Raw genomic sequence first — 115,343 nt, forward strand, 5'->3', positions numbered from 1 at the left:
TTACGTACTGATGGTTCGTCGCGCTTTTCGCCAGCAAAACGTTGGGGAACATTCTGGTCTGTGGGTGGATCTTGGAAGCTGAAACAGGAAGAATTTTTGAAGGATAACACAACGATTGATCAGCTGACGGTAAGAGCAAGTTATGGTGGACAAGGAAACGATAATTTAGGTACCTATTATGCTTATAAAGGACTTTATACCATTGCAAATAGTTTGGGTAAAGGCGGAACGTATACCGGTAGGTTGGCTACACCAGATCTAAAATGGGAGTCGAACCTCAATTTGAACGTAGGTGTCGATGTATCTGCATTTGAAAACCGGGTTTCATTGAGTGTGGAGTACTTTAACCGTCGGAGTAAGGATTTGCTGTTCACCATGCCGATGGCTTATTCAACAGGCTATACGGGCTATGATGCAAATATTGGAGCGCTGAAAAATACCGGTATCGACGTGGATATTCGTACTGTCCCGGTTCGAAATGAAAATTTTAAATGGAATTTAGACGTCAATCTTTCGCATTACAAAAACAAGATTACAGCTTTGCCAAAAGATAACAAACCGATCATTACGGGGAATAAGCTTTTGCGTGTAGGCGGAAGTATCTATGATTTTTATCTGCCGGAATGGGCTGGAGTAAATCCAGATAACGGTCTGCCTCAATGGTATACCGCTGATAAGGACGGTAATAAAACAGGTGAAAAAACTTCGGAATACAGTAAGGCCGGTAATTTTATTGCCGGGACTTCATTGCCAGATCTTGTCGGTGGGATTCAAAACAGTTTCACTTACAAAAATTTTGATTTGTCTGCTTTGTTGAGTTTTAGTTTGGGTGGACAGATATTAGATAACGATTATATTCAGCTTATGCATAGCGGTAATAATCCGGGACGTGCTTGGTCCAAGGAGATCCTCGAGCGCTGGACGCCTGAGCATACGCAGACCGATGTGCCTAAATTGACAACAGATAACTTGAATTGGACTTCTTCGTCCACACGTTTTCTTTACAGTGGCACTTATGCACGCCTTAAAAATGTGAGTTTGGGCTATAGATTACCTTCGGATTTATTGAAGCGGATAGGTGTAGAAAAACTTCGTGTCTTTGCAACTGCCGAAAATCTATTGACATTTTATGGTCATCAAGGAATGGATCCAGAACAGACGGTGAATGGGGCGACCTATTTTCGCTATCCGGCAATGCGAACAATCTCTGGTGGTATTCAGCTTGTTTTTTAATGCCTTATTGTTAATCTGAGAATTTAAATGAAAATCATGAAACTAAAAATTATATATATCATATTGGCGCTCTCTCTAGTGAATGCATCATGTAAGGATGCGCTTGAGTTGGATCCGACCACTTCTGTGCCGGAAGGTGAAGTGTTTAAAAATACCGACAATGTTGCTACGGTGATCAATGGTACCTGGAGGTATTTAAATGATACCTATTTTACTTATGCCAATCCAGGTTATACGGCGGTAATGCGTACAAGTGATGCAATGGGAAGTGATGTTGCGGTGACGACCAAATATGGTTATCGCGATGCGTATGCATTTACCGAATTAACAAACAATCGTTCTAATCGCGTTAATTCTTTTTGGATAATGCTGTATAAAGTGATCGATAATATGAATAATGTGATCGCGAAAGTGGATGGAGCTGAGGGATCTGTCGAAACCAAGAATGTATTGAAGGGAAGAGCGAAAGCATTGCGCGCGTTTTCTTATCTAAACCTGGCGACTTTTTACCAGTTCAGTTATCTGAAAGATAAAAATGCCAAGTCTGTTCCGATCTATACCGAACCCAGTACATTGTCGACTGAAGGAAAATCAAGGTCAACACAGGAAGAAGTGTATGAACTTATCTTGAAAGATCTCAAAGACAGTGAAAGCTTGTTGGCTTCTGCTAGTAGAGCGGATAAATACGAAATCAATGCGGATGTCGTGTATGGTCTGCTTGCGAGAACCTATTTGCAGGTAGGCGAATGGAAGCTAGCCGCTGAATATGCTGAAAAAGCAGCTCAGAAGTATAATTTAATGACTCCGTCAGATTATCAGGCAGGTTTTAATGATCTTGGAAATAGCGAGTGGATTTGGGGACATCAGCAGACTAACGAGCAAAATGTGGCAAGTTATACATTTCATTATTTGGATGTGTCGTCAGCTGGATCTTATTACTATAGTTTTATGGCCGATCCTTATTTTAAAGATTTATTCGATACCAGTGATGTGCGTTACGCTTTATTTGAATGGGATAATTTACCTGGTCGGGAAGGTTTCCTACGGTATAAGAAGTTTAAGTTTAAGTCCAATTTAATTGGAGATATTGTATACATGCGTGCTTCTGAAATGGTTTTGATTGCGGCTGAAGGTTATGCAAGAGCTGGTGAAAACGATAAAGCGGTAGCAGCGCTGAATAAATTACGGACGGCTAGAAACGCTAAGCTGTTTTCAGGAAATGATAATGGACAATTAATTGCTGCCATTCTTGTTGAAAGACGCAAGGAACTTTGGGGTGAAGGATTTGCTTTGTCGGATATTCTTCGGACTCAGGGAAAGGTTGTGCGTAAATCCTATCTTGATGCTGAGGGAAAACCTATTCAAGTAGAAATTGTGGGTGCAGACGGTAAGCCTAAGCTGGTTAATGGTCAAGGGCACCGGGTTATTAAATTTCCTGATGGTTCTAATTTTGTAGAAAACAGTCCTTATTATTTGTTTGCTATACCATACGAAGAGACGGTGCGAAATCCGAATCTTTAGTATGTTAGTTGTTGGTTTGTTATTGAAGAGATCCGGTGCACTTCTGTGTATCGGATTTTCTTTTTTTCTCACGCGACTTTCTTTTTTGGCTGTGTGCTTTGCTTCCTTTTGTTGAAGAATGCTTCCTTTTTTTAGTGTTGCCCTGTTTGCGCGGCTTAGCGTTGGGATCTTCTCGTTTTAAAGACTGTCGTCTTTTTGTCTTGTATGTTGTTTTTTCAGATGGTGTATCGCATTCCTATAAATTGCACAAGAGATGGTGTCGGTAAATAGGGTAAGGGTTAGTTTTCCACATTATGTTAATAACGCTGTTGAAAACCTGTTTAAAAGAAAAATGCAGTTATTAACAGTACTTATTAACATTATGTTGATAACCTTTCTTTTTCTTCTTTTTGCTTTTGTTCATCCAGATGATATATCCTGTGATGGGCAAGGAAGCACAAAAGAGACTAGCTAGGCAAGCGATAATTTTTGTTGTGAGTCCACCGATGCCACCGGTATGAATATCATAGTTAAGTGCACCGAGCTTATCCCCATACTGCAATTCGTTGCTGGATTTGACTGCCGTAAGACTGCTGTCTTCTTTATTATAATAAAGCCAATCAAATACACCGCTTCGTTTTTCATGATGTCTCACCTGTATATCCATTGCTGTTTCGGTTTCTTTTTTTAGTCGGATCGACATCATTTCAGCATCCGGATAATTTGTCAAGGCATACCGCAGCGCATTGTCCTGAAATTTCTTTTCCACAGCGGGCAAGGGTATAGGGGAGCTGCGTGTGGAAGAAGCTGTTGGCGACTGCAATAAATTGAATGTTGCGATATAGGTCTTTTTGAAATCCGGAAAAGCAAAAGCGAGCCCCGTAATGGCAAAAATCAATCCGATAAATAAACTGTAAAATCCGATGACATTGTGGAGGTCGTGGTTCAGTCGTTTCCATTTTACTTTGGTATCTAACCAAAAACTGCGCTTGAGATTCTTGCTCTTCCATTTTTTTGGCCACCAAAGAACGATGCCACTGAGTAAGATAAGGATAAAAATGGCCGTTGACCAGGCGACGATAGGATGGCCATATTGCTTGCCCAAGAGGAGGTTTAGGTGAAGCTGAAGCACCAGTTGAAAGAATTCTGTTTTTGAATTTTCTACTTGCTGTACTTGACCAGTATATGGATTGATGAAAACGCGTTTGTAATAGCGGTAATAATTCCAATGGCCAAATGCTTTTTCGTCCGTTTTTATGGCACGAAATACCCAGGTACGATTCTTCGAAGGATAGAGATCAACCCGCGTGATTTTTTGATTTTTTTCGAGGCTTTTCTGTGCGCTGTAAAGAAGTGTACTTAATGGTAGTGGAGTTTTGGAGTGGTTGGTTGTATCGGAGATAAAATATTTTTCAGGATAAGCCCAGAGCTTGAGCTCATCCTGAAAGGTGTATATGCTGCCCGTCAGGCTTAGGATGAATACCACAACTCCGGTGATGATTCCGAGCCATTTATGCAACCAAAGAATGACAGTTTTAAACATATTAGAATTTGTAGTTGATGTTAAATGAGGCCAGCATACCTTGTCCTTTGACGTATTCTTCATTTAAGGCACGATATTGACTGACAACAGGGTAATAGTTTTTATTGAATAAGTTCTCTACCCCCATGCCGATAGACCATTGTTTGTTTACTTGGTAATTTCCATTTAAGTTAAATAGATCAACAGTCTTAACGGGGCCTTCGCTGTTTTTGTATACGCCTTTATCGTTTGGAAGAAAGCGATCCCGGGATCCGGTATGCACCCAAAAAAGCTGAAAGGTTAAGGGTTTGATCGGAGTATAGTAGATATATCCCGTTGCTTTATCTGGCGAGATACGTGAGCCATTGAGGTAGGATTTTGATCCATCGTCTTTTTTTGACTTTCCTTCCACATAGGCATAGGTTCCACCGATGGTCAATTGAGGCGAAATATTAGCGCTCAATGCAATTTCGTACCCATACACATCTTCTGGAAGGCGTTGTGGCATCAGGTAACCACCAATGTCCACCAGTTCAACGCCCATTTTGGAAGTACTGTAGTAATAAGATGCTGATAGCTGGAAAATGCTGTAATTGCTTGAGAATCCGATTTCGTAATTATTAGTGATAATAGGGTCGGTTTTTAGGCTATCTAAATCATTATCTGTTGCACGACGTACAATACGGCCGAGTTCATTGATTGCGAAACCTTGTGAGAAACTTACGAAGGGATTAAAGATCGCGAATTTGTTGTAACGCAAACCTGCATTGAAGGTCGCACCTTTGTAGGGGATATTACCTCCTTTTACGGCAATACTTCCTTCGTTGTTGGGCCCTGTAGCAATGGTATTGAAATCCTTTATTTTGACTGTTGCATTTTCATAACGTACACCGCCTTTAAAGATTAAGTTTTCTAGGAAATCAATTTTTACTTGGGCGTATGGAGCAACGTTTAACATGTTCATATAGGGAATATAGACCCTGCCGTCGGTCAGATTTTGATCTGTTACATCATTTAGTAAATCTACACCATAGGTGATATCTGCATTTGAACCCAATACCTGAAAAGGTGTGTTTAAGTTAACGCGTAAGCCTTTTTTCTCCGAATTGATCTGAGTTTGTCCTGGACCATACCAGGCAGAAGCTTTCTCAACATAACGGTTCATGGATCGAAATGTATTGTAGTATGCAGAAGCAGTTAAAGATGTCGACGCGAATAGATTACTTTTAGTATAGGTCAACATGGCATTGTGGTTATATGGAGTTCCAGCAGGTTTACCTGGATCTTCGCCTTTCACGCCTATCGTTGGCGTTTGACCATATACACCTGTTTGGCTGATGTATCTATTGTGTTGGTTACTTCTGTAGAAGTTGTATACTGCCGTAATATTGGAACTGCTATCGATACGGTACCCTGCTTTTAGAAATGCATTGTATTGATAGGTGTTCGAAAGACCGTCTGTCTGACCAAGGGGAACCCCGTCGCCATCGCGTTGCAGGCCAACGTAATCGGCGGATCCACTGACGGTATAATTCCATCTGTTTTTTTGTCCGTATAAAGTTTGTCCTATGCGATAGCCCATGGTGCCGGCGCTATGAACTGGATTGAAAGTAGTTCTAACACTTGTGATCCCTTGTATCGGAGCAGCGTCTTTCGATGGATTGCGTGTAATGTAGTTGATAATACCACCTGCGGAGCCATTTCCATAGATGGATGTGGCACCTTTGATAACCTCAACTCGCTCAATGACACTCGGGTCAATGGTCCGAAGATCACGTTGTCCATTCATCAAAGGCGTTGATTGTGGAATACCGTCGATCAAAACAAGCACAGATCTCCCACGAAGTGTTTGTCCGGAGTTTGTCGCTTTATTGGTCGATGTTCCAAGACCGGGAACAGTATTCCCTAAAATTGTTGAAAGATTGGTGCTGATTTGGCTTTGAGCCTCAATTTCTTTTGTGGTTAAGATCGTTACTGAAGAAGGGACAGTGGAGATGCTTTCCGGCTTACGTCCCGCTGTTACGATAATCTCATCTAACACTTGGGTAGAATTAAGCTGAACTGACAATGGACGTTGAACGGTATCTAAATTGACCATTTTTTCAACCGTTGAAAAGCCTGTATATGATACCCGCAATTGAATCGGATTATTCAAAGGTCTTTTGGCAAAAATGAATTGTCCAAGTTGATTAGAATAGCCGACGCTTTTTCCGTCAACTTTGATATTCGCTTGGCTTAATGGTTTATTGTCTCTGTCTTTTACGATAAGGGATAATTCTTGTGCATGTAGCTGAGTACTTAAAAGCAAAAGAATTCCACTGCTGAACATCATATATCGTGTTCTGTTTTTCATGGTAATTTATTTAGATCAAATATAAATTAATGCGCAAATATAGTTTATTTTATAGTTGTGCCAACAGCTATATGATATTTTTTTTTAATTTTTAGAGATGGTATACCGTGATTTTCAGGAGGATTTGATATTGCAGTAAAAGTTTGATTCCTTAAGCTTATGTTTATACGTGGATTGGTGGTTGATATGGACTGGATGTTTTGTTAACGATTTATTGATCTTGGTTGATTAATTTAGGATGTTATTTTTTGTGGCTCAAGCTTATATATTTGAACGTAATTATAAATTAATGAGTAGAACATTTTTCGCTTTTTTTCTTTTTGTTTCGTCGTATTCAGTAGTCGTCGGACAAAAAATCCATTCACTTGAGTTTGCTTCTCCAAAGGCGATGCGTGATTATTTTACCTATGCTAAAGATAAAAAAATTGTAAGTGGTCATCGGGGAACGATGGAGGCTGGACTTCCTGAAAATTCGATTGCGGCATTTGAAGCCGTATTACGAAAAACACCGGCTATTTTTGAAATCGATCCGCGTTACACCAAGGATAGTGTTGCTATTTTGATGCACGATGCGACATTGGATAGAACCACAAATGGAAAAGGAAAAGTATCTGACTATACCTGGGATGAACTGCGTAAGCTGAAATTAAAGGATCAGGCTGGAAATATTACCCGGTATGGTATTAACACACTTGATGAAGTCATTCAATGGGCAAAAGGTAAAACCATTCTGAACTTAGATAAGAAAGACTTGCCATTGGCGGCCACAGCAGCAATACTAAAAAAATACAATGCCTACAGTTGGGTATGGGTTACGGTACATAATACTGAACAGGCAGCGTTTTATTTGGCGCAGAATCCAGAACAGTATATGTCCATGCATATTAAAGATCAGGCTGCATTGGAAAAATTTAAATCTTCTGGATTATCCTACGACCGTATGATTGTCTATATTGGGCCAGAACTAAAGGATTCCAATCAGGCGATGTACCAATTCTTCAACAACAAAGGTGTGATGTGCATGATTTCAGCGGCGTCTACCTACGATAAGTTGAAGACAAAGGCAGAACGCGCCGAAAAGTATAGGGCCATATTTGCGGAAGGAGCCTCCATTCTTGAGTCGGATCTCCCTATGGAAGTTGGTGAAGTAATCGATTCGTTTTAACGGATTATGATCAATCCAAATTGATATTGTCATCTAAAAATTTAAGATACTTAGGCGATTCATCTTCGAAAATGTCTCTTCCTTCCATCATATAGGCGCGGAGAAGATATTCCTGGGCAGACTCGCTATTGTTGTCTTCCAAATAGCACTGTCCTAAGCGTAGCATGATAAAAGGGTTTTCGTAGGCATTTTCGATAATGTTCTGTTTTGCCTTTTCAAAATGGGAAAGGGCATTGTCAAAATCGTCCAGTAAGAAAAAGGCATCTCCTATGGAAGCTTCGAGCCAAAGACTTTCCGCATGAACATGTTGTGGACTAGGGACTAGATCAAGTGCTTCGGTCCACACCCGGATCGCCGCCTGATAGTTGCCTTCATCACATTGGATGTTTCCTTCTTCGCTAAGTTGGTCTATTCTGTCTAATGTTTGATCGTCCATAACATTTTATTCTTTAGAGTGCTATACGAAGATAAGAAATATAATAATAAAAAACACCTGAAGCCTAAGCCTCAGGTGTGAGCTGATTGAAATACCTATGTTTATTTATTCCACCATAATTTGGTGCTTATCACATCATCTCCTTGCCGTGAAAGTGCACTTTGATAATTCGTCTTATTGGTACTTTGTTCTTTTAATGGATATACCAAACGGCTTGGGATTGTGTTGCCTACCTCAGGAGTGAACGTATATGTAACAGGTTTGCCTTCTACTGTTCCGGTCCATGTAATATCACCTTTCTTGATTAGGAATAACGGATACCCTGTTCTTCTGATTTCGGACCAAGATTCGATACTTTGGTTGAAAAGTGCTAGGTACTTTTGAGAAAGCACATTTTCCTTATTCGCAGCAGGAAGTTTACTCAGATAGGTTGCTGCCTCATCAGAAGGTACAGACCATTTTTCAAGAGATGCCCGAACCCCCTTTTCGTAATTAGATTGATCCCAGTTGTTGTTTTCAGCTAAAATGAAAGCAACTTCCGCATATTCTACAAGTACTTCCCCGTAATCTGCAGCATTGATAATGTCACTCGGTAGTGATATTTTGTCTACAGGAAATAGATTGCCCGCTGCTAGAGGGAGACCATAGGGTTGGCCGTAGTAAACATTTCCTGAGCTTGTCTGTTTAGCAAATTTTGACAGACGTGGATCTGCAATTTTAAAGGGGCCACGACTGCCCTGTAAAGTTTCAATAATCACATTAGAAATTGCAAAGTCTTTTCGATTGGCAGTTACCGTTGCTCTAAACAATGGTGCTTCATTTGGTGATGTTTTGGAGTATTTAAATACCGCATTATCATTGTTGGAGGTGAATACACCTTTTTTGATGGCATCGGCGATATGTGTCGTTGCCAAAGCTGCATCTTTGCCTTTTATCCGATTCGCAACACGTAGACGTAACGAATTGGCGAATTTTGCCCAGCTACTATTTGATCCTTTATAAATAATATCAGCTGTTCCGAAAGTCGTGGCTGTTGGATACTTTGCTAATGTATCAGCTGCCTGCTGTAATTCATTGAGAATGTCTTTGTAGATTTTCTCTTGACTTGCATATTTTGGCGTTAGGTTATCCGGATCCTGCTGTAGCGCTTCAAAATCTGCATCTTTATTGCCATAGGATTCATAGGGGATATCACCAAAAACATCTGTTAGCGATTGGAAAGCGTAGGCTTTAAGTATTCTTGCTATCGCAATCTGATTGGTATTTGTACCAGCTGTTCCCGCTGCGGCAATCGCTTTAGTGGTTTCATTGGTATTAAGCTTAATAATTTCATTTAAATTATTAAGCGATTTATAGGTCGCAGTCCAATAGTTGTCTGAATAGCTTGTTGGTATTTGATAACGAGATTGGTCCGTATAAATGTTCTGACTGAAATACTGTGCAAATAATTGAGCACCTCGTAGGCTTACTTCTTCACTTCGTAATGCATTGACTAGCTGTTTTTCGGCGGTCACTAGAATCGTTGGCGTTGTAACAGAAGCAGGTCGATTTGGGTCTGTATTGATATCGCTAAATGTGGATTTGGAGCACGAAGTAGCAATAAGCGACAGGCCGATGAATGAAGTATGTAGTATGTTTGATATTTTCATCTGTGTATATTTATTTAATAAGTGCTTGTTCTGATTATCGATGAATCTGTTGCACTTGGTGTATCTTTAAAAGCTGATGAACGATCAGATTTATCCGGTCTAACATTATGGAGTAAATCTTGATGAGTTTCATCTTCTAGAATTTAAGATTAACATTAAAACCATAAGTAACTGGAAGAGGTATATTTCCACCTTCAATACCCTGCACATTTCCACCACTGGATGTGAACTCTGGATCAATATACTTACTCTTGGTATAAATGTTCCAAAGATTACGTCCGTATACATTCACGCCAATGTTTTTGATAATTTTGGGATTAGTCAATTTGAAATTGTAACCCAGAGTAACTTCCCTTAATTTAACATATGTTGCATCGAAGATTGAAAATGTTGTTGGACCATTATATTCATTGCGCGCCCATTGTTGTGCAGTAATATTAGTGGTATTCTGTTGGATGTTACTCACATCGTACGAACCATCACTATGGAATGCAACATCTCCCTTAACTCCATCCAGGACGACACCCGTTTCACGAATATTATTTGCAGCTGTCTTATCCAAAATACCAGAATACATACCAACTTTATAGGTTTGTGAGAAGAATTTTCCACCCACTCGACCCGAGACTAAAAAGCCTAGACTAAAGGTTTTGTAACGGAAGGTATTTTGGATACCGAAGGTAAAATCGGGCAGTACTGACCCTAAAGGAACCAACTGTGATGTTTTCATGTAGGTGCCATCTGCCTGGACAACGCGTTGTCCGTCCGGAGCATAGACAAAGTCGTAACCCAAAAATTGGCCATAGGATTCTCCTTCACGCGCAACGAGCTCGACCAAGGAATTGCTTAAGCTCAAAGTGTTGACCTGATCATCCAATTTAATGACTTTGTTTTTATTCTTAGCCCAGTTGATTGTCGCATCCCAAGTGAAATTTTCGTGTTTGATAGGGGTACCATTTAAGACGACTTCAATTCCTTTGTTATTGATTTTTCCAGCATTGAATACTTTTCCGGCATACCCGAATGATGAAGAAACAGGGACTGGCAGGATTTGATTCCTCGAATTGTTGTTGTAATAGGTTATATCAAATCCTAGTCGATTTTTGAATAGTTGTAGATTTAGGCCTGTCTCCCAAGAGCTGGTAATTTCAGGTTTTAGATTAGCATTTGGTTTAGTGCTTGGAAGCCCATAGGACGCTTGTCCGTCAAAGGATTGCTCGGGTTCGTAGACTTTATACAATTGATAAGGATCTGTATCATTTCCGACTTGAGCCCATCCCAAGCGGATTTTACCAAAACTAAGCCAATCCAATTTTTTAAATGCTTCCAGTTGGCTAAAAACAAAACTACCTGTTAGGGACGGATATATAAATGAATTGTTGTTGGTCGGCAATGTAGATGACCAGTCATTACGTACCGTTCCATCTAAATACAGAAAATCGTTGTATCCCAAAGAGAAGCTACCATAGATTGATGCAATGCGTCTATGGTATCGGAAGTTGTCAATTTTAACTGCATTGGCATTTTTTAGATTGTAGTAATTAGGAATAATCAAACCGCCCTGTGTAATCGCATAGTCTTGCTTTCGCTGTTGGTCACGAAGATTGGCGCCTATGTTCCCGATAAGGGAGAATTTATCCCAGTTTTTCTTGGCGGTAGCCAAAAACTCGTAGTTGTATTCATTTAGTTTATTGTTGGCTTCCTCGTATTGAGAAGTGCTTCGTGAATAAACCGCAATTCGATCTTGGGACTGGAATGAATAAATATCTCCATGTACTTTAGCCCCTAAAGTTAGCCAATTGTTTAAGTCATATTGTAAACCGATATTACCGTAGAAACGATCTCTATTGTCCTCCATGTACGACTCATAGGCGGACCAATAGGGATTATCAATAAAACGGGTCGCCTCGGCGGCAGGCGTATTTTGCCATCCCGTTCGGTTCCAGGCTAACGGAGTTCCGTCTTCACGTTTGTAGTTTTCCAATATTTTGTAATCGACTTGTACAGCTCCCCATTGGAATGCTTCAAGGATAATATTTCTATTGGAAGCACCAGTCCATGGACGGCCTACTGATGCATTACGGATATAGTTAAAATTCGAATTAATCTTCAGTTTACCTAATTGTGTACCCCCAGAGAAGTTAAAGGTATTACGGCCCAAACTGGAGTTGGGTGTTGTTCCTGTTACATTTTTATTCGTGTAGGAAAAGCGATAATTTGTATTTCCGCTATTGCCAGCTATGGCAAAATTGTTGGTGTTGGATACACCTGTCCGAAAGAAATAACTAACATCATTTTTGGGATAAATCCACGGAGACGGATTTAAATAGTTGGCCTCATCTTCAGGGTTCAGATTATACCATTGAAGTACTGGCGTGCCGTCGAGTTTTGGTCCCCAGCTTTCATCTGCGGCATAATCGACTATTTTGTAGTCTGTTCCATTGATATTTTGGGTCTGGAAGCTTGTAGAATACCCTTGACCATAGAGATGTTGTCTTTTGGGTAATCGAACAATATTTTCAAAATCAACTCCGGTATTTAAGGAAATATCTACTTTTTCACCCTTTGATGCACGTTTGGTCGTAATCAGTATAACCCCATTGGCTGCCCTAGAACCATAAAGAGCAGCAGCAGATGGCCCTTTTAATACCGAAATGTTGTCAATATCATCGGGGTTGATATCTTGTATCATGTTACCAACATCTTTACCGGCACTTCCGTTGATAGTAGAAGAAGAGTTTAAATCGGTATTATCAATAGGCGTACCATCAATGACATATAGAGGTTGATTGTTTCCCGCGATTGAGTTAATACCTCTAAGCAAAACATGGGAAGATCCACCCATGTTTCCGCCTGAGGTCGTTACTTGAAGTCCTGCAACTTTTCCAGACAACGCACTGAGGGCATTGGTAGGCCGCGTTTGAAGTTCAACAGATTTGACCTCCTGTACGGCATAACCCAGTGATTTTTTCTCACGTGAAATACCTAAGGCCGTCACAACAACTTCGTCCAGTTGAGAAGTCGTTGGCAGAAGTTGAACCGTGGTGAAACCTGTAGTATTGGTTTGAACAGTCTTAGTTTCAAAGCCAATATATTGAATGCTGATGTTAAGTGAGCTTCCGGTCGAAGGGAACTCAAATAGTCCATTTACATCTGTTTGAACCTGTTTTTTACTGTTTGTTTCGGTAACTGTAGCTCCTTGAATAGGATTATTATTGTTGTCGACTACCTTTCCTTTTATAGTGGTTTGTGCGTATAGTGCGCTAGTACTAAGACAAAGCGCGGCCATTACGACAAAATTTATGTTGTTTTTTGCCATACTAATTATAATAGTGAGTTTATTGTTTGAGTTGGGTTATAGGAGATATTTGAAATTTACCTGTAAAAACATCCCCTTAGGACATTCGTTTTTTAAGGATATTATCTGTATGCTGTTTCATGTGTTAAAAAATGTTAATGCAAATATATAAAATCTACCTGATAACTATACTTTGTTTTTTTTGTTTTTTGTAATTTTTGAGTCAGAATGATAAGATACGGTCTTTATAGGTGAGGAGTAGCTGGGGCAGCAAGTTTTTTTTTCTTTTCGGAATACCTTCTTGTTTTCTTTGCAATATGTTGCCTGTCAGAATATTGATTGGTAGGTGCGAATCGTAAACGACAACGCACGGATTGTAAATCCTTGTATTTTCGAATAAGAAAGGGCAATGTTCTTGTGTTTCCATGATAGTGAATTAAAACGTTAACACGATGATTCTTGTTGGCACAAGAACAAAAGTTTTAGCTAATAAATCGCAATCGGCAATCGGCAACTGCGATTATTGTGGAACAGTTCAATCCCTTTTTGCCTACAGGCAAATTAAATATTTCCATGTTTTTTGGATACCCGTTTTTCTCTATAGTTCGGAGGTCATTACCATTTGTAATCATTGCAAAAAGTTGAGTTACCAACGTGAAATCAACCCACAAACACTTCAGGCCATATCTTCGGGAGCTATCCGTAAAACACCTTTTGGATATTTTGCGGGCTTAGTTCTGATTGGGCTTTTTGTATCTGCTATTGTTATAGCAGGAATTTACGGTGCAAAAAAGAAGGAGAAATACCTGAAAGATCCAAAGGTGGGTGATGTGTATGAGGTTTCCTATACAAAAGATGGAAAAACGATGCGTACGCTTTATCGTATCGCCAATTTAACGACCGACTCTGTTACCTTTGACCTAAACGATTATGAAGCAGATAGCCGAAAGGATCTACGCAAATTGCGGGAGCAACATGCAGATAGCTATTCTGAAAAGCAACGTTTATCGCGTGCTGAACTTGAAGAAATGAAAAGTAAGATATCGAATATTGAAAGATTGTAATGATCATTTTTATTGTTGTTATAAGCAAGGTTCAGCTTTTTACCAGATCTATTTCTTTGTTTTGATAATATTAAATTTATGGACATAGCCCAACATAAAATATTGTTTCAATGTAAGTGAATTCCTAAAATATGTTACGTTGCCTTGACTGCCCCAATAATTTTGGGTATTCTGATTCAATATATCAAAGCCGGTCAATTTTAGCTGTGAATTATTTTTAAAGGTATAATAGACAGACGCATTTAAGATATGGTAGTTTTTTCTGCCGCTCAATCCGCTAGCCCGGTTATCTAAGGAGTATGTTGATTCCAGCGAAAATCCGTGGATCGGATTAATATTCAATCCTGCACCAATTTTACGGATTGAAGAAGTTGATTCAATAAAGTCGGGGTTATCTTTTACCGAATTTATGTTCTTGTTCCAAGAATAGGTATACTGTGGTGATATCGTCACTAGGTTTTTCCACGTCGCGGAAAATTGTTGGCTGGCATTGATCCCTATATTGGTCCCTTTATTATCAACATCATTAATGGAACTATAATTTTCATAGGTATAGATACTGTTGTTTTGCGATAGATAGAATGACCAATTTTTACTGGCTTTTAGGTTGTATCTCAGGTAAGTATAGGCACTATAGTTATATTTTGAGCCAGCGAGAAACATCTGGGTGGTCATTTGTCCTGTATTGTTGTTTCGCCAGCTACGGGACCCGATGCTGTTATTGACATAATTGATATTTCCATTTACATTAAACTGTAACTTCGACGTATACTTATAGTATGATATACTGACATTCTGTTTTTCGATATTGTTGAATATAAAGGATGTCTTTCGTGTATATAATGGATTTAGATCCAAGACGAGCTGCTGAATTCCATAGAGCTCGGGAGACTCGAGATCTTTATACCAGCCGAGGTTTAGATCTTTATAACGTATATTAATATTGGGCAACCAGTAGCCTAAAGATGATTTCTCGGCAGAGTTGATTTTAAGTAAATCAAAATGATTTACCTTTACTTGATAGGCTGTTCCAAACTTTACGTTAAAATCTTTGGTGGGTCTCCAGTAAACTATAATACCGGTAATATAATCCTGGTATTTGTAACGATAGCTATTTTCATAAGGAGCTGCATGCATTTCTCCAGTGCTGTCGCGGTTGATATATACACTTTCCTGTGGCCCTTGGCGGTTAGTGACATAGGTAAAGTAGTAGTCAAAGTTTAGTTTTTTAATTATTTTATTATAATAGGCTGCACTGAAATATAGGTTGTTGGAATTATTTTGTGTTCGGTTTTTATACCATAAACTAGTTCGCGACTTAGCTGTGTCATATATATAGGTGTTTTGGAAGGACGTATCGGTCTTTTCATTTGTATTGATGGAAATCGTATTTCTAAAAGATACGATGTGGTTTTTATTGAGTTGTTTTTCGATATAGAATCCATGTGAATAATTCAGGGTATTTTCCTTATTTCCGCCCGTACCTGTTGCGTCATTTAGTTTTTTGAGATCCGTATAGGAGCGGTTCATTCCGAAGGTTGAATTGTTTTTTGAATTGATACCCAAATTCGGTGTAAATTCAAAATAGGCTGTTGTATCCATGCGATGTCGGAGGAGGGTTTTGAGATTATGCCCTACAGATTTCTCCTGTTGCTGGTAATCGGATGCTGAATATTGTTTTTCCTGATCGTATAAAGAGATTTGATTGCCGGTATTTTGATTTTCAGCTTTATTATATTTCAGCATGTACATGATGTTCAGCTTGGTCTTCTTTCCCCAGTCATTGTTGAGATTAAAGCCCAAGCCAATATCGTTGGCTTTACCCGAATAGTTCCTACCTCCAAAATTATCAAATCCATAGTTTTCGGCACGTCCAAGTCCAGCTTCTTGGTTCAATTCATTGTAATCAAAACTCTGGCGGTTAATGTTATTTCCAAAACCGAGGAAACTCAGCTGTAGTGTGTCCTTAAATGTATTGAATAAACCACCGGCCTCATACCTGCTCCTTGTACCTGCACTACCATAAAGTTTACCAAAACTGGCCTTGAGAAAATCTTTCTTAAATTTTAGGTTAATCGTAATCGGCAGTTTATCTTCGTCTTCGTTATCTTTTTTTGTTTCGCCCTTATCACGGTACACCTGTACTGTTTTGATAAGAGAAGCATCCAAATTTCGTGTGGCAATACGTACGTCACTCGAAAAGAAATCCTTGTCGTTTACTTTTACTTTTGAAACCTCTTTCCCTTGATAGTAAATAGAGCCATCCATATTAACCTGAAGACCAGGTAGTTCTTTGAGTAATTCCTCTACGTTGGCGTTTGGACGAGTTTTGAAGAAGTTGGTGTTATATTCTAACGTATCTTTATTCATCCGTACGGGGGGAACAATATTGATGACTACTTCATCGAGGCTTTTCGAGTCGAGCTTTAAGTGAGCGAAATCATAATTTTCTCCGTTAGGTATAGTAAATTCCTTACGAAAAGGATTTGCATTGACATGTGAAATAAAAAGCGTTAATGCGGTCCCTGTGGGAATTTTAACAAATTCAAATTTACCTTTTGTGTCAGTAAGGAGGTAGGAAACTACGGAAGAGTCTTTTGAATTGAGAATCGTTACAGTTGCTTTTTCTAATGGTTCCGCATTTTGAGAAAATACAGTCCCAAGAACTTTGCCCTTCGATTGACCTAGAACTATATTTGTGGTGAGTAATAAAATTAAAAATAAGTAAATTTTCATAAAGTTAAGTACGCATGTCTTGGCTATATTGGTGATTAAAATGATTTTATGTAAATCATTTTAATACTATATTAAAGAAATGAAAATTATACTATAAATGAAAATTTATTTATAAGACAATCGATTGCGGATTCTATTTATTGCAATTTTTTTAAGATTATGTGTCTGCAAAACAACCTATTTACAATGAGCTATTGGACTTAACTATATAGGCAGCATTTCAATAAACATTTCGAAGAAACGAATAGCAATAAAAAAAGGGTATCCAATAAATCGGATACCCTGATGGCATAATTAGTCGATGTTGATTTTGTAAATAGCTTCTGCTTCTTTGTCATCAAATTGGCGCATTTGTGTGATCAGTTTCTTTTTCATCAGTTTGACGACGCTTTGATAGGTAGGATCCTTGTAAACATTATGGAGTTCACTGGGATCCTTTTGAAGGTCAAAGAGTTCCCAATTTTCGATTCGTTTATAATAGCGGATCAATTTATAACGGTCATCACGAACACCAAAATGGGGGCTCACGGCATGTTCTCCATTTTCAAAATAATGATAGAACAGCTCTTTTCGATGTTCCTCTTTGTTATTTTTCAGGACATGTACAAAAGATTCACCTTGCATGTCTTTCGGTTTTTTGATAGCAGCTAACTCCAATAACGTGGGAGCGATATCAGCGTTGACAATTTTGGCGTTTATGGTCGATTTTGCGCGTAATAGGGCTGGGTACCGCATGACCATTGGGGTACGAAAAGATTCCTCATACATCCAACGTTTGTCGAACCAACCATGCTCACCCATATAAAAACCTTGGTCTGAAAGATAGATTACAATTGTATTTTCACTGAGTGATTTTTGATCCAGATAATCTAGTACTTTCCCTATATTGCGGTCCATAGATTGGGCAGTATTGAGATAATCAATCATATAACGTCTGAACTTCCATTCTGAAAGTTGCTTGCCCGTCAAATTACCTTGCTTTAGTTGTTCATAAATGGGCCGATAATAGGTGATATAGCTATCCTTTTGAGCTTGGTTCATCCGCTTGAAGTTACCGTCGGCCATCATGTCTTCCAACGAATTGAACATTTTGAGATCGTAGCCCATTTTCATGTCCTTGTCAATGGACATTTCCTGCAATGCGGCTGCAGGTCTACTTTGGTAATTGTCGTAGAAAGTAGTGGGTAAGGTGAAATTTACAGTATCGTAGCTGCCGAAGTCCTTTGGATCTGGCATCCAGGTACGGTGTGTGGCTTTATGACCGATGACTAGACAAAATGGCTTATCAGCGTCTACCGTATCGAGCCAATCAATAGCTTTTTCGGTTACGATATCGGATACATACCCTTCAGTGCGTTTGCGGCCCTCTTTGCTGATAAAATCTGGATTAAAATAAGTCCCCTGTCCAACAAGAATATCATAATAGTTGAAACCCTGCAGTTTGTCTCCTAAGTGAATTTTACCCACCCAAGCGGTATTGTAACCTACGTTTTGGAGCTGTTTCACAAAAAGATCCTGACTAAAGTCGAATTCAGAAGTTTCATTGTCTTTGAATCCATTTTTATGGCTGTATTTACCCGTTAATAATGTCGCTCGGGATGGTCCGCAGATCGAATTGTTGACGAAGGCATTTTTAAATAGGGCACCCTGAGCAGCGATGCGGTCTATCTGTGGTGTTTTCCCATATTTCGAACCATAGGCACCGATTGCTTGATAGGCATGATCATCGGAAATAATGATGATGATATTAGGCTTTTTTTGTGCAGAAGCATTTTTATAGAGAAGTGTTGCGATTACGGCAAATAAAAAGATGCTGAGTTTCATTGTGTTTTTTGGTTTAAATTGAATGTATCAAGCTTTTTTAAGCTATGCTATTTGAAAATAGTGTAAATTTCACGATGGTGATAACGCTGACTAAGATAAGGATTATTATGTATTACATAAAATAATTAAGTGATTGAATTTACTTTTTCATATCATTGTCTCTATGTATTTTTGATGCAGATTAAAATGAAAATAAAGGATAGATCAGATCTTTTTTATACTACAATTATGAGATTTAAGTTGTTATTTAAGGGTATACTTTTGGGGGCTTTAGTAGGCGCTTGGAGTCTAAAAGGGTTGTGTCAAGAGGCAAAACCACCAATAATGGGTTGGAGCAGCTGGAATAGCTTTCGGATCCATATTGATGAAAAGTTGATTCGGGAGCAGGCAGATGCCATGGTCGCGACTGGCTTGCACGATGCGGGATACAGTTATGTCAATGTGGATGACGGGTATTTCGGGGGGCGTGACCAAGCGGGAAAACTTTACGAAGACCGTTCAAAATTTCCTGGCGGAATGCGGGCCCTATCCGATTACATTCATTCCAAGGGATTAAAAGCGGGACTGTATTCGGAGGGAGGAAAAAATACCTGTGGTTCTATCTGGGACAAAGACCCAAAAGGCATCGGGGTAGGGATGTATGGACATGAAGACCAAGACGCGCAGTTATTTTTTAAAGAGTGGAATTTTGATTTCATCAAAGTGGATTGGTGTGGTGGATTGGAAATGAAGCTAGATGATCGCGAACAATATACAAAAATAATAACGGCAGTGAAGGCTGTTCGCCTAGATGTAGGCTTTAACCTTTGCCGCTGGCAATTCCCGGGTGACTGGGCCATTAAACAGGTCGATTCTTGGCGTATCTCGCAAGATATACAACCAAATTTTGCTTCAGTGTTGCATATTATTGATCTCAATCGTAATCTTTATCCCTATAGCTCTCCGGGGCATTATAATGATATGGATATGCTTCAAGTGGGTAATGGAATGACTCATGAAGAGGATAAAACGCATTTCTCGATGTGGTGTATGTTGAATTCACCTTTGATGGCTGGAAACGACCTTCGGAAAATCTCGAAACAGACACTTTCTATATTGACTAACAAAGAGCTCATAGCTCTGAATCAGGATAAGGCTTTTAAACAAGCACAAGTCGTTCATAAAGCGGGTGAGGTAGAAGTCTGGAAAAAAGATCTGGCAGATCCAAAGCATAAAGCATTTGCAATTCTTAATCGGTCGGACAAAGAAACGATGTTTAAACTGGATATTAAAGCGCTGAATTTGTCTCCAAAAAATCGCGTCAGAGATTTATGGCTTCATCGCGATGAAGGAAACCTTGGTCAGAATACAAAATTCATTCTTCCTCCGCATGGAATCATTGTACTGTTGCTGTCTGAATAACAAAGTGTCAAATTGTACGATAACCAAGTAAAAGGATTAAGTGGAGATGCTTTAAAGAAAAAGCCCAATCATATGATTGGGCTTTTTTATAGTGTTGTAAATCAATCATGTTAAACAGATTATCCAATAGATTTCTTATATAAAAAGAGTCGCTGATAATGATTGTCAAGATGTTTGCGCATGGCATTTCGAAAAACCTCGGCATTGCCGACCTTCAATATATCAACTAGGCCTCGGTGTGAAATAAAGCTTTTCGATGAACTGGGACTAGTCAGTAAGCCGCTGCTATGGACATATTGAAAAACAGGTAACAGCATGTTCTGGAAATCTTTGAGAATCGTATTTCCAGTGATTTCATAAAGCTTACCGTGAAAGGCTACTTCAGTTTCAATGTCGAAAATTGTATTATCTGCATTTATAGGTTCCTTGGCAACGATCGCTTCCAGCTCCTCAATGTCTTTTTCCTGTATATGTTCAAAAAGAATATCCGCCATACCCACCTCCAGCACCATGCGCATTTCAAAAAGATCCTGTAAGGTCTTGTTTTCCATAATGGTTGGGTAAAGTGATTTGCGTAGCGGTTTTATGAGATCTGGACTTGTTAGAACGGCCCCACGATGTTTTTTTGATTCGATCAATCCGACCATACGTAACCGCAACATAGCTTCGCGAACTACTGTACGACTTACACCAAGGGTTTCGGCCAATTCAATTTCCTTAGGTAAAGCATCTCCAACCTTTAAGCCTTGGTTGACAAAAAGATTGATGATTTCTTTTTCAGCACGGTCTACTAGTGAAGAGGTATCAATTGTATTAAGATGTTCTATCAGCGAAGAATTCGGTTCCATATATATTACATATCGCGCATTAGGCGCATTAAGACAAAGATAATTAATAAAAGTGATTAATATGTTATACATAATTTGATTTAAATTTGTTTTTTACATTTAGTAATTTATATATTTGTATATATGTAATACTTAATACAAACCAATATGTATTCAAACCTAAAATTACGAACCCTTCTCACGCTGTCTGTTTTGATGGGCAATTTGCTTTTAGCCCAGGCACAAGACCATGCGGTGCGGGGAAAAATTACCGATGCAAAGACAGGGGAGTTGCTCGGCAACGTGACTGTAAAAGTCAAAGGATCCAACCAATCTTTGCAGACAAATGCTGATGGGACTTTCTCAATCAGTACCAATCCCAATACTATTTTAGTCATCACGTCTACGGGGTATAGACCATATGAAGTAAAAGTTGGACAATTAAATCAATTGGATATCAAACTCGAGTCCAAGGTTGAGCAAATGGATGAAGTTGTGGTGGTTGGATATGGAACACAAAACAGGAGAAGTGTGACTGGTTCCATCGCTAAAGTGGATAAAACTGTTTTGCAAAATACGCCACGTTCTAATGTTGCTACAGCATTGCAGGGAACTGTACCTGGATTACAGGTGGTGAATAAATCGGGTACACCCGGGGCGGCGCCTATGTTAAAATTGCGCGGTGGAGCATCAATTAAAAGTTCTAGTCCCCCATTAGTGGTAATAGATGGCGTCATTCGTGAGATGAATGATGTGAGTTCGGATAATATTGAATCCATCGAACTTCTAAAAGATGCTTCTGCAACGGCAATATATGGAGCTCGCGCAAATAATGGCGTAGTTTTGATCACAACGAAAACCGGTAAATCGGGACAGTCAAATATATCTTATAAATTCACAGGAGGCTTTAACCAACGTCGTGAGGGGTATCGTTATATGAATGCTGGGGATTACATTTATTATACGCGCTTGGGTTATTTAAATGCCGGTAAAACGATTGAGACAGCTAATAGCTCCAGAGGACTGGGATTATTGACTGATAATGCAAATTTATCTTCCTTCGATATTCGTCGTTACACATCTGACTTGGATCCATTACTAGCTAAAGGGTGGCAACTTGTTGATGATCCGTATGGTGGTCAGATAATTTATAAAGATCATTCGGGTGAAGTGGAGGATATCTTATTTCGAAATACCTATACAAAGGATCATTATGTAAATGTATCGGGCGGTAACGATCGAGGAAAATATTTCGCTGCATTTGATGCATATGATGAGAATGGAATCATTGTGGGCTCCAACTATAAAAGATATACTGCAGATCTAAATGGTTCATATAAGCTGAAACCGAATCTGGAGGTGGCAACCTCGGTCAATTTGTCAACTGCTTCTCAATATGGCGTTGGCGGATCGGAAGTAAGTGCATTATATCGGAATTTGGCTATTTGGCCAACATTTAATCCTTGGGTTGATGAGGCGAAGACGAGACCCAATCCAGGCAACGGCATCAATGATGGGAATCCATTGTATTGGTTGAGCCGTATGGAGAGAAATAATGAAACGAATCGCATTGTCGTAAACGGTTCCCTAAAATGGGATATTATTCCTGGTCTATACCTCAAGGTCTCGGGAAATGCCTATATGAAAGAGTTATTGAATGAGTTCTTCCAAAAATCGACCCAGACCTATGCCAATGTGTTTTCTAACCCCGAAACAATAGGCAGTACTTCAAGAGATGCTTATCGCAATATAAATCGCGATTTCCAAACACAGTTCAACGGTATTTTAAATTATACCAAGACATTTGGTGAGAAGCATAATCTGAACGCTATGCTTGGTGCGGAATATTTTAATACAAAAACAGATTATATGCAGGTGTATGGGAAGAATGCGCCTACTGATGATATACCGACCGTCAATGCTTCGACTGTTTTTGTGGCTGGAAATAACACATCTTCGAAATCTGAATATAGAATTATTTCGTCCATGGGACGTTTGGCTTATGATTATGATGGGAAATATTTGTTGAATGCCGTATATCGTTTGGATGGTGTATCGAGTTTAGCAGATGGCCATCGTTGGGGCTTTTTCCCAGGTCTTTCTGCAGGCTGGAATGTTCATCAAGAAACATTTTTTAAGAATACCAAATTAGCGGAGTATATTTCAACTTTGAAGCCTAGACTGAGTTACGGAGAAAATGGAAATATAAACGGATTAGGCAGATATGAAGTCCAGGGAACCTATTCCTTGCAAACCAATTATAATGGAACCGCTGGATACCTCAATACACAGCCGGTAAATGGAAATCTGGTTTGGGAAACGAGTAAAACTACTGGTGTAGGCTTAGATTTAGGTTTATGGAAAGACCGCGTAACTTTACTATTCGATTATTACAATAGAAAAACTAAAAACCTTTTAACAGATCTGACTCTGCCTAGTTATATCGGCTTCTCGTCTATAAATACCAACTTAGGAACTTTACAAAATAAAGGCCTGGAGTTTGGGTTACAAGCTCGCGTGCTTAGAAATCCCGATGGTATTAATTTGAATATTGGCGCCAATGCCGCATTTGTTAAAAATAAAATACTGGAGCTGCCGAATAATGGAAACGAAAATAATCGTCAAGGTGGTCTACAGGTCTATGATCCAACATCGGGTCAAGTTAAATGGGTAGGTGGGTATCAGGAGGGGCAATCGCTGGGCGATATCTACGCATATAAACAAGTATCAATATTTAAAGATGATGCTGAGGTAAGTTCAGTTGCCGGAAACCGTACGGATAATATTGCAGGAATTACTGGGCCTAATCTCCCTGTTGGAAAAAATGGAAGAATTACTCCTGGAGATGTCAATTGGCTGGATGTCGATGGAAATGATATTATCGATTCACGTGATCAAGTGTATATCGGCAATATTAATCCAAAATGGACGGGCGGATTTACAACGAATTTAAGTTATAAGAATCTGAGCCTTTTTTCAAACTGGGAGTTTGCGCTGGGACATAAGATTTACAATGATCTTGTTGCAAGAACATTGGGTAATTATCAGGGCACATTCAATTATATTGAGCTGCAAAAACAAGCTTGGTCACCCACCAACACTATAACAGACATTCCAAAGGTTTATTTTGCGGATCAGGTTGGTGGTTCCAAACAGAATTATACACGTGGAAACAATGCCAATGCGGTATTGAATAGCAACAATTCGAGGTTTTATGAAAAAGGAGATTATCTGGCACTCCGTGAGTTGACTCTCTCGTACGACATGCCCAAATCATTGCTCGAAAAATCGCGGGTATTTTCGCATGCACGGATTTATTTTACCGGATCTAATCTTTTTTATATCACAAAATTCTCGGGTCCATCGCCTGAACCGCCAGTAGATGCGAACAATTTGGTTACAGGTATATATTTAGGCACTTATCCCACACCAAGATCTTATGTCTTAGGTGTTCAACTATCCTTTTAATCTTAAAAATTGAAAACGATGAAAATCAATATAAAAACCTTGAGCTTGGCAATGGTATTGGGACTAGGCCTCTTAAGTTCTTGCAATAAAAATCTAGAGTTAAATCCCGTGAGTACCATTAGTGATGGGAATTACTGGAAGACAGCCGATCAGTTTGATTCGTTTGTGAGTGGTCTACATGCAAGATTTCGGAACCATGAGCGCGCATTTGTACTTCTGGGTGAATACCAGGGGGAGGTCTTTGGCAATGATCCCGGAACGACATCGTCTTTTACAGGGGAAGCTCCGCAAGGGTTGGAAAGAATGTGGAATCATAATTTGGATCTCGATAATCCGGGGGTGAGCAATTTCGGGGCTTTTTACGAAAACATCAATCAGATAAATTTGTTGATCAGCAAACTTAATACGACTGATATTGTGACCGCTCAAAATAAAGGTTACTATTTAGGGATTGCTTATGGAATGCGTGCATTCTACTATTTTCAGCTGTATCGTTCCTGGGGAGATGTTGTCCTGCAAACAGAGCCTGTTGGAAATATTGATATCACCAACCTTGCTAAAGCCGCTTCTCCAGCTTCGGATGTTTTAGGGCTTGTAACTTCGGATTTAGAAAGCTCTCTGACTTCTTTTGGAACAGATTACTCCGTGAAGAATACAAAATCGTATTGGTCAAAATCAGCAACATTAATGCTTAAAGCAGAAGTGAATCTTTGGAATGCACATCGAGGCGGAGGTAAGGATGCTGCTTTAACAGCCAAAAATGCTTTATCGGAAATAAAATCAAATCTTACCTTGTCTCTGCAATCAGATTTTTCTGGTCTATTTTCTTCAACCAATCGCGGTAATAGTGAAATGATTTTTGTAGCGCGTCATCAATTAAATGAAGCGACTTTAGGTTTTATATCCGATTTTGTTCCACAATCTGGCCTTATCGCAAATTATTATGACTCACTTTCCAACAGAAAATTCACTGTAACTGCTGAAAATTATGGTGGAATATTACGTGCACCGACTCGTATCCGTTCGTATCGGGACTACAATGATTTGGATCAACGTAAAAACACATCTATTCAAGCGGCCTATTCAAAAGATGCGACAGGAAAGTTCAATATGGCCGGTTGTTTCCTGAAAAAATATCAAGGTGAACAAAATGCTGGATCTCGGGCATTTACGAATGATTTTCCAATCTATCGTTATGCGGATTTACTCTTGCTGTTAGCTGAAGCTAAAGTGCTACTGGGTGAAAGCCCCAAAGAGGAAATTAATTTGGTTCGAGCAAGAGCTTTTGGAAGTAATTACAACGAAGGTACTTTTGGTTTTCCAAATCAGAAGATAGACAGCGATCCGATGGAAGCAATTTTAAAAGAACGCAAATTAGAATTTATTGGCGAGGGGAAATATTGGTATGATTTGAGAAGAATGGGCGATAGCTTTGTTTATAAGTATACATCATTACCGGTAGCAGAATCATTTCGCCTTTTATGGCCAATAAATAGGGATGCGTTGACAAATAACCGGCTACTGGTTCAAACAAAAGGTTATACGTCGTTTTAGTTACATTTAAAAAAAAATAATATAATATTAAATACACAGATCATGCTAGACCAAAAAATCTCAGGATTAATTGCAGCGCCATTTACTCCTTTCGATGAAAACGGAGAATTGAATCTTGAGCTGATTCCGCAATACTATGCGATGTTAAAGCGCAATCGGGTAACGGGTGCCTTTATTTGTGGCTCTACCGGAGAAGGGGTGTCGTTGACTTTTGAGGAAAAAGTTGCGGTCATGACTGCTTGGGCCAGATTAACGAAAGAGGATAATGCATTTACACTCATGATGCTTCTTGGCGGAACGAATATCAAAGAATGCCAACAATTGGCTAGGCTGGCCGAGCAAGCAGGGGTAGATGTTGTTTCATTTACTTCACCATCTTATTTCAAACCTGCTAATGTGGAACAATTGGCAAAATGTTGTGTCGAAATTGCTAGTGCAGCCCCGAATACGGCTTTCTATTATTATCATATCCCGGTATTGACCGGTGGAAACTTCCAGATGATCGACCTGTTGAAGAAAATTGATGGCGTAATACCAAATTTTAAGGGAATCAAATATACGCACGAAGATTTTATGGATTTTCTAAGCTGTCTGAATTATGCAGATCGGAAGTATGATATGTTATGGGGAAGAGATGAGAATATGCTGTCCGCTTTGGTATTGGGTAACAAAGGAGCTGTCGGAAGTACCTATAACTACGCTGCACCTTTATATCTTGAGCTTATAGAGGCTTATGACCGGGGAGATCTTGAAAAAGCTAATGCTTTGCAGCAGCAATCTATCGATATGATCGCATTGTTAGGAAAGTATGGTGGTATTTCAGTAGGAAAATCGTATATGAAATTGATTGGCCTTGACTGCGGAGCATTTAGACTACCCGTAAAGAATATTTCTGCGGAGCAATTTGAACTCTTTGAGAGTGATGTGAACAAACTTAATTTTCAGACGTTTTGTGCACAGTAAAATAGATCTCCCTCTCGAGATGAGTATCATGAGTGCTTACATCGAGAGGGAGATTACAGGCTGAACTGTAGGTTCAAGAATAAATAGATATGACAAAACAACATTTGATGGGAGTTATTGTGGGAATACTGTTTACAGGTGCTGTTCATGCACAGGTTGGTCGATTGGAATGGCATAAAGGCATTACATTGCCAGCTACGCAAGATGGAAAGGGGCATATTGGTATGGCAGGACCAATAGCTGGTGTCACAGGCGATTGTCTCCTGGTTGCTGGTGGGGCGAATTTCCCGCATTTACCCCCTTGGGAAGGTGGGGCGAAAGAGATCCAAAAAGATGTTTTTATTTACGGAAAAAAAGGGGGACGACTGAGCTTAATAGCCCAGGATAGTCTTCCTATAGCGGTTGCTTATGGTGCCAGCCTAAGTCTACCCGATGGATTGCTGGTTATCGGTGGAGAGACTCCTGATGGAAAAACAGCCGCCTGTAGAATGATTAAATATGATGGCTCTACCAAGAAAATTACGGTGTCAGACTTTCCGAACCTCCCATTTCCATTGGCTAATATGGGAGCGGTAGTTCATGGAAATAAACTTTTTATTGCCGGTGGTGAAAGGCCTGATGCTGTATCGGATCAAGTGTTAAAATTGGATTTAGCACATCTTGAAAAAGGATGGGTCTGTGTGGGGAAATTACCCTATGCAGTCTCCCATTTGCAATTGTTGTCTGATAGTCAAAATGGCCTTTATCTGCTTGGTGGAAGAAAGGCTCATCCAGAGAGCCCTTCAACATTATACCATGAACTGTGGTGCTCAACCGATGGTGGTACTACTTGGTCCAAACGGACGGACATTCCTTTCCCTGCTGCAGCAGGAACAGCTTGTGTATTGCCCGACCAAGGAATATGGTTGTTGAGTGCAGATCGGGGCAATACCTTTCATCAGGTGGAAGCGCTCATCTTTGATGCTAAAAAGGAAACAAATCCATCGCAGCGACAGAAATTGATTGATGCCAAGAATAAATTGCAAATCAATCATCCCGGTTTTGGCAGAGCAGTATGGCGTTATGATCTGAAATTGGCGAAATGGAAGCGGATGGGGGATTTGCCGTCGGATGGACCTGTAACCTCGACAGCTGTTGTTTGGGGCGACATGATCATCTTACCCAGTGGCGAAATTAAGGCGGGCGTTCGTACTCCGGAGATTTTAGTAGCCACATTTTCTAAGAAATAGGATTGAAAAAATAAGATATAAAGAACTTAATATAAACCTGATAAACTTGAAATGATCTCTTCTTTACGACATAAATCTTTTTACCCATGGCTCGTTGTAGCCCTCCTTTGGGGGGTAGCTCTGCTGAATTATATGGATCGGCAGATGCTATCAACTATGCGTGAAGCCATGCAGGTCGATATTCCACAGCTGCAGCGTGCCGAGACTTTTGGTGTATTGATGGCCGTTTTTCTTTACATCTATGGTATCATGAGTCCTATAGCCGGTATCGTTGCCGATCGCAGTAATAGAAAATGGCTGATCGTAGGCAGTCTTTTTGTGTGGTCGGCCGTAACGTATAGCATGGGGATGGCGCACGATTATGCAATGCTATTGGTTTTACGGGCGATTATGGGATTTAGTGAAGCATTGTATATCCCCACAGCTCTTTCGCTGATCGCGGATTACCATACCGGAAAAAATCGATCGTTAGCCATTGGCTTACATATGACCGGACTCTATACAGGTCAGGCCTTGGGTGGTTTTGGTGCTACATTGGCCGCTTCAAAAGGATGGCATACCGCTTTTCATTGGTTTGGAATTATCGGAATATGTTATGCGGTCCTATTAGCGATCTTGCTTGTGGAGAAGAAACATGAGCCATCCCTCGAGGAGCCTGCTTCGGAAGGACGATTGTCTCTTCCTAAAAGTTTATTGTTGCTATTTTCCAATGTGGCGTTTTGGATTCTATTATTTTATTTTGCGGCTCCAAGCTTACCCGGCTGGGCCATCAAAAATTGGTTGCCAACCTTGTTTGCCGATAGCCTGAATATTCCAATGGCCAAAGCTGGTCCATTGTCGACCATCACAATCGCGATCTCATCATTTATTGGAGTTATCGTCGGCGGAATACTAAGTGACCGATGGGTACAAAAGCATATCCGCGGCCGCATTTATACCAGTGCAATTGGGCTTGGATTAACCATACCAGCTTTATTGTTTTTGGGATTAGGCCAGACCTTACCTGCGGTGGTTGGAGCCGCAGTCTGTTTTGGAATTGGATTCGGCATATTCGACGCCAACAATATGCCTATCCTATGTCAGGTTGTTCCTAAAAAATTGCGCGCAACCGCTTATGGTTTTATGAATATGGTGGGCGTGTTTGCTGGAGCAGTAATTACGCAATGGTTAGGGAAATTTAAGGATGAAGGTCATTTTGGGTTAGGCTTTGCACTATTAGGGGCAGCGGTACTGCTAGCGCTACTCTTGCAACTCCTGTTTCTCAAACCCAAAACAACGGAGAAGTAATCGCTTTTATTTCCTGAATGAATAGATGATGAAAATGAAATCCTTAATCAGCACGCTGCATACCTATATTTCAAAAAAAGGAGGTCTACTTTTAGGTTTGATGGTCTCCATCTCCATTGCAGTGGGACAACCCCGGACAAAAGTAGCTTGTATCGGTAACTCCGTAACCTTTGGTTATGGGCTCGGAAATTCTAAAGAGGACTCTTATCCGGGCCAGCTTCAGGCTTTGCTGGGTCAGCGGTTTGAAGTGAGGAATTTTGGTCATTCAGGGGCCACACTTTTACGTAAGGGGCATAGACCTTATTATAAAACGGAAGAATACAGAAAAGCCTTGGATTATAAACCTGATGTTGCCATTATACACCTGGGACTCAATGATACTGATCCGAGAAACTGGCCAAATTATAAGAACTCCTTTGCATCGGATTACGCGACTCTGATTGACTCCATACGATCTGTTAATCCCAAAGCACAAATTTACATCTGTCGATTGACTCCTATTTTTAGTGGTCATCCGCGCTTCTTATCCGGGACACGCGATTGGTATGATCAAATTCAGGCGCTTATACCGCAGATAGCAAAAAATAACCAAGTGGGACTGATCGATCTGAACAGCCCACTGCGGTATCGGATTGATCTTTTTGACGATTACTTGCATCCGAATAAGCAAGGAGCTGCATTGATTGCTGAACAGGTCGCGCATGTATTGATCCCTGTTCTCCAAGATTTGCAAGTGGCCGAAACCATCGGTTCGGATATGGTACTCCAACGTAATTGGGAAAATAGCATCTATGGTAAAGGTACTGCCGCCGATGAGATCACTGTTGCATTTAATAAGAAAAACTATAAGACCCAAGTCAATCCGGAAGGCTTCTGGGAAATAAAGTTGCCTAAAATGGAAGCCGGAGGACCATATGAAATAACGGTGAGTTCGGGCAGGGAGAAAATAGTGTTGAAAAATATTCTTTTTGGCGATGTATACCTAGCTTCGGGACAATCAAATATGGCTTTTCAACTTCGTGGATCCACAAAGGGCGAAGAGCTGATCAAAGATGCACCGCACTTAAAGAATGTGCGCCTTTTTAAATGCCGCAGCCTTGTGGAGACCAATGCTGTTGCATGGGATACCGCGACCTTAAGGAAAGTAAACGATTTGTCCTTTTTCAGCGGTGCCTGGCGGCAAGCTACCGGGGCGGAGGCCGCGCAATTCTCAGCTGTTGCTTATTCATTTGCCCAGCAGATCGCCAGCGAACAGCATATTCCCATTGGTATTATTGATCTATCGGTAGGTGGGTCTAATACCGAATCATGGATTGATCGAAAATCATTGGAAAACGACGATTTGCTTGCCTCTTATATTCACAACTGGCAAAAATCAGATTTCCTGCAGGATTTCTGCCGTGAGCGCGCCAGTCAAAATCTAGCAGTTTCAAAGGTGAAAAATCAACGCCATCCGTATCAACCAGCTTACAATTTTGAAGCGGGTGTCAGCAAATGGTTGAGCACAGGATTGAAAGGTATACTGTGGTATCAAGGTGAGAGCAATGCGCATAACATAGAACTTCACGAACGTCTTTTTAAAACATTGATTTCCTCCTGGCGGAAGAGTTTTCACCAAGATCTACCTTTTTTCTTTGTTCAGCTCACAAGTATAGATAGACCTTCATGGGGTGATTTTAGAAACTCACAACGCTTACTGGAGAAAGCCATTGCTGGTACATACATGGCCGTAACGATCGATGTAGGTGATTCTTTGGATGTACATCCCCGTGAAAAGATTGTGGTAGGCCGAAGGTTGGCAAATTTAGTGCGTAAACATGTATATGGTGTTGAATTGAATGCAGATCATCCTGATCTGGTCAGGTATGCGCTTCGCGATGATAAGCTGTTATTGACATTTGATCATTGTATAAAATTAATAACCCCAGGGAATGCGCCTGTGAAAGGTTTTCAGGTAATGGACAATAAGGGGAAAATTTCTGATGTAAATGCAAATATCCTATCGGGCAATGTCGTCCAAATCGTTAAGCCGAATTTCCAATTCACCAAAATCCTGTATGGATATGAACCTTTTAGCAGGGCAAATCTTCAAAATGAAATTGGAACGCCGGTGTCCACTTTTGATTTGACGATCAACTAAACATAAGACGATCAACTAAACATAAATAAATTGACTCAAAAACTAGAACAGATGAAACAGACAAGTATAAAAGATACCGCAAATATAATAGACACTGATTACTTGAAGGAGTTGGAAGTTTTTTATCGTGATCAGCTTTTAAAAGACACTGTACCATTTTGGTTTCCACGATCGATTGACCATGAATGTGGCGGCTATCTATTTATGCGTGATCATGATGGGGATTTGATTGATACAGATAAAGCCGTGTGGATACAGGGAAGGGCATGCTGGTTGCTGGCCACACTTTACAATACGGTTGAGCAAAAAGAGGAATGGCTGGAAGGGGCCCGGATAGGCTATGAATTTTTGAAGAAACATTGTTTTGATGCAAACGGCAAAATGTATTTTCATGTAGACCGCATCGGTAACCCAATTCGTATGCGTCGTTATTTCTTTTCGGAGACTTTTGCGGCAATCGCCTTTACAGCCTATGCAAAAGCGACGGGAGATGCCGGTATTGCTGCGGAAGCACATGAGCTGTTTGGAATTTGTCTGGCTTATGCACAGGGAGAAAGATTGGTGGAACCAAAATACGAACAGACCAGGCCAATGAAAGGGATCGGTGTGCCGATGATTATGATCAATACCGCACAGCAAATTCGCGAAACAATTGGAGATCCACGCTGTGATTTCGTTATCAGTAATTTTATCGCGCAGATAGAACGTGATTTTGTAAAAGATGATATCCGCTGTGTGATGGAACAAGTGGGACCTGAAGGTGAAATTGTTGATCATATTGACGGGCGCACACTCAACCCCGGACATGCCATCGAAGGAGCGTGGTTTATCTTGCATGAAGCGAAATATCGGGCGAACGATCCGCATCTGATTGACCTGGGCTGTCGTATGCTCGATTATATGTGGGAGCGCGGCTGGGATAAAGAATATGGTGGTATACTGTACTTTCGGGATGTCTATGGAAAGCCGGTACAAGAATATTGGCAGGATATGAAGTTTTGGTGGCCGCAGAATGAAACTATTATAGCAACATTACTCGCTTACCTAATGACCGGAAATGAGAAATATAAAAGTTGGCATCAGCAGATCAATCAGTATGCCTATGATCATTTTCATGATAAAATCAATGGTGAATGGTATGGCTATCTGCATCGTGATGGGAAGATTGCGCAGACGGCAAAAGGTAATTTATTTAAAGGACCATTCCATCTTCCTCGTCAAGAGTGGTATTGTATGCAAATACTACAGGAATTTAATACGATTAAGGGATAACATGATGCGACAAACTGTAGCGACAACTAAGTTCCTCCAAAGGCTGATGATGATTGTCATGATGATCTCTCCGCTATATGGTATGTCCGAAACTATCAGACCTTTGCTTCCCATGCCGCAGTCTGTTATCTGGAAAACCGGGTATTACCAGGTCAAACAAGTGGTCTGCGTACGCACCAAAGGAGAAGTGTCAACTACAGGTAGACAGACTTTGACAGCACTGCTAAGCGATTGGGATGTAAGGCGCATAGACTTCGATAGTAAAGAAAATATAGCTATAACGATTAGTTGCAATAAAGAAATGAAACTTCCCTCGTCTTCTTTGGAAGGCTATCGCATCGTTATAGATAAAAGGGGAGTAAACATTGAAGCCCGAGCGAGTAAAGGGGTTTTCTACGCCCTGCAAACTTTGCGTCAACTGGGAGACAGCGATGGTAAGTTGCCGTATTGCGTCATTACAGATTATCCATCTTTTCGTTGGCGTGGCTACTTGGTAGACGTGGGAAGAAATTTTCAGTCTATGCAGGTGTTGAAGGAGCAGATCGATATGATGGCGCGGTATAAGCTGAATATTTTTCACTTTCATTTCACAGAGGATATTGCATGGCGACTGATCAGTAAAAAATATCCCGGTTTGACCGACTCTGCAAATATGGAGCGTTGGAAGGGAAAGTATTATACAGTCGACGATATGCAGCAGCTGATCCGGTATTGTCATGATCGCCATATTCAGCTCGTACCCGAAATTGATATGCCAGGGCATTCCGCAGCATTTCGCCGTTCTTTTAAAACCGATATGCAGAGCGATAGCGGCATAGCGATCATCAAAGAACTAGTGAAGGAATTTGCTACCACCTATCCCGGGCTACCTTATCTGCATATTGGGGGGGATGAGGTGAAAATTCACAACCAAACATTTTTGCCGATCATGACAAAATGGACGGAGGACTTAGGTCTAAAAACCATCGGCTGGGAGCCTGGTGGTAATTTGCAGGCACACACAATCCGCCAGCTTTGGATGGGTGGACCACAGGCTATTACCAATGACTCACCTTTTGAAGTGATTGACTCAAAGCATTTGTATATCAATCATATGGATCCTTTGGAAACGGTGACGACCTTGTTCTATAGGGAATTAGGTGGTCAATCGTCAGAAAATGAAAAGTTAATGGGTGCGACGTTATGTTCCTGGCCCGATCGTGCAGTCCATCATGAACGTGATGTATTCCATCAGAATGCAGTTTACCCGGCTTTGCTGACTTTTGCGGAACGAAGCTGGCGAGGAGGAGGAGATTTTGAATGGCGTAGTAATATCAAAACGGATGTAAAGGGATTAGCTCAATTTGTTGAATTTGAAAAGCGTTTGCTCCAACATAAAAGATTGTATTTTAAAGATTTTATTTTTCCGTATTACGCACAAAGTGGGCAAAAATGGATGTTGTATGGGCCTGTGGAAAATAAGGGTGATCTGAGCATGGTCTTAAAAAATGAAGCGACAGGAAAATTTACCAATTTAAAAAAGATCGGTGAGTTTTATGGTGGAACTATCGTATTACGCCATTGGTGGGCTGATGTCGTAAAAGGGGCTATTGATCGGCCGCTTGAAAATAGTACCGTATATGCTGTGAGCAAAGTATGGAGTGAAAGAGGGGGAAACCAAAGTTTTTGGATCGGTTTTAACGACCTCTCCCGTTCATATGCCAGTGATTCACCAAATTTGGGAACCTGGGACGATAGAATGAGCAAAATTTGGGTGAACGGGCGTGAAGTGCTTCCACCGAATTGGCAACATGCTGGCCAAAAAGGAAATTTGGAGCTCCCATTGGTTGATGAAGGTTACAGCTACCGAAGTCCAAGCATTATTCTGCTGGAGGAAGGCTGGAATACAGTTGTGGTGAAACTTCCTGTGGGAAAATTAAATGGGAAAGATTGGCAAAATCCACTAAAATGGATGTTTACTTGCCTACCGATTGAAAGGGAGTAATAAATAACCGATCGCATTGTATTAACACAGATGCATTTTTTTAAATAGAATTAACAATAAAACTTATATAGATATGAAGAAATTAGGGACAATGTTGGTATTTGCACTGTTGGCAGGAATTTGCCACGCTCAGGAAGTGAGTGTATTTGTTTCAGGCGAAGATGGCTATAAAAGCTACCGCATACCTGCTATTGTAAAGGATAGAAGCGGACAGTTAATTGCTTTTGCAGAAGGTAGGGTGGATCATGCCGGCGATTTTGGTAATGTAGATATTGTTTATAAAATTAGTCAGGATAATGGAAAAACATGGGGCCCATTGCAAGTTGCTGTTGACAATGATAATTTGCAGGTCGGAAATCCAGCTCCGGTAGTGGATCTATTGGATCCGGCATATCCGAAAGGACGCCTGTTTCTTTTTTATAATACGGGTAATAATCATGAGGGAGAAGTCCGTAAAGGAAATGGTTTGCGAGAATGTTGGTCAATTAGTTCGACCGACGGTGGTAAGACCTGGTCTAATCCAGAAAACATAACGCTTGAGACGCATCGTCCCAATCAACCATCCGTAAATGCACAATATATTTTTAAGGAAGACTGGCGGACTTACGCAAATACGCCCGGACATGCTTTACAATTTGATTCTGGTAAGTTTAGAGGACGTATTTATATTCCTGCTAACCATTCTGAAGGAAATCCGAAAGAAAATGGCAAGGACTATTTTGCGCATTCGTATTACTCGGACGATCATGGAAAGACATTCAAGATAGGGGCAAGCGTGAAATTTGAGGGATCAAATGAGACAATGGCTGCGCAGATATCGCATACAGGGCTGTATATGAATTCCCGTAATCAGCAAGGTAATGTCAAATCGAGGATTGTGTCTTATTCAAATGATGGTGGGGTTACTTGGGATACAACCTATTATGATAAAAACTTACCCGATCCGGTCAACCAGGGTTCAGTGCTTTCCTGGCAAAAGAAAGGAAAATATATATTGGCTGTGTGTAATGCTGCATCAACCGATAGAAGAGACAATCTAACCGTTCGATTAAGTAATGATCAGGGCAAAACATGGTATTTTAATCAGGTTGTGGCCAAAGCGCCGGAGGGTGTGAAAGGGGATTATGCCGCTTATTCCGATTTAGTACTTTTAAATAAAAATAAACTCGGCGTTTTATTTGAAAAAGAAAATTACAGCAAAATTGTCTTTTTGCCCGTAAATTTTAAGTAATCGGGCACATTGTGTTATCGATATAATATGCATTTTCTTTCATTTCTTCCTTTTGGTTAAAACAGGAAGGAATGAAAGAAAAAAATGAATCTTCGATTATTATGCAGCTTGCTCCACAAGCTGTCAAATAACGATATAAACTTAAATAAAACCAATAATCCAAAACTAAATGAGAAAAACCAAATTTTGGCTGGTGCTGAGCCTAATCGCAACTAGCCTGTCTATTTTTGCCTGCAAAAAAGACTTTACAGCAACAAAAAATCCGATTCCGGAAGTAAGTAAGGCGAAGGCCTCGACTAAGCTATTAAATGCGACTACCGTAGCGACAACAGATTACGAATTGATCTGGTCGGATGAGTTTAATAGTAGTGGGGGATTTGATTCCACAAAATGGTCTTATGCTGACAGGGGCACTGTCGCATGGAATAAGTATATGACCTCCTTGCCAGCTTATGCCTCCCAAGATGGGAGCAATCTCGTATTGCGTATGGATAATGCCGTTGTAGCCGGAGATCCTGTTGCTTATCATGCTGGAGGAGTTAAGTCGATGGGGAAATTTAGTATGACTTATGGAAAAGTTGAAGTGAGGGCTAAATTTACACAAGGAAGAGGTTCATGGCCTGCTATTTGGATGATGCCCGAACCCGCTACAGCGTATGGCGGCTGGCCTAGCTGTGGTGAAATTGACATTATGGAGCATGTCAACAACGAAAGTGTGATGTACCATACGATCCATAATGGCTCAGTTACCAATGCAAATGGTGGGAGCACAGCATCGAAATCTGCCACCTATAATACGACAGATTACAATCTATATACAATGATCTGGAGTCCGAACGACATTCGATTTTACATCAACAATGTATTGCAGTATACCTACGCAAGAGTTTCCGGTGGGGGGACGCAGCAATGGCCATTTGATGTTCCTTTTTATCTGATTCTAAATCAGGCTGGTGGAGCGGGATGGCCAGGGGCGATCACAAATGCTGACTTGCCCTTTAGTATGCAGGTGGATTACGTACGTGTATATAAGCTGCCTTTATTTAGTAATGGCGATTTCGAAAGCGGTGTCATCTATCCATGGACAACATGGGGCGGTGGATCATCGGTTGTTTCCACCGATGCCCGGACAGGAACCAAATGTATCCGCGAAACAGGCGGAGAGACATCCATTGAACAATACCTGACCGGTTTAACGCCAAATACGACCTATCGGTTCGGTGGCTACGCCAAAGTGTCTGCAGCTGGCCAGTCGGTCAGTATTGGTGTCAAAAATTATGGGGGAACTGCGATCGATGCGACTATAGGTACGACCAGCTACTCCAATAATTCGGTAACTTTTACAACTGGAGCCAATAATACTACTGCTACGGTCTATTTCTATAAACCCTTGAGCGGTACGGTGTATGGTGATGATTTCTATTTGGAAAAATTGTAAAACACAGTAGTTAGAAGAGCAGCGGTTTAGTTCAACCGCTGCTCTTTTAGCGATACTGCGTGATGACGAGAGCCTCGGTCCTCATTGAGGATGTCGATATAAACTTCATAACTACCTAATGAAAAATGTAAGATAGTGCTAAATAAAGGCCATGAATCTTTACATTAGTTAACCGCAGTATCTCATTATTTCTTCAATACAAGAGTATGCCCATTTTGGTAGAGTGTCATTTTGTTTTCGCTACGTTCGAAAACTATTTTTACGCCAAATTGCGGTTGGACCAGCGTATTTCTATCCTTGGGTTTCAGTTGAAATGCCGGCTGACCGACAACTTGACCCAGCACCTTGTTGCCCTCTCTCGTAATATTTATCTGAATAGGAGGCTGTTCGCTTTTGTATTCGCCGACGAGGCTTGAAATTTCTTCCTCTGTCAATTGTATTTCCGCAAGATCAGGAAGTGGAAAAGGTTTTTTATAAAGCTCGCCAAGGCTGAACTTTAATATTTCATTATTATTATAATTGTTGGCATTGCTAATGATAGCGACATTATAATTACCATCATCAAAATGACCAGCTACCGAGGAGTATCCATCTATACCACCTGTGTGGCCAAAGCCCATATGTTCATAGAATGGCAATTGGAATAAACCCAATCCATAGCCCTGATCTATTTTTTTCATCTCTTCCAGGCTTGCAGCATTGATTATTTTATGGCTAAATAAACCATTGAAAAATTTGCCCAGATCTGCCGGAGTTGACCAAACGGCTCCGGCTCCAAGCGGAACAGAATTGTCCGTGTGTGGTTCAAGGGTCCATTCGTGAGTGAATCGATAAGATTCGCTAACATCCCTGCTGTTATTTTGTGGACGGCCAAAGGTTGTCTCTTGCAAGTTTAATGGCTTACAGATGTATTCTTTCAATAAAAAAGCATAGTCTTTTTTCCAAACTTTGTCTAAGATATAGGTAAGTAGGATGTAGTTTGAATTACTATATGCATGTTTACTGCTGGGAGCAAAGTCGGCTCCGCCTTTGACGATGCGTTCAACAAGTTCTTTCTCTGTCTGTGGTTTAGTATTCCATGTCAAATAATCGTTATCATCCGTGATATTGTGTAATCCGCTGCTATGATTTAACAATTGGCGAACGGTGATTTTTCCAGCGTCTGGAATATCTTTAAAGAATGCAGATATTGGTTCGTCTAACTTCAGTTTTCCGAGCTCAACTGTTTTTAGTACAAGTGTTGCTGTGAAAGTTTTGGAGATTGAACCTATTCCATAACGCGTATTTATGTTCGCTTTCTTTTTCTGCGCTACATCTGCATATCCAATTGCCTTTTGATAGAGTAATTGATCGCCTTTGCTGATTGCAATACTGCCCATCCAGACATTATTTTTATCCATGGCGGCCATCAGGCTATCCATGCGAACAGCTGTGAATTCCTGGGCTTTGAGAATAGGGCTTGATAGGGTTCCTAAGAGGAACAATAATACTGTGGTTCTTTTCATAATTTATGGGGAATAGATTTTTTGAGTTTCAAAATTAACGTGGAGGAATAGTAAAGTCCACTGATGATAAATAGAAAGGCTGGAATGAAATAATTGCCCAATTGTTCGTAACGCAGGGCTTCTTCATGCTGTAAAATAAGTTTGCCGAATATGAAAAACTTGTTGGGCGCATAGAAGAATCCGACTCCCTGAGGATCAATAAATTTGGCCACGACTAGAAATACGGCGATGAGCATAAGGGTATAGATGATATAATAAATCATGTTTACGATCCCTTGTGTGAGCATGATAGGTACCCGTAACAAGGATACGGATTTGCGAGGAGATTCTATTGACGGGGCAATGGACGTTGACAAAATCATTTCCTTGATAAAAGTCTCTGGTAACCCGAGTTTATCTAAGATTTCTTGGAGCTGACTAGGCATGGCGTCATGGATTAACTGTGGGGGAAGCTGCTGTTGCAATGCCTCAAATATGTGGCTATTGATTTCACATAATATATCCTGTCTTTGCTCCAAGGCTAATTTTTTTACAAGAGCCGTTGCTGTTGACATGTAGTCTTGATATAGTTGAGCTGAGGATCTATTTGTAAAGGGTATCTGGTTATAATGCATGCGTCAAAGTGGTTAAATGTTGGTTTAAGCTTGTCCAGTACGTTCTCATCTCTAAGAAAGTACTTTGGCCTTCCTTTGTTATTTTGTAATATTTTCTTGGAATCCCAGTTTCCTGAGGCACCCAGTTCGATTCGACCAGGCCTTCGTTTTTTAAACGGATCAATAAGGGGTATAAAGTTCCTTCAGCAATATCAATGGCCGTTTTCTTCTTGACCTCCTGGATAAGATCATAGCCATAGTATTCCTGATCATAGGCAAGAATACCTAATACAACAAAAGAAAGACTTCCTTTTTTTAGCTGTGAAATCCATTTGTCAATAAATTCTTTGTTCATGCAAGTAAATATATAACAAAATACATAGTAATACAATGTATTGTTTTAAATTTTTAATATATCTTTTAATAAAGGAAAGTGTTCTAATTAAAAAAAGATGGGGGAAGTGGATTTGATGTTACTTCGATTGAGTTTTTTCTAAAAAAAAACACTTGAAGTGGGGAACTTCAAGTGTTTAACCTAACCAATTATTAACCTAAATTTATGAAAAGTATACTTTCTCAAGTATAACAAACTATGTTCAATATCTGTGCCATTCTATTTGTTAGTTTTATAATATTTTTCTTTGTGTTATTTTTGTTACGTATTATCTCCGGATTTGGTTGATGTTATATCTTATTTGGTAATATTTTTATGTTTTTAAAGATATTCGATAGCCTAAAAAAGTGCTGAGTTAATTTTCTATACTATTTTTGACTACTTTATTACCCAAATTGTCCTTTTGTGTATATAAAAGAAAACAGCGGTTGTCCCAAAATAGGCTAATTGTAGTTATGGAGCGTAATATTTGAAGAGGTCTTTCCACTCATCATCCAAATTACCTTTGTATACGTTTTGTTTGGCACGACGATACCAATATTCTGCATTCCACTGATCGCCTTCTTTGCGATGTAAATAAGCATGAACATGTGCTGCGTCAGTTCCGCCCAATTGATCGATCAGGTCATGCGCGGTTTTCCAATTTCCTTTTAGATCATACCAAAGTGACTTTTGTACCGCTGTCCAATGCTGAAGCGGAGCTTCAAGAGATTGAAATTCTTCTATTGTCATATTTTATTCTGTTATTTCTTTGCTCCAAATTTCATAAATATCGTCTCCTTTCGAACTTTTTCCTTTATGATGCCATGCGCCATTTAGGATTTCACCACCAAAGGCGAGTTCTTGCCCAACTCTATTATTGTCTCTCGAAAAGAACTGTATTTTTTCGGAGTACCGATTATTATTGTACTGATAGTCACCTCCGCCTGTACCATAGAAACCCTTTTGAGCAGGATTAATCGCTACCCATTGAAAATATCCATCAACCAATATTTTGATTGTTTTACGATCTGCTTTGGGAATATCTTGCATTTTGCCTTCTTGCTGGCGACCAGTGATCCGCCAAAGTGCATCAAGGTCTTGTGGAACTTTTTTCTGCTTGATATAGAGATGGTAGCTATTGGCAGTTTTTAGGCGAAGGGAGTCTGCATCAATCCGATAAGGTAATTGGGTTGTTTTACCAATGGCCGCCGAATCCTGTGAGTTATACTCGACAGCGATAGTGATCAGATTATGCTGCTTATCAAGTGCGCCGCCCCAGGTATGCTGAAAACGTTTTCTGACGTCATCGTAACTTATAAATGAAATATAATGGTCTTTAACGAGCATTAAATGTTTATTGATGCCATCCTGATACAGGTAGGCCCCGTCGTGAAGTTGCTGCTGTGCCTGGATTTTAGAAAAATAGATTCCAAAAAATAGAAAGAATAGGAGGGTACAATTTTTCATAACGGGTCTAAACTTGTTTCCCCTAAAGATACAAAATAAAACAGCGACACGAACGACGAACATTGGATTTAATCGAATCAAAAAAAGCTGACCAGGCGATGCCTTGCCTCCAAAAAGTTAGACACTTTTCTTGGCAGTTCAGCGAACGGTCAGCTTTTTTGATTCGGAGCTAAATGTATCTATTTAAATTTACTCGCCAATGCAGCTAGCTTGCTGGCCATATCCGTTTGTGGTTCGGCCTGCTTTTTAAAATCATTTTTTTTGTTTTTGGGTAGGGCCGGCTTCTCATCTGTTTTCATTGACAATGCGATGCGACTACGTTTTTCGTCTACTTCTGTTACCGTTACCATGACGTGTTGCTGTACTTTGACGACTTCATGGGGATCTGATATATAGCGATTAGATAATTGGCTTAGGTGTACCAAACCGTCTTGATGTACGCCAATATCAACAAAGGCTCCAAAATTCGTAATATTGGTCACGATTCCGGGCAGTTTCATGCCAACCCGTAAGTCGCCAATGCTGTTGACCCCATCCGTGAATGAAAATGCTTCGAATTTTTCCCTTGGATCTAATCCGGGTTTTGCTAATTCATTTAGAATATCGTTTAATGTCGGTAGTCCTACTTCCTCCGAAATGTAATTTTTTAGGGGAATAGATTTCCTGAGGTCAGCATCTGTCAATAGGTCCTCCACTTTTTTTCCCAAGTCTTTGGCCATTTGTTCCACCAATGCATAACGCTCGGGGTGTACTGCAGAGGAATCCAATGGATTTACCGCATGGCGAATGCGAAGGAATCCTGCTGCTTGTTCAAATGCTTTATCACCAAGGCGAGGAACTTTTTTCAGTTCGCGTCTCGATGCAAAGGGACCATTCTCATTTCTGTATTTGATGATCTGTTGGGCCAAAGATGGACCTAGACCCGAAACATAGGATAAGATTTGTTTGGAGGCAGTATTCAGTTCAACACCGACCGCATTTACACAGCTGATAACAGTGTCGTCCAGAGAAGTTTGGAGTTTATTTTGATCAACGTCATGTTGATATTGTCCGACACCGATCGATTTTGGATCGATCTTAACCAGCTCAGCCAAGGGATCCATCAATCGTCTACCAATAGATACTGCACCACGTACCGTAACATCTTGATCTGGAAATTCTTCACGAGCAGTTTCGGAAGCCGAATAAATAGAGGCTCCACTTTCATTGACCATAACGATGGTAACGTTATTTAATCCGAGTTTCCGTACAAATTCTTCCGTTTCGCGACCAGCGGTTCCATTGCCGATTGCGATGGCTTGGATATCGTATTTCGAGACTAAATACTGAATTGTTTTTTTTGCTTCTGCCAGTCCATTGGCACCCGTATGTGGAAAGATAGCCGTATTTTCTTTGAGTTGTCCCTGTTCATCCAGAACAACCGTTTTACAGCCTGTACGAAATCCTGGGTCGATCGCAAGCAGCCTTTTCTGCCCTAGTGGAGCGGCTAGAAGTAATTGGCGAACATTGTCGGCAAAAACTTTGATGGCCTCTTCATCGGCTTTTTGACGTGTCAATACACGAATTTCAGTCTCCATGGAAGGTTTTAACAGACGCTTGTAGCTATCGACCAAGGCGAGTTTTACCTGAGCTGCGGCATCGTTGGCACCCTTAACATAGATGGATTCGATACGGGGTAGAATTTCTTCTTCATTGATCGCTATATCTAAGTAGAGCAGCTCTTCTTTTTCCCCGCGGCGCATGGCCAGCACACGATGGGAAGGTGCATCCTTCAAAGATTCAGACCATTCGTAATAATCTTTATATTTTAGGGCGGCTTCTTCTTTTCCAGGAACTACTTTTGAAACAAATGCACTTTTTTCGAGGAATATCGCTCTCGATTTGGCTCTCACTGTCGCATCTTCGGCAATGACCTCTGCAATAATATCGCGGGCACCTGCTAGTGCCTCCTCTGTATTTTTTACGCCTTTTTCTTCATCAATTAGACTGTCGGCAAGGGCGAGGAAATCGCCCGTTTCTTGCGCCAAAATAAGATCCGCTAAAGGTTGCAGACCTTTTTCACGTGCCACACTGGCGCGGGTTTTACGCTTAGGTTTGTAAGGCAGATAGATATCTTCAAGACTAGCCATGGTTTCGGCATTCAAAAGCTGCTGTTCAAGCTCCGCTGTCAATTTCCCCTGATCGTTGATAGATTTAAGAACAGCTTCTTTACGTTTATCTAAATCGCGCAGCTGCTGGAAACGATCTCTGATATTGGTGATTTGAACTTCGTCCAAACTACCAGTCATTTCCTTACGGTAGCGTGAGATAAACGGAACGGTAGCGCCTTCGTCTAATAGTGCTATAGTCGTGCGAACCTGTTTTTCGCTAATAGAAAGCTCGTTAGCAATAGTAATTTCGTGTGTTGATAAGCTCATTGTCGGTTTAATCTTAAAAAGTAGAGCTGTTGAATCACCATTCAACAGCTCTAAGTATATCTAATTATAAACTAAAGTAGTAAAATTAAGCAGGTTTATTGGTATTGTCCTGCTCAGGAACTTTTTTATCTTCTACCTCGTTGTTTTTAGTTTCAGCAAAATGATCGTTATACCCGTATGTGATGTGGGATGGCTCTTCGCCGTAATCGGGTTGTTTATGCGGATTATGTTCGACGACACCGGCAGGTGTTGTGAATTCATATTTTTTCTTAGGCTGCTCTGTTTCTGAACCTTCTACGGTTTCCTGTGGCTTAGCCTCTTCTTCGTGTGCTGCTTGAGCCTTTTCCTCAGCTAAACGCACATCATTAGGAACAGCTTCTTCTTTTACTTCTGTTTTAACGTCTATGTCTTTCTCGAAATTATTGATTTGATCTGAAATTTCACGCTTGATACCTTCTGATGCATCTTTGAACTCACGTATTCCTCTTCCTAAACCTCTCGCCAATTCAGGAAGTTTTTTGCCTCCAAAAAGTAACAAGATTGCAAACACAATTAAGATCATCTCTTGTGTTCCGATGTTTAGAAATGCTATTACTGGATTGTACATACTCTTTTTCCTCTTCTTTTGATTACTAACTAGATGCTAAGGTACATTTATATTTCTATAGTTCTTAGACCCAAAAGTAAATTTAAGATAATTTTAAGGTATTTGAAACATAAAAATTACTTAACAAAGTGCGGTTATTTGATGGGTGTAAATTGTTGTATTTTTGCTAAATATTTTTTAATATGACGATAGGGTAGCAATATCTTCGTATTTTTGTGGCTATTTTTTTAGGGAAATCGATTATGTTGGGAAAATTTAAAACATTTAAACCGTATTACAAAAGTACGATGGTATTGGCGGGGCCGGTGGTGATCTCACAATTGGGACATACACTGGTGCATACCGCAGATAGTGTGATTGTTGGACATTTTGCAGGAACCATTCCATTGGCCGCAGTTTCGTTGGTACATGCTGTTTTTATGGTTGTTATGGTTGTCGGGTTGGGAATTGCGTATGGCATTACGCCATTGATTGCGCAGGAGAATGGCCGGGATAATAAAAAAGAGTGTGCCATATTGTTGTCCAATAGCTTTTGGTTAAATATTATCGCAGGACTCTTGTTGTTCGCTTTAGTTTACTTTGGTTCGATGTTGGCTATCGATCACCTCAACCAAGATCCGGCCGTGGTGAAGGAGGCAAAGCCTTATTTACTTATTCTAAGTTTATCGATGCTTCCGTTGATGGTATTTAGTACATTTAAACAATTTGCTGAAGGCCTGGGCTTTACAAAGCAAGCCATGAATGTAACTATTTGGGGAAATGTACTGAACATTATTTTGGCGATCATCTTTGTCAAAGGGATGTTTGGCATTAGTCCTATGGGGGTGAAGGGAGTCGGATACAGTACATTGATCGACCGGGTGTTAATGATGTCTGTGATGATGACCTATGTATTGCGATCGCAGAAATTTAAAGGATATATTCAATATTTTAAGGTGACATTGGTCGATCGGCAACGATTGCTTAAGATCGTGCGCATCGGGGCACCCGTGGCTATGCAATATGTATTTGAAATTGGGGCTTTTGCAGGGGCTTCCCTATTAGCCGGTACGATAAGTGCTACAGCGCAAGCTTCTCATCAAGTAGCCATCCAGCTGGCCGCGATGACGTATATGATGGCGAGTGGTATCGCTGCTGCTGCAACAATCAAGGTGGGGAATAGTTATGGTAATAGAAACCTTTTTCGCCTCGAACGATTTGCCATCACTTCGTATCAATTGGTGTTGATCTTTATGGTGATTACAGCGTCTTTGTTCGCGTTGTTGAATAATTATTTACCTTATATCTTTACCTCAGATCATGCTGTGGTGATTATTGCTTCCCAGCTGTTGATTATTGCGGGACTTTTCCAATTGTTTGATGGTACGCAAGTTGTCGGTCTGGGGGTGTTACGTGGTATGGGGGATGTGAATATTCCAACCCTTATCACATTTATTGCTTATTGGATTATAGGGCTACCAAGTGGCTACCTCATGGGAGTGGTATTTAACTGGGGTATCAAGGGGATTTGGTATGGGCTGACATTAGGCTTGTTAACCTCTTCGCTTTTACTTTATCTGCGGTTTCAATTGGTGATCAAGAAGAAGAAAATACAATTCGAACAAAGTATGTTTAAGTAACAAAAAATATATTTTAAATAATAAAAATGCCCCAAATAAGTGTCTAACTTTTTGGGGCATGTCTATTTAAGAGCCTTTTTTATTTATCAATTTTGATGGCTAGATTACTCTATTGCTATCCCAATTTTCCAGGTAGTCCGCCACACGTTTTAAGAAGGTACCTCCGAGGGCACCATCGATTGCACGGTGGTCGTAAGAAAGTGAAAGATACATCATATGTCTAATACCAATCATATCACCATACTCTGTTTCTATGACTGCTGGTTTTTTCGTAATTGTACCTACAGCCAAGATTGCAGCTTGCGGTTGGTTAATGATAGGAGTTCCCATAATATTGCCAAAAGCGCCGATATTGGTGAATGTAAATGTGCCATCTTGTGTGTCGTCAGGTTTTAATTTATTTGCCCGTGACCGTTGTGCGAGGTCGTTGACACTTTTACTCAAGCCTACTAAGCTTAATTGATCTGCATTTTTGATAACAGGAACGATGAGATTGCCATTAGGCAATGCTGCCGCCATACCAATATTGATGTTTTTCTTCTTGATGATATTGTAACCGTCGATCGAGATATTGACCAATGGAAAATCTTTGAGCGCCTTGCTAATCGCCTCGATAAACAAAGGGGTGAACGTAATGTTTTCTCCCTCGCGTTTTTTATAGGCATCTTTAACTTTATTGCGCCACAAAACTAAATTGGTTACATCTGCCTCAACAAAAGAACATACATGGGGAGAGGTTTGTACACTTTTGACCATATGGTCTGCAATCAACCTTCGCATACGGTCCATTTCAATGATTTCATCACTGCCATTGGCAACAGTGTGAACATGCGATGGAGCAGTGGAGATTATTTTCGGAGATTCTGTAGCCGTGTTCGTGTGCTCTGCCGGAATAGACCTTGGTGTTTTTGCCGATGAATCTCGATGTGTTACATACGTTAAAATATCTTCCTTTGTCACTCTTCCCTCTGCTCCAGTACCCTGGATACGGTCAAGTTCATCTTGGGACAATCCTTCGTGACGTGCGATATTCTTTACTAAAGGTGAATAGAAACGAAGGGTATTCTCGTAGGGAGAAGACGAAGTTTCAGCCGCTACATTTGGCAGCTGGTCTACACCAGGGATATTCAACTCTATGATCTCTTCGGGAGCTGTCGCTGAAGGAGCTGTATTTTCTTGTGCTTGAATCGCAGGTTCTTCATTTTCGCCCTCAATTTCTATAATTGCAACGACTTCACCAACTTGGACAGTCTGGTCTACGGTATAGCAATGCTCTTTTAAAACACCTTTTACAGGGGAAGGTACCTCTGAATCAACTTTGTCCGTTGCGATTTCCAATAAAGTGTCATCTTCATCAATCAGGTCACCAGGTTGTTTTAACCATTTTGTGATTGTTGCCTCGGATACACTTTCTCCCATTTTTGGGAGCAAGAGTTTATATAAAGCCATATTTTTTAGCAATCTCGTTATAGAAAAACGAAGTTAAATAAATTGTGGTTTACTTTCAACAATTTAAAATATTATTCCCTAAATAACGTATTCTTTGAAATATTATTTTACTTTATTGTGTGTCTTGTTCTTTTTCTTTTACAAGCAACTTCCACAAAAGTAATAAAGCATTCATACGGGTACGTTCGATGTTGATCAGTCTTTCGTTATTAAACTGAAACTTCTTAGTTAAAACTTCTTTTTTTCCCGCAACAGCTACCCAGATAGTGCCAACCGGTTTCTCAACTGTTCCACCACCTGGCCCCGCTATCCCAGTTGTCGCAATAGCATAATCCGACGAAAATGCCTTTTTTGAACCCGAAGCCATTTCTATAGCAGTCTGCTCACTTACTGCGCCATATTGGATCAGTGTTTCTTCTTTGACGTTCAACAATTGTTGTTTTAAAGCGTTAGAGTAGGGGATAGTACCACCAAGGAATATAACGCTGCTTCCTGCTACTGCGGTTATTGAAGCGGCAAGGCTACCACCTGTACAGCTTTCTGCGGTAGTCAATGTAGCACCTCGGCGGCTAAGCTCTTTAATTAAATAAGGTTCGATGCTGGTATCATAATCTGCAATGACATATTGTTGTAAACGATGGAGTAGCTTTGTTTTAAAAAGGGCAACCTGGAGCATAATGTCAGATTTATTCCTGCTTTTACCAGAGAGTCTCAATCGGATAAAGGCCAAGGTTGGTAGATAGGCCAATTTTATGCTTGAAGGAAGTTCTGATTCGATATCCTTTATTTCTTCTGCCAAATAAGATTCTCCGATTCCGCCGACCAAAATTGTCTCATGACAGATAAATAAGTCAGGATCCTGTTTGGCTAATAAAGGCAGCACATGTTTTTCCATCAGAAATTTCATCTCAAATGGCACTCCAGGCATAAAAATAAACTTCTTTTGGTTCTGGTGTACCAGCATGCCGGGTGCAGTGCCATAGTCGTTAAATAGGACTTCACAATTTGCCAAAACATCGGCCTGCTGCAGATTGATGTCGAGCATTTTTAGATTGCGTGATTCAAATATGTTGGTCACGTGCCGAAGTACATGCTCATCCCGTATCAAGGTAGTTCCAAAATACGCTGCGGCGGTTTTTTTTGTTACATCATCTTTCGTCGGGCCCAGACCTCCGGTGATTAAAATAAGATCTGCCCGAGCTGAGGCCTCCTTCAATGTCGTTGAAATAGCCTCTTCGGTATCAGGGATCGATGTCATTTGAACGATATCGACTTCGAATTGGAGCAGTTGCTTGGCAATCCAGCCTGAATTGGTATCAATGATCTGCCCGATGAGGATCTCATCGCCTATGGTAATAATCTCTGCTTTCATCTTTAAAATAATTATGAAAATAATTATGCAACCACCTCCCTACTTTGAAAAATGCATCTGCGGGGTATAGTGTTGGATTTTCTCAATCTTTTGGTGTTAAAATGTCCATGCGCTAGCGCCTAAAAAATGAAAATTCAATACCAGAAGATTCAGGATATAAACTTACATAAAATTGCGGCTCAACGAAATGTTAAAAATGTATTTGATGGAAGAAGTTTTTTGAAAAGAAGCTGATGGTTCTGCTGACCAATACAAGTACGGCATTTCAAAAAAAAAAGCAGTTATTTTAAAAATAACTGCCTCCTGAACTGGCTCTTTTTGTGAGCTTAAGATCTTGTAAGATCGATGCCTTTGCACGTATGGTGACGTTATAGCTTCGGAACCGGCCGAAAGGCATCCAGCCAAATGACATATCCCAACAATGCAGATCCCGATAGATATTGAAAGAGGTCATGACCACTTCCTTCTGTTTGAAATCGTATCCCGATTGAAAGGTGACTTTCCATTTTGGTGTAACACTGAAGTCGCCATGTAAATTCAATGTGCTTGTGATCTGGCTCTGCATTCTTCGTGTACTGGAGTTGAACGATTTTGCCATATTGAAACTGAACGATGCCGCAAGGTTCCATGGGATATTAAAGTCCACAAATGCGTTTGGATCTGAGCTGATTCGAGCCAGGGCCTGTGCTTGCTCAGGAGTCATACCTGCTCCAGACATTTCTTTTCTTAAAGAATCGATATTGTTATTACGTGATTTCGCAGCTTTAGGATTCAGACTATAGTCAAAGGAAAGACCAAAGTTTGTCAGACGGGCAAGGCTACCGTCTTTAATGGCATAGCGATTGACGCGGACACCATTTTCATTGACCGAATAGGGATCAAATGTACCGTTGAAGTTTACATTCATCTTTTGGTCGAAAAAAGCTGTACGGCCAGAGAAAGTAATTGGGGACAACTTTAACGAGTCGGCAACAAAGTTGTAATTTCCGCTGAACGTCAGACCTTGAAGAATAGGGATTTTCTTTAAGCCACCATCTGTGGTGTCGGATTTACTTTTGACCTTTGCTTCGATGTTATTGTCAATGGAAAAACCTATCCCTGCAGATTTTCCTGCAGAAGGAGATCCGTAGACACCCTGACTAAAGATTGAGTATACATTTCTGTTCCCATATTGATCGTTATAATGCTGATAGAAACCATATCTTGGATCCGAAAAATCGGGTCTATAGTTCAGGTTGATCGACGGTGTAACGACGTGTCTGATCTCCTGAAGCTTACCGATTTTCGGATAGTAATATCCATAAACCTTGGTCGAAAGTCCGGTCGAAACAGAGTAATCGTATGCACGATTGAATCCCTGAACGGTATCGATACGTTGTTTATAACCTGCGGCAGTATTGTCGATGCTTTGTCGTGTACTTTGTAAATACCAACGCTCGGTATAATTTACACTGGTATTGAACTGAAAATATTTAAAAGCATTGAGTGATAAACTGATTGGAATATTGTGTTGGAAACCATTTTGGAATTTTTTGAAACCTCCTGGTTTAAATAACAATGTATCAATAGTGCTTACCGAGTTTTGTGCTTGGAAACTATAACCGACATTGATGCGTTGATACCATTTTTGTTCACCGACACGGTCTTTGCTGTCAAATGGATTGAAAGAAGATACGTTTAAGCTGATATTTGGTAAACTCATCTGTATACTGCGCGTAGCCATATCCTGATTATGCGTTAAGCTGGCCGTGAGGTTTACCTTGCCATCGGCAAATACCTTTCCATAACTGATGGACGAGCCCATACGGTTACGTGCAAGGTTTTCATAGGTGTTTTGTGTACTTCCGGTTCCGGTATTTTGAAAGAAAGAACTTGTACCAAAGTTAACACTTGCAGAGAAAGATGTTCCTGGATTGGCTTCCTGGCGTTGGGTATGGTTCCAAGTGACATTAAAATCCTTATTGGAGCCATAATTAGATGTTCCTTCAATACCCGTTTTGGTATTGGCATAACGGATATTAAAACCACCGTTAAATTTATAGTTGACGGTATAGCGCGTATTGATGGACGCTTCCCATGAACCTTTAGAATACAAGGAACCTCTAATCTCACTGTCCCAATAATCGTTGAAGGCCAAATACCAACCGATATCCCGCATCGAGAATCCTCTGGTATAATCTTCCCCAAAAGATGGGAAGAGAAATCCAGATGCTCTTTTATCTGGTTTTGGGAAAAACGCAAATGGAAATGCCACCGGCATGGGGACACCCATCACCACAAGATAAGCCGGACCGGAAATAATCTGGTTTTTAGTGACAATTCCTTTGGTGATATGAATGCCGAAATGGGTATGCGGATAGGGTAGATTACAGGTACTATATAATCCCTTGTATATCGACATTTCGTCGTAGATATTCTTTCGCACAATATTGGCCTGGATAAATCCACCATCAACTTCGGTCATAATACCGTAGGTGTTTCCCTCTTGTTTTTCGTAATCGTAATAGAGTGAGTCTACCGTTTTCGGTGATTCACCATTTCCCATGATGACGATAGGACGCCCTACATATTTACCACTTTTGTCATAGATCCCAGAAGCAAAAATCTTTTTCTTGTTTCGGTCAAGACGGATATAATCGGCAGAAAGTTCAAAATCTTGGTATTTTACCTTTGCTCCGCGATAAAGGTGACTTATATTCTTGGCAACTTCAGATTTCTGCGAGTCAACCGCAATAATACTCACTTCAGCCTGCAAACCACTTCCTTTTTTCTTGGTCGTATCGCTTACAGATTTGGTCGTATCTGCAGTTTTGGATTTACTCGTGTCTTGCGATTTATTGGTCGCCGAAATAGGATCTTTACCTTGAAGTCCGTTCTGTTTTAAAGGAATATTACTTTGAGCAAAGCTAGAATTGCCCATTGCAAGAATGATAAATAGTGTTAAAATGTTGATTAACGACTTCAAAATTAAAGACAAATGTTATTTTTGTGAAATAATGTTAAACTTCGAGAGACAAAATTAGTCAAAAAAGCAATAGAAAATATGTTAAATATCGTTATCTATTAAAGAAATAATATAGACTCATTTTGATTCGTTTATAGTAGAGCAAATAATTATTCAATGAAATCAGATTTAAGAATTAGAAAATGGTGTAGCGTTGTGTTTGCTACTTTGGGATTTTTTTTATTGAATTCTTTCAAATTAAACAATGGGCAGGTAGAGCCTCCGGACTACCAAATAAGAACGATTGTAATTGATGCTGGCCATGGTGGAAAAGATACAGGGGCGGCCGGACGGCGATCGTTGGAGAAAAATGTAGCCCTTGAAGTTGCTTTGAAATTAGGAAAGCAGATTCAGAAGGATATTCCAGGTATCAAGATCATCTACACAAGAACGACCGACGAATTTGTTGAGCTTTACAAACGTATTCGTTTGGCGAATGCCAATAAAGCCGATTTATTTATTTCAATACACTGCAATTCCAGTGGTGCTAGTGCACATGGTACCGAAACTTTGGTCTCTGGTTCGCATCGTTTGGGACAGCAAGATGCTGCCGTTCGCGAAAATGCTTCCTTGTTACTGGAATCAAACTATAAAGAAAATTATCAGGGATTTGATCCAAAAGACCCTGAAAGTGCGATCATCTTTTCCTTGATGAAAAACCGATTCCGTGAAAAAAGTATTCGCCTGGCACAGATGATCGAAGGTGAGTATGTGAAAGCGGGCCGATATAGTAGAGGATTTTGGGAGAAAGGGTTAGCTGTGCTAGCAGAAGCAGGTATGCCAGCTGTATTGACGGAAATTGGCTTTATTAGTAATAGAGAAGAAGAGAGCTATCTCCTGTCTGATGAAGGGCAACAGGAGGTTGTTGATAATTTGGTTTCGGCTCTGAAAATTTATAAAAATTCTGTAGAACGCTAAACAGATTTGCTTTTATGCTGTTTTAAACTTAAATTAATGATCATTACTAAATAGGTTATTTGTGAAAATTTCAAACGAGACAAAAGTCGGCATATTAGCAACAGTTGCAATAGTTTTATTATTTATTGGATATAGCTTTCTAAAAGGAAATGATGTTTTTAGCAGCGATAATACTTTTTACACGACCTATACGACTGTAGATGGCCTAACTCCCTCCAAGCCTGTCCTGGTCAATGGCTATCAGATTGGGCGTGTTTCAAAAATGATTTTACAGGCAGATGGGAAGATCAAAACGGAGTTTAAGATCCATTCTCATTACGATATACCAAAAAACACAGTAGCGAGAATTTCAAGCACAGATTTGTTGGGAAGTAAGGCTATTGTTTTCGAAATGGGCAACAGTAAGGAATTGGCAAAGGATGGCGATTTTTTAACTTCAGGTGTTCAACCGAATATAATGGATAAGGTTGAACCCATTCAAAAACGGATCGAAACAATTACCATTAAACTGGATTCAACGCTATCGGTCGTCAATACTGTCTTAGACAAACAGTTTCAGGACGACTTTAAAAGAAGCATTCATAGTATTTCCACTTCTTTAAAAAATGTGGAAGGCATCACCAAAGATGTCGAAGGTCTAGTGGGGGATGAAAAGGGAAGACTGAATAGAATCATGGCTAATCTGGAATCTATCACTTCCAATTTTTCACAAAATGGTGAGAAAATCAATGCGATTATGTCTAATCTGAATAATATTACCGATAAGGCCTCCCGATTGGATTTTGAACATACCATGAACAAAGTAAATGCTGCAGTCAATGATTTTCAGGAGATCACTGGAAAAATTAATAGTGGTAAGGGATCTATCGGTTTATTGCTCAATGACGAAGCTTTATACAATAATCTTAATAATGCTTCAAAGGAAATGGATAATTTGATGAAGGACGTTAAAGAGAAACCTGGGAAATATATCAAACTTTCCATCTTTGGAAAAAAAGGTGAAAAGTAGATTTCAGCAATCAAATCGGATAATATACATAAAAGGCCTGCATATAGCAGGCTTTTTTCTTTTCATAGGATTGCCTTTGGACGTTGGAATTTGTCGACGGTCCTATACCCTAAATTTGCTCCCTTGGTTTATGTTTTACCGAACAGTACTTTCCTGTAACCGAGCTTATACGATGTTCTAAATTAGCACCGTTTTAACTGCCTTTTTACAGGGTATTAACACCGGGTTAATAGCGGTAGACCCCTGTTGACACCCTGTTATACCCCTGTTAACCCCCTGTAAAACCCCTGTAAAACCCCTGTAAAACTATAACTTGATATTAATCGTTGGTTAATAGGAGCATGATACGGTCATATAAGGTGAAATAGAAACGCCACTCATCGAGTGGCGTTTCTAATCTGCTAAATTCAGCACTTTACAAGCGACTTTATTAGTCGCGAAAGTAGATGATCTTCCGATCTGATTTCAGCGTACTTTCTATAAGGTTTCTTTAAGCCAGGTAAAGAACTCTCTTTGCCAAACTTGTGCGTTTTGTCCGGACAGTACCCAGTGATTTTCATCCGGTAGGTAGACCAGACGGCTCTTAATTTTTTTGAGCTGAGCCAATTGGAATGCAGCAAGTCCTTGTCCGATTGGGACGCGATAATCTCTTCCACCCTGAAAGATCAAAATTGGTGTGTGCCAATTATTTGCTTTTTCAATCGGGTTGAATGCGGTATAGGATTTCTCATTTTTGCTATCCCAGTACGCTCCGCCCAGTTCGTGGTTGGCGAAAAAGAGTTCTTCTGTGGTGCCATACCAGCTTCTCATGTCGAATAAACCATTGTGCGCAATGAACGTTTTGAAACGGTTTTGATGCACGCCAGCTAGTTGATAAACAGAGTATCCACCATAACTAGCTCCAATCGCCGCGCGGCGTGTTGTATCTACATAAGACTCTTTGGAGATATCGTCTATGGCGGTCAAGTAATCCCGGATTGGCTGACCGCCCCAGTCTTGGGAAATAGCTTCATTCCATTTTACCCCCCAGCCAGGCATACCTCTACGGTTTGGAGCGATGACAATATAACCTTGTGATGCAATCAATTGTAAATTCCAACGGAACGAATAAAATTGTGTCAGTGCGGATTGAGGGCCGCCTTCACAGTAAAGTATCGTTGGATATTTTTTTGCAGGGTCAAAGTTTGGCGGATAGATTACCCATGAAAAAAGATCTGCTCCATCGGATGCCTTTGTAATACGCTTCTCAATTTTATTTTCGCTGATGCTTGCGTATTTTGCATCATTAACTTTGGTGACCGGAGTTAAAGATTTGGTTTTTAGATCAAAGCTAAAGATTTCTGTTGCACGGGTAAACTTTGTCGAGCTAACGATTAATTTGTCTGCTACTTGACCTACAATCCCGGTGATGTCAAAATCACCTTCCGAAATTTGACGTATTTTCGGTAAACTTTTAGCTTTAATGTTGGTCGGTACTTCAAGTTCAAATAGTTGAACGGTACCTTTCGTCGCAGCTGTAAAATAGATTTTGCGATTGTCACTGCTCCAGATAAAACTATTGACCGTACCATCCCAATGTGCTGTTAGGTTTAAACGAATTGAGCTGTTTTTGTCAAATAGCATGATGTCATTTTTGTCCGATTCATAACCATCGGTCTTCATGCTGAGCCAGGTTAGGCTTTTTCCATCGGGAGAATAGGTTGGGGCTGTATCGTACCCATTCATACCTTCTGTCAGGTTGGAAGTCGTTCCGCTGACGATATCATAGCGATAAATATCGGTATTGGTACTGACGGCATAGTCTGTTCCGAATTTCTTTTTACAGACATACAGCACTGCTTTGCTATCTGGAGACCAGGCAAAATCTTCGGCGCCACCAAATGGTGCCTGAGGGCTATAAAAGGCTTGGTCCTTCAATAGGTCTACCGGCTCACCAACTTTACCATCAATAAAACTCGCCACAAAAGGATGACTGAACTTACCATCATTGAAGGTATCCCAGTGCCTATAATCTAAGTTGTCATAGATATAAGCGTCTGACTTTGGCAATTCGGGATATTTATCTGTGCTGTGGTATTTTTTTACAAGAACGGACTGACTGAAGAGTATTTGTTTTCCATCAGGAGAAAATTTGACATTTTCTAAGGCGATATCACCATTTGTCAATTGAAGTGCTTCACCCTTAGATAGGTTCTTCTTCCATAACTGCCCTTTTAGTAAATAAATTACGTCGCCATTTGGTGCGATCTGAACGACTGTTTCACCGCCTTTCTGATCGGTGAACTGCTGGTTGGTACCATTGATCAGAGAAATCGTATATAGATTTTTTTCACTTGAATTGCTTTCCAAATTATAATTGGAAACACCATATACCAATGTTTTGCCATCTGCAGAAAGTCCTTCGGCCGAAACACGACCAAGATCCCAAAGTGTACTTGGGTTGATCGGTTGTGGCGATTCCGACACTAATTTAAAATTGCTTTTTCCACCTTTGCTTTCTTGCGCATTGCTTAGGTTGCACGCCATAATCGCTAATGTAAGTATTGTAAGTTTTTTCATCTGTTTAAACATATCTATGCCGCTGAAAAATTTCTTCGCAAGTTACAGAATTTGGTCATAAATGCTAAGGCAAGTAAAAAAATAGCCATCTCCTTCGTGTAGAAATGGCTTATGAGAATTATAAATCCCTATTTTTTTTAAGTAATATCTGAATCAAGACCCAGTAAAGTCGAAGATGTTGTCTATTGATCCACATGGCTATTGTCAAATTGATACCAGTTTATTTTTGTTGAAACGCGCATCAAAATCGCCAAAATGATAAAGATGCCAATTGTTCCAGCGATAAGGGAATAATCCCGAAGTTGCATCAGGATATAGATAAAGAGATAAAATAAAGCCAGAATTGAACTCAGCAACAGCGCCGATTTCTGGTCTTTGGTAATTGATTTAATGAAACTGCCAATCAGCATAACTGTCGCCACGGAAGCGGTTAAATAAGCTAGATTAAATCCAATATGCTCGGAAAGTGCGAGTAGTAAGGTGTAAAAAAGAACCATTGCTGCTCCAATTAGAATATATTGGATGATATGGATCCGTTTTTTCTTGATCACCTCGGTGAATAGGAGGGAAGTAAAAGTCAGAATGATGACTAAAATACCATATTTGGCAACCCGCGTTGTTTTTTGATAGTTGTTGATATCTGGTAAGAAGTTAATTGTAATCATGTCCGTGTTATCCAATAGGTTATTTGCAGAGGCAAGTGTAGTGGTGGCAGTTTGTGCTGCTTTTTGTTCGTTGTCCTCATTTCCATTTTCGAGCTTGTTATCGAACTGATAGATTGGACGGGCATCGCCAGTCCATTGTTGGGGTAGCTTCCGACTGAAAGATGGGATTTCCCATGAAGCCGAAAAATTGGATGTTTCGGTATTACGTTTGCTCGGTAAAAATGCACCAGTGAAACTTGGATTAGCCCAGTTACCCTTAGCCTGGATGTTTGTCTGATCACTAAGAGGGAGGAAATTCAATGATTTGGATCCTTTTAAGTTTAGCTTAATCTTGAAACGATTGTCCGTTTTCTGCGGATCCAAAGATACCGGACAGACTAAATTTTGAGTGAATAATTTGAGATTATTAAAGTCTGGATCGAAAGTTAACTCGTTACCATCCCAATTCAAGGATGGGCGCTTGCCTAAGCCTTTAAAATCCTGGATACCGAAAATAAGCTTGCTGCCTTTCCAGTCAATTTGCTCATGAGGGACCTCGAGTTTTTCTAGGGATATTTTGTCAAAGGAACCTTCTAATGTGATGTTGCTGTTGTAAACTACGGTATTATAAATACCTCTAGCGAGATGTTGTGGCGTTATATCTGTTGCGATATTGGAAGTTTTGGGTAAGACAAATATCCATTCCAGCTCTTCTCTAAGGTTAGATTTCTCGGCTTTTTCGGCAGAAAGTGGGATAGTCTCGCGATAGGGGATGGCGAGTACAGGGCTTGAGATAACCTGGTCCTTTCCCCAATTTAATGTAATTCCGTCCGATACTTCCTGTTCGCGGTTTTTCCGCTCTTCAATCAAATCGCTGATTAAGGCTAGCGGAATAAGTAGTATGAGGGAAAGAAAGAAAATGACAAATAGCTTTAGTACAGTAGAATTACTGATTTTCTCAAAAATTGAGGTTTGCTCTGTCGGAGATGAATTGTTGTAGTCCATGAATTTAACGGTTTAAGTTAAGTTGAATGTTTTTGCTGTATAAGGCAATTTGAAGCTCCGTTAATTGCCAATGAAGGATTTCTTTAAATTCTAAATGATGAAAGCTCTGGAGCGATCGCCCCTTTTGAAAATGTTTTTTGTAATAACCGAAGTATTCAGGAAATAAGGTACCGCCAATAAAAATCATTGCCATGAGATACAGACTCATCTTTCCATTACCAAGCAAAAGGAATTGCATGGCAATTTCATCTTGTATCTCTGTTCCGGTTTCAGTCAGGATATGAAAAACATCGTGATTTTCCAGTTTGGGCATGACATCGAAACCTTTACTTTCATAAAAGAGCCCCAAATTATAGCCGATGCTTCCAATAGGGTAGGTCATGAAATCTGCTTTAGAGATTCCCCAGGCTTTTTTGTTCCATTTAAAGATGTTTGCATATACTTTGGAGGACCAATTGTAGAGATGCAGCATCAGTTTCAATCTAATTCCTTTCATTTAATTACGTTTTAAAAGTACTTTGGTTTTCAAAGTAAATGGATAAAAAAATTATTTGTATTGCTGTTTTATTAAATTTTCAAGTGCAATAAGGTGATTTTCAAAGGCTTTAAGTCCTTTTGTTGTTCTTTTGTATCTGGTGTTCGGCTTCCGGTCGACAAAGCTCTTTTCGACAATAATGTATTCTTCTTTTTCCAAAGTTTTTAGGTTGGAGGCAAGGTTACCATCGGTTACATCCAACAGTTCTTTCAATGAATTAAAATCATATTCTTCATTGGCAGCGAGAACACTCATAATTTGGAGGCGAACTCTGTTTTCAAATATTTTGTCATATAAGGAAAGATCTAATTTCACGATTCGTACTTTTTGTAAACGATAAAACCATAGATGATGTGTAGTACACCAAATCCCAATCCCCATAATAGTAATCCGATTTCTGGAAAACATATACCAATCAAACCTAGACAGATTTCCAGTATACCCAGGCCTTTTGCTTCGGCAAAGGTATAGATACTTCCAGCGGTCAGTGCCAGTCCATAAAAGATCAGCAGCATGGCCGCAATCAGCTGGTAGTAGCCTTGGACAAAAAACAACAAGGATATCACGCCACCCGTTAGTAAGGGGATTGAAACTGCAAATAAAAGAGATTTGCTTGTAATGTTCCAAATCGACTGCTTATTTTTTCTCGCCTTTTTACGTGCCATTAGCCAGCCGGTCACCAGGGATGATAAGAGGACGATGAGCGAAATCATTAAAAACAGTAGGGGCCTATTCAGATTTTGGCCCAAGAGTAGAGCGGTACTTTCGGGTTGGTGTATAATATAGTATCCCAATAGCGTTCCCACCAACGCATAACAGCCCATGAGTACACCTGATAATCCGCTTATTGAAACAAATTTGGACGATTTTTCCATTAATGATCTGATCTGCCCAAGTTCTCTAAATAAATCTTTCTGTTCCATAAAAGTACTTTGATATTCAAAGTAAATGAATAATAATGAATTATGCAAGGGGTTGGGAGAATATTGAAAAAAAATAAAAAAAAGAGTAGAAAATACTTGCAGGATATAGGTTTGGTTTCTATCTTTGTGGCATCAAAAGAAATCCTAATGCGGAAGTGGCGTAATTGGTAGCCGCACCAGACTTAGGATCTGGCGCCGCAAGGCGTGGGGGTTCGAGTCCCTTCTTCCGCACTTGATGTCCTCCCGAACTTAAAACCTCGGGAGGATTTTTTTATGAATGCGATATAGCTAAAAAGAGTATGAATATTTCACACGAGAATGTAGATGCAATCAATGCGGTAGTCAACGTCGCATTAGCACCTGAAGATTATAATCCTCAAGTCGACAAAGAGATTAAAGCGCAAGCTAAAAAAGCAAAATTACCAGGGTTCCGTCCAGGTCAAGTTCCAGTGGGACATATCAGACGTACTTATGGTAAATCTATTTTATTTGATGAGATCAATAAATTAGTGAATGAGAAAATCACTAATTATATTGCTGAAAATAAATTAGAAGTTTTAGGTCAACCACTTCCTTTGGAAGATGATGCACAGTACAGCTGGGATTATAAAGACAATTTCAACTTCAAATATGAAATTGGTCTTGCTCCTGCTTTTGAATTACCTTTTACTGCTGAGACTGAATTTACTTCGTACGAAATCAAAGCTGATGAAGAGACATTGGCAGATCGTATCAAGAACTTGCGTCGTAGCTATGGAAAAATGACTAATCCAGAAGTATCTGAAGAAGGTGATGTATTGTATGCAACATTGAAACAAGATAAAGAAGAAGGTCTAGAAAAAACAACTTCTATCCGTACAGATATCGTAGAAGATGCTAAGATTAAAAAATCATTAGTTGGTCTTAAAAAAGACGATGTTGTTAAGATTGATGTTAAAAAAGCATTCAAAACTGAAGATTTAGCACGTATCTTAGGTATAACTGAGGAAGAAGCAACTGCTTTAGACGTCACTAAATTTGAATTGACTGTTAAGAATATCAACCGCTTAGAAGAAGCTGATCTTAACCAAGAATTTTTCGATAAATTATTCGCGGAAGGTGAAGTAACAGAAGAAGCTCAATTCACAGAAAAAGTGAAAGAAGAAGTTGAGAATTTATTCAAACAAAATTCAGATCAAAGATTACGTAATGATATGTATACTTTTGGTATGGAGAAGGTTGATGTATCTTTCCCTGAAGAGTTCCTGAAAAGATGGTTGAAAGCAACTAACCCTAGCATTTCTGAAGAAGAATTGAACGAAGGTTTTGCTGATTTCTTGAATAATTTGAAATGGACAATCATCGAAAATCGCGTTGTTACTGAAAATGGTCTTGAAGTTAAATATGATGAAGTTATCAATTTAGCAAAAGAACGTATCTACGCGCAAATTAAGATGTACAACATCAACGAAGAGCCTTCTGATGAGCAGTTGAACCAATTTGCAATTCAATTGTTGCAAGATAGAGAACAAGGTAATCGTTTGTTCGAAGAAGCTAAAGCTTTAAAAGTATTTGATCACTTGAAAGGTTTAGTGAAATTGAATGCTAGTGAAATTGAATACAAAGAATTCGAGAAATTGGCATAAGCGATTTTTAAAATAAAAAGAAAGTCCCTCCGATCTATTTGGAGGGACTTTTTTATTTTCAATGCAGCGCGTCGCCTGGTGGCAGCTTAGACACTATTCGTTTATTGTTGTTCAGATCATCCACAGATCGTCTGTGTAAGCCGTTGTATGGAGCTGAAATACAATATCTGCTGGTGGAATCGAGACGGACTCCCAGAATAGGGATTATGTGTTTGGGATAGAAGTTGGTCTGCTTGAGTTGAACGAACTCAGCCTGAGCTGAAAGAGGTGTGCTGGAATTGGAAGAGACCTGTTAAAATAGCAAAGAACTATTCCGAAAGGTTAATTGACCTTGCTTTTCTTTGTTTCTGTAGGAGCTGTCGTAATCGTCTTCTTGCCAAAAGGGAATAGCCTTTTCAAGAACTCGGAGAAGGTGTTGAATTCCTGCCGATAGAGCAATCCGAAAGCACTAATATATTCGCCGTCGTTGGGGCTAAGAAGAAAGTTGCGTGTATTTAGTCGATTGGAAGCACGTAAGACCAAACGTCCGTCTTTTCTTAAATAAAACATAGCTTCGGCATCGGTTGAGACCCGATCTGAAAATACATTCAAATCCGTTAGAGCCTGACTTCTACGGTCGGAGATACCTCCTGTCAAAACAAGCCTGTCGTTGAATAGGCGTAGTGAGGCAGATGCATCATTTAAAGATTTGATATTAATATCAAAGAAATTGATGTTAAGCGATTGGGCTATGATGTTGTTGATCTGGTTGAACGCTATTTCAGTTCCCGCAGATAACAAGGTATTGTTTACTTCTTTACCGAAGTCTGTTTGTGTACCAGGTGTAAAACTACGTCTCACGATTAGGCTAAGCGCTTGTTGATTGACATTGTTGGCATCTGAAAAGTATCCTTGTAGTTCATCCTTAACCCCGGGGTTTTGTGGAAAGTTGATATCAAACGTGATTTCCGGCTGACTTAACTGCCCTTTTAGGATCATGTCGGCCTGTGCCAATACACGCTCGGGGTTTTCTTCCCGGCCTGCGGCATTGTACAAAGGCGCTAAGCTTGTTCTTTGTTGGTAGATGGCATTGATATTAATATTCGCTTCGGTTGGGTTTCCTGCCCATCGCACGGTACCGCCTTCTTTGAGATCAAAAATCTTGTTGATGTAATCTTGGGCGGTGAAATTGAATTTTCCGCTGTTTATGATAAAATCCCCAAACATTTCAAAATCTCCCAATGAAGATATCCGCATGTTGAGATTGCTGTTTCCCCTTCCTGATAATTCGCCCATACTGGAGAATAAATTTATTTCGGCATTCGGGTTTATCAAGAGGTCCATATTCATGGTCAGACCGTTGAAATCTCGTTTTTTTGTGTTTTTCTTCATTTTGGTCGAATCCTTCTCAATAAAGTAGATAAAGTCGGTATCTGAGATCGTACTGGCGCTATTGAAAGGGATATTGATAACAGTATTTTCTTCGGATTTAGCACGTATATTGATGTTCATGGCCGACGTTAGTCCTTTAAACTGGAAGGTTCCCGAAGCGTAAGCGGTTCCGTAGTAGACGTTATTGTCCTTTACCGTGGTATTTAATACCATGAAATTCTTCGTTTCTGCAGTTACATCGATATCGGGATCACTCAATTTGTTGAGATCTACAACGCCATCAATGGTTGCTACATTGTTTTTTGAATCGTATACTTTTAGCCCTGTGAGAAAGATACGGTTATTGGTAACCGCAATTTCGTCAGAAAGTCGGTAGGGTGTTTTGAGGTAATTGATGACCATTGAAGCGTTATCCAATTTTCCGGAACCCGTAATTTTAGGATTCAGGATGTCTCCTTCAATAGCAAGATCTGCAGTGACCTTGCCTTGCATATTGGATACTAAGCTTCGTAAAAATGGTTGAAAAACAAATACATCTGTATTTTCCACTTTAGCTTTCAGATTAAGCTTATTGTTTTCACTTAAATGGTTATAGGAACCTTGTAAATGAATTAATTTATTTCCTTCCTCTATCTTGCTGTCTAGTTTTACCAGTTGATTCTCGGGGTCGTAGTTGGCACTCAGGGCTAGTGAGCCGATGGGAATATTGTTATAGAGGATAGGTGAAGTTTTTATATTGGCGACAATAAAGGGTGCTTTGAATACGGAATTAACTTCAATATTTCCGTTTAAATTGCCGGAGAGATTGATGCCATGGGGCTTAGTAATACCATTTAAAGATGTAAGATTAAAGTCCTGAAATTTGAGATTGATCTGATCACTGACTTCATTCGACAGGATGCCATTGATGTGGACTTTTTGTTCGTCATGACTCAGTGTCAGTTTTTCAAAGTACCATTTTCCTTTCGATATTTTCAATTGTGCATCATTATTGACAAGCCATCGCTCTCTATTGATTAAGATATTCGATGGATAGAAATTGATATAGGCAGGTTTGGCATGGGCGAAGCGTATGACGCCATTAAGATCCAGACTATTGCTTGCTTCAAGTTCCGACATTTTGATGTTAAATTGTAAACTGTCGTTTGCCAAAGTGTTTGAAATATTGACGTTTTTGATATAGGTACTGTCGGTGAAATTTATGCGATCGATAGAGGTCTGCAATTCCATATTCTTCAAATTGGCATTTTGATCGACAATAAGGTGAGTTAGTCGAATGCCGTTGTATTTGAATTCGGGTGCGTAAAAGTTAAAACTAGCCGTTTGTTTTTCACTTTCAAATTTTGCATTGAGCGTTGCACCGCTGTCTAACGCGATATCCTTTCGAAAGAATGTTGCGATAGGCTTAAAAGAAGTTATATTAATATTCAGGTCAAAGTCCTGGCGATTAAAAATGTTGTTTTCAAACCCGATTGCGGGAGCGTAGCGCATGGCTAAAGCTTTAAAATAAGGAACAATTGTATTGAGGTCTATTCTTCCTTTGAGATCAATGTGTCCGATAGCTGACTGCAAGGTTAGGGAGCGTGCATTTTCATCGCCCTCGGCAAGGAAATTGATGTCGCGGATGACGAATTGGCCCTTAGAGGAAGTGAAATTGACACTGTCTGATTTAAATTCACCGGTAATATTATTGATGTTGTCCCCAATTAAACTGGTGTGGAATTTCGTGTTAATAATGTTGATGGAATCTCCCTGAAAGAAGTTGAGTTTCTTTAGATTTGCTTGTTGGATATCAGCATCCAGGTGATAGTTGGGTTTGACAGACCAATCGATATCTGTGGTAAACTGTAGTTTTAAATTTGGATCATATATTTGCCCTGAAACAAGAATTAACTGTTTCTCTGTATTTCCTTCAATTTGTATATGTTGATAACTGTAATTCTTGTAATTGAAATTACTGAGATCTCCTTTTATCTTTAGGCTCATTTTCTTAGGATCGGTACCTGTTCCGTCAACCTGTAAATTGAAGCCTGTTGCTCCCAGATCTTTTAATTTTGTTATCGTACCTACATCGAATTTTTTAGATTGAAAATTGCCCGCATATTTTATTTCCTTCTGGATATCCAGTAAGGCATCAGCCTCAACATTCCCGATCGCAGTCGTGAAAACTCCCTTTGTCTTAAATTTATTGTATAATCCATTTAGGCTGCCTTTGAATGAAAATTTGTCGAAGATCTGGACAATTTCAGGAAGTTTGAAATTTTTTAGATTTCCGAGATCTGTAATAACTGCATTTAAGTCTTTGTGCTCAGAAGAAATTGCTATACTGGGAATAATAAATTTAGTTTTGTCAATATCTGGTAGACCGATAATCTGAAGATCGCCTGCTAAACTAGTTTTTTTTCCGATTGTTAAATCGACCTGTGATGCGTTGATGGAAGATACAGTTCCTTCTAGATTTGCCCGCTTGATATTGGCGTCAAATTTGACTTGGTGCATAGGCGAAGAAAAGAAAGCAATATCCTCGGAGTGAATACGGGAGTCCCGTGCACGAAGTTTTACATGAACTTTATTGATGAAGTCCGAAAAATCGTCAAAGCTGTTGTAGCTAAGTTTGATGTAATTTTTGAATGTAGAACGGTTGGTGGCTAGCATAAGCTCACTGAGCTCGATACTTGTATTGCTTACCGTCGTTTGGCCAAGAAGGCCTTTGATCTCTAAACCCTTCTTTTCGCGAAGATTGAACGTCTTGATGTTCGCTGAAATTTGATTAGAATCGATTTTTATCTTATCAAAATGGGCGTTAAGTTTGGAAATCCCTAAATCTCCAAAGTCGACCACTTTATTGTAATGTTTGCGTCTATGGTTAACATAGTTAAACGCATTGTTCGTAATAACAAGTTCCTTTATATCGAAGATGATTTTTTTTGAACTTTTCTTTTTATCTTTCTTAGGTGGGTTGAAATAACGAATTAAAAATGAAATGTTTGAGCTGTCCTGAAATTGCTCAAAAGTCGCTTGGGTATCCTCAATGGTTAGTTTGTTGATCACAATCTTGTTCAGTTCAATGAACTGAGAAAGGTTGACGTTGGCTTCTAACCTTCCTGATTTTAATATTTCTTTTCCCTGTGGACTATAGAGTTGAAAATCTTCTACTACAATAGATTTAAAAGGTTTGAAATAGATACTTTTGAGGCTTATTTTGGTGTTTAGTTCGTTGGATAAATAGTCTACAGCTTTTTGGGCAACATAATTTTGTACCGGTTTCAACTGTAGTGATAACGCCAATGCAAGCAGTATAATGAATATACTACCAAGGACTATTGACACTATTTTAATTATTTTTTTGATACTTTTGTATTAAAATTTATTACCTCAAGCTATGGCTATTATTTTAGGGATTGAATCCTCTTGTGATGAAACCTCCGCTTCTATCTGTATTAACGGTGAAATTCGTTCAAATGTTATTGCAACTCAGGCAATCCACGCAAAATATGGTGGCGTGATTCCCGAGCTTGCTTCACGTGCTCATCAACAAAATATTATTCCAACAGTGGAAGAAGCCATTCGCCAAGCAAAAGTAAGCAAAAATCAAATAGATGCAGTGAGTTTTACGCGGGGACCTGGATTATTAGGTGCACTTTTGGTGGGAACCTCTTTTGCTAAATCATTTGCACTTGCACAGAATATCCCTTTAATAGATATAAACCATATGCAGGCGCACATCCTGGCTCATTTTATTGAGGATCCGAAGCCTAGTTTTCCGTTTTTATGTCTTACTGTTTCTGGTGGTCATACGCAAATTGTGTTGGTGAAAGATTATTTTGAAATGGAACTTTTGGGAGAAACATTGGATGACGCGGCAGGGGAGGCTTTTGATAAAACAGCTAAAATCCTGAATCTTCCTTATCCCGGTGGACCGCTCATCGATAAATTTGCAAAAGAAGGTAATCCGGCAGCTTATCGGCTTCCTGAACCACAGATCCCTGGTTTAAATTTTAGCTTTTCAGGATTGAAGACCGCGATATTATATTTGGTCCAAGATCAATTGAAGCAGAACCCGGATTTTCTGACCCACAATATGGCCGACTTATGTGCTAGCGTGCAATCCCGTATTGTATCAATCCTGCTGAATAAATTAAAGAAAGCGGCAAAAGAGACAGGGGTAAAGGATCTTGCCATTGCAGGTGGCGTTTCGGCTAATTCTGGCCTGAGACAGAGCTTAATTGAAATGGGGGAGAAATACAAATGGCGGGTCTTCATACCAAAATTTGAATACTGTACGGATAATGCAGCGATGATTGCCATTGCGGGCTATCATAAATTTCTAAAGAAAGATTTTGTAGGTCAGGACGTCGCTCCTATGGCTAGGATGCACCTGTAGCAACTATTGAAATCTTGAGTTTCCCCGGGCACTGTCCTTTTGTACTGGGGAAACTTAAAATTCTTTATTTTATAAAGGGGAACTATACCCATAGGCCTGTGCCATAGAGTTAAATAAGTTTTTCTTCGGCTGGTAAAAGTTTAGTTCATACCCCTCAGCACCCCAAAAGATACTGATAAAACTAATTCCTTGCTCAGAACGCAATACTGTTAGTATCTGAAAAGCCTCGTTGTCAAACTGACCGCCATCATCAACACGCCAAGTGCTGATATCATCGTATAAAGCCGGGAAATCCAAATTGATCAGCTGTTCGTCCTTTGCGTAGGAAAATACAGCTAAAGCAGAATCTTGTTGATTTTCAAATACCGTAAGATTAAACTCGGACTGATCACTGAGGATGGCAACTGTCGTACTTTTATTAATCTTCCTATTGTATTTCTTCTCAAGCTGCTCCTTAATCGCTGAAGATGTTTCTTTTTGAACTTTTGTAAACTGCTCAATTTTGTACTGATCTAAAAAAGCCTTGTTGACAAGCATGCCAAATTCGCCTGATTTAATTGCGTCACTAATTTTAAATAACGAACCTTCACTATTCGCGAAGTTCTGCGCGGTCTGTCTTCCGTTACTCTCTTTGTTATCCATTTTATTCTGAACAAACTCAAGGGGGCTAACTTGGTTTTCCACAATGACATAATTATATTTTTCCGGACCCTCCATTGCTTGATCCATAGGAAGAGCGATTAGTGAGTCCTTTTGCTGGTTTAAAAAACCAAAATATGGCGAAATTGTCTCTTCCTTATTTTCATGCTTAATTGCAGTCTTGGATTGATTTTGATTGTTACCACAAGCATATAATGTAAGTAGAAAAATAGCTGAAAAAAGTGACTTCATAAGTATTTTGAATTTTTTTGTGAAATATAAGGCTTTCGCTCATCATAATGAAAAGATTTAAACTTTAATGTTATGATGAACTCTAAATTGAATATCTACCGCAAAGAATGGCTGGACGTTATTTTTGCTGGTCGTAACAAAATGTATGGTGCTTACGAGTTGCGAAATCTCTCTGATAAAGCAACAAATGTGGGTTTGGGAATTGTTGTTTCTTTTGCAGTTTTGCTGATCGCAGGATCCTATGCATATAATAAATATTTTAAGCAAACTGTTCCGCCCGTGATTTATACAGTACAAGATATTGGGCCCGACATGCTGGAAGAAATTCAAAAGAAGGTAGAGGAGAAAGAAGAGGTTCCTGAAGAACCTGTCATGATGAAGGAGAAAGCCCCGCAGCAGGTTGCCCAAGATGTATCCAAATTTGATCTGGTTAGAATGCCTGATATAAAAGTGGCGAAAGCAAATCAAGTTACGGAAGAACTTGTGAGTCAGGATGAGTTGAAAAATCCCAATACAATGACCTCAAGGATCACATTGAAAGCAAGTCCATCGGGAACATATATTGCGCGTGGTGAATTTGGTTCTTCAAAAAGAGATGGTGATATTACTGGTTCTAAAGATGGTTCATTATCCGGAGGCGGAACTGATGATAATTCTAACAGTACATTTACATCAGTAGAAATTATGCCAACACCTGTAGGGGGGCTGCCTGCCTTTATGAAGTGGATTGCCGAGAATTATAACTTTCCACAACAGGCTTTGGATCAAGGGGTATCTGGTGTTATAGAGGTTTCTTTTGTCGTTGAAAAAGATGGATCACTGACAGATATTGCTGTTAAACGTGATATGAAATTTGGTACGGGAGATGCTGCTATAAACTTATTGAAGAAAGCGAAAAAATGGAAACCAGGGGTGCAAAATGGACTTAAAGTGCGTGTAGCGTATACATTACCGATCCGTTTAAGTGCTGTCTCACAATAAATGCTTCTTAACTTTATTTAACAGATCATCAATTAAACTTTCGATAGCCACGAGGACTCTTACTGATAAATAAGCTGAAAAAGAGTACTTATTAAAAAGAATGATTGTTGGTTTTATAAAAAAATAAAGAAATGAAAAAGTTGATGTTAAGTTTGGCGTTATCTGGATTGATGTTAGCCGGTTTCGCTCAAGAAAAAAAAGATGTTAAACCAGAAATGAAAGAAATGCAAACTTCCGTGCATAAACATAAAATGGGAAGAACGCGCGATGGTTTTAAAAATAAAACTCCAGAGGAAGTTGCAAAGATGAAAACTGATCGCATGGATCAAAAATTGAAATTTACAGATAAACAGCGTAAAGATATCTATGCCTTTAATTTGAAGCAAGCAAAAGACCATCAAAAAATGGCTGCTGAACGTCAGGAACATCGATCAAAAATGAAAAAACAACGTGTGGCAGAGCATGAAAAAATGATGGGAATGTTAACTCCAGAGCAACAAAAAACGTTAAAGGATTCCTACGCTGAAAATCGTAAAATGCACAAAGAACATTGGAAAAAAGACAGACAGCTAAAAAGAAAAGACTTTAAAAAAGGTGAAGTAACTAAAACAAATGAGGCAGACGTAAAAGCGTCGTAAAAATTAAACAAGAATAGTTTTCATATTAAATATTGGTGAGTGTTAGTAGAGGAGGGAACCGTTGGTTCCCTCTTTCTTATTTATGTAAGCTCATGCTTAATACCTAAGCTCATCATTTGTTCGACGTGTTTTGTCTAGCTCAAAGGTTACACGATTGCAAAACGCTTCGGTATCCCCATCAGGATGCGCTTATTTGATAAACCTTCTTGTTATTGAATTACTATCCATCAGCTTGGTGATCAGGAAACTTAAGCTAAAACCTAAGAGCGCTATGGAGAAAATTTTCAATGTGGCTGGAAGAGTAGGAATAGGCAAGAAGATGTCTGTCAATGCTTGAACAATGATAAAATGCACTAAGTAAATACCAAACGTGGCTGATGAAAGACGTTTTATCCATTTAGATTCGGGTATCTTCAGCTTTTGAACGACAAGAAAAAGAGCAATGGTCATGAACGCTACGTTGATATTACAGAAATACCAGATAACCTCGAGATTGGCATAATTTCCTGGATAGTACTTTTGAGTCGCCAAGAAGCCAAAAAATGTGGCTAAAAATCCAACGATAAATAAAGGTAAGGCAATCGCTATGGTCTTGGTGATAGACCATTGAAAAGGATAGTTGACCAGATAATAAGCCAACACAATGTAACCCAGAAAACCTGAAAAATAGTAGAAGGTGCCAAATTCATTCCAGTTACAGACTCCCCAGATCCCCATCTGGTCATAGTTGCCCGCATTTCCCAATGTTGGAGCTATCATTTTTATGTATGGAATGAGGAGTGTGACCATCCAGAATGCAAGAAAATATTGAATGTCTTTTTTTGTTGCCTGATTCAACCAGCTGCCAATGATAGGTATGATGAGGTATAAACCAATTAACATGTACATGTACCAAAGAGGGGTAGTATCGTAGTTAAAATTAAAGATTGCTGTATAAATTTTTGTAATCGTTGCTTGCATCGTAAAATTATTCATATCGATCAAAGCACTGGGACTACTTTTAATAAAGTTCAGGTATACAAAAAAAGCTATTGGCAATACAATTGACCAAAAGATAAGTGGGACAATTATTCTTCCGATTCTCTTTTTATAAAAGGTAGCCAGATCGGTTTTAACGGGAAATAGGAGGATACCTGACATCATCGCAAATAAGGGGACACAGGCGCGAACAATACTTCCCCAGAACACACCTTGGTGAAAGGTGCTGCTGTTGTCAAATGTTCCGACAAAGGCGTCGCAGCTATGGGATATGAGTACCATAAAGCAGGCAAGAATACGTAAGAAATCAATCCAGGGAAGATAAGTTTTTGTATTTTCAGAAGTCATTTGTATTGAGGTTTGGGAGCGAAGCTAACAAAAAAAGTGGCATTAGTTTGATCGTCTAATGCCACTTTTTTGTTATTCTTTATTTTTTTGATGTTCTTTCCATTGTTTGGAGAAAGATTTGTCGGCCAATTTGGGTAGTTCCCGTTGATCTCCCCAAGTTTTCTGAAAGAGTTTTTTGAGAAAGAAATTTTTGAATTTCCCACCAAAAAAATCGATTAGTTTTCTTCGCATTATCCCGTAGGTGAACCACTGCCATACTTTTTGTTCCGTTTTTGTTGCCAGACCCTGATAGACTGAATCTTTTCTGTTGACGAGAAGCATGCGCTGTATGTCAATACCAACAGGGCAGACCTCAGTACATTTTCCACAGAGCGTGGAAGCGTAGCTTAGGTGTTTAAATTCCTTCATACCATTCAAATGTGGCGATATGAGCGATCCAATTGGTCCCTGATATGTCGTTTCATAGGTATGTCCACCGATGTTCTGGTAGATTGGACATACATTCAAACAGGCGCCACAACGGATGCAGTACAAACCCTGACGTTGTTCTTTTTGCGCTAAGAGCTTGCTGCGGCCATTGTCAAGCAGTATAACATACATTTCTTCGGGGCCATCTGATTCATAAGGCTGTTTTGGCCCAGTGAGTAGCGTGTTGTATACCGTTAGATTTTGACCCGTGCCATGTGTGGATAGGAGTGGCCAAAAGACTTCTAAATCTTGTACGTTAGGAATGATTTTTTCTATTCCAACGACGGCAATATGTGTTTTGGGGAAGGTCGATGTCAATCGGGCATTTCCTTCATTTTCGGTAATTGCTATACTTCCAGTTTCTGCAATTAAGAAATTGGCTCCGGTAATCCCAATTTCTGCCGATAGGTAGCGATCTCGAAGTAATTCACGGGCCTTCATTGTAAGTTGCTCCGCAGATGCATCTAGCGGTGTGTCAAATTTCTCGTGAAAAAGCTTGGCAATATCTTCCAGGCTCAAATGCATGGCCGGCGTAACAAAATGATAAGGTTTTTGATCCAGCAGCTGAATGATATACTCGCCAAGATCAGTTTCTATGGCTTCAATATTTTTGGAGGCCAGAAAATGATTAAGCTCGATCTCTTCTGTCGCCATCGATTTTGACTTTACAACAGATTTTGCTTTTTTACGCGCAATGATCGAATAGATTTCGTCCAAGGCTTCCGTAGCATCATTGGCCCAGATTACTTTTCCGCCCCGAGCCGTGAAGTTTGCTTCAAATTGCAACAAATAGCGATCGAGATTTTCCATGACCTTCCATTTGATCAGGCTCGCTTTTATCTTGCTATTTTCAAGGTCCGCAAATTTGCTCTTGCCTTTTTCGAAAGCCATGCTGTATTTGTCGATATTGTAATTGATAATATCGCGGTGTTTGGTGTCAAATGCTTTTTGCGCACTTTCCTTAATAAACGTATTAGCGGTACTCTCTGCCATCTAATCTGCTAATTTTTCACAAAAAAAAGTTGGTAAAAATTACCAACTTTTAAATATACTGTTAATAAATTGTTTCTCGAAAATCGAGTTAAATAATTTATGCTTTTATCGCAATATTTAAGCTTAGCTCGTCCAGCTGCTCCTGGTGAATGGTTGACGGTGCGTCAATCATAACATCTCTTCCCGAGTTGTTTTTTGGGAAGGCAATGACGTCGCGGATAGAATCTAAACCTGCCAATAAGGATACTAGACGGTCAAAACCAAAAGCCAATCCGCCATGTGGGGGAGCTCCGAAAGTAAAGGCCTCCATAAGGAATCCAAATTGTTTTTTTGCTTCTTCAGGACTGAATCCTAAATGTTTGAACATGAGCGATTGAAGCTCTCTGTCATGGATACGGATTGATCCACCACCTACTTCTACACCGTTTAAAACAAAGTCATAGGCATTTGCCCTTACTTCTCCGGGATTGGTATCTAAAAGCGGTATATCTTCCGGTTTTGGTGAAGTGAATGGGTGGTGCATTGCATGGAAACGGCCACTTTCTTCGTCCCATTCCAATAGAGGGAAATCAACGACCCATAATGGAGCAAAGGTTTCTTTGTTGCGGAAACCAAGTTGTGACGCAACTTCAAGGCGTAATTCATTGAGTTGTTTGCGAACTTTGTCTGTTCCACCAGCCATAATTAACAATAAGTCGCCAGGTTTCGCGTGGAACGCTTCCGCAATTGTGGACAGTTGTTCTGGCGTGAAAAATTTATCAACGGACGACTTCACTGAACCATCTTCATTCACACGCGCATATACCAAGCCCGTAGCACCAATCTGAGGACGTTTGATAAAATCGGTCAAAGCATCCAGTTGTTTTCTGGTATAATGTGCACAATTTTCCGCATTGATACCAACCACTAACTCTGCTGCATCAAATACAGGAAAACCTTTTCCTTTGGCAACCTCGTTTAGTTCAACGAACTGCATTCCGAAACGGATATCCGGTTTGTCTGATCCATAAAGGCGCATTGCATCTGCGTAAGTCATACGCGGAACATTGCCTAAGTCGATACCTTTGATTGTTTTGAAGATATGTTTTGCAAGCCCTTCAAAGATATTTAACACATCTTCCTGTTCTACAAAAGACATTTCACAGTCTATTTGCGTGAACTCTGGTTGACGGTCTGCACGCAAATCTTCATCACGAAAACATTTTACAATTTGAAAATAGCGATCAAAACCTGAAACCATCAATAATTGTTTGAAGGTTTGTGGGGATTGTGGTAACGCATAAAATTCTCCAGGATTCATACGGGAAGGTACGACAAAATCGCGTGCTCCTTCTGGAGTTGATTTAATCAGATATGGGGTTTCTACTTCCAGGAAGTTTTGGGAGTCAAGATAACGGCGTACCTCTTGTGAGGTCTTATGACGTAAAATAAGGTTTTCACGTACCGGGTTACGACGTAAATCCAGGTATCTGAACTTCATTCTGATGTCATCACCACCATCTGTTTCATCTTCTATTGTAAAAGGGGGTAATTTAGCAGCATTTAATATTTCAAGATTTGAAACCTTGATTTCAATGTCTCCAGTGGAGATTTTAGCATTTTTATTAGAGCGTTCGATAACTTCTCCGGTTACCTTGATGACATATTCTCTTCCGAGCTCACGGGCACTTGCGCGCAAGGAAGCATCATCATCTGCATTGAACGTTAATTGTGTGATACCATATCGGTCTCTAACATCGATGAAAGTCATACCGCCCAAATCGCGCGATTTTTGAACCCATCCACTTAGGGTAACCGTTTTCCCTAAGTCAGCTAGTGTTAATTCTCCACAAGTGTGTGTTCTGTGCATATCGTTATGAAAATTATATTTGACGCAAAATTATTGGTTTTACTCGACAATAACGAATTCTGTTCAGGTTATTTGAGTAGCATTCTCCCACTTTCTTCCACATCTTTTGTTTCTGTTTTTATTGTCTCCCACTTTGCCCCCTTTTGGTAGAAAAATTGGGTAAAATTAAATTTCTAAAGAGGAAATTTTTACAATTCATTTCTGATTTTGATAAAAAAAAGAGCGAAAAATCGCGTCTAGTGTAATAGTTTGTTTTGCTGATAAATTGGGGTTTAACTGCTTGTAAATAAGGTTTTATGTAGGTTTTATTCCAAGAGTACTTCTGTTTGTTGTAGCTATTTTTCGATGTGGAAAACTTTTTTATGTGATAAAGTGGGGGAAAGTGGGAGAAAGTGTATACTTTTACATTTAAATTAGAATAGGATAATTGACGACATGACTCAGTTGATCGGAGAATTCGAATGCAAGTTAGACGCCAAAGGAAGAATGGTGTTGCCAGCTGCGCTCAAGAGGCAAATGCCTCATGTAGAGCGGGATGGCCTTGTAGTGAATCGCGGTTTTGAGAAACATCTGGTATTTTATCCAAGAGAAGAGTGGGATTTGATGACGGCTAAGCTGGCGAAATTGAATCAGTTCGATCCTAAAGTACGGGCGTTTGTTCGTGCTTTTACGCGCGGCGCCACGGAATTGACATTGGATGCTGCGGGGCGTGTTTTGTTACCTAAAAGTTTGTTGGAATTTGCGGGTATAAGCACGGAATTGGTTTTGGCTTGTCAGTTTAATAAGATTGAGGTTTGGTCAAAAGAAGGGTATGAGGAATTGATGGGTGATGGTGGAGTAGAGGATATATCATCTTTGGCGGCAGAGGTAATGGGGGATATTAATTTTGGACTATAAGCGTATGGAGAATGTATATCATGTTCCGGTAATGTTGCAAGAATGCATGGATGCTTTGGCTATTAAGCCGGATGGTGTCTATGTGGATGTAACTTTTGGTGGTGGTGGTCATTCTCGGGAGATTTTGAAGAGATTGGGGCCAAAAGGGAAACTGTTTGCTTTTGATCAGGATCCGGATGCATTGGAGAATGCAATTGACGATCCTCGTTTTACATTGATACATCAAAATTTTAGGTTTTTAAAGAATAGCCTTCGGTTGGAAGGAGTGCGTTCTGTAGATGGTATTTTGGCAGATTTAGGTGTTTCCTCGCATCAATTTGATGCGGCTGATCGTGGGTTTTCTATTCGCTTTGACGCGGATCTGGATATGCGTATGGATCAAGTTGGTGATTTAGATGCGAAGTCGCTTTTGGCGACTTATTCGGAGGAGGATCTTCACCGCATTTTTGGGATGTATGGTGAAATCATGAATGCCAAGTCGCTTGCGAAAACAATTGTTACTGCGCGTTTGACACAGCCAATCCAGACTGTTGCCGAATTGAAAGAGGTGATTCAACGGATGGTTCCCAAAGGTAAAGAACATAAGTATCATGCGCAGGTGTTTCAGGCGCTTCGTATAGAAGTGAATCGCGAGCTGGAAGCCTTACAGGAATTTTTGTTGCAAACAGTTGATGTGCTACATGTTGAAGGTCGATTGGCGGTGATGTCCTATCACTCTCTGGAGGATCGTTTGGTCAAAAATTTTATGGCCAAAGGAAAGTTTAAAGGAGAGGTTGAAAAGGATTTTTTTGGAAATGAAATTAAACCATTTCATGTGCTGAGCCGTAAAGCAATTACGGCATCTGCGCAAGAGTTGGCGTTAAATAATAGATCGCGCAGTGCGAAACTGCGTATTGCTGAAAAGTTGGATTTGTCTTAAAAATGGAGCGAGAGGATGAGCAGAAATACGATAAGACAGAAAGAATTGAGTGAAGAAGTTCAGGAGGAACTACAAGAAACTGTCGAAGAAAAGGCGGAACAAACAGAAGCGTTTATTAAAACGCTTTTTACCGTTGGAGACCTTTCGTTAAACAAAATATTGCAGTACTTGCCGTTTGGAGCTTTTATCGCTTTTCTGATGTTGTTGTATATTTCCAATCGTCATTTTGCAGAGCGAACTATTCGGAGTATCGATAAAGTGAGTAAAGAGGTGAAGGAATTGGGCTGGGATCATAAATCGCTCTCCGCCGAACTGATGAAAATGTCTACACAGACAGAAATTGCCAAACGTGTAGATTCGCTGGGATTGAAAGAGCGTGTGGAGCCACCGATCAAAGTTGAAGTTATAGAGAATAAGGAAGATAAATAGGAAGAGTTATGAGTATCAGAAATACGATTCTTGTTCGTGTCTATTTTGCTTTTGGGCTTATCGTACTACTTGCGTTTTTGGTATTTGGAAAAATGACAAAGTTGCAGTATGTCGATGGAGAGCATTGGAAAGCTTTAGCGGATAGCCTTTCTATACAGGAACGAGAGGTGGAGGCTGCTCGTGGTAATATCTATTCAAATGACGGAAGCTTGTTGGCTACATCAGTGCCTGAATATGAGCTTCGTTTTGATGCAATGGCTATTCCGGAAGAGAGTGAAGAGTATTTCAATTTGAAAGTTGACTCCTTGGCTATTAAACTTGCTGATTTTTTTAAAGATAAATCATCGCGGCAGTATTTGACATTATTAAAACAGGCGCGCAATAAAAAACAACGCTATTTGTTGCTCAAACGTAATGTGTCACATCAGGATTTAAAACGGGTAAAACAATTTCCTTTACTTAAATCTGCTCGTGTCAACAAGGAACGTTTTCCAAGTTGTTTGATTACAGATAGGCAGAATAAGCGCATCTTACCTTTTGTCAATCTCGCTGCGAGAACCATCGGTTATAAAAATGTGAAAGAAGATATTCATGTTGGACTGGAAGGTGCGTATGGAGAATATATCGACGGAAAAAGCGGGAAGAGGTTAATGCAGCGTATAGCCGGTGGAGTATGGATTCCTGTTAACAAAGATATTGAGGTTGCCCCGGTTGATGGGTCTGATATTATCTCGACCATTGATGTGAATATGCAGGATATGGCGCAAAGGGCCTTGGAGAAGCAGATGATTACGAGTAACGCGGATGAGGGCTGTGTGGTGATGATGGAGGTGAAAACAGGAGAGGTGCGTGCGGTGGCCAATTTTATGCGCGATAAAGATGGGGTCTATCGTGAAAAGTTTAATCTTGCGATTGCGCAAAGTGCAGATCCAGGTTCAACATTTAAGTTGGCTTCTTATTTGGCTTTGATTGATGATAAGAAAATAGACTCGAGTACAACGGTGAACATTGGTAATGGTAACTGGCCAATTTACAAGCATACCATTCGTGATTCACACGCGCCTAAGAAGTCTATAATTTCTGCGAAAAGGGCCTTTGAGGAATCGTCAAATGTGGGTGTTACTAAATTTGTTTATCAGGCTTATAAAGATAACCCAGATCAGTTTACATCAAAACTGCATTCTTTCGGTTTTGGAAAAACGCTAGATCTGCAGATTCCAGGCGAAGGAGTTCCCTTGGTAAAATCTTCGAAAAGTAAAAGCTGGAGTGGTTTGTCGCTGGTGCAGATGGCTTATGGTTATGAAATGAAAATTACGCCGTTGCAAACGTTGACATTTTATAATGCTGTCGCAAATAATGGTAAGTTGATAGCGCCGCTATTTGTTAAAGAAATTCGGCATTTAGGAAATACAATTCAAACGTTTCAAGCGAAAGTCATTAATGAAAAGATCGCATCGGATCATGCTTTAGCAGAGGTGCGGGGAATGATGGAAGGTGTTATGACTGAAGGGACAGGTAGAAGTGTTGCTAGCCCATTGTATAGCTCTGGTGGTAAAACAGGAACGGCACAGATGGCTGATGGCTCGAGAGGGTACGGTGCTAGACGATATCAATCTTCATTCGCTGGGTATTTTCCAGCTGAAGATCCAAAATATTCCATTATTGTCGTGATTCGTAATCCGAGAAATGGATATTATGGTGCATCGATTGCAGGTCCTGTATTTAAAGAGCTTGCAGACATGGTATATGCAAACGATATGGAAATGGAGGGGAAAAAGACGTTTAAAGCAGTCAATGTGGGCGGAAGAATGCCATTGACTTTGCAGGGGTCGAAGGAAGCTAGTAAAAAAGTGTACAATAAGTTGGGGATTAATACCGTGAATTGGGATACGATTGCGCGGGGAGAGGTGGATACCTCGACACGAGGCGTACCATTCATAGATTTAAAATATAAAGAAGGAATTGTTCCGAATGTTGTCGGAATGGGATTGATGGATGCTTTATATGTTGTGGAGAATGCCGGATTTAAAGCGCACGTGACAGGAAAAGGAAGAGTGGGAATGCAGTCGTTAGCTGCAGGGCAGAAACTGCCTTTTGGAACGGCGATAAATTTAGAACTTAAGTAGTAATGATGGATTTAAAAAAAGTATTGCATGCTATTCCTGTACAGCAGGTTGTAGGGAACCTTGAAGAGGTCGATGTGCACTCTTTGTGCTTTGATTCCAGAAAAGTGGAGTTGGGAAGTTTGTTTATCGCAGTGCGAGGTGTTCAAACAGATGGTCATTTGTTTGTAGACAAGGCAATTACTTCGGGAGCAAGAGCCGTTATTGTAGAAGAGTTACCAAAAGAGACATTAGACTCTGTCGCCTATATCTTAGTGGCCGATTCTGCTTATGCTTTGGGTGTGGCTGCTGCTAATTTCTACGGAAATCCTTCGGAACAGCTGAAGTTGGTCGGTGTTACCGGCACAAATGGTAAAACGACAGTAGCTACATTGTTGTTTCAACTGTTTACTGAGTTGGGCTACCATGTAGGCTTATTATCTACGGTGCAAAACCAGATTGGAAAGAAGATTATACCAGCAACACATACAACACCAGACCCTATTCAATTGAATAAATTGTTAAGGGATATGGTTGATGATGGCTGTGACTATACATTTATGGAGGTTAGTTCACATGCTGTCGTTCAGGAACGTATTGCAGGCTTGGTGTTTGCGGGTGCAATATTCACGAATATTACGCATGATCACCTTGATTTTCATAAAACTTTTGATAACTATATTAAAGCGAAAAAGAAGTTTTTCGATGATTTGGATGCGAATGCTTTTGCTTTGACGAATGCTGACGATAGAAATGGCCAGGTCATGCTTCAAAATACAGTGGCACACCGGAAGAGCTATGGCTTGCGTTCTGGTGCAGATTTTAAAGCAAAGGTGATCGAAAGCCATTTCGATGGTATGTTGATGAGTGTTGACGGACAGGAAGTATGGGTGAAATTGATCGGCGATTTCAATGCATATAACCTTTTGGCGGTTTATGCTGCCGCTATCTTGCTTGAGCAGGAAACGGTGAAAGTGTTGACCGCACTCAGTACCTTGAAAGGAGCAGAAGGACGATTTGAAACGATGAAATCGACTTCCGGTGTTTTTGGAATCGTAGACTACGCGCATACACCTGATGCGGTTGAAAATGTGTTGAAGACTATAAGTTCATTGCGACGTCCAGAGCAAAAAATCATTACGGTGTTAGGATGCGGCGGCGATCGGGATAAGACCAAAAGACCTGAAATGGCTGAGGCGGCTCTGCGTTATAGTGACCGTTTTTTAATTACATCTGATAATCCGCGGACGGAAGATCCTTATCAGATTATTAGAGATATCGAAGCTGGTGTGGCAGCAGACCAAAAGGCGAAGACGCTTTCTATAGCGGATCGTAAGGAGGCTATACGCACAGCATATCAGCTGGCTAATCCGGGGGATATTATCCTAGTGGCAGGAAAAGGGCATGAGAAATATCAAGATGTAAATGGTGTGAAGCATCATTTTGATGATAAAGAAGTTTTAGAGAATACATTTAACGAACAATAGAAATATGTTGTACCATCTTTTTACGTGGCTTAGCGAATATATTCATATACCTGGAGGAGGTTTGTTTCAATACATCTCGTTTCGGACATCTATGGCTGTAATCGCTTCATTGATTATTACCACGGTTTTTGGGGGAAAATTGATTCAATTCTTGCATAATAAGCAAGTCGGAGAAACAATTCGTGATTTGGGGCTTGAAGGAGAAAAAAAGAAAGCTGGTACGCCAACAATGGGTGGGATCATCATCATTGCAGGTATCCTTATCCCGACCTTGTTATTTGCAAAATTGACGAATATCTATGTGATTATCATGATTGTGACAACACTTTGGATGGGTGCAATTGGATTTTTAGATGATTATATAAAGGTTTTTAGACATAATAAAGAGGGCTTAGCTGGTAAGTTTAAGGTTGTTGGACAAGTTGGCTTGGGAGCCATAATTGCTTGTACGATGTACTTTCATCCAGATATCGTTGTTCGAAAAGGGGTGGATAAACCAACCTCTACCAAGCCCGTTGAAGTGGTTATCAATGAAGGTACGGGGGAGAAAACCTATGCTGAAAACGTAAAATCATCTAAGACAAATATTCCGTTTTATAAAAATAACGAGTTTGATTATGCTAAGGTGTTTAAAATATTCGGATTACAGAGCGACTATCTGACTTTCGTCGTCTTTTTAGTTGTCGTTATTTTTATCGTTACGGCAGTTTCAAACGGCGCAAATATTACGGACGGTATCGATGGTTTGGCCACGAGTACTTCTGCTATCATCGGTGTCACTTTAGCAATTTTAGCGTATGTGTCGGGTAACGTAATTTTTTCGGATTACCTCAATATCATGTATATCCCTAATTCGGGAGAGCTTGTGATTTTCGCCGGAGCATTTGTGGGAGCCTGCGTAGGTTTCTTATGGTATAACACGTATCCTGCCCAAGTTTTTATGGGTGATACGGGAAGTTTGGCAATAGGCGGTATAATTGCTGCTTTTGCTATCCTGATCCGGAAAGAATTGTTGATTCCGATTTTATGTGGTGTGTTTCTGTTGGAAAACCTTTCGGTTATTCTTCAAGTATCGTATTTCAAATACACAAAGAAGAAATATGGTGAAGGTAGAAGGATCTTCCTGATGTCGCCATTACACCACCACTTCCAAAAGAAAGGCTATCACGAAGCAAAAATTGTAACACGTTTTGTTATTGTAGGAATCATATTGGCCATTCTTACCATTGTAACATTGAAAATTAGATAATGATGTCAAACATTGCAACAACATATTATCCTCAATCTGGAAGTTTGGTCATTTTAGGCGCCGGCGAAAGCGGTGTCGGAACGGCTATTCTTGGAAAAGAAAAGGGATTTGATGTATTTGTATCCGATAAAGGACTGATTGCGGACCACTATAAGGAACAATTGAAAGTCGAGGGAATAGCTTTTGAAGAAGGTAGTCACAATGAAGAACGGATTTTGAATGCCGCTTTGGTTGTGAAGAGTCCCGGTATTCCAGAGACGGTGCCTTTGGTGGTCGCTCTGAAAGCAAAGAATATACCCGTGATTGCAGAAATTGAATTTGCGGCACAGTATACCGACGCAAAGTTGATCTGTATTACAGGATCAAATGGGAAGTCTACAACAACCATGTTGACCTATGAGATGCTTAAGCATGGCGGTCTCAATGTCGGGTTGGCCGGTAATATTGGAAAGAGCTTTGCGCTTCAGGTAGCTAGAGAACAGTTTGATTGCTATGTCTTGGAAATATCAAGCTTCATGCTGGACGATATGTACCATTTTAGAGCGGATGTTGCTGTTATATTGAATATTACGCCTGATCATTTGGATCGCTACGACCATAAAATGGAAAATTATGTGGATTCAAAATTTAGGATGATTCAGAATCAAACGGAGAACGATTATTTTATATACTGCCTGGACGATCCAGAAACAATTAAAGGATTGGAAAGACATCATAGTAAAGGGACTTATTTGCCTTTTACACAGGAACAACTTGTTGAATTGGGCGCTTATTTGAATGCCAATAAGACAATAATTATTAATACACCAAATAACGATACATTCACTATGAGAGCTGAGGAATTGTCATTGCAGGGGAAGCATAATATTTATAATAGCATGGCTTCTGGGTTAATTGCGAAAGTGCAGGAATTGAGAAATCAAGTGATGAAAGAGAGCATGGGCTCGTATGTGAATATTCCACATCGCCTGGAACATGTAGCCTGTATCGGCGGTGTGAATTACATTAACGATTCAAAGGCAACGAATGTAAATTCGGTATGGTATGCTTTGGAAAGTTTCTCTACACCAATCGTATTGTTATTAGGTGGTGTAGATAAAGGAAACGATTACAGTATGCTTGCTGATTTGGTGAAAGACAAAGTGCGTGCTATTGTTTGTTTGGGAAAAGATACGGCTGCTATTCATAAAGCATTTGAACAAGATGTGGAGATTATTGTCAATAGCACCTCTATGCAAGATGCGGTGGTGTTGGCTTCGCACTTGGCGCAAAAAGGTGATACCGTCTTATTGTCTCCTGCTTGTGCTAGTTTTGATTGGTTCAAGAACTATGAAGATCGTGGCGATAAATTTAAAGCGGCTGTAATGGAATTATAAATGGTATAACCCAATAAGAGGAGGAAGGATATGCTACAGAATATAATGTCTAAATTGAAGGGTGACCGATGGATATGGATCATTGTGATTATCTTATCGGGATGGTCACTTTTGGCTGTATACAGTTCGGTGGGTACATTGGCGTATAAAGAAGGGAAGGGAACAGAAATGTATTTGTTAAAACACTTTTCTATTATTGCCGTTGGGTTTATCCTCATGTATCTTTCCCATAAGTTGGATTATCGGTATTACGCTGGTATATCCAAAATTATGATGGGCATTACAATCCCCTTATTGCTGTTTACTTTATTGTTTGGTAGTAAAGTTAATGAGGCAAGTCGTTGGTTGACCATACCTGGTATCGGTTTAACGTTTCAAACATCGGATTTGGCAAAGTTGTCACTCATTGTCTTTCTTGCGCGGATGTTATCCCGGAAACAGGAAGAGATCAAGGATGTTAAAAAATCGTTCTTACCTATTATGGGATCGGTGTGCGGTGTATTTATTCTGATTGCCTTGGCCAACTTATCTACAGCATTAATGCTATTTGGAGTGAGTGTTTTATTGCTGTTGATCGGCCGGATTAGTTTTAAACAAATTGCTATCGTCTGCTGTGGTGGTGGTATTCTTCTGATGATGGTTATCTTTTTTGGTCCACGTAGGGCAACCTATATCAGTCGGGTAAAATCTTTTTTTCATACTGAAAAAGTAGATAAAACGGTATCCTTCCAGGATGATAAAAATTATCAGGCAAACAATGCAAAGATCGCAATTGCTACAGGAGGGCTCTTTGGTAAAGGCCCGGGAAATAGCGTTCAGCGAAATGTATTGCCGCATCCATATTCCGATTTTATTTATGCTATTATTATTGAGGAGTACGGGACAGTCGGTGGGGTAATCCTGCTATTTCTATATCTGGCCTTTATGTATCGATGTATACGTATTGTCACGATGAGTCCCAAAGCTTTCGGTACTTTTCTGGCAGCGGGTTTGGGATTTAGTTTGACGATTCAGGCCCTAGCAAATATGGCTGTTGCTGTAGGCTTAGGACCAGTAACGGGGGTTCCGCTTCCACTCGTGAGTATGGGAGGAACATCTATTCTATTTACGAGTGTCGCTTTAGGAATTATCCTGAGTGTGAGCAGAAATATTGAAGAATTAAAAGGTAAAGAAGAGCTGGATGAAAAGCCTAAACCGAAAAAAGTGGTTATAGGATCAATTCCAGCATAATAAAAAATTGAGCATGGCAATTCGTGTAATTATTAGTGGTGGTGGGACCGGAGGACATATCTTTCCGGCGATTTCAATTGCAAATGCACTGAAGGCAATGGATCCTGCAAATGAAATTTTATTTGTGGGTGCCAATGGCCGGATGGAAATGGATAAAGTGCCAGCTGCCGGATATCCGATTATTGGACTTGATATTCAGGGGATCAATAGAAAGCAGCTGTGGAAAAATATCTTCTTGCCATTTAAACTTATGAAAAGTTTGAATAAGGCAAAAAGTGTAATTAAGGATTTTAGACCGGATGTGGCTGTAGGTGTAGGCGGTTTTGCCTCCGGACCCTTGTTAATGATGGCGAATAAATTGGGTGTGCCAACTGTTGTGCAGGAACAAAATTCCTATGCAGGTGTGACCAATAAAAAAGTTGGGGCAAAGGCAGCAAAGATATGTGTTGCCTATGAGGGGATGGAGCAATTTTTTCCTGCTGAGAAAGTATTACTCACTGGGAACCCAATAAGACGCGAGTCCATTGCGATAGCCGGGAAAAGAGAAGAAGCTTTAACGTTCTTTGGGTTAGATCCACACAAAAAGACAATTTTGGTGCTCGGCGGAAGTTTGGGGGCCAAAACATTAAATGAAAGTGTCGTTGCTTACCTTAATGAGCTGAAGGAAGAAGTGCAGGTGATTTGGCAATGCGGTAGTTTCTACGTCGAAAAGTTACGGGAGGAGTTAACAGGTCAGCTGCCCGGCAATATTAAGATGTTGGCCTTTTTACAGCGTATGGACTATGCTTATGCAGCGGCAGATTTAATTATTAGCCGCGCTGGAGCCGGTACGATTTCTGAGCTCTGTGTAGTCGGGAAGCCTGTTATTCTTGTGCCTTCGCCTAATGTGGCCGAAGACCATCAGACCAAAAATGCAATGGCATTGGTCAATAAGGGGGCTGCGTTATTGGTTAAGGATAGTGATGCAAAAAAAGACTTGGTGCCTGCTGCTTTAACTTTATTAAAAGACGCAGCTCATGTTGCACAATTAAGTGAAAATATTAAAAAACTCGGTAAGTTGAATGCTGACGTGCAGATTGCCGAGGAGGTGTATAAATTGGTTAATAAGAAATAGACGAAGTATGAATCTAGATGCAATAAAACAAGTTTACTTGATCGGAATAGGTGGTATAGGCATGAGTGGTCTTGCGCGCTATTTTAAGCATTTGGGCTGTGAGGTGAATGGATATGACCGTACAGAAACTGAGCTGACTAAAACCTTAGTCAAGGAAGGAATCGCGATCTCATATCAGGATGATATCAATACGATTGATGCTATTTTTCATGTACCTACAGCGGAGACATTAGTCATTTTTACACCAGCCATTCCTAAAGATTCGAAGATTAAAGCTTTTTTGGAATCTCAAGGACATATACTATATAAGAGATCGCAGGTTTTGGGGATCATTAGTGAGAGTAGATTTACGGTCGCTGTTGCCGGTACACATGGTAAAACGACAACTTCTACAATGGTGGCACATGTATTGAAAGATTCGGGTTACGACTGTTCTGCCTTTTTGGGCGGAATCAGTTCTAATTACGGTACCAATGTGCTTTATGGAAATAATAATACAGTTGTGGTTGAGGCTGATGAGTTTGATCGGTCATTTCTGACGCTTCACCCCAATATCGCAATAGTAACTTCTTCTGATGCGGATCATTTGGACATTTATGGAGATCGAAGCCATCTGCTCGAATCATTCCAATTGTTCTTGGATAAAGTAGTTGAAGGAGGTACACGTATTATAAAAAAAGGCCTCGAGTTTGCGGGGCAAATAAGTTATTCAGGCCATGAAATCGCTGATGCATATGCTTCCAATGTGCATGTACGCGACGGAGAGTTCTTTTTTGACTACCAAGATACCAACGGGCGGATAGACGATATCCATTTAGGTATTCCTGGTACCCATAATGTTGAAAATGCGGTAGCCGCGATTGCAGTAGCCCGTTTACTTGGGATTGAAAATGAAGCGATCAAGAAAGCATTGACAACATTCAAAGGAGTAAAAAGAAGGTTTGAATATATTGTCCGTAAACCTGGAGCGGTGTATATCGATGACTATGCGCACCATCCAGAGGAACTGCGTGCATTTTTAACTTCGATGCGCAAATTGTATCCCACAAAAAAACTAAATGTGGTCTTTCAGCCGCATTTATTTACCCGTACACGGGATTTTGTGGATGGTTTCGCAGAGGTACTGTCCATGGCAGACAATCTGTTGTTAATGGAAATTTATCCAGCTCGGGAACTTCCAATTGAAGGGATCAATTCGAGTTGGTTATTGGATAAAATTACGGCAGAGAAAAAACAGCTTGTAACTGCAGAAGAAGTCTTGGAATTCGCGCGCGATGAAAAGCCGGAACTGATTGTTACAGTTGGGGCAGGTGATATTGACAAATTGGTTAAACCGTTACAGGAAATTTTAGGGCATGCTTAAAAAATTACGTAACATACAATGGAATCGTGTACTCTACTTTACGCTGTTTTTTATCGGCGTAATAGTTGTCGTCGTGATTATGACTATTGTGGGGAAACGTGATGAGCAGCAGGTTTGTAAAGAGATTAAAATTGTCATTGAAGGCACAGAAGCTTTTATTGATCAGGCTGATATCTCCAAACTGATAGAACAAAACTATGGTAGTTTCGCGGGAAAGAAAGTCAATGGAATTCCCTTTCAAAAGGTTGAAAAAACCTTGCGCAAATTACCGTATGTTTCCGATGCCAGTATACATGCCGATATGGATGGTACGATCAGAATTAATATTAGTCAGCGCGAGGCTGTCATGCGGGTCATCAACAAAAATGGAAAAGAATTTTATGTGGACCCCAATGGGTTGAAGATACCGACAACGTTGAAGTATATACCGCATATCATGGTTGCAACGGGTAACATCGCAGAAGGATATAATGAAGCACTGGATACCATATCAACGCCCTTGGTTAAAGATTTGGTGAAGGTTATTGAGTTTATCAAAAACGATGAATTATGGAGTAATCAAGTTGTGCAGATCTATGTCAACGGGGATAAGGATATTGAACTTGTGCCTCGTATAGGGACACAGCAGTTGATTGTTGGATCGGCAGATTCATTGGAACAAAAATTTGAATTATTAAAGACCTTTTATACGCAGATCATGCCAAAAGTGGGTATAAATGCTTACGGTGTTGTCAACGTAAAATATGGAGGTCAGATTATCTGTGAAAAGCGGGGAAACTGGAGTTTTTCAGATGATCAAACAAAAAAAGTAGCAAATAATACATTATAGTAATACAGCAACAATACAGGAAATTATGAACTCAAAGGCAGCAGAAATTGAAAGAGAAAACCCAATTATCGTGGGACTCGATATTGGTACTACCAAAATTTGTGTTACGGTTGGGAGACGTAGCTCAGGAAACAAAATTGAATTATTAGGTGTGGGCAAAGCTGACTCTGCAGGTGTAAGCAGGGGGGTGGTTGCTAATATCCAGAAAACTGTGGGAAGCATTTTAGAGGCTGTCGAGATAGCCGAAGCACAGTCCAATGTGGATATTAAAGTGGTGAATGTGGGAATTGCTGGCCAACACATCAAAAGTATTCAACACCGTGGAATATTTACCAAAACTGATGGTGATGATGAAATCATTCGACGCGATATCGAACGACTGATTTCGGATATGTATAAACTGGTACTGCCTCCAGGAGAAGAAATTATACATGTTTTACCACAAGAGTTTACGGTAGATAACGAACCCGGAATTCGCGAACCAATCGGTATGGCTGGTCGTCGTATTGAAGCAAACTTCCATATTATATCGGGACGTGTAACGGATATTAAAAATATCAAGAAATGTATTGATAATTCCAATCTGGAAGTTGCTGAATTGATTCTCGAACCTTTAGCGTCTTCTGAAGCTGTATTGGATGAAGACGAAAAAAATGCTGGAGTTGTATTAGTGGATATCGGTGGTGGAACCACAGATGTTGCCATCTTCCATGAAGGAATTATTCGTCACACTGCTGTGATTCCTTTAGGCGGTAATATTGTAACGGAAGATATCCGTCAGGGATGTTCTGTTTTGCGTTCTCAGGCTGAATTGTTGAAAACTCGTTTCGGATCGGCTCTAGCTGATGAAAATAAAGAAAATGAGGTGATTTGTGTGCCAGGATTGAAAGGTCGTGAACCAAAGGAAATTTCCGTTAAAAATTTGGCTTATATTATTCAAGCTAGAATGGAAGAAATTATTGAGCACGTGTATTATGAAATCAAATCTTCTGGATATGAAAATAAGCTGATCGGTGGTATTGTTATTACCGGTGGTGGTGCTCAATTAAAACATCTGGTACAACTTGTTGAGTATATTACTGGGATAGATTGTCGTATCGGATTTCCGAATGAATATCTTTCTAAGAATGAGGTTTTACCAAAACCGTTGTTTGAAGAATTGAAAAGTCCTTTGTACGCAACAAGTATTGGCTTGTTGATTAAGGGAATTCAATCCCATGAGGAAGAAGAAGATAGCCGTAGAGAAATGCACGCCCCATCGAAAAAAGTGCAGGCTGCTACGGTGACAACAAAAGAGGTTTCTGAACAACAACAAAAAGAGCAAGGATTATTGTCATGGTTCAAACGTTTTATCAAAGACGGCAACGAAATCGATGACGCAAGTTTTTTAGATAAGAAGTAAGTTTTCCACAATAGTTGAAGTTTTCCACAATTTAACAAATGTGGAAAACTTTTGTTGAAATTATATTATTATTACATTACATATAGTGGGTTTGATTCGTTTTGATATCATCTTCATTGTAAGTTAAATAGGGATAAGTTATGTCAATACAGTTTGAAATGTTAAAAGAACAATCTTCAATAATCAAGGTTATTGGGGTTGGTGGTGGTGGCGGCAATGCCGTAAACCACATGTATAAACAAGGAATTAGTGGGGTAGATTTTATCGTGTGTAATACTGATGCGCAAGCATTGGAATTGAGCCCGATCCCAAATAAAGTTCAATTGGGAATAAGTCTAACCGAAGGTATGGGAGCGGGAGCAGATCCTGATGTAGGTGAAAATTCAGCAATCGAAAGTATTGAAGATATCAAACGTATGTTGGGTACCAATACCAAGATGTTGTTTATTACCGCTGGTATGGGTGGTGGTACCGGTACTGGTGCTAGTCCCGTATTGGCGAAAGCTGCCAAAGAATTGGGTATTTTAACTGTTGCGATTATTACTACACCATTTACATTTGAAGGTAAACGCCGTCGTTCTCAAGCGGAGGAAGGACTTTCGGAATTACGTAAATATGTAGACTCTTATCTTGTTATTTCTAACGATCGTTTGCGTGAAATCTTCGGGAATCTAACGATGACAGCTGCTTTCGCGAAAGCGGATGATATTTTAACTACCGCTGCAAAAGGTATTGCCGAAATTATTACGATCCCTGGTTATGTAAACGTCGATTTTAAAGATGTGCGTACTGTCATGAATGATAGCGGTGTTGCTATTATGGGGAACGCAATAGCTGAAGGTGAAGACCGTGCATTGCGTGCTGTAGAAGGTGCTTTGGCTTCGCCTTTATTGAAAGACAATGAGATCGAAGGCGCTCGTTATATTTTATTGAATATTACTTCTGGAACAAAAGAAGTAACAATGGATGAGGTCGCAATCATTACGGATTACATTCAGGAAAAAGCTGGTTTGTCAGCTGATTTGATCTGGGGTAACTGTATTGACGAGAACTTTGAGGATGAGTTGTCAGTAACAATTATTGCTACTGGTTTTCAAACATCTGAAGAACGCGATAAAGAACGTGAAAATACAAAGGTGTCTATGCCCTTAACTGCTGAACCGGCTAATTCTTTTATCAAACCTGTTTCTCAGGTAGCACCAAGAGAAGTTCCAGCTACGAATAGTTTCGTGACTCCGGTTCAACGTGTGGATACACCGACCCCTTCTTCTAATACCTCAACGCCAAATAATTTGCAATCTGATTTGTTCACTTCACCAAGAAATGCTGTGCAACAACAGGTGGCTGTTGAGGAACCTCAAGTTATACGTCATGATTTAGGTTTTGATGGTGGTTATGAAGAGGAGACTTCATTTGGAGACAATGATTTTCAATTGAAAACTTCGCCATCTGTGTTTCAATTCCAGATGCCAACAGTCTTCGATTCTTATACAGCACCTTCAGCTTCAGCATATGAGGAGAAACCTACTTTTTCATCAAGTACAACAAATGAACAAGTAGAAGTCCCGCAAGTGGAAGAAGAACAGGTGTCGTTTGAAGATCAGCTCGTTCGTACGAAAGAGCGTATTTTGCGTCTTAAAGAATTAAGCATGAAATTAAAATCTTCTAATGGTTTACATGAGTTGGAAAATGAGCCTGCTTATAAGAGAAAACAAATGTCATTGGAAGATACACCGCATTCTTCACAATCTCAGGTGTCTCGTTTTACGCTTTCTTTTGAAGATGGAAATACTGAAATCAGACCGAACAATTCTTTTCTACATGACAATGTAGACTAGTTGATTCACCATAAAATAACAAAAAGCCATCCAATCGGATGGCTTTTTTAGTATCTTTAAATACCGAAATAAGACAATTATACAAGCTATGACGACAAAATTAAATAACCCTGTATGGGTAATGAGTTCTGCATTTGATAAATTATCCTTACCGGAGTTGATTCAGACGACCAAAAGAATCGGGGCCGGGGGGATAGACCTTTGTGTGTTTAGAAAAGATGGTACCCGAGAAGATCATACCGCAACACATTTGGATTATGATGATTTTACTCCTGCAAAAGCGAGGGAAATAATTGAGCTGTTCAATCAGGCTGATTTAAAACTTTCGCTTGGTGCTTTTGAAAATATGATTGGTGGTGATCCTGAGCAACGTGTGAAGAATCAAAATCATTTATTGAAATTGATCCGTATTGCACATTTGCTTGGTGGTGATGCAAATAACGTCAAGGTAGGAACATTCGTTGGGTATAATCACGAATTGGGCAATCAAATTGATGGATTTCAAAAAAATCTTGAAGAATACAAACGTGTATTTGCTCCCATTGTTAATTATGCAGAGAGTTTAGGTGTAACCATCCTCTATGAGAACTGCCCAATGGAAGGATGGCGCTCATCACGTTATAGCTCTACCTATAACAATCTTCCCGCTGTGCTAGCCGCTCGTAAATTAATGTATGCGATGATTCCGAGTAAAGCGCATGGCGAGATCTATGATCCTTCACATGATGTTTGGCAAAATACAAATCCAATTGAGGTTATTCGTAATACAGACATCAGCCGCTTACAGCGTATACATGTGAAGACTACGCGTAATTTACAGACCGCTGCACGTATTGATTGGGGTGGAATGTACCCTATGCAGCATGTTGATGCCGAATTGGCTAAAAAGGCCAATGTAAGTATTCCTGGGCATGACTGGGATAGACATCACTATGAAGCAATGTTACCTGGCTTTGGTGGATCCGACAGTATGGATTGGCGAGGCTTTGTTGACTTATTGCAAGAACGTGGTTTCAGTGGTCCCTTTGAGATCGAAAATGAAGCTAAGAATTCGAAAGATACAGGTGATTTTTCTGCAACGGTTCAAGGCTTTACGACCTGCCTCAACTTTTTAGCACCGATGTTATGGGATTTAGAAGCAGAGGTGGGGTATTCTTATAAGAAATCTCAGCCTTTAAAAGACCTGAACGTAAAAGATGTTCCAGTTGTTACGATGGATGAGTTAATTTAGTAGGATAAAAATGCACTCCAACAAAATGACTAGTTGTTGGAGTGTATTCTGAAAAGTTCAATAAGTTCAGGAATATTAGAAACATTGAGTTTTTCAAAGATTCTGCTTTTATACGTGCTCACTGTTGAAGGGCTTAACTCCAACAAGCTAGATACTTCAATAATCCCCAGTCCCTTTATTAATTGTTTAGCAACGTCCACCTCTCTATTTGACAGACGTGCCAAGGGATTTAGTTTCGTCAGTTCAGACTTGCTCTGTGTCAATTTCTGAATATATAGATCCTGTACATTGCTCGACATATACTTCCCTCTATCCTGAATAGCCAGAATAGCATTGGAAAGTTCAGCCATTGCTGTTGTTTTGTTGAGATAGCCTACCGCTCCTGCTTCGATATAGCGTAGCGCATATAGTGATTCGTCATAAGACGAGAAAATCAAATTTTGATGCTTGGTCGAATTTGAAGGATCTCCTCAACGACGCGTATATTATTTCCTCCCGGCATATTAATGTCCAACAATAACAGGTCGAAATCCTCTACCTTTATTTTTTCAAGAACCTCGTCAAAGGTTTCAGCTTGGAATATTTCTGCCTTTTGAAGAGTTTCTTTAATAATAACGGAGGCTCCTAACCGTACAATACCGTGGTCGTCTGCTATAAGAATCTTTTTCATAGATATGCTATCTGATGCTGGGCTTTAATTACCGTATGAAATAAAGTACTAACAATATACAATATATCTTGATATTTTACTAGTTAACGCGCAAATATAAGAAATTAAGTTAATAAAAATTGGGGCGGTGCGAGTTGCGTATGTTTTTATATAAATAGGACATAGGCTAGAAAATATAGCACAATATGAGTTTAACGATAAAAAATTGGCATATTTTAATTAGATTTAAGTGACAATTACTAGTTTTGTCATAATTTATGGACTAAAAAATTTAAATATGGGATTTTTAAAAGAGTTTAAAGAGTTTGCAATGCGCGGCAGCGTGGTCGATCTAGCTGTCGGTGTTGTTATCGGTGGAGCCTTTGGTAAAATTGTCACCTCATTGGTTGACGATATTATCATGCCGCCCATTGGTTATTTAACAGGCGGTGTTGATTTTTCATCCAAAAAATTGATTTTGAAGGCCGCTGATGAAGCTACTAAACAAGCTGAAGTATCCATTAATTATGGAAACTTTATTAATGTGGTTATTCAATTTTTAATTGTAGCATTCTGTATTTTTTGTGTTATCAAAGCATTAAATTCATTGAAACGTAAAGAGGAAGCAGCTCCGGCGGCACCCGCAGCACCGACGAAAGAAGAAACACTCTTGACTGAGATCAGGGATATTTTGAAAAATAAATAGTGTAAGGTATATATCTCATTTATAAAAATCAGCACAGTCAAACTGTGCTGATTTTTATTTTGTGGTAGGTGAAAAATTGTTTTTTGAAGCTGTAGCTGAATAAATTAGCTTGTCTGCTTCACATTAACTTTAAATGTTCGTAATATTGTTTGTTTTTGTCTAAAATAAACTTTACTTTTGCATTCCTCTTGGGGAGTTTTGTATTAATTGAAGTAAGAACAAATTAGCATAATAGCGTCATGAAAAGAACATTTCAGCCATCGCAAAGAAAAAGAAGAAACAAACACGGTTTTAGAGAGCGTATGAGCTCTGCAAACGGTAGAAGAGTATTAGCTTCACGTAGAGCTAAAGGTAGAAAACGTCTTACAGTGTCTGACGAATACCGTCACAAAGGTTAATCTTTGACAAGGATCGGTGGCCGCTTATAAGAGCTTTTTCTAGTAAGATTAAGTCATCGTATGAAAAATACATTTACAAAAGAAGAACGGTTATGTGCGAAAAGGCGTATTGATACGCTTTTTAAGAGCGGTTCTTCTTTTGTCTTGTATCCGTTTAGAGTTGTTTTTATCTTCGAGAAAAACAACTTGACTGACGATATTCCCTCCAGTCAGTCTATTATCTCCGTATCCAAACGTAGGTTCAAAAGAGCAGTTGATCGCAATTCGATTAAGCGAATGATGCGTGAGAGTTACCGTTTACAAAAATCGAATGATTTGATTCCATTTTTGTTGAAACATAATGTAACTTTGTATCTAGCTATTCAATATGTAGGCAAGCAGATCTTAGCGTATGATGTGTTTAGCACCGCAATGAATAAAATGCTGAAAAAATTGCAGGATGAATGTGCTGAAGCTTATTTGGAAAAAGGGGATTAGACCCTTGTTTAGTTTTATTTTCTTGGCTATTATTCGTTTCTACCAAGTTTTTATCTCACCATTTTTAGGCGCCAATTGTAGATATACACCTACCTGTTCTCAGTACGGTAAGGAAGCTATTCTGAAATATGGTCCTTTTAAAGGTGGCTGGATGGCTTTGAAACGAATTGCGCGTTGCAACCCTTGGGGTGGCCATGGGCATGATCCTGTACCTTGATTTCTATAACGACGATGAATAATTTAATTTTACAAATTGATACATCAACCGCTGTATGTTCGGTTGCCTTGAGTGAAAATGGTCAAACGTTGCAAGTCATCGATCTCGATGAACCAAATGCTCATGCGGCTAAATTGACTATTTTGATTGAGGAAATTCTTAAACAGACAGGCCGAAAGATGCAGGATTTGAACGCTGTTGCGGTGAGTATGGGGCCAGGCTCGTATACAGGCTTGCGGATAGGGGTGTCTACGGCCAAAGGTCTCTGTTATGCCTTAGATGTACCTTTAATCGCCATTAACACGTTAGAAGCGTTGTTTTTAGGCTATAAAGGGCAATTCGGTTTAACAGAAGATGAAGCTTACCTTCCTATGCTCGATGCCCGTCGGATGGAAGTCTATACAGCAGTTTATAATCATAACGCTATATTGGAGAGAGCGACATCTGCGGAAATCATCGATGTTGAGTATTTCAATGAATTATTGCTGAACTACCATCGTGTCCATTTATTTGGTTCGGGAGCCGATAAATTCGAAGATTTGTTCAGTGCAACGGATCGCGTGGATGTGCTGAGCGGATTTAATGTTTCCGCGGCTTTTCTATCGCCATTGGCCTTTGATAAATTTCAGCGGAAAGAGTTTGAGGATGTTGCTTATTTTGAGCCATTCTATCTTAAAGATTTTCTGGTTACACCCGCAAAGAAAAAGGTTGGCCTATTATAGCCAACCTTTTCTTTTGAACCACAAATAAATCGCAAGGGATATGGCGACCATGATTCCCATGGCCACTGGATATCCATAGTACCATTCTAATTCGGGCATATTTTTGAAATTCATTCCATAAATTCCTGCCACAAAAGTGATTGGCATAAAAAATACGGAGAAGATCGTCAGGATGCGCATAATCTCATTGGTGTGATTAGACGAGATGTTGAAATATACATTCAGTAGCTGTGCTACATTTTCCGATAAGTTTTCGTACAAGGTTGATGTCCGGACCTGGAGATCTTTTAAATCGCGGGTGTACACATCTTTTTTGGACGAGGAATGAAAATGCTCAACGACCTCTCTGTAGAGAAAGATGACCTTTCGTGCAACATCAATCTGCCTTTTGATAAAATAGAGGTTTTTCAGTATGGGCTGTTGTTTCATGCGTTTCAGAAAAATCAATTCTTCGTATGCATCGATGCGTGTTGAAAGTTGCTCTAAGGTTTGGCTAAAGGTAAATACTGCTGCAGTCGTGATAAATACAGCCAGTTTACGGCTGTTTTTTGTCTTGATGGACGTAAATTCAATGTTCTTAAGTTTTTCTAAAAATTCGATGCGACGTTTGTGTACAGTAATCACAAAATCACTTCCGTAGAAGATGGTCAGGCGGTCGGTAATCTCGCCGATGCTATCTGAATTTTCTTTGAAATTGTCTGACATGACACGAAGGATAACGAATGTATAGTTCTCAAATTCTTCGATTTTAGGTAGATGCTCAGGTTCTTTGGAGTCCTTGATAGAAGCTTCATTTAAATTGTAGCGCTCTTTGATGAAGGTGAAATCTTCTGAGGTCGGTTCAGAGATATCTATCCATTCGTAGTTTGCGATTTCTTTTTCAACAATCGTTCTGACCATAAATCTAATTTTTCCAAGGACAAGATAAGAAAGAAAATAAAAAAAGCCATCAACTCAGTTGATGGCTTTCCTAAATTATTATGATCTTCTATTTGTTTGAAGATTTATATTCTTCATTTAGTTGTTTGATTACCTCGTTGGTAATTTCCAAAGAAGGATCAGCATATAATACGGTAGGGTTGGTTTTCGAATAAGTCAATACCAACTTGTAACCATTTTCTGCGGCATGTTTTTTCAGGAATTCGGTAATTTTATTATAAACATTGTTGAACTCTTCAGACTCGTCTTTTGCAATAGAAGAAGAAGCTGTTTGGTCTAAACGTGCAAGCTCATCTTGTTTACGTGCTAGTTTTTGTTCAGTAGCTTGTCTATCAGTTGCAGACATTGTAGCTGCATTTTTTTGATATTCGGCAACTTCGCGTTGGAATGCAGTACTTTTAGATTGCAGATCCGTTTGTGCTTTCTTTACCTTGTTTTCAAGCTTTGATTTAATGTCCTTAAAATATTGATATTTTTCAGAAAGTGAATCCGAGTTTAAATAGACGATTTTATCTTTGTTACTTCCCTGGCTTTCCTTGCTTACCGTATTGGAATCATTTTTTGCAGGTTCGTTTGTTGTTTTTGCACCTTGGTTACATGATGCAATAGTTCCAACCAATAAAAGGCCAAAGGAAACTTTCGATACAATTGAAAATATAGTGTTCATTTTTTTGTTATTTGCAAATTATTACTGAAAACAAACCTAACATAAAAAAATCGAAATTCTAGTTTTTAGTAATAAAAAAGTAAAATTATCCTATGTATTATAATTCGGAATATAGGTTCAATACTTGTTCACGGACTTGATAAATCGGCCAAAATTTCGTATTTTTGAATATTACATTTAAGAGGTTTTCAATGAGCGAAGAAAATAAGAATGCATCCACCTATTCGGCCGATAATATTCAGGTATTAGAGGGTTTAGAGGCGGTTCGTAAGCGTCCATCCATGTATATCGGTGACACCGGTGTAAAAGGATTGCACCATTTGGTATACGAGGTTGTTGATAATTCAATCGATGAAGCTGTAGCAGGATATTGTACAGATATCTTTGTTACTATCCATAAAGATAACTCGATTTCTGTCCGGGATAACGGTCGGGGTATTCCTACAGGGATCAACAAAAAAGAGAATAAATCAGCCCTAGAGCTTGTAATGACAGTATTGCACGCCGGAGGTAAATTTGATAAAGATACATACAAGGTTTCTGGTGGTCTGCATGGTGTTGGGGTTTCCTGTGTGAATGCCCTGTCTACCCTTTTGAAGGCCGAGGTCCATCGCGATGGAAAGATTTACCAGCAGGAGTACCAAATTGGTAAACCTTTGTATGATGTGAAAGAAGTTGGTGTTTCGGATAAGACGGGTACTATTGTAACGTTCCATCCAGATGCGACAATTTTCACGCAGACTACCGTTTATAATTACGATACATTGGCAAATCGTCTTCGTGAACTTGCATTTTTAAATAAAGGTGTGAGTTTGACGTTGAATGATGAGCGTGAAGCAAATGAAGACGGCTCTGAAAAGAAAGAAACATTCTATTCAGAGGGTGGTCTGAAAGAGTTTGTGAAATTTTTAGATGGTAACCGTCAGTCGTTGATTCCTGAACCAATTTATGTTGAAGGCGTGAAACAAGGTATCCCTGTTGAACTGGCTTTACAATATAACGATACGTATTCGGAGAATGTCCATTCTTATGTGAATAACATCAATACGATTGAAGGTGGTTCTCACGTTGCAGGTTTCCGTCGTGGTTTGACACGTACCTTGAAAGCATATGCGGACAAGTCAGGTTTGCTTAAAAACTTAAAAGTGGAAATTACCGGTGATGACTTCCGCGAGGGATTGACAGCTGTAATTTCGGTGAAGGTTGCAGAACCTCAATTTGAGGGACAAACCAAAACTAAATTAGGTAACTCCGAGGTGATGGGGGCTGTAGATGTTGCTGTTGGTGAGATCTTAGGTGTTTATCTGGAAGAGAATCCACGTGAGGCAAAATCTATTGTTCAAAAGGTTGTCATTGCGGCTCAAGCACGTGCTGCTGCACGTAAGGCCCGTGATTTGGTCCAACGTAAAACCGTTATGGGTGGCTCTGGACTTCCAGGTAAATTAGCCGACTGTCAAGACAACGATCCTACCAAATGTGAGATTTATTTTGTCGAGGGGGATTCTGCGGGTGGTACTGCCAAGTCTGGTCGTGATAGAAAGCATCAGGCGATCATGCCTTTACGTGGTAAGATCCTGAACGTTGAAAAAGCGATGGAACATAAGATCTACGAAAATGAGGAGATCAAAAATATGTTTACAGCTTTGGGCGTGAGTGTAGGTACTGCCGAAGATGCTAAGGCATTGAATATTGAAAAATTACGTTATCACCGCATCATCATCATGACCGATGCCGATGTGGATGGGTCCCACATTACAACATTGATCTTGACGTTCTATTTCAGATACATGAAGGAATTGATCGAAAGAGGATATGTATATATCGCTACACCGCCGCTATACTTGGTGAAAAAAGGGAAAGAGCATGAGTACGCTTGGAATGAAGACCAACGTATCAATGCAATTCAACGTTTGAAAGGAAGTGGTAAAGAGGATAGCGTACACGTACAACGTTATAAAGGTCTTGGAGAGATGAATGCAGAACAGTTATGGGATACAACCATGAATCCTGAAACGCGTACTTTAAGACAAGTAACTATTGAAAACGCGGCAGAATGTGACCGTATCTTCTCGATGTTGATGGGTGATGAAGTTGCTCCGCGTCGTGAATTTATCGAAAAAAATGCACGTTATGCTAAAATTGATATTTAATTGATCTGATCATAAAAGAATAAAAAAAGCCTGATGAAATTTTTCATCAGGCTTTTTTTTATTCTTTTATATTTCCTAATTTCATACCAGTGAACCGTTTTTCTGCCGGGATAAAAGGTTCATCGCCTAGCATTTAGCCAATATTAATTAAAACCTATTATGAAATATTGTAGCAAAATTTTGCTCTTTATAGGTTGTTTTATTGGACTAACCTGTACGGCGCAAACAAATGAAAAAATCGATCTCCAAGATTTATTTGAAAGCTTATCGGAAGAGCTTCCTGAGGATGCTGATTTGAGTGAATTCACTGAAAAGTGGTCTCATTATCTCAAACACCCGATCGATCTCAACAAAACTGATGGCAGAGAACTCACTGAATTACAATTTTTGAACCCTTTATTAATCGAGCACCTATTGGCCCATAGGACCATTTCAGGGAATTTTATCAACGTACTCGAACTACAGTCCATTGAAGGATTTAATGAGCGGATAGTCAGTTTGTTGTTACCCTTCGTAAGGGTAGGTCCGGGATCTCCCCTTGAAACCCTGAAATCGAGAAATTTTAAACAGGAATTTATAATACGGTACGCCCGGATACTCGAAAAAGCAAAGGGATACCGTATAGTCGATACGACGAAATCCCATTATCTTGGCGATGCCAATCGCTATGCTGTTAGGTATAGAGCCCAGTTAAACGATGGGTTTCATCTCGCAGTTAATATGGAGAAAGATGCGGGGGAACCATTTTTTAGAGACAGGCAAAAAATGGGATTTGATTTCTATAGCTTAAGTATATCAATAAAGTCTTTAGGCCGTTTCAAAAATATCGTGATCGGCGATTACGCGTTGCAATTTGGCCAGGGACTCAGTATGTGGAATGGTCTGAATTTTGGAAAAGGGGGATTGGTACAGCATACTGCAAGACAAGGGATCGGTGTAAAGTCATATACCTCATTAAATGAGGCTAATTTTATGCGTGGCATTGCAGGAACATTACAGATTAGGCACATTGAAATTACACCTTATTTCTCCTACCAATCCATTGATGGAAAAGTTAACCATACAACTTCTCCGCCTACGATTTCAACGATCGCAAGCTCAGGCTTGCATCGGACTGCAACCGAACAGCAATACCGTCATGCCGCCTCTCAACTGGCCTATGGATTGAATATATTGTGGCGCTATAAAAGGTTCAAAATGGGGGTTCATCTCAATCAGACACAATTGAATGCCTTTAAAACAAAAGGCAATGGTATACGGCAAAAGGCGGACTTTGAAGGTGATTTTTTGCGAAATATAAGTCTATATGCAAACTATACGATTCGGAATGCTTATTTATTTGGTGAGTATGCAAGCAGCATGGATGGCGGTTCAGCACTGTTAGCAGGATCTATGATAAGTTTGCACCCACGTTTATCATCGGTTGTATTGCTGCGGGACTATAAAAAGAATTTTCATACTTTTTATGGACAGGGATTTGGTGAATCGGATAACACCTCCAACGAGCAGGGGGCTTATTTGGGACTAACGTATCAATTGGGTAGAAAATTGCTCTGGTCCAATTATGCGGATATATTTCGTTTCCCGGGAGCAAAGTATCAGGCTGATACGCTATCTACAGGCGCTGATTTTTTTAGCCAGCTGAGTTACATGTGGTACAAAAAAGGCCAACTTTCATTGCGCTATCGTAACCGATTTAAACAAGTTAATTACCAGGGAGAGGGACAAACCGAGCACGGGCTTGTAAATACCAGCAAACAGCAGTTCAGGGTAGAATTTCATTACCGCCTAAGTTCAATATGGACGATTCGCTCCCGTGTAGAAGCTAATTTATTCCAAAAAGAGTATCAGGAAAATAGTTTCGGTTATATGCTTTATCAAGATTTGCTCTGGAAGTCTAGCGCGGGAAAATTTCAGTCGAATATACGCGTTGCGTATTTCGATGCGGCAAGTTATGATAATCGGATCTATGCTTATGAGCAGGATGTATTATATGCATCTGGTTTTGGAATGTACAATACAAGGGGATGGAGAATGTATTTCAATCTGCAGTATCGGTTAAGCCGCCATCTTCAGGTATGGACCAAATATGCGGTCTATTATTATCCGGGGCGAGAGAGTATTGGGACTGGACTGGACCAAATTGAGGGTAATAGAAAGTCAGAGGTTAAGATACAGTTGCGGTGGCAGTTATGAAAGAGCTTAGTTTTATACAAAGATTAGAGCGGCTGCCTATTCTTAAGATAGCGATCCTATATATTGTGACGCTTCTTTTCGCCCCTAAATTACCTATGTCGTTCCACATTTTCCAATGCGTTCAGCAGCTATTGGTTGTGCTGGTTTTGATAACGTTTTGTTGTTATTTATTAAAGGGAAGAATCCGCCAGTATGGCTATAGCTACGGGTATTATGTGTCTGTTGTATTATTTGGGATTTTCCAATTTTGGCGCGAAGCCCCTTTGGTTACAATCAGTCATTTCTCCCATATAGTGACCGATAGTTATGTAGTCAAAATTATTGAAGAGCCCAAGGTGAAGCGGGATATCATTCGTTTTTCGGCGGAAGTAGTAGGGGCTTACCAAAAAGGTGAATTTGTTGAAACTACAGGTCGACTGATGTTATCTTTAAAATCCAGCCAGAAGAACCCACTGCAGTTTGGTGATCTATTGTGGTTAAAAGGTCAAGTAAAGGAAATAGCTCCGCCATTCAATCCAATGGAATTTGACTATAGACAGTATTTGAAAAGACAGCATATCTATCATGAAATTTTCGCAGTCTTTGGTCGGTATAAGCTGATCAGTAGGAAAGAAACAACGGCTTTTTCATTAACTGGGCTCGCTTTACAAACGAGGAGATATTTTTTGGTTAAGCTTCGTCCCCATATCAAAAAGGATGAGCACTTTGCTATTGCTTCAGCTTTATTATATGGTTCCCGGAGCGATATGAGTGCCGAAAGCATCCAGGCCTTCACCAATACGGGAACGATACACGTATTAAGTGTTTCGGGAATGCATGTTGCTGTTTTATTCGGTTTTTTATCCCTTATTTTCAAGCGAATTGCCTGGCCTTCCTATCTCAGATGGCTGCCACTAATTTTATTAGGGAGTATGATCTGGATATATGCTTTTATTGCAGGGCTTGATCCGCCCATTACGCGAGCAGCTATTATGATTAGTTTTGTGCTGTGTGCACAGCATTTTAAACGAAGCTTTTCAACACTGAATTCGCTTATTATTGCCGCATTATTGATTTTACTGGCCGTTCCCCGAGCTGTTGTTGATGTGGGTTTTCAGCTGTCTTTTTTAGCCGTTTTGGGTATGACGATATGTTCTCCGCTTGTCGAAGGATTCCTTCCGGTTAAAAGACCGATATTACGGCTTTTGAGAGATGCATTGGCTGTTTCTATTGCTGCGCAGCTATTGACAACGCCACTGAGCCTTTATTATTTTGGACAATTTCCAACTTATTTTCTGGTAGCCAATGTATTAGTCGATTTCCCTTCAACATTAGCGATGTATCTCGGTTTTATCATGACAATCAATCCAATACAGGGGCTCAACGTTTTATTGGGCTTTCTTTTGGAGCATCTCATCGCTTTCATCTTATACTGCTTGAAATTTATTGACCATTTGGCTTTTTCAACAATAAAAGTTGAACCTATGGGGCTGGAACTTCTATTTTTGACCTATTTTGCACTATTTTCTTTTTTATATGCTTTTCAATGGAAAGATAAAAAATACGTTTGGCTAGGGGGATGCTGTGCAATTGGAATACTATTGATCACTGCGCAAAAATACCTTGAAAATAAAGATGTAGAACGGTTTCGGGTCTATAATACGAAACATGAGCTGACGATCGGGTATTTTAAAGGTGGGCGCAGTATCGTTTACAGCACATTTGATTCTTTGCAATCCCGAGGCTTGCAATATGCATGTGGAAGAGAAATTCAATTACTGACGAGGGAAAAAGTTCAGTTTGTAGCTTTGAATGGTCGGGAGCGGAAAAACTATCTTGTTACGCTCCCTTTAGGTAGAATTGCTATTTTATCGCATGCAGGGGGAACAATGCCACATGCCGACCTTGTGATTGTCAGAAAAAATTTACTAAATGGTTTACCTCGTTTATTGAAGCAAATTAGACCAAAACTTGTTATACTGGATGGATCCAATTCAATGGAGAAATCCAAGCATACAAAACGTATGTTGGATAGTTTGGGAATACAGAATTATCTCATGAAAGATAATTTTGCGTATGTTTGGGATAAGGAGAACTTATGACGCAAGATAGTATATCAATCTTAAGGCAATACTGGGGTTTCGATTCATTTAGACCTCTGCAGGAAGAAATTATTCAATCGGTCATTTCAGGTAAAGATACACTGGCTTTATTGCCGACTGGCGGCGGAAAGTCGATTTGTTTTCAAGTACCTGCCTTGATGCGAGAAGGGATTTGTATTGTCGTTACACCGCTTATAGCATTGATGAAAGATCAGGTTGAGCATTTGAAAAAAAAATGGAATTCAAGCGGTCGCGATTTATGCTGGAATGCGGAAGAGGGAGGTGGATATTACGTTGGACAATTGCGTCTATGGGCAAATAAAATTTCTCTATCTTTCTCCTGAAAGATTATACAATGATATCGTAAGGGAGCGCATACGATTTATGAATGTAAATCTTTTTGCGATAGACGAAGCACATTGTATTTCTCAATGGGGATATGATTTCAGACCTCCCTATTTAGAACTCGCTAAGTTACGCGAACTGCATCCCAAGGTTCCTTTTCTGGCCCTTACAGCGACAGCAACTGAGCGTGTCATTAGTGATATACAGCAGAAGCTGAATTTTCCAAAAGAAAATGTATTTGTCAAAAGCTTTCTCCGCGACAATTTGGCTTATATGGCCATTGAGGAAGAGGATAAGATGGGACGTATGGTCCGCATCATACACAAGTTGGGTGGATCCGGCATTGTTTATGTCAGAAACCGGCGGGAAACACAGGAGATAGCCCGTATTTTGGTCAATAACGGCATTTCGGCAGATTATTACCATGCTGGGCTCACGGGGCAGGAACGGGACCAGAAACAGCAAGGGTGGATGACAAATGTTGTTCGCGTTATTGTAGCTACAAATGCGTTTGGGATGGGAATTGATAAACCCGATGTACGGTTTGTGATTCACCTCGATTTGCCCGATTCGCTGGAGGCCTATTATCAAGAAGCCGGTAGGGCAGGAAGAGATGGCAAGAAGGCCTATCCCGTTATTCTTTATCAAAAGACAGATGAGCGGAAACTTGTCGATAATTTGCAAGCTAGCTTTCCTGATATCCCATTTATTCAACAGACCTATCATTACCTTTGTAATCATTTTCAGATTCCCTATGGTTCAGGAGAAGGAGTGACTGTAGATTTTGATGTTGTTGCATTTGCAAAAAAATATCAGCTGCCGTTGGTTCCTGTTATGAATGCGCTGAAGTTTCTGGAGCGGGACACTTGGTTGGTTTTGTCAGAAGCTGTCACAATACCTTCACGCTTTAAGTTTGAAATTGATAGCGCCGAATTGTATAAAGTTCAGGTGCAGTATGTCAAATATGATAAACTCATTAAGGCTATTTTGCGCAGCTATGGTGGTGTATTTGAAAACTATATCCTCATCAATGAATATGAATTTGCACGTAAGTTAGGTCTGCCTTATGATCGTGTTGTCGAGCTGTTGAAGTCGTTGGAGACACTGGAAATAGCGAGCTATCTGCCTTCTACAGATGCGCCACAATTGACCTTTTTGCAGAACCGAGTCGATTACAAACACCTGCATATCGATCATATTTTTATTCGCGATCGCCATCAGGTGAAGGAAGAGGAAGTCAATGGCATGATCGGTTATATTGAACAGAGCAATTGCCGCAGTCAGTCGCTGTTGTTATATTTTGGAGAGAAAAATGCGGGGTTCTGTGAAGTATGCGATTTATGTCTGATCCGCAATCATCAGGAAAAGCAGCGGGCAAATATAAAAGCAGAAATCAAAAGCAGTTTACTTGCTGAAGCCAAAAACATTCATGATTTGGTGGCGAGTTTGACGATAGGCACAGAAAAGAAAAGAATAGAGATCATCCGTAATCTCCTAGATACCGAAAAAATTCGCTTGGAGGATAATCTCTATTCTTGGAATACCTTGTTTTAAACTATTTCTCGATGGGTAGATTGAGCTCTTCACGGCCCCACTCTGACCACGAACCATCGTATACACGGATTTGCTCATGACCAGCGAGATGACAAGCAAATGCTAAGACTGAGGCCGTGATACCCGATCCACAGGAGAATACATATTCATTTCCGGTCGCATTAAAATGATCAAATTGCTGTTTCAATTCATCAACGGGTTTATAAACGATTCCGTCAAATAATTCTTCGAAAGGGAGATTTTTGGAATGGGGGATATGCCCACCATGAAGGCCTTTCCGGGGTTCAGCTACTAAACCACTAAAGCGACCTTTACTTCTGGCATCAAAAATATTCACTTGAGTATCCCGATAATGTGTTAAGATATACTCTTTATCGGCATATAGGTTTGCTTGAAATTGGGCTTTAAAATTACCGGGACTTGCAGCGGTTGTATACTGGTCTACGACTGGCAGTTTGTGATTTTTCCAAGCAGGAACACCACCATTTAAAATAAAGACCTGTTCAAATCCCATGACCTTAAACATCCACCAGGCCCTCGGGCTTGAATAAACGCCCCATCTGTCATATAATACAACCGTACTATCCTGATTTATTCCCAGGTTTTGCATTTCCCTTTCGAATACCGCTGCAGAAACGAGGGTATGCGGTAATTTGGAAGTAGCATCCGAAAGTTTCCCTTCGATGTCAAAAAATTGAGAATGGGGAAGTACTTCGAACTTGGTATCCTTGATGGATTGACCAACTTTGTCGATGGTGCAATCGAGGAGGACAATGTCTGTATGCTGTCCCAGTGATTCCTGAAGTTCGGTGGGGTTAATTAAGGCTGATTTGAATGACATAACAATAACGTTTATTGATACAAAATTACAAAAGCATCCCTATAAAAACAAAGCGGCTGTCCTTTTGGAACAGCCGCTTTTTATGGATTGAAATTGCTAATTACTTAGCGTTTTTATCATTTTCCATTTGCTCTTTCAATTGAGCTAATACGTCTAAGTCGCCTAAAGTAGATTTTTCAACAGAATCTTTTACTTTTTTCACAGCTGAAGACTCAGCTTTAGCGTCTTTTTTACGGTTATTAGACTCTTCTTTGCGAGCTTCTTCTTTCTCTTCTTCCCAGATACGAGAGTGAGAAATTACCAAACGTTTGTTCTCTTTGTTGAACTCGATGATTTTGAATGAAGTAACTTCATCAACTTTCAATGAAGAACCGTCTTCTTTAACAGAGTGTTTAGAAGGACAGAAACCTTCAACACCGTATTGTAAAGCTACGATATCACCTTTGTCACCAACTTTGATCACAGTACCTTCGTGGATAGAACCTTCAGTAAAGATCGTTTCGAAAGTATCCCAAGGGTTTTCTTCCAATTGTTTGTGACCTAAAGATAATTTGCGGTTTTCTTCATCTAATTCTAAAACAACTACGTCTAATGTTTCACCAACTTTAGTGAATTCGTTAGGGTGGTTGATTTTTTTAGACCAAGATAAATCAGAGATGTGGATCAAACCGTCGATACCTTCTTCTAACTCAACAAATACACCGAAGTTAGTCATGTTTTTAACAACAGCTGTTTGTTTAGAACCTACAGGGTAACGCTCAGTGATGTTTTTCCAAGGATCTGGAGTCAATTGTTTGATACCTAAGCTCATTTTACGCTCATCGCGATCTAATGTTAAGATTTGCGCTTCGATCTCATCACCAACTTTCAAGAACTCTTGTGGAGAACGTAAGTTTTGTGACCAAGACATTTCAGAAACGTGGATCAAACCTTCAACACCAGGGATGATTTCTAAGAAAGCACCGTAATCAGCAACTGTTACGATTTTACCTTTAACTTTAGAACCAACTTCCAATGCAGTATCTAAAGATTCCCAAGGATGCTCAGATAATTGTTTCAAGCCTAAAGCGATACGTTTTTTCTCATCATCAAAGTCTAATACAACAACGTTGATTGTTTGATCTAGCGATAAAACTTCTTTTGGATGCTCGATACGACCCCAAGAGATATCTGTGATATGCAATAAACCGTCAACACCACCTAAGTCGATGAACACACCGAAGTCAGTGATATTTTTAACTGTTCCTTCTAATACTTGACCTTTTTCTAATTTAGCAACGATTTCAGATTTTTGGTTTTCTAAGTCGTTTTCAATTAATACTTTGTGTGATACGACAACGTTTTTGAATTCATGGTTGATTTTCACAACTTTGAATTCCATTGTTTTACCTACATATACATCGTAGTCACGGATAGGTTTGATATCGATTTGAGATCCAGGTAAGAATGCTTCAACACCTTTGATATCAACGATAAGACCACCTTTAGTACGGCTCTTAACGAAACCAGTAATGATTGCATCATTTTCCAATGCCTCATTGATAGCTTCCCAAGATTTTTGAGTTTTAGCACGTTTGCGAGAAAGTACTAATTGACCGTTAGCATCTTCTTGAGATTCAACGAATACGTCAACTTTGTCACCAACTTTTAATTCTGGTAAGTCACGGAATTCTGATAAAGAAACTAAACCGTCAGATTTGAAACCAACATTTAAGACTACGTCTTTGTTGTTGATAGAAACTACAGTACCTTCAATAATTTCACCTTGGTTAACTTGGTTGAAAGTATCTGCGTATTGTGCTTCAAGTTTAGCGCGTTCAGCATCGCTATAATTTCCGAAACCTTTATCATTTGCATCCCAGTCAAATTCACCTTCTGGTGTGATCCAAGTGTTTGATTTGATTTCGTCGATTAAGTTTGAATCAGCTTCTGATTCAATTTTTTCAGTGTCTTTCACTACTTTAGTGTCAGCACCTTGTAGCTCTGCGTTTTTCGCTGCTAATTCTTTTTCTGCTTCTTGTTTTTTTGCCATTAATTAATTTTCTCCTTTTTCCTACTTTGTAGGAGTTGCAAAGGTACAAAAAAACTTTAAATGCAAAATTTTATTTTTCTTATTTTATTGAAAGACTTTCAGTTATAGGGGACTTTTTACATGCCAACCCCGCAAGGGATGGTATTTGAATCGTACTCTTGCTAATTCTCGACTTTATTTGCGGAAATCCTTTTCCGATAAAATAGATTTTAAGTGGCTTAAGACACCTTAGTCTTCTCTCTTAAACGAGTTGAAAATGCGTGGCTTGGCAATAACAATGGTTTGTTTGGACAGCGCTATTGCCGCATTAAGCTCATAGCCCAATAATAAAATAAGCGTATTCAGGTAAATCCAGAGCATGATGACGATCAATGTCCCAATGGATCCATACAGTTTGTTATATGCACCAAAATGATTGATATAAAAAGTAAATATTGAAAATGTCAATATCGCTAGAATGGTAGCCATAGAAGCTCCTGGACTGAAGAGTTTCCATTTGTTGGAGTTGGAAGGGCCAAATTTGTAAATACAGCTTACCGTGAAAAAATAAATAGCGAATATGATCAACCATCGGGCTACTTTAAGTAGAATAGCCCAGAAGCTGGATTTAATCCCTGTAGTTTCCTTGAGGTAGTCTATCGTAATGCCAGCTATGGTAAATATCGTCATCCCCGCTGTTAAAGCAAAAATAATCAGAAAAGCCAAGGCTAAGGCAAGCAGTCGTTTTCTGATCCAAGGTCTTCTCTCCGTCATCAGGGAAGCTTTATTGAAGGCATTCATTAGGGAGGCCATGCCATTGGTCGCAAAATAGGCCGCAAACACAAAACCAAAAGACAGCAATCCGCCATTTTGGTTTTTGATAATATCCTCCAATGTCGTTTCAACAACGAGAAATGCATTTTTAGGAATTACTACTGCAAGGAAATCCAACAACTGTTCCTGAAAATTATTAATCGGAATATAAGGGATTAATGTAAATAGAAAAATGATTCCTGGAAAAATGGCCAATAGAAAGCTATAGGAAAGGGAAGAAGCCTTGCTGACGATGGAATCTCTGGAAAGCTCCTGAAAGAAAAATACCGCCACAGTATAAAGTGGTAGTGAGCCAAAGCCAGGTAGTACGACACGTTTACTCCATTCGATTAATCTAAAATAAGGTTTAAAATTTAATAGCCATTGGTGGATTTTCCCCATATCAATTAAAATATTTACTCATCTTATCCAGAAAAACCTGTGGCGGCATACAAGGTCTATTTTTCTCCATATTGACAAAGACCAAGGTTGTTTCTCCCTGGTTGAGTAGTTCCCCATTTTCATTGAAAAGCTCATATTCGAAAATGATGCGAACGGCAGGTTTCTGGCGGATTGTTACCCGTATCGTGATCAAGTCATCGTATTTGCCTGGTTTCAGATATTTGGTCTTCATCTCCGTAACGGGGAGCATGACACCCATTTCTTCCAGCTCCTTATACGATATCCCCGTGCTCCGCAGCATTTCAGTTCTCGCTATTTCATAAAACGCAGCATAGTTTCCATAATAGACATAGCCCATTTGGTCTGTTTCTGCATAGCGGACGCGAATCTGGTGGTCAAATACAAACATTATTTTTTAATATTTCTAGCGTCTAGAGCCTGTTGAAATTTACGTGCATTGATCAAATGCTCAGCCTCTGTTTTTGCAAAATTATGGTAACCAGAAAAATCATCTTTGGCACACATGTAAATATAATCATGTTGCTTAAAGTTTAAGACCGCATCAATTGCAGCGATGCTTGGAATTGATATAGGGCCTGGAGGCAATCCTCTATAGATGTAAGTATTGTAAGGATTGTCTGTTCTGAGGTGCTTATTCAATACCCTTCTAATGGTAAAGTCATTATTAGCAAAGATCACCGTAGGATCTGCTTGCAATAACATACCTTTTTTGAGACGGTTTAAATATAAGCCGGCTATCATGGGCATTTCATCCTGGTGTAAAGCTTCACCTTTCACAATAGAAGCCAATGTGCTAACCTGTTGTGGTGTCAGATTAAGTGCTTTTGCTTTTGCCGTGCGATCCGCATTCCAAAACTTTTTCCATTCATCATCAAAACGAGCAATTACTTTTTCTGGATTGGTGTTCCAGTAAATTTCGTAGGTATTAGGGATGAACATTGAAATGAGATTTTCTTTTGTAAATCCATATTTCTGTGCGGTAGCCTCATCATTCAGTACAGCAATAAATTGGGCAGAATCTGCCTCAAAACTTTTTCCAAGAAGTGCGGCCATATTTTCTTTCAGTCGCACATTGGAAAATCTGAATTTTACAGGTTCTTGGTAACCGCCAATCAAATTGCCGACTAAGCGTCTATTGTTCATCCCTGGGGTTAACAGATAACGTCCGGGTTTTACACTTTCTTCATATTTTTTATATTGTGCTGCACGCTCAAAGGAAGCGATATCATCCACTAGATTTGAATCCTTGATTGATTTCAGTACATCCTCATATTTTTCACCCTCGTGTATGTACAGGTACTTTTTCTCTCCCGATACATTCGAAGCATAAAATGCTTTATAAAATGTCCAGGCAAAATAACCTCCAACAACGATAACGATTAGCGCAATAATTTTTAACCAACTTGGTATTCCTTTTTTATTTTCCATTCTAAAATTTTTTATTCATCTGTTGTTCGCTATTCATGGCGTTTATATAACCCTTAGCGATCAGTGGTTGATGAATCTGCCAAGAACTCTAATCTATTACGATGGAGATCATTCGACGCAGCTTCATTTTTGAGTAAATAAACTTAAAAGCCTAAACTATTCCCTTTATTTTCCTTTTCCTTTTTTTGCCCTGCTGCAGGATTTGTCGTTGTCGGTTTAGCTGCAGGGGTATTTGTTGTGTTACTTTTTGCCGGAGCAACAGGCTTTGACTGAACCGGAGGTTTTGCCGCTGGCGGAGTAACCTGTGTTTGGTTTGCCTGTGGTTTAGGTGTTGTTGTACCTCCAGTCGGAGCACCTGTTGTTGCTGTTGGTGCCGTGAGTGAAAGTGTTACGTCAATTTTAGCCCCTAAACTGGTCAGGCCCTTTTCTATTCCTGGTGACTGCACACTGATTACTGCAGTGGCTGTATCCGTTACGCTTGGATCGTAGGTTACAGTACCTAGACCTAAGCCAGCTCCAGACAAGGCGAACTTTGCTTCGTTTAATGGAAGCCCAACTAAATTAGGTATCTCCACCTCATTTGCTCCCAATCCATTTCCCAAAACCAGATCTATACGTGAACCTTTAGGAATCATGCGTCCGTTGCGGATAGATTGTCCCGCAAATTGAGCATCCAATACGATATCCCTGGCGATGTCTGCGACATAAGAAGTGTCACCGATTCGAAGGTTATGGTTTTTCAAGATGGCTGTTGCTTCAATCAATGTTTTATCTTTTATATTCGGAAAAGCAACTTCAGGTGCAACCTGTGTGATAATGGTCAAATAAATAGTCCGACCCGATTTTACATGAAATCCTTGTTCGGGATCCTGCTCGATGACCATGCCAGGTTTGGCATCCATCTGATAGACGGAGTCAATTTGATATTCCAGCCCGGCGTCCTCCAAAGCTTGGATGGCAGCACTGATATGAAGGCCTTTCACTTTAGGAACGGCGATAGATTCATCATGTTTGGTATATATTTTCAGTCCAATATAAACGAAAAGGAATAGACATACTATCGCGATAACAGCGGCAATAAGATTTTTCCTAAAAGTGGGGGTCTGAAGATATTGTACGACTTTGGACATTTCTCTGTTTGATAAAAATTAATTCTGCATAGAACCGCAATATTAAAGCCAAGTTTGCAGAATGATTAAATAAAATTATTCCTCACAAAATTATTCGTTTTTCCGTGTATAGCAAATTATATTTGCTATTCGAATCGCTAAAATTTATGAAAGCAAAAATAGCATTAATAACTGGAGGTTATACAGGAGAAGCTGAAGTTTCTTTTAAAAGTTCTGCCTTCGTCAATTCTCAACTTGATCACGACAAATACGATATATATTTGATTACAGTGACCAAAGAAGCATGGTACTATGAAGATTTAGACGGAAAGCGTCATCCGATTTCAAAAGCTGATTTTACCCTTCCATTGCATGGGGATATCTTGACTTTTGATTTAGCTTTTATTATGGTGCATGGTGTGCCTGGAGAAGATGGAAGACTTCAGAGCTATTTTGATTTGTTAGATATTCCATATACCTCATGTGATGCTTTGACGTCCGCATTAACTATGAATAAAGGGTATACAAAAGCGATCTTATCGGATATTCCCGAGTTGCATTTGGCAAAATCGGTCCTACTGTTTGAATCGCAACGCCCGGAGGCACTCAAAATCGTCGAAAGTAATCTTTCACTCCCTTATTTTGTGAAACCTAATGCCGGTGGAAGTAGTATCGGAATGACCAAAGTAAAGGAATCTGCACAACTGCAGGAAGCGATTGACAAAGCTTTTGATGCGGAAAATACAGGAAAACAGGTTATTGTTGAAGAATTTGTGACAGGACGCGAATTTTCTGAGGGAATTTTTCGGAATTCAAAAGGCGAGCTTGTTGTTTTGCCCGCCACAGAAGTTCGGACTACACGCGAATTTTTTGATTATGAAGCCAAGTATGTACCTGGATTAACCGAGGAGATTACGCCGGCAGACCTGACGATCGAACAGCAGGAGCGCGCTGCGCGTATTTTAAGAGAAATCTATGTGAGATTGAACTGTAAAGGTATGGTTCGCGTGGACTTCTTTTTGGAAAACGATACCGATAAATTTTATTTTATCGAAATTAATACCATTCCCGGGCAAACTCCACAAAGCTTTATTCCGCAGCAGGTACGGGCTTTTGGAATGAAGGAGGGGGATTTTTACGGTGAGTTGATCGAAACAGCCTTACAATCGAAATAGTTCTATTTCAGAAATACCGTGAAGCAAGCAGCCTTCTGGCCAAAGCGGATAAAAATATGTCGCAATAGCGATAAAAAAAACGGCTTTCATACATTGAAAGCCGTTTTTTGTGTTTTATTTTCTGAAATCAAATTTGGATAGATCGGGTTTAAACTTTTTAACCCTTTTCAATTCCTCCTGATAAATTACCTGCCCGATATTCTTTAAAAAGGGGTAGGTTACTGTGTCGTATTCATAGCGTCCATCGTTGTAGATGCCATTTTCATTGGACTGCACAACAACGGCGAGCATAAATTCTACCCCATGCTCAAAGTCGACGATATAAGCATTATCAATATTATAGCCATAAGAATCTCCATACTTATTGAAGATCCGGATGTTGGGATTTAAGGTCGCATTTTTTTCACGGCCATAAAAAAGGAGCTTGCTATACGTTGGCCAGAATTCTGTCGGATCATATTTCGGGAAATCCGATTCAAAGGGATAGCGCGACATATAGTCATAGAGTAGGGAATAATCCTCCTTTTTTAGATTAAATCGTTCTTTCGGCTGAAATGCTTCCGGAAATAGTAATTTCTTCAATATGAACTGTTGATCTTCGAGTGCGTAGACATTAAGCCCCTCAAAACTCCAGGGCTCTTGAATAAGTTCATCTTTATCGTTCATGTAACCTTTCCCCTGAAGTGTATTGGCCAGCTCTAGGGGATAGTCTTTTGGGTCGAATTGAGCCGCTTGTTGGTAGATGACATCTTTTCCATTGTAAAAGGTAATTGGATTGGTATGTTTGGCCCATATTCCTTTGTCGCCAATGGCAAGACGGTTGACGATACGGCTATATTTGGTGCCATATTTTTTTAGTTTCGCATTCAGTTCAGCACGGCCAATAAATTCAAACAGTCTATTTTGTGCATCATTGTCGCTGGTCAATAGTATTTTTTTTTACGTATTGTGCAACAGAGGGAAGACCATTGGCTGCCGACTCGTCCACAAGAACCTTAGTCTGCTTTTCAAATGCAGAATCAATGCGGAGGGGAGTATGTTTGGTTAAACCGGCTAGATGGAGGTCGTTGATTTTTTCTAAGGCCAGAATTGCTGTCGGCAACTTTACTGTACTTGCGGGATAAAAATACCAGTTCGGATTTAGTCGATAGCTATAGGACCTGAAATGTGGCCTATTGGATTTGTCACGATCAATTTGCGTATACAGAATCTGCACCTCATTTTTCGTCGGATGACTTAATATGTTTTGAAATAGATCAGGATGACTTTGGAGTAATTTTTCCAGGTAAACAGTATCTATCTGCTGAGCGTATGCGTCTGACATGAATAGGGTAAAAATTAAGATGAAGTATTTGTGCATGTGCTTTAGATCAAAGTGTTGCGCTTGTTTAGTCCTGCAGATTAAGCTCTTCTATAGCTTTTAATATCAAAACGCAATATCATGGATGCTTTTGCCCATGATATCGTTTTGATATTCATAAACATGGAGTTATTTTCTCGAATAAACTTCAAAGGTATAAGCAAATGCATGTTTCTCATCTGCCTGATGCGAATCTGAGGAAATTAATTCCCATTCTTCGGAAGGTAATTCAGGGAAGAAAGCATCTCCTTTTAAGCTTGTATGTACCCGTGTCAAAAGCACTTTGTTTGCCAAGGGTAGCGCTTGCTGATAAATGTTTGCGCCACCAATGATAAACACTTCGCGTTCATCCCGGCAATATAAAAGGGCCTCTTGAATACTATTGGCTACATCAATATCTTCTCCCTGGAAATTTGCATTACGCGTGATGACAATATTCCTTCTGTCCGGTAAAGCTTTGCCTATGGCCTCAAAAGTCTTTCTGCCCATTAGGACAGAATGCGCAATGGTATTTTTCTTAAAATATTTAAAGTCGTTGGGTAAATGCCAAGGCATCTGGTTGTCGATTCCGATGGCATTGTTTTCCGACGCAGCTACGATTAATGTGATCGTTGGATTGCTCATTTTTGATATAATGTGATTATTCGTCCGCTAAAATAAGGTGGTTACAGAATTAGGTGCCTTCATTGTTAAACGGCAACCGGAGCCTTGATATGTGGATGCGATTCGTAGTTTAACAATTCAAAATCTTCAAACTTGAAATCAAAGATATCTTTAACGTTAGGGTTTATTTTCATCTGGGGTAGCGCTTTTGGCTCGCGGCTCAATTGGAGCTCCGTTTGCTCGAAGTGGTTACTGTAGATGTGTGCATCGCCCAGGGTATGGATAAACTCTGCGGCTTCCATGTCGCAAACCTGTGCGACCATCATCGTTAATAAAGCATAAGAGGCAATGTTGAAAGGCACGCCCAAGAATATATCTGCACTACGTTGATAGAGTTGACAGGACAATTGTGGTTTCATGATGCCTTTTTCAGGCTGTGCTGGCGCTACATAAAATTGGAAAAAAGCATGGCAAGGAGGGAGTGCCATATGTTCTATTTCAGCAACATTCCAAGCCGACACGATAATACGACGTGAATCCGGTGAATTTTTTAGCTGATTGATAACCTGCGTGATCTGATCAATATGACGGCCATCAGGTGTTGGCCAGGAGCGCCATTGTGATCCGTATACAGGGCCTAAATTCCCTTGCGCGTCAGCCCACTCATCCCAAATGCTTACGCCATTTTCTTTGAGATACTGAATATTGGTTTCGCCTTTAAGAAACCAGATCAATTCATGAATAATGGATCGCAGGTGTAATTTTTTGGTTGTCACCAAAGGGAAACCTTCCTGAAGGTTGAAACGCATCTGATATCCAAAGACACTTTTGGTACCTGTGCCCGTACGGTCTGTCTTTACAACACCGTTCGTATATACATGTCTGAGTAAATCTAAATATTGTTTCATCTG

At 39.8% G+C, this 115,343-nt stretch carries 88 protein-coding genes, 1 tRNA gene and 1 pseudogene (1 of these 90 running past the window's edge); 48 read left to right on the forward strand and 42 right to left on the reverse strand.

From position 1 onward, the window contains the following. Together BV902_RS06545 and BV902_RS06550 are read left to right on the forward strand one after the other, a co-directional pair. On the forward strand, window positions 1–1,233 hold the 3' portion of the coding sequence (locus tag BV902_RS06545; RefSeq protein ID WP_075991240.1) for a SusC/RagA family TonB-linked outer membrane protein. It extends 1,878 nt beyond the left edge of the window; 1,233 of the gene's 3,111 nt are visible here — the last part of the coding sequence; its start codon lies off the left edge, out of view; the stop codon is at window positions 1,231–1,233. 36 nt (window positions 1,234–1,269) lie between these two features. Next, window positions 1,270–2,754 (forward strand): RagB/SusD family nutrient uptake outer membrane protein, encoded by a 1,485-nt coding sequence (locus BV902_RS06550; protein WP_157625916.1) that lies wholly within the window; start codon window positions 1,270–1,272, stop codon window positions 2,752–2,754. Window positions 2,755–3,094: 340 nt separating this feature from the next. On the opposite strand, the gene BV902_RS06555 is transcribed toward BV902_RS06550, so the two are convergent. Next, window positions 3,095–4,276, reverse strand: coding sequence for a PepSY-associated TM helix domain-containing protein (locus tag BV902_RS06555; RefSeq protein WP_075991242.1), 1,182 nt, complete (start codon window positions 4,274–4,276; stop codon window positions 3,095–3,097). Window position 4,277: 1 nt separating this feature from the next. Next, complete coding sequence (locus BV902_RS06560) at window positions 4,278–6,608, reverse strand: TonB-dependent receptor (protein WP_075991243.1); 2,331 nt, start codon at window positions 6,606–6,608, stop codon at window positions 4,278–4,280. Between the two features lie 289 nt (window positions 6,609–6,897). Between BV902_RS06560 and BV902_RS06565 the strand changes: the two genes are divergently transcribed. Then, window positions 6,898–7,773, forward strand: a complete 876-nt coding sequence (locus BV902_RS06565) for a glycerophosphodiester phosphodiesterase family protein (RefSeq protein ID WP_075994648.1) — start codon at window positions 6,898–6,900, stop codon at window positions 7,771–7,773. Between the two features lie 10 nt (window positions 7,774–7,783). On the opposite strand, the gene BV902_RS06570 is transcribed toward BV902_RS06565, so the two are convergent. From BV902_RS06570 to BV902_RS06580, 3 genes are all read right to left on the reverse strand, one after another. After that, window positions 7,784–8,209: a tetratricopeptide repeat protein gene (locus tag BV902_RS06570; RefSeq protein WP_075991244.1), complete on the reverse strand. Its 426-nt coding sequence runs from the start codon at window positions 8,207–8,209 to the stop codon at window positions 7,784–7,786. Between the two features lie 101 nt (window positions 8,210–8,310). Next, a complete protein-coding gene (locus tag BV902_RS06575) occupies window positions 8,311–9,858 on the reverse strand; it encodes a SusD/RagB family nutrient-binding outer membrane lipoprotein (RefSeq protein ID WP_075991245.1) in 1,548 nt (515 codons plus the stop codon). Between the two features lie 136 nt (window positions 9,859–9,994). Then, window positions 9,995–13,177 (reverse strand): SusC/RagA family TonB-linked outer membrane protein, encoded by a 3,183-nt coding sequence (locus BV902_RS06580; protein WP_083663497.1) that lies wholly within the window; start codon window positions 13,175–13,177, stop codon window positions 9,995–9,997. A 620-nt stretch (window positions 13,178–13,797) separates the two neighbouring features. Between BV902_RS06580 and BV902_RS06585 the strand changes: the two genes are divergently transcribed. After that, on the forward strand, window positions 13,798–14,220 hold the full coding sequence (locus tag BV902_RS06585; protein ID WP_237241996.1) for a hypothetical protein: 423 nt from the start codon (window positions 13,798–13,800) through the stop codon (window positions 14,218–14,220). Window positions 14,221–14,268: 48 nt separating this feature from the next. Here the strand turns inward: BV902_RS06585 and BV902_RS06590 are convergent, their stop codons facing one another. After that, window positions 14,269–16,956 carry a carboxypeptidase-like regulatory domain-containing protein gene (locus BV902_RS06590; RefSeq protein ID WP_075991248.1) on the reverse strand — a complete coding sequence of 896 codons (2,688 nt, stop codon included), beginning with the start codon at window positions 16,954–16,956 and terminating at the stop codon, window positions 14,269–14,271. 294 nt (window positions 16,957–17,250) lie between these two features. After that, window positions 17,251–18,780, reverse strand: a complete 1,530-nt coding sequence (locus tag BV902_RS06595) for a sulfatase family protein (RefSeq protein WP_075991249.1) — start codon at window positions 18,778–18,780, stop codon at window positions 17,251–17,253. Between the two features lie 228 nt (window positions 18,781–19,008). On the opposite strand from BV902_RS06595, the gene BV902_RS06600 reads away from it, so the two are divergent. Further along, the gene (locus BV902_RS06600; protein WP_075994649.1) at window positions 19,009–20,181 is read left to right on the forward strand and encodes a glycoside hydrolase family 27 protein; all 1,173 of its coding nucleotides are present in this window, start codon (window positions 19,009–19,011) and stop codon (window positions 20,179–20,181) included. A 119-nt stretch (window positions 20,182–20,300) separates the two neighbouring features. Here the strand turns inward: BV902_RS06600 and BV902_RS06605 are convergent, their stop codons facing one another. Beyond that, a complete protein-coding gene (locus tag BV902_RS06605; RefSeq protein ID WP_075991250.1) occupies window positions 20,301–21,029 on the reverse strand; it encodes a FadR/GntR family transcriptional regulator in 729 nt (242 codons plus the stop codon). Between the two features lie 147 nt (window positions 21,030–21,176). Between BV902_RS06605 and BV902_RS06610 the strand changes: the two genes are divergently transcribed. The 10 genes from BV902_RS06610 (at window position 21,177) to BV902_RS06655 (ending at window position 37,574) form a co-directional block, all read left to right on the forward strand. Further along, window positions 21,177–24,476, forward strand: coding sequence for a SusC/RagA family TonB-linked outer membrane protein (locus BV902_RS06610; protein ID WP_075991251.1), 3,300 nt, complete (start codon window positions 21,177–21,179; stop codon window positions 24,474–24,476). Between the two features lie 18 nt (window positions 24,477–24,494). Continuing rightward, window positions 24,495–26,030, forward strand: coding sequence for a SusD family outer membrane lipoprotein NanU (gene nanU / locus BV902_RS06615; RefSeq protein WP_145328185.1), 1,536 nt, complete (start codon window positions 24,495–24,497; stop codon window positions 26,028–26,030). A 42-nt stretch (window positions 26,031–26,072) separates the two neighbouring features. After that, window positions 26,073–26,993: a dihydrodipicolinate synthase family protein gene (locus BV902_RS06620; protein ID WP_075991252.1), complete on the forward strand. Its 921-nt coding sequence runs from the start codon at window positions 26,073–26,075 to the stop codon at window positions 26,991–26,993. 89 nt (window positions 26,994–27,082) lie between these two features. Further along, complete coding sequence (locus tag BV902_RS06625; RefSeq protein ID WP_075991253.1) at window positions 27,083–28,222, forward strand: hypothetical protein; 1,140 nt, start codon at window positions 27,083–27,085, stop codon at window positions 28,220–28,222. A 51-nt stretch (window positions 28,223–28,273) separates the two neighbouring features. Further along, window positions 28,274–29,509, forward strand: a complete 1,236-nt coding sequence (locus BV902_RS06630) for an MFS transporter (RefSeq protein ID WP_075991254.1) — start codon at window positions 28,274–28,276, stop codon at window positions 29,507–29,509. Between the two features lie 34 nt (window positions 29,510–29,543). Beyond that, a complete protein-coding gene (locus BV902_RS06635; RefSeq protein WP_075994651.1) occupies window positions 29,544–31,649 on the forward strand; it encodes a GDSL-type esterase/lipase family protein in 2,106 nt (701 codons plus the stop codon). Between the two features lie 51 nt (window positions 31,650–31,700). After that, window positions 31,701–32,921, forward strand: coding sequence for an AGE family epimerase/isomerase (locus tag BV902_RS06640; RefSeq protein WP_083663499.1), 1,221 nt, complete (start codon window positions 31,701–31,703; stop codon window positions 32,919–32,921). 1 nt (window position 32,922) lies between these two features. Then, window positions 32,923–34,905, forward strand: coding sequence for a family 20 glycosylhydrolase (locus BV902_RS06645; protein WP_172840651.1), 1,983 nt, complete (start codon window positions 32,923–32,925; stop codon window positions 34,903–34,905). Window positions 34,906–34,978: 73 nt separating this feature from the next. Further along, entirely contained in the window at window positions 34,979–36,136 is a 1,158-nt protein-coding gene (locus tag BV902_RS06650) for a sialidase family protein (protein ID WP_075991255.1), read from the forward strand. A gap of 169 nt (window positions 36,137–36,305) precedes the next feature. Then, window positions 36,306–37,574, forward strand: coding sequence for a family 16 glycosylhydrolase (locus BV902_RS06655; protein ID WP_075991256.1), 1,269 nt, complete (start codon window positions 36,306–36,308; stop codon window positions 37,572–37,574). 185 nt (window positions 37,575–37,759) lie between these two features. Here BV902_RS06655 and BV902_RS06660 read toward each other — a convergent pair whose 3' ends face one another. The 7 genes from BV902_RS06660 to BV902_RS28510 form a co-directional block, all read right to left on the reverse strand. Next, complete coding sequence (locus tag BV902_RS06660) at window positions 37,760–39,079, reverse strand: serine hydrolase domain-containing protein (RefSeq protein ID WP_075991257.1); 1,320 nt, start codon at window positions 39,077–39,079, stop codon at window positions 37,760–37,762. Next, on the reverse strand, window positions 39,076–39,633 hold the full coding sequence (locus BV902_RS06665) for a hypothetical protein (RefSeq protein WP_157625920.1): 558 nt from the start codon (window positions 39,631–39,633) through the stop codon (window positions 39,076–39,078). The genes BV902_RS06660 and BV902_RS06665 overlap by 4 nt, the downstream gene beginning before the upstream one ends. 49 nt (window positions 39,634–39,682) lie before the next feature. Continuing rightward, window positions 39,683–40,027 (reverse strand): PadR family transcriptional regulator, encoded by a 345-nt coding sequence (locus BV902_RS06670; RefSeq protein WP_070564875.1) that lies wholly within the window; start codon window positions 40,025–40,027, stop codon window positions 39,683–39,685. 492 nt (window positions 40,028–40,519) lie between these two features. After that, window positions 40,520–40,798, reverse strand: coding sequence for a hypothetical protein (locus BV902_RS06675; RefSeq protein WP_075991259.1), 279 nt, complete (start codon window positions 40,796–40,798; stop codon window positions 40,520–40,522). A gap of 3 nt (window positions 40,799–40,801) precedes the next feature. After that, window positions 40,802–41,515 (reverse strand): hypothetical protein, encoded by a 714-nt coding sequence (locus BV902_RS06680; RefSeq protein WP_075991260.1) that lies wholly within the window; start codon window positions 41,513–41,515, stop codon window positions 40,802–40,804. Between the two features lie 179 nt (window positions 41,516–41,694). Beyond that, window positions 41,695–43,932: a Tex family protein gene (locus tag BV902_RS06685; RefSeq protein WP_075991261.1), complete on the reverse strand. Its 2,238-nt coding sequence runs from the start codon at window positions 43,930–43,932 to the stop codon at window positions 41,695–41,697. Between the two features lie 85 nt (window positions 43,933–44,017). Continuing rightward, window positions 44,018–44,539 carry a Sec-independent protein translocase subunit TatA/TatB gene (locus BV902_RS28510; RefSeq protein ID WP_083663500.1) on the reverse strand — a complete coding sequence of 174 codons (522 nt, stop codon included), beginning with the start codon at window positions 44,537–44,539 and terminating at the stop codon, window positions 44,018–44,020. Between the two features lie 242 nt (window positions 44,540–44,781). Here BV902_RS28510 and BV902_RS06695 point away from each other — a divergent pair, with 242 nt between their 5' ends. Further along, a complete protein-coding gene (locus BV902_RS06695; protein ID WP_075991262.1) occupies window positions 44,782–46,158 on the forward strand; it encodes an MATE family efflux transporter in 1,377 nt (458 codons plus the stop codon). A gap of 99 nt (window positions 46,159–46,257) precedes the next feature. Here BV902_RS06695 and BV902_RS06700 read toward each other — a convergent pair whose 3' ends face one another. The 3 genes from BV902_RS06700 to BV902_RS06710 all read right to left on the reverse strand — a co-directional run bounded on the left by BV902_RS06700 (window position 46,258) and on the right by BV902_RS06710 (window position 51,899). After that, window positions 46,258–47,607, reverse strand: coding sequence for a dihydrolipoamide acetyltransferase family protein (locus BV902_RS06700; protein ID WP_075991263.1), 1,350 nt, complete (start codon window positions 47,605–47,607; stop codon window positions 46,258–46,260). A gap of 112 nt (window positions 47,608–47,719) precedes the next feature. Further along, entirely contained in the window at window positions 47,720–48,979 is a 1,260-nt protein-coding gene (locus tag BV902_RS06705; RefSeq protein ID WP_075991264.1) for a competence/damage-inducible protein A, read from the reverse strand. Between the two features lie 286 nt (window positions 48,980–49,265). Continuing rightward, window positions 49,266–51,899: a putative LPS assembly protein LptD gene (locus BV902_RS06710; RefSeq protein ID WP_237241998.1), complete on the reverse strand. Its 2,634-nt coding sequence runs from the start codon at window positions 51,897–51,899 to the stop codon at window positions 49,266–49,268. A 201-nt stretch (window positions 51,900–52,100) separates the two neighbouring features. Between BV902_RS06710 and BV902_RS06715 the strand changes: the two genes are divergently transcribed. Both BV902_RS06715 and BV902_RS06720 read left to right on the forward strand, forming a co-directional pair. Further along, window positions 52,101–52,901 (forward strand): N-acetylmuramoyl-L-alanine amidase family protein, encoded by an 801-nt coding sequence (locus tag BV902_RS06715; RefSeq protein ID WP_075991265.1) that lies wholly within the window; start codon window positions 52,101–52,103, stop codon window positions 52,899–52,901. A gap of 61 nt (window positions 52,902–52,962) precedes the next feature. After that, a complete protein-coding gene (locus BV902_RS06720) occupies window positions 52,963–53,910 on the forward strand; it encodes an MlaD family protein (RefSeq protein ID WP_075991266.1) in 948 nt (315 codons plus the stop codon). A 477-nt stretch (window positions 53,911–54,387) separates the two neighbouring features. On the opposite strand, the gene BV902_RS06725 is transcribed toward BV902_RS06720, so the two are convergent. The 5 genes from BV902_RS06725 to BV902_RS06745 all read right to left on the reverse strand — a co-directional run bounded on the left by BV902_RS06725 (window position 54,388) and on the right by BV902_RS06745 (window position 59,576). Then, window positions 54,388–56,469 (reverse strand): S9 family peptidase, encoded by a 2,082-nt coding sequence (locus BV902_RS06725; protein ID WP_075994655.1) that lies wholly within the window; start codon window positions 56,467–56,469, stop codon window positions 54,388–54,390. Window positions 56,470–56,651: 182 nt separating this feature from the next. Continuing rightward, on the reverse strand, window positions 56,652–58,118 hold the full coding sequence (gene creD, locus BV902_RS06730) for a cell envelope integrity protein CreD (protein ID WP_075991267.1): 1,467 nt from the start codon (window positions 58,116–58,118) through the stop codon (window positions 56,652–56,654). Window positions 58,119–58,122: 4 nt separating this feature from the next. Beyond that, the gene (locus tag BV902_RS06735; RefSeq protein ID WP_075991268.1) at window positions 58,123–58,614 is read right to left on the reverse strand and encodes a hypothetical protein; all 492 of its coding nucleotides are present in this window, start codon (window positions 58,612–58,614) and stop codon (window positions 58,123–58,125) included. Between the two features lie 51 nt (window positions 58,615–58,665). Then, on the reverse strand, window positions 58,666–58,968 hold the full coding sequence (locus tag BV902_RS06740; protein WP_075991269.1) for a winged helix-turn-helix domain-containing protein: 303 nt from the start codon (window positions 58,966–58,968) through the stop codon (window positions 58,666–58,668). Then, complete coding sequence (locus BV902_RS06745; RefSeq protein WP_075991270.1) at window positions 58,965–59,576, reverse strand: hypothetical protein; 612 nt, start codon at window positions 59,574–59,576, stop codon at window positions 58,965–58,967. Before BV902_RS06745 ends, BV902_RS06740 begins: the two co-directional genes overlap by 4 nt. Window positions 59,577–59,725: 149 nt before the next feature. On the opposite strand from BV902_RS06745, the gene BV902_RS06750 reads away from it, so the two are divergent. Beyond that, window positions 59,726–59,807 (forward strand) — tRNA-Leu (locus BV902_RS06750). Between the two features lie 68 nt (window positions 59,808–59,875). Next, entirely contained in the window at window positions 59,876–61,201 is a 1,326-nt protein-coding gene (locus BV902_RS06755; protein WP_075991271.1) for a trigger factor, read from the forward strand. A 321-nt stretch (window positions 61,202–61,522) separates the two neighbouring features. On the opposite strand, the gene BV902_RS06760 is transcribed toward BV902_RS06755, so the two are convergent. Further along, window positions 61,523–65,902, reverse strand: coding sequence for a translocation/assembly module TamB domain-containing protein (locus BV902_RS06760; protein ID WP_157625922.1), 4,380 nt, complete (start codon window positions 65,900–65,902; stop codon window positions 61,523–61,525). A 52-nt stretch (window positions 65,903–65,954) separates the two neighbouring features. Between BV902_RS06760 and tsaD the strand changes: the two genes are divergently transcribed. Continuing rightward, a complete protein-coding gene (gene tsaD / locus BV902_RS06765) occupies window positions 65,955–66,956 on the forward strand; it encodes a tRNA (adenosine(37)-N6)-threonylcarbamoyltransferase complex transferase subunit TsaD (protein WP_075991273.1) in 1,002 nt (333 codons plus the stop codon). 69 nt (window positions 66,957–67,025) lie between these two features. On the opposite strand, the gene BV902_RS06770 is transcribed toward tsaD, so the two are convergent. Beyond that, entirely contained in the window at window positions 67,026–67,847 is an 822-nt protein-coding gene (locus BV902_RS06770) for a hypothetical protein (protein ID WP_075991274.1), read from the reverse strand. A gap of 72 nt (window positions 67,848–67,919) precedes the next feature. Between BV902_RS06770 and BV902_RS06775 the strand changes: the two genes are divergently transcribed. Continuing rightward, the gene (locus BV902_RS06775) at window positions 67,920–68,828 is read left to right on the forward strand and encodes an energy transducer TonB (protein ID WP_075991275.1); all 909 of its coding nucleotides are present in this window, start codon (window positions 67,920–67,922) and stop codon (window positions 68,826–68,828) included. 131 nt (window positions 68,829–68,959) lie between these two features. After that, a complete protein-coding gene (locus tag BV902_RS06780; RefSeq protein WP_075991276.1) occupies window positions 68,960–69,466 on the forward strand; it encodes a hypothetical protein in 507 nt (168 codons plus the stop codon). 189 nt (window positions 69,467–69,655) lie between these two features. Here BV902_RS06780 and BV902_RS06785 read toward each other — a convergent pair whose 3' ends face one another. From BV902_RS06785 to aspS, 3 genes are all read right to left on the reverse strand, one after another. Further along, entirely contained in the window at window positions 69,656–70,792 is a 1,137-nt protein-coding gene (locus BV902_RS06785; protein WP_075991277.1) for an acyltransferase, read from the reverse strand. A 72-nt stretch (window positions 70,793–70,864) separates the two neighbouring features. Next, on the reverse strand, window positions 70,865–72,253 hold the full coding sequence (locus BV902_RS06790) for a LutB/LldF family L-lactate oxidation iron-sulfur protein (RefSeq protein ID WP_075991278.1): 1,389 nt from the start codon (window positions 72,251–72,253) through the stop codon (window positions 70,865–70,867). Between the two features lie 97 nt (window positions 72,254–72,350). Continuing rightward, complete coding sequence (gene aspS / locus BV902_RS06795) at window positions 72,351–74,102, reverse strand: aspartate--tRNA ligase (RefSeq protein ID WP_075991279.1); 1,752 nt, start codon at window positions 74,100–74,102, stop codon at window positions 72,351–72,353. Window positions 74,103–74,537: 435 nt separating this feature from the next. Between aspS and mraZ the strand changes: the two genes are divergently transcribed. The 14 genes from mraZ (at window position 74,538) to BV902_RS06865 (ending at window position 91,568) form a co-directional block, all read left to right on the forward strand. After that, window positions 74,538–74,999 (forward strand): division/cell wall cluster transcriptional repressor MraZ, encoded by a 462-nt coding sequence (gene mraZ / locus BV902_RS06800; RefSeq protein ID WP_070564930.1) that lies wholly within the window; start codon window positions 74,538–74,540, stop codon window positions 74,997–74,999. 4 nt (window positions 75,000–75,003) lie between these two features. Then, on the forward strand, window positions 75,004–75,918 hold the full coding sequence (gene rsmH / locus BV902_RS06805) for a 16S rRNA (cytosine(1402)-N(4))-methyltransferase RsmH (protein WP_075994656.1): 915 nt from the start codon (window positions 75,004–75,006) through the stop codon (window positions 75,916–75,918). Window positions 75,919–75,933: 15 nt separating this feature from the next. Next, the gene (locus BV902_RS06810) at window positions 75,934–76,347 is read left to right on the forward strand and encodes an FtsL-like putative cell division protein (RefSeq protein ID WP_075991280.1); all 414 of its coding nucleotides are present in this window, start codon (window positions 75,934–75,936) and stop codon (window positions 76,345–76,347) included. Window positions 76,348–76,355: 8 nt separating this feature from the next. Next, window positions 76,356–78,473 (forward strand): penicillin-binding protein, encoded by a 2,118-nt coding sequence (locus BV902_RS06815; RefSeq protein WP_075991281.1) that lies wholly within the window; start codon window positions 76,356–76,358, stop codon window positions 78,471–78,473. 2 nt (window positions 78,474–78,475) lie between these two features. Continuing rightward, on the forward strand, window positions 78,476–79,936 hold the full coding sequence (locus BV902_RS06820; protein WP_075991282.1) for a UDP-N-acetylmuramoyl-L-alanyl-D-glutamate--2,6-diaminopimelate ligase: 1,461 nt from the start codon (window positions 78,476–78,478) through the stop codon (window positions 79,934–79,936). A 4-nt stretch (window positions 79,937–79,940) separates the two neighbouring features. Beyond that, the gene (mraY, locus tag BV902_RS06825; RefSeq protein WP_075991283.1) at window positions 79,941–81,185 is read left to right on the forward strand and encodes a phospho-N-acetylmuramoyl-pentapeptide-transferase; all 1,245 of its coding nucleotides are present in this window, start codon (window positions 79,941–79,943) and stop codon (window positions 81,183–81,185) included. A gap of 2 nt (window positions 81,186–81,187) precedes the next feature. Further along, on the forward strand, window positions 81,188–82,561 hold the full coding sequence (gene murD / locus BV902_RS06830; protein WP_075991284.1) for a UDP-N-acetylmuramoyl-L-alanine--D-glutamate ligase: 1,374 nt from the start codon (window positions 81,188–81,190) through the stop codon (window positions 82,559–82,561). A 30-nt stretch (window positions 82,562–82,591) separates the two neighbouring features. After that, a complete protein-coding gene (locus tag BV902_RS06835) occupies window positions 82,592–83,791 on the forward strand; it encodes an FtsW/RodA/SpoVE family cell cycle protein (RefSeq protein ID WP_075991285.1) in 1,200 nt (399 codons plus the stop codon). 13 nt (window positions 83,792–83,804) lie between these two features. Continuing rightward, window positions 83,805–84,905 (forward strand): undecaprenyldiphospho-muramoylpentapeptide beta-N-acetylglucosaminyltransferase, encoded by a 1,101-nt coding sequence (gene murG / locus BV902_RS06840; RefSeq protein ID WP_075991286.1) that lies wholly within the window; start codon window positions 83,805–83,807, stop codon window positions 84,903–84,905. Window positions 84,906–84,912: 7 nt separating this feature from the next. Beyond that, entirely contained in the window at window positions 84,913–86,268 is a 1,356-nt protein-coding gene (murC, locus tag BV902_RS06845; protein WP_075991287.1) for a UDP-N-acetylmuramate--L-alanine ligase, read from the forward strand. Next, on the forward strand, window positions 86,261–87,097 hold the full coding sequence (locus BV902_RS06850; RefSeq protein WP_075991288.1) for a cell division protein FtsQ/DivIB: 837 nt from the start codon (window positions 86,261–86,263) through the stop codon (window positions 87,095–87,097). The genes murC and BV902_RS06850 overlap by 8 nt, the downstream gene beginning before the upstream one ends. Window positions 87,098–87,122: 25 nt before the next feature. Beyond that, entirely contained in the window at window positions 87,123–88,499 is a 1,377-nt protein-coding gene (gene ftsA / locus BV902_RS06855) for a cell division protein FtsA (protein ID WP_070564959.1), read from the forward strand. Between the two features lie 140 nt (window positions 88,500–88,639). Continuing rightward, entirely contained in the window at window positions 88,640–90,337 is a 1,698-nt protein-coding gene (gene ftsZ, locus BV902_RS06860; RefSeq protein ID WP_075991289.1) for a cell division protein FtsZ, read from the forward strand. A gap of 88 nt (window positions 90,338–90,425) precedes the next feature. Beyond that, window positions 90,426–91,568, forward strand: coding sequence for a sugar phosphate isomerase/epimerase family protein (locus BV902_RS06865; RefSeq protein ID WP_075991290.1), 1,143 nt, complete (start codon window positions 90,426–90,428; stop codon window positions 91,566–91,568). 29 nt (window positions 91,569–91,597) lie between these two features. Here BV902_RS06865 and BV902_RS28010 read toward each other — a convergent pair whose 3' ends face one another. Together BV902_RS28010 and BV902_RS28015 are read right to left on the reverse strand one after the other, a co-directional pair. Next, on the reverse strand, window positions 91,598–92,005 hold the full coding sequence (locus BV902_RS28010; protein ID WP_237242000.1) for a LuxR C-terminal-related transcriptional regulator: 408 nt from the start codon (window positions 92,003–92,005) through the stop codon (window positions 91,598–91,600). Next, entirely contained in the window at window positions 92,002–92,238 is a 237-nt protein-coding gene (locus tag BV902_RS28015) for a response regulator (protein ID WP_237242002.1), read from the reverse strand. Before BV902_RS28015 ends, BV902_RS28010 begins: the two co-directional genes overlap by 4 nt. A gap of 277 nt (window positions 92,239–92,515) precedes the next feature. On the opposite strand from BV902_RS28015, the gene mscL reads away from it, so the two are divergent. From mscL to tsaB, 5 genes are all read left to right on the forward strand, one after another. After that, on the forward strand, window positions 92,516–92,923 hold the full coding sequence (gene mscL / locus BV902_RS06875; RefSeq protein WP_046673978.1) for a large-conductance mechanosensitive channel protein MscL: 408 nt from the start codon (window positions 92,516–92,518) through the stop codon (window positions 92,921–92,923). A 239-nt stretch (window positions 92,924–93,162) separates the two neighbouring features. Continuing rightward, window positions 93,163–93,321 (forward strand): 50S ribosomal protein L34, encoded by a 159-nt coding sequence (gene rpmH, locus BV902_RS06880; RefSeq protein WP_075991291.1) that lies wholly within the window; start codon window positions 93,163–93,165, stop codon window positions 93,319–93,321. A 60-nt stretch (window positions 93,322–93,381) separates the two neighbouring features. Beyond that, window positions 93,382–93,798: a ribonuclease P protein component gene (locus BV902_RS06885; protein WP_075991292.1), complete on the forward strand. Its 417-nt coding sequence runs from the start codon at window positions 93,382–93,384 to the stop codon at window positions 93,796–93,798. Further along, window positions 93,761–94,015: a membrane protein insertion efficiency factor YidD gene (gene yidD, locus BV902_RS06890; protein ID WP_075991293.1), complete on the forward strand. Its 255-nt coding sequence runs from the start codon at window positions 93,761–93,763 to the stop codon at window positions 94,013–94,015. The genes BV902_RS06885 and yidD overlap by 38 nt, the downstream gene beginning before the upstream one ends. A gap of 14 nt (window positions 94,016–94,029) precedes the next feature. Further along, on the forward strand, window positions 94,030–94,737 hold the full coding sequence (gene tsaB / locus BV902_RS06895) for a tRNA (adenosine(37)-N6)-threonylcarbamoyltransferase complex dimerization subunit type 1 TsaB (RefSeq protein ID WP_075991294.1): 708 nt from the start codon (window positions 94,030–94,032) through the stop codon (window positions 94,735–94,737). Here tsaB and BV902_RS06900 read toward each other — a convergent pair. Together BV902_RS06900 and BV902_RS06905 are read right to left on the reverse strand one after the other, a co-directional pair. Next, the gene (locus BV902_RS06900; RefSeq protein ID WP_075991295.1) at window positions 94,732–95,637 is read right to left on the reverse strand and encodes a magnesium transporter CorA family protein; all 906 of its coding nucleotides are present in this window, start codon (window positions 95,635–95,637) and stop codon (window positions 94,732–94,734) included. The two genes, tsaB and BV902_RS06900, sit on opposite strands and share 6 nt — an antisense overlap. Before the next feature lie 88 nt (window positions 95,638–95,725). Continuing rightward, a complete protein-coding gene (locus BV902_RS06905) occupies window positions 95,726–96,343 on the reverse strand; it encodes an OmpH family outer membrane protein (RefSeq protein ID WP_075991296.1) in 618 nt (205 codons plus the stop codon). Between the two features lie 191 nt (window positions 96,344–96,534). Here BV902_RS06905 and gyrB point away from each other — a divergent pair, with 191 nt between their 5' ends. The 5 genes and pseudogenes from gyrB (at window position 96,535) to BV902_RS28540 (ending at window position 104,669) form a co-directional block, all read left to right on the forward strand. Further along, window positions 96,535–98,493: a DNA topoisomerase (ATP-hydrolyzing) subunit B gene (gene gyrB / locus BV902_RS06910; protein WP_075991297.1), complete on the forward strand. Its 1,959-nt coding sequence runs from the start codon at window positions 96,535–96,537 to the stop codon at window positions 98,491–98,493. A gap of 159 nt (window positions 98,494–98,652) precedes the next feature. Further along, complete coding sequence (locus tag BV902_RS06915; RefSeq protein WP_075991298.1) at window positions 98,653–100,689, forward strand: helix-hairpin-helix domain-containing protein; 2,037 nt, start codon at window positions 98,653–98,655, stop codon at window positions 100,687–100,689. A 95-nt stretch (window positions 100,690–100,784) separates the two neighbouring features. Further along, window positions 100,785–102,770, forward strand: a complete 1,986-nt coding sequence (locus tag BV902_RS06920) for a ComEC/Rec2 family competence protein (protein WP_075991299.1) — start codon at window positions 100,785–100,787, stop codon at window positions 102,768–102,770. Beyond that, a pseudogene (locus tag BV902_RS28535) lies at window positions 102,767–103,718 on the forward strand (RecQ family ATP-dependent DNA helicase); the annotation flags it as partial. The gene BV902_RS06920 and the pseudogene BV902_RS28535, both read left to right, overlap by 4 nt. A gap of 642 nt (window positions 103,719–104,360) precedes the next feature. Continuing rightward, a complete protein-coding gene (locus BV902_RS28540) occupies window positions 104,361–104,669 on the forward strand; it encodes a RecQ family zinc-binding domain-containing protein (RefSeq protein WP_335682274.1) in 309 nt (102 codons plus the stop codon). A gap of 1 nt (window position 104,670) precedes the next feature. Here the strand turns inward: BV902_RS28540 and BV902_RS06930 are convergent, their stop codons facing one another. The 6 genes from BV902_RS06930 to BV902_RS06955 all read right to left on the reverse strand — a co-directional run bounded on the left by BV902_RS06930 (window position 104,671) and on the right by BV902_RS06955 (window position 111,315). Further along, window positions 104,671–105,510, reverse strand: a complete 840-nt coding sequence (locus tag BV902_RS06930; protein ID WP_075991300.1) for a sulfurtransferase — start codon at window positions 105,508–105,510, stop codon at window positions 104,671–104,673. Between the two features lie 100 nt (window positions 105,511–105,610). Next, entirely contained in the window at window positions 105,611–107,542 is a 1,932-nt protein-coding gene (gene rpsA / locus BV902_RS06935; protein ID WP_075991301.1) for a 30S ribosomal protein S1, read from the reverse strand. Between the two features lie 228 nt (window positions 107,543–107,770). After that, window positions 107,771–108,736, reverse strand: coding sequence for a YihY/virulence factor BrkB family protein (locus BV902_RS06940; protein ID WP_075991302.1), 966 nt, complete (start codon window positions 108,734–108,736; stop codon window positions 107,771–107,773). Window position 108,737: 1 nt separating this feature from the next. Continuing rightward, complete coding sequence (locus BV902_RS06945) at window positions 108,738–109,145, reverse strand: acyl-CoA thioesterase (protein WP_075991303.1); 408 nt, start codon at window positions 109,143–109,145, stop codon at window positions 108,738–108,740. Next, entirely contained in the window at window positions 109,145–110,185 is a 1,041-nt protein-coding gene (gene mltG / locus BV902_RS06950) for an endolytic transglycosylase MltG (protein ID WP_075991304.1), read from the reverse strand. Before mltG ends, BV902_RS06945 begins: the two co-directional genes overlap by 1 nt. Window positions 110,186–110,328: 143 nt before the next feature. Next, window positions 110,329–111,315: a PASTA domain-containing protein gene (locus BV902_RS06955; protein ID WP_075991305.1), complete on the reverse strand. Its 987-nt coding sequence runs from the start codon at window positions 111,313–111,315 to the stop codon at window positions 110,329–110,331. Window positions 111,316–111,461: 146 nt separating this feature from the next. On the opposite strand from BV902_RS06955, the gene BV902_RS06960 reads away from it, so the two are divergent. Further along, window positions 111,462–112,469: a D-alanine--D-alanine ligase family protein gene (locus BV902_RS06960; protein WP_075991306.1), complete on the forward strand. Its 1,008-nt coding sequence runs from the start codon at window positions 111,462–111,464 to the stop codon at window positions 112,467–112,469. A gap of 114 nt (window positions 112,470–112,583) precedes the next feature. Here the strand turns inward: BV902_RS06960 and BV902_RS06965 are convergent, their stop codons facing one another. The 4 genes from BV902_RS06965 to BV902_RS06975 all read right to left on the reverse strand — a co-directional run bounded on the left by BV902_RS06965 (window position 112,584) and on the right by BV902_RS06975 (window position 115,340). Next, complete coding sequence (locus BV902_RS06965; protein WP_237242004.1) at window positions 112,584–113,396, reverse strand: serine hydrolase; 813 nt, start codon at window positions 113,394–113,396, stop codon at window positions 112,584–112,586. Then, window positions 113,380–113,793 (reverse strand): hypothetical protein, encoded by a 414-nt coding sequence (locus BV902_RS28020; protein ID WP_237242006.1) that lies wholly within the window; start codon window positions 113,791–113,793, stop codon window positions 113,380–113,382. Before BV902_RS28020 ends, BV902_RS06965 begins: the two co-directional genes overlap by 17 nt. A gap of 165 nt (window positions 113,794–113,958) precedes the next feature. Beyond that, window positions 113,959–114,453, reverse strand: coding sequence for a dihydrofolate reductase (locus BV902_RS06970; protein ID WP_075991307.1), 495 nt, complete (start codon window positions 114,451–114,453; stop codon window positions 113,959–113,961). Between the two features lie 65 nt (window positions 114,454–114,518). Continuing rightward, entirely contained in the window at window positions 114,519–115,340 is an 822-nt protein-coding gene (locus tag BV902_RS06975; RefSeq protein ID WP_075991308.1) for a thymidylate synthase, read from the reverse strand. Window positions 115,341–115,343: the final 3 nt, after the last annotated feature.

It is taken from the genome of Sphingobacterium sp. B29 (assembly GCF_001952815.1).
Classification (GTDB): Bacteria; Bacteroidota; Bacteroidia; order Sphingobacteriales; family Sphingobacteriaceae; genus Sphingobacterium; species Sphingobacterium siyangense.

Coding starts and splice junctions, on each gene's coding strand:
- BV902_RS06550 (WP_157625916.1), top strand. CDS start 1,270: ATGAAACTAAAAATTATATATATCATATTGGCGCTCTCTCTAGTGAAT.
- BV902_RS06555 (WP_075991242.1), bottom strand. CDS start 4,276: ATGTTTAAAACTGTCATTCTTTGGTTGCATAAATGGCTCGGAATCATC.
- BV902_RS06560 (WP_075991243.1), bottom strand. CDS start 6,608: ATGAAAAACAGAACACGATATATGATGTTCAGCAGTGGAATTCTTTTG.
- BV902_RS06565 (WP_075994648.1), top strand. CDS start 6,898: ATGAGTAGAACATTTTTCGCTTTTTTTCTTTTTGTTTCGTCGTATTCA.
- BV902_RS06570 (WP_075991244.1), bottom strand. CDS start 8,209: ATGGACGATCAAACATTAGACAGAATAGACCAACTTAGCGAAGAAGGA.
- BV902_RS06575 (WP_075991245.1), bottom strand. CDS start 9,858: ATGAAAATATCAAACATACTACATACTTCATTCATCGGCCTGTCGCTT.
- BV902_RS06580 (WP_083663497.1), bottom strand. CDS start 13,177: ATGGCAAAAAACAACATAAATTTTGTCGTAATGGCCGCGCTTTGTCTT.
- BV902_RS06590 (WP_075991248.1), bottom strand. CDS start 16,956: ATGAAAATTTACTTATTTTTAATTTTATTACTCACCACAAATATAGTT.
- BV902_RS06595 (WP_075991249.1), bottom strand. CDS start 18,780: ATGAAACTCAGCATCTTTTTATTTGCCGTAATCGCAACACTTCTCTAT.
- BV902_RS06600 (WP_075994649.1), top strand. CDS start 19,009: ATGAGATTTAAGTTGTTATTTAAGGGTATACTTTTGGGGGCTTTAGTA.
- BV902_RS06605 (WP_075991250.1), bottom strand. CDS start 21,029: ATGGAACCGAATTCTTCGCTGATAGAACATCTTAATACAATTGATACC.
- BV902_RS06610 (WP_075991251.1), top strand. CDS start 21,177: ATGTATTCAAACCTAAAATTACGAACCCTTCTCACGCTGTCTGTTTTG.
- nanU (WP_145328185.1), top strand. CDS start 24,495: ATGAAAATCAATATAAAAACCTTGAGCTTGGCAATGGTATTGGGACTA.
- BV902_RS06620 (WP_075991252.1), top strand. CDS start 26,073: ATGCTAGACCAAAAAATCTCAGGATTAATTGCAGCGCCATTTACTCCT.
- BV902_RS06625 (WP_075991253.1), top strand. CDS start 27,083: ATGACAAAACAACATTTGATGGGAGTTATTGTGGGAATACTGTTTACA.
- BV902_RS06630 (WP_075991254.1), top strand. CDS start 28,274: ATGATCTCTTCTTTACGACATAAATCTTTTTACCCATGGCTCGTTGTA.
- BV902_RS06635 (WP_075994651.1), top strand. CDS start 29,544: ATGAAATCCTTAATCAGCACGCTGCATACCTATATTTCAAAAAAAGGA.
- BV902_RS06640 (WP_083663499.1), top strand. CDS start 31,701: ATGAAACAGACAAGTATAAAAGATACCGCAAATATAATAGACACTGAT.
- BV902_RS06645 (WP_172840651.1), top strand. CDS start 32,923: ATGATGCGACAAACTGTAGCGACAACTAAGTTCCTCCAAAGGCTGATG.
- BV902_RS06650 (WP_075991255.1), top strand. CDS start 34,979: ATGAAGAAATTAGGGACAATGTTGGTATTTGCACTGTTGGCAGGAATT.
- BV902_RS06655 (WP_075991256.1), top strand. CDS start 36,306: ATGAGAAAAACCAAATTTTGGCTGGTGCTGAGCCTAATCGCAACTAGC.
- BV902_RS06660 (WP_075991257.1), bottom strand. CDS start 39,079: ATGAAAAGAACCACAGTATTATTGTTCCTCTTAGGAACCCTATCAAGC.
- BV902_RS06665 (WP_157625920.1), bottom strand. CDS start 39,633: ATGTCAACAGCAACGGCTCTTGTAAAAAAATTAGCCTTGGAGCAAAGA.
- BV902_RS06670 (WP_070564875.1), bottom strand. CDS start 40,027: ATGAACAAAGAATTTATTGACAAATGGATTTCACAGCTAAAAAAAGGA.
- BV902_RS06675 (WP_075991259.1), bottom strand. CDS start 40,798: ATGACAATAGAAGAATTTCAATCTCTTGAAGCTCCGCTTCAGCATTGG.
- BV902_RS06680 (WP_075991260.1), bottom strand. CDS start 41,515: ATGAAAAATTGTACCCTCCTATTCTTTCTATTTTTTGGAATCTATTTT.
- BV902_RS06685 (WP_075991261.1), bottom strand. CDS start 43,932: ATGAGCTTATCAACACACGAAATTACTATTGCTAACGAGCTTTCTATT.
- BV902_RS28510 (WP_083663500.1), bottom strand. CDS start 44,539: ATGTACAATCCAGTAATAGCATTTCTAAACATCGGAACACAAGAGATG.
- BV902_RS06695 (WP_075991262.1), top strand. CDS start 44,782: ATGTTGGGAAAATTTAAAACATTTAAACCGTATTACAAAAGTACGATG.
- BV902_RS06700 (WP_075991263.1), bottom strand. CDS start 47,607: ATGGCTTTATATAAACTCTTGCTCCCAAAAATGGGAGAAAGTGTATCC.
- BV902_RS06705 (WP_075991264.1), bottom strand. CDS start 48,979: ATGAAAGCAGAGATTATTACCATAGGCGATGAGATCCTCATCGGGCAG.
- BV902_RS06710 (WP_237241998.1), bottom strand. CDS start 51,899: ATGGGCAATTCTAGCTTTGCTCAAAGTAATATTCCTTTAAAACAGAAC.
- BV902_RS06715 (WP_075991265.1), top strand. CDS start 52,101: ATGAAATCAGATTTAAGAATTAGAAAATGGTGTAGCGTTGTGTTTGCT.
- BV902_RS06725 (WP_075994655.1), bottom strand. CDS start 56,469: ATGAAAAAACTTACAATACTTACATTAGCGATTATGGCGTGCAACCTA.
- creD (WP_075991267.1), bottom strand. CDS start 58,118: ATGGACTACAACAATTCATCTCCGACAGAGCAAACCTCAATTTTTGAG.
- BV902_RS06735 (WP_075991268.1), bottom strand. CDS start 58,614: ATGAAAGGAATTAGATTGAAACTGATGCTGCATCTCTACAATTGGTCC.
- BV902_RS06745 (WP_075991270.1), bottom strand. CDS start 59,576: ATGGAACAGAAAGATTTATTTAGAGAACTTGGGCAGATCAGATCATTA.
- BV902_RS06755 (WP_075991271.1), top strand. CDS start 59,876: ATGAATATTTCACACGAGAATGTAGATGCAATCAATGCGGTAGTCAAC.
- tsaD (WP_075991273.1), top strand. CDS start 65,955: ATGGCTATTATTTTAGGGATTGAATCCTCTTGTGATGAAACCTCCGCT.
- BV902_RS06770 (WP_075991274.1), bottom strand. CDS start 67,847: ATGAAGTCACTTTTTTCAGCTATTTTTCTACTTACATTATATGCTTGT.
- BV902_RS06775 (WP_075991275.1), top strand. CDS start 67,920: ATGATGAACTCTAAATTGAATATCTACCGCAAAGAATGGCTGGACGTT.
- BV902_RS06780 (WP_075991276.1), top strand. CDS start 68,960: ATGAAAAAGTTGATGTTAAGTTTGGCGTTATCTGGATTGATGTTAGCC.
- BV902_RS06785 (WP_075991277.1), bottom strand. CDS start 70,792: ATGACTTCTGAAAATACAAAAACTTATCTTCCCTGGATTGATTTCTTA.
- BV902_RS06790 (WP_075991278.1), bottom strand. CDS start 72,253: ATGGCAGAGAGTACCGCTAATACGTTTATTAAGGAAAGTGCGCAAAAA.
- aspS (WP_075991279.1), bottom strand. CDS start 74,102: ATGCACAGAACACACACTTGTGGAGAATTAACACTAGCTGACTTAGGG.
- mraZ (WP_070564930.1), top strand. CDS start 74,538: ATGACTCAGTTGATCGGAGAATTCGAATGCAAGTTAGACGCCAAAGGA.
- rsmH (WP_075994656.1), top strand. CDS start 75,004: ATGGAGAATGTATATCATGTTCCGGTAATGTTGCAAGAATGCATGGAT.
- BV902_RS06810 (WP_075991280.1), top strand. CDS start 75,934: ATGAGCAGAAATACGATAAGACAGAAAGAATTGAGTGAAGAAGTTCAG.
- BV902_RS06815 (WP_075991281.1), top strand. CDS start 76,356: ATGAGTATCAGAAATACGATTCTTGTTCGTGTCTATTTTGCTTTTGGG.
- BV902_RS06820 (WP_075991282.1), top strand. CDS start 78,476: ATGATGGATTTAAAAAAAGTATTGCATGCTATTCCTGTACAGCAGGTT.
- mraY (WP_075991283.1), top strand. CDS start 79,941: ATGTTGTACCATCTTTTTACGTGGCTTAGCGAATATATTCATATACCT.
- murD (WP_075991284.1), top strand. CDS start 81,188: ATGTCAAACATTGCAACAACATATTATCCTCAATCTGGAAGTTTGGTC.
- BV902_RS06835 (WP_075991285.1), top strand. CDS start 82,592: ATGCTACAGAATATAATGTCTAAATTGAAGGGTGACCGATGGATATGG.
- murG (WP_075991286.1), top strand. CDS start 83,805: ATGGCAATTCGTGTAATTATTAGTGGTGGTGGGACCGGAGGACATATC.
- murC (WP_075991287.1), top strand. CDS start 84,913: ATGAATCTAGATGCAATAAAACAAGTTTACTTGATCGGAATAGGTGGT.
- BV902_RS06850 (WP_075991288.1), top strand. CDS start 86,261: ATGCTTAAAAAATTACGTAACATACAATGGAATCGTGTACTCTACTTT.
- ftsA (WP_070564959.1), top strand. CDS start 87,123: ATGAACTCAAAGGCAGCAGAAATTGAAAGAGAAAACCCAATTATCGTG.
- ftsZ (WP_075991289.1), top strand. CDS start 88,640: ATGTCAATACAGTTTGAAATGTTAAAAGAACAATCTTCAATAATCAAG.
- BV902_RS06865 (WP_075991290.1), top strand. CDS start 90,426: ATGACGACAAAATTAAATAACCCTGTATGGGTAATGAGTTCTGCATTT.
- BV902_RS28015 (WP_237242002.1), bottom strand. CDS start 92,238: ATGAAAAAGATTCTTATAGCAGACGACCACGGTATTGTACGGTTAGGA.
- mscL (WP_046673978.1), top strand. CDS start 92,516: ATGGGATTTTTAAAAGAGTTTAAAGAGTTTGCAATGCGCGGCAGCGTG.
- rpmH (WP_075991291.1), top strand. CDS start 93,163: ATGAAAAGAACATTTCAGCCATCGCAAAGAAAAAGAAGAAACAAACAC.
- BV902_RS06885 (WP_075991292.1), top strand. CDS start 93,382: ATGAAAAATACATTTACAAAAGAAGAACGGTTATGTGCGAAAAGGCGT.
- yidD (WP_075991293.1), top strand. CDS start 93,761: ATGAATGTGCTGAAGCTTATTTGGAAAAAGGGGATTAGACCCTTGTTT.
- tsaB (WP_075991294.1), top strand. CDS start 94,030: ATGAATAATTTAATTTTACAAATTGATACATCAACCGCTGTATGTTCG.
- BV902_RS06900 (WP_075991295.1), bottom strand. CDS start 95,637: ATGGTCAGAACGATTGTTGAAAAAGAAATCGCAAACTACGAATGGATA.
- BV902_RS06905 (WP_075991296.1), bottom strand. CDS start 96,343: ATGAACACTATATTTTCAATTGTATCGAAAGTTTCCTTTGGCCTTTTA.
- gyrB (WP_075991297.1), top strand. CDS start 96,535: ATGAGCGAAGAAAATAAGAATGCATCCACCTATTCGGCCGATAATATT.
- BV902_RS06915 (WP_075991298.1), top strand. CDS start 98,653: ATGAAATATTGTAGCAAAATTTTGCTCTTTATAGGTTGTTTTATTGGA.
- BV902_RS06920 (WP_075991299.1), top strand. CDS start 100,785: ATGTCGTTCCACATTTTCCAATGCGTTCAGCAGCTATTGGTTGTGCTG.
- BV902_RS28540 (WP_335682274.1), top strand. CDS start 104,361: ATGATCGGTTATATTGAACAGAGCAATTGCCGCAGTCAGTCGCTGTTG.
- BV902_RS06930 (WP_075991300.1), bottom strand. CDS start 105,510: ATGTCATTCAAATCAGCCTTAATTAACCCCACCGAACTTCAGGAATCA.
- rpsA (WP_075991301.1), bottom strand. CDS start 107,542: ATGGCAAAAAAACAAGAAGCAGAAAAAGAATTAGCAGCGAAAAACGCA.
- BV902_RS06940 (WP_075991302.1), bottom strand. CDS start 108,736: ATGGGGAAAATCCACCAATGGCTATTAAATTTTAAACCTTATTTTAGA.
- BV902_RS06945 (WP_075991303.1), bottom strand. CDS start 109,145: ATGTTTGTATTTGACCACCAGATTCGCGTCCGCTATGCAGAAACAGAC.
- mltG (WP_075991304.1), bottom strand. CDS start 110,185: ATGGAAAATAAAAAAGGAATACCAAGTTGGTTAAAAATTATTGCGCTA.
- BV902_RS06955 (WP_075991305.1), bottom strand. CDS start 111,315: ATGTCCAAAGTCGTACAATATCTTCAGACCCCCACTTTTAGGAAAAAT.
- BV902_RS06960 (WP_075991306.1), top strand. CDS start 111,462: ATGAAAGCAAAAATAGCATTAATAACTGGAGGTTATACAGGAGAAGCT.
- BV902_RS28020 (WP_237242006.1), bottom strand. CDS start 113,793: ATGTCAGACGCATACGCTCAGCAGATAGATACTGTTTACCTGGAAAAA.
- BV902_RS06970 (WP_075991307.1), bottom strand. CDS start 114,453: ATGAGCAATCCAACGATCACATTAATCGTAGCTGCGTCGGAAAACAAT.
- BV902_RS06975 (WP_075991308.1), bottom strand. CDS start 115,340: ATGAAACAATATTTAGATTTACTCAGACATGTATATACGAACGGTGTT.